The sequence below is a fragment of the Caproiciproducens puteiluti genome, assembly GCF_052442865.1.
Lineage (GTDB): Bacteria > Bacillota > Clostridia > Oscillospirales > Acutalibacteraceae > Caproiciproducens.
Genome location: NZ_CP194790.1, coordinates 3452230 through 3561693, shown reverse-complemented (window position 1 = coordinate 3561693; position 109464 = coordinate 3452230). Strand labels below are relative to the sequence as shown.

The window sequence follows — 109464 nt, the reverse complement described above, 5'->3', positions numbered from 1 at the left end:
TTCCGACCAGAATGGTGACCGCTTTGATGAGGGTGTACGGAACCACTCAGCCGCTTTCCGTGAAAACCTCCAAGCCGATCGAAAAAAGTAAAATTTTCGATTGCCTGAAAGAGATTTCCCGCCATACGGTCATGCGTCCGATCCATATTGGGGAAGTCCTTATTAAAAATGTGTGCGGTACGCCGGTCAATATTATCGCGACGAAAGAACTGGAATAAGATCAGAGCGTTACCGTAATGATAAATTAAAATAAATGACAGGAGGCGTTTTTTGTGAAGAAGTTAATAAACAGCGTGGACAATGTGGAACAGGAAATGATCGTCGGCATGGTAAAAGCGTATCCGGATCACGTCAGAAAACTGGACTGCGGCAACGTAGTCGTCAGGGCTCACAAAAAAGAAGGCAAGGTGGCACTCATCAGCGGCGGCGGCAGTGGACATGAGCCTGCGCACGGCGGTTATGTCGGCGAGGGAATGCTTGACTGTGCCGTAGCGGGGGCCGTGTTCACTTCTCCCACTCCTGATCAGATTTATGAGGGCATCAAAGCCATCGCCACGGATAAGGGCGTGCTGATGGTAGTGAAAAACTACACGGGCGACGTCATGAACTTCGAAATGGCGGCGGAAATGGCCGAAGCGGACGGGGTCAGCGTAAAGCACGTGGTGACCAACGACGACGTGGCGGTCAAGGACAGCCTTTACACGACCGGGCGCCGCGGCGTTGCCGGAACCGTGTTTGTCCATAAGATTGCGGGCGCGAAGGCCGAAACCGGGGCGGACCTGGACGAGGTCCACCGCGTAGCGCAGAAGGTCGTCGACAATGTCAGGACGATGGGCATGGCCCTTACGCCCTGTACCGTTCCCGCGGCCGGCAAGCCCGGTTTTGAGCTCGGCGAGGACGAAATGGAAATCGGCATCGGCATCCACGGCGAGCCGGGCACCCACAGGGAGAAAATCAGGAGCGCGGATGAAATCGTCACCATGCTTCTGGATAAAATCGTAGCGGACATTGATTACAGCGGCAAGGAAGTTGCGGTTATGATCAACGGTTCCGGCGCGACGCCTCTGATGGAGCTCTTCATTGCCAACAATAAGGTCCATGATTACCTGACGGAAAAGGGAATCAGAATTTACAGGACGTTTGTCGGCAATTACATGACCTCCATTGAAATGGCGGGCTTCTCCATTTCCATGCTCCGCCTTGACGAAGAGCTCAAGGAGCTTCTCGATGCAAAGGCCGATACCCCTGCATTCAAACAATAAGGTTTGCTGTGTGCGGCGGGGCGCACCGTTCCGCCGCATAATTTTCATCTGGTTGCATATAAATCATTTATTATTGAATGATATGGATATATCTTTTGAGAGAGGGAAATCATTATGACGGACAGCAGTAAAGTAATAGAAATACTGAAACAGATCGGCGAGCAAATTCAGATGGAAAAAGATTTTTTAACGGAACTGGACAATGTCATTGGTGACGGTGACCATGGAATCAATATGGCCAGAGGATTCAAAGAGGTAGAAAAGAAGCTGGCCGATCTCTCCGGGAAGGATATCGGGTCTATTCTGAAAACGGTCGGCATGTCGCTGGTTTCCACTGTGGGGGGCGCTTCGGGCCCGCTTTACGGAACCGCGTTTATGAGGGCCGGCGTCGCTGTCGGCGCGAAAACCGAAATAGACGGCAATGACTTTATTGCCGCGCTGGAAGCCGCTATCGGCGGAATCGAAATGAGGGGAAAGGCGCACGAAGGCGAAAAGACCATGCTGGACGCCCTGATTCCCGCGCTAAATGCCATTAAAAAAAGCTATGCGGAAAATAACGACTTTAAGGCTGCGCTCACCCGGGGGGTGGAAGCCGCGGAAAAGGGCGTTGAATATACCAAAACCATTATTGCAACAAAGGGAAGGGCCAGCTACCTTGGGGAAAGAAGCCTTGGGCACCAGGACCCGGGAGCAACCTCTTCCTGCTTAATGCTGAAAGTAATCAACAGAATGTTATAAAGCTGTTTTAGACAGGAAAGGTTAAATATGGTAGGAATTATCATTGTATCCCACAGCCAAAAGCTTGCCGAAGGCGTTGCCGAGCTGGCAAAGATGATGGCGGCCGACGCGCCGGTTGTTCCGGCCGGGGGGCTTGACGACGGTACCTTTGGCACCAGCTTTGAAAAAATCAGTACAGCCATAGACTCCGTGTATACCGATGACGGCGCGGTGATCCTGATGGATATGGGCAGCGCGGTCATGACGGCGGAGATGGTGATTGAAAATATGCCCGAACGAAAAATACGGATGCTCGACTGCCCCCTGGTAGAGGGTGCGGTAGTAGCTGCGGTCGGCTCCAGCGCCAACCAGAGCCTGGAGGAGATCACCGAGTCCGTACAGGATGTCGCTTCAGAGAAAAAGCTCTGAAATTAATTTTTGATTACTCCTTTACTTATTCCATGTTTCGACACACACCATAGCAACAGGCACATCGTTTCGTATGACATGAAACGGTGTGCTTGTTGTTTTCCGGCGCGTTTTTCCGGCTTTTGCATGAACGGCTTTTCTGAAAGGGCGGTATAACGCCACCCGCTTTGGGAATAGTAAAAATGTCCCTGAGGACAATGTTATGGAAAAGAGGAGAAACTCATGAGTAAGAAATACAGTTTTCTAAACCTGAACGGTGATACACAGAACGATGAAAAAAGCTGCAACTTTATAACAGATGCAAATTGTCTCGGTCAGGATAAGAAAAATACACAGTCGGATGTTAACAGCACTGATTCCCCCAAAAATGATAAAACATCGTCCGACGAATGGAAAACCAGCGGATCATCGGCCGGAGAAGGAAAAGATTATATCAAAGCCACACCTGAGGACAACATTCCGGACAACAACAGATAGCAAAAAAATAAGCCCTCCCATTTTTTCGGGAGGGCCTCCATTATGTGGTTTCTCGGACGGCCTCGTCGTCTCTGAACAGCAGTGAAATACACCAGATTGCAGCGATTGCAACCAGTACATAGATGATCCGGCTGAACATTCCGGACTGACCGCCGCCGATCCATGAAACAAAGTCGAACTGGAAAATACCGATGGAACCCCAGTTCAGACCGCCGATGATAACCAAAAGCAATGCGATTTTATCTAACATCTTTTTCACTCCTTTTTTTTATTATGATCGTTTTCTTCCCTGTTTATTCACTCCGGAGCCCGGCCAGGACAGCGATGCATCTACAGCACTTCCGGAGTTGATTCTGCAACAAGGTTACGTTCCTCCCCCGCCTTCGGCGGGGGAGGAACGTGTTTTGTCTCGCAAACTGAAATGGAATTGCCATCATTCAGAAATCACATCATATCCGCTTGACATTTTTAAAATGCAGGGTAAAATTGATAATAGGAAATATAACAGGAGGATCAATATGGAAACGATTGATATCACGCCGGAAGAGGAAGAAAAAATATTAAATAATGTTTTCAGCTCGTTAGAACCCTTAAAACTAAAGGTGATTTCTTCCAAAGCGAAGAAAAAAGCGGTTATTTTTAAAAAAATAGCGGGCCAGTTTGAAAAGGGGAAACACTATACGGAAATGGATGTCAACGGAATTCTAAAGGGGATTTATCCGGAAGATTATTCCACCCTGCGCCGCAGTCTGATTGATCTGGGATATATGGACAGAAAAAGCGACGGAAGCGAGTATTGGCTCAAATAAAAAACCTTTAAGGCCGGTTTTTCTGCAACTGGGAAGGCGGCACATACTTTTGGAAGGGATGAGTGTATGAAAAAGGCAGCGGGTATTCTGATGCTGTGGGCGGTGATGCTGACGATTTGCGGGTCGGTTTCTGCGGCCGCGGTGCCGGGCGTAACGAAAAGCGGTGCAGCTTCCACGGGAAGTCTGGAACCGTCCGTCATGCCGTACTTTACCAATCAGCCCGTAAGTCCCGACATCATGCCTTATCACACCGATCAAAAGGTCGATCCGGTCATTGTACCGGGCCGGAAAGATTCCGCCGTGCGTTCGGCCGGTGCGGTCAAATGATTTTACCCGAAGCAGGCAGGATTGTTTCTTTTACAGACAAGGCTTGATAAAACACTTGACAAGCAGGCCGGAATATAATATGCTATAAACCAATAACAAAAATGCGCAGATGGGGACAGAATGCATCCTTTCCGCTCACAGAGAGCCGTCGGCAGGTGAAAGACGGTACGGCGAATGCAGGATATCACCCCGGAGCAGGCAGCTGAACAGTCGCTAAGTAAGTACGCCCGGTGTCCCGCCGTTACAGGGGAGTGCATTGTTTGATGCATGCTGAGATGCCGGTTCTCCGGCGAATTTAGAGTGGTACCGCGAAGTGAAGTCTTCGCCTCTATGCAGGGGCGAAGGCTTTTTTATTTTATCTGAGGAAGATATGTCTTTAAGGAGGAATACGAATGCAGTTAACAGGGGCGCAGATCATGATGGAATGTCTGCTGGAGCAGGGCGTGGATACGGTTTTCGGCTATCCGGGCGGTGCGGTGCTGAATATTTACGACGCGCTTTACGAGTACAGGAATAAGATCAACCATATCCGCACCGCCCACGAGCAGGGCGCGGCCCACGCGGCGGACGGTTACGCACGGTCGACCGGGAAAACAGGGGTCTGCATCGCAACGTCCGGCCCGGGCGCGACCAACCTTGTCACCGGGATCGCCACCGCTTATATGGATTCGGTCCCGATGGTCGCGATTACCGGCAACGTAAGCTGCGACCTTCTGGGGCTGGACAGCTTTCAGGAAGTGGATATCACCGGTATCACCATGCCGGTCACCAAACATAATTATCTGGTGAAAAATATCGAGGATCTGGCCGATACGATCCGCAAGGCGTTTTTGATTGCCGGTACGGGCCGGAAAGGGCCGGTGCTTGTGGATATTCCGAAGGACGTAACGGCGCAGAAATATGAATATACGCCGCAGCCGCCGCTTCCGGCGCCACGGGGAGACTTTCCCTGGGCGGAACGCTTCGAGCAGGCTTTGGAGATGCTCCGCACGAGCGAAAAGCCGTTTATCTATACGGGCGGCGGGGTCATTGCAGCGGAAGCATACGGCGAGCTGAAAAAATTCGCGGAGCTTCTCGACGCGCCCGTTTCCTCTTCACTGATGTGTCAGGGCGGCTACGACCAGACCGACCCGCGCTATATCGGGATGCTGGGTATGCACGGGACGAACACGGCGGCCCTCGCCATTAAAAACTGCGATCTGCTGATTGCCGTAGGAACACGCTTTTCCGACCGTGTGCTGTGCAACGCGAACCTGTTTGCGCGGCACTGCCCGATTATCCAGATCGAGATCGATACGGCGGAATTCAATAAAAATATTGATGTGGATTTAAAGATGAAGGGCGACGCCAGAGAAATTCTGGCGCATCTGAACGGGATGCTTCCCCAGCGCCAGCACAAGCTCTGGATGGAAGAAATTGCAGAGTGGAAAGCGCTGTATCCTCTGGTGCAGGAAAGCACGTCCGAGGAAGAGGTCCTGCCGCAGGAGGTTCTGGAAACCCTTGACCGCCTGACGGATTCCGAAGCGATCCTTGTTACCGAGGTCGGCCAGCACCAGATGTGGACGGCGCAGTTCTACCGGTTCCGCACCCCCCGGCACTTCGTCAGCTCCGGCGGGCTGGGGACCATGGGCTTCGGCCTGGGCGCGGCGATCGGTGCGCAGGTCGCGAACCCCGACAAACACGTCGTCAATATTGCGGGCGACGGAAGCTTCCATATGAACTGCAACGAGCTTTCCACCGCGGCGCAGTACAATATTCCGGTAATCGAGCTGGTCTTCAACAATCAGGTGCTCGGTATGGTGCGCCAGTGGCAAAAGCTTTTCTACGGCAGCCGCTTTTCACAGACGACGCTGGACAGGACCACCAATTATGAAATGTTGGCGCAGGCGTTCGGCGTGAAGGCGTTTACCATCAGCCGCAAAAGCGAAATCGAACCGGTGCTGAAGCAGGCGCTCGCCCTGCGGGAACCGGTCCTGATCAACTGCCATATCAATCCGGACGTCAATGTGCTGCCCATGGTACCGGCGGGCGGCTCCGTGGAAAATCCGATTCTTGAAATGTGAGGAGCGACAGATTATAATGAATCATGATAACGATAAAGAATATGTTTTGTCCGTACTCGCCAGAAATAATCCGGGCGTTCTTCTGCGTATCGCCGGGCTGTTCAGCCGCCGCTGCTACAACATTTTAAGCATTGTCGCGGCCCAGACGGAAAACACGGAATACTCCCGCATCCTGATCGTCGTTTCGGGCGACGACCGCATTGTCCGCCAGGTGGATAAACAGGTGAGCAAGCTGGTCGACATCGAGGAAGTGACCGTGCTCAACCGGGAAGAGGCCGTCGTGCGCGAGCATCTGCTTTTGAAGGTGGAGCGGAACCTGCAGAACAGCGAAAGGCTGGTGGAAATCGCGAATGTGTTCCATGCCGGTATTTTAAATGTACAGCCGGATTCCATGATTATGGAACTGACCGGCGACGCGAACACCATCAACTCTTTTATTGAACTGTACAATCCGTACAATGTTCTGAAAATCCTGCGCACCGGCGCAATGGCCATGATGAAATAATAATACGTTGGGGGATATCAGCTTGTTGACGTTAGATCAGGTTTACCACGCCGCTTATGTTTTAAAGGGAGTCATCCGCGAGACGGCATTGATTCACGCACCGCTCATCAATCCGGAAAGCCAGATTTACCTGAAGACCGAAAATCTTCAGATAACCGGTTCGTTCAAGGTGCGCGGCGCATACTACAAAATATCTCAGCTGACCGAGGAGGAAAAGGCAAAGGGCGTGATCGCCTGCTCCGCCGGTAACCACGCGCAGGGTGTGGCGCTTGCCGCCGCGAAAAACGGAATCCGGTCGCTGATCTGCATCCCGGACAGCGCGCCGATTTCCAAGGTGGAGGCGACCAAAAGCTACGGGGCCGAGGTCTGTCTGGTCAAGGGAGTCTACGACGACGCGTATCAGAAGGCCTGTGAGCTGCGGGAGGAAAGCGGCGCGACCTTTATCCACCCGTTTGACGACGCGCAGGTGATCGCCGGTCAGGGGACCATCGGGCTGGAAATTCTGGATCAGCTGCCGGATGTGGACGCGGTGATCGTCCCGGTCGGCGGCGGCGGGCTGATTTCCGGCGTTGCCTACGCCGTCAAGTCGCTGAATCCCAACTGCAAGGTGTACGGCGTACAGGCCAGCGGCGCGCCCAGCATGGTGCAGGCGCTCGCCGACAAACAGGTGGAGGCCCTGAAATGCGTTTCTACCTTTGCGGACGGAATCGCGGTAAAATGTCCGGGGGACACGACCTTTGACCTTTGCAGCAAGTATGTCGACGGGGTGGTCACGGTTACGGACGACGAGATCGCCACGGCGATTCTCACGCTGATCGAGCAGCAGAAGCTGATTGCCGAGGGGGCGGGCGCGGTGGCCGTTGCGGCCGCCATGTTTAATAAGGTTGATGTGAAGGGTAAAAAAGTGGTATGCTTATTGTCGGGCGGCAATATCGACGTAACCATCCTGTCCCGCGTCATCAGCCGCGGCCTGCTGAAAGCCGGGCGCTCGGGCGACCTTGTGATCGCCATGGTCGATAAGCCGGGCCAGCTAAAGGACGTTTCCGCGATTATTGCCGATCTGGGCGCCAATGTGGTCAGTGTCCACCACGACCGCGGCGGGGAAAATACCGGCATCAACGACTGCTACCTGCACATCCGCATGGAGACCAGAAACCGTGAGCATCTGGAGCAGATCCGCAGGGCGATTACCGATGCGGGATATCACATCAGAAATATGTAAATGGAGGAAGTTAACATGAGTCAGGTTATTTCAACAAAAGACGCACCGGCCGCAATCGGCCCGTATTCCCAGGCAATTGAGGCGGGTAATACCGTATACCTCAGCGGGCAGATTCCGATCATTCCCGCGACCGGGGAAATCGCAGAGGGCGACATCACCGTGCAGTCCGAACAGGTCATGCATAATATTGCCGCAGTGTTAAAGGCGGCGGGCGCCGATTTTACAAACGCGGTAAAAACCACCTGCTTTTTGGCGGATATGGCTGATTTCGCCGCCTTCAACGCTGTCTATGAAAAATACTTTACAGGCAAACCCGCGCGTTCCTGCGTCGCCGTGAAGCAGCTTCCCAAGAATGTGCTGGTGGAAGTCGAAGTCATTGCGGTGAAGTAAAAATCCTTTGAGACTCCTGCCAATGAGGACGGCGGAAGAATTCTCGGAAGGAACTCCCTCAGTCAGGCTGCGCCTGCCAGCTCCCTCAGAGAGGGAGCCCTAAAGGGCCAACCCTGCCTCCCTCCGTGAGGGAGGTGGCGCGCCCGGCGCGTCGGAGGGAGTCATCTTCAGAGGGCTTTGCCTGTCTGTTCCCCCAAAGAGGGAGCCCCAAAAACGTCGCGTGACGAATCGATCACTTAGGGACCTGCTTTCCGGCAGGCCCCTTTTTGTATCCTGACTTGACAGCTTATGACAGCAAAACGCCGGTGCGCCGGTAATGCGCTGATCCAATCGAGTCATTCATTTTGGATATTATGTAATATATATTTGACATTATGTATAATATATAATATACTGTGTGTATCGGAAGTGCAAAGGAGGAATTTCGGTTGGGCAAAAATCTTCGCCTGAAATCCGCAAGGGCCGCGCTGGATATGTCGCAGAAGGAAGTCGCAGAGGCGGTCGGGGTCACACGGCAGACCTTAAATGCCATCGAAAACGGGGATTATAATCCGTCGGTAAACCTGTGCATTGCCATATGCAGGGTTTTGGGGAAAACATTGGATCAGCTATTTTGGGAGGATGACGATCATGAAAAAAATTGAATTTGACGAATTGCAGCAAAGCAGACGCTACCGGTACGGTTACCAGTCCTTTGTTCTGTTATCGTTCCTAATCCTTATAGATACGTTTATCGGCGGACTGGGCTTTGTGTGGATGGAGCCCCCGATGAACACCTTTATTCTGTTGCTGGCCGGGTGCACGTATTTTATCTGCCGCTGCATCTGGGGCGACGCGCTGGTAGGCCCGAAGGAAACGCCCCGGCGGGTCACCGCCAAAACGGCCGCGGTGATCATTGTGGCCGCCGCCGCTGCGGTGATTGTCGCGGGATACGGGCTTGTAAGGTCCTCCTATCAGTTTTCGGCCGGGACGGGCGGGAGCGGGGGGCCGCTTACTCTGGCCTGTACGGTGATGTGGTCGGTCATCGCGCTGGTCTTTGCAATAAAACATTTTGTAAAAAGAAACTCATAAAGTGAAAGAAAAAGGCCGCCGATATGTCGGTGGCCTTTTTGACTGATTTATCCGCGGCGGATATTCTTCGTCTTTTCCCGGATGATTTCTCTCATTCTCTGCAGGGATTCATTGGAACGCATGGATTTCATGGTTGGGAACGCGCTGATAATGCGGCATTGAAGGCATTTGACATCCGCTTCAATGTTATCCTTCTTTTCGTAAAGCTCACTCAGGGCTTTCTGATAAGCCGCCTTTGTTTCCTCATCGATCAGGCACGCCAGCGCGGACTGCATGGTTTCAATTTTATCCGCTTTAAAGGCGGCGGCCCTTTCTCTGATTTCATCCAGCACCTGCTGCATTTCGTCCAGCTTTCCGTTCAGCTTGAAGGTGGTGTAGACGGACAAAGTGGCGTCACAGACAAAGTAGAGCACGAAAATGCTGGCCACCCAGGGCAGAACCGTTTCGGGAATGGATTCCAGCAAATCCAGGAGCGTCGGGTGGATGAAAAGGATGCCGACCACACACATCACGCCGAACAGCAGCGAATTTTCAAGGCAGATCCTGCCCTGAAAATTATACCGATGGGTGGAGTAGTCCCAGTATTTTGTACGGAATACTTTTTCAAGGGCGAAGCCAGTCCCATATTCCAGCAGGGTCGTTATGATGACCCCAACCAGATAAAGAACGACAAGATTTTCCTTAAAGGGCGTCAGGGCGGACACGACGACCACACCGCCTACGCCGTAAATCGGGCAGAACGGTCCGTTTAGGAATCCGCGGTTGATGAATTTACCGGCGGGGACGGAACAGAAAATACTTTCGGTCAGCCAGCCGAGAAAACTGTATGCGGTAAAAACGAGAAACAAGATCCAGAGATTATCCATTTTTTTCCCTCATTTTGCAGCATATAGCATTTCCAGTTGATTCTGCAACAAGGCTGCGTTCCTCCCCCCGCCGAAAGCGGGGGAGGAACGTATTTTGTCTCGCAAACTGAAATGGAATTGCTATAGATAATAGGTATAAGTTTAACTGTTTACCATCCATTTGTCAAACTGCAAAACAAAGGGCTTTTTGAAGCAAAAGCAGCAAATAATACAATAGGGCGGCCAGAACCGCCGGAGTGAGAATCCAGCTTACCACATCCACCTCTATGGCGGTTACCTTCAGCAGCCGGTTGATGCTCAGGGAAGCGTTGTAAATCTCGCTCATAAAAAGGATGGCGATATAGGCCCGGATGCCGAAGATCGGTACCAGCCCCGCGATCAGGAGGACGCGCATCACCGAGTCGCTGAAATTGTATTTGAGGGAATACAGCTGCTGGTCAAGGCCCTTGAGCATCCCGTCCACCACGCTGTCAAGGTACATCAGCGGAAGAATCGGCGCCATAATACGCAGAATATTTCCCACCTGTGTGCTTTTATAAAACGCCATTCCGATACTGTCCGCAAATACGATGAGGACCGAGGTCATCAGAAAGGAAAAGGTGAGGGTAAAGCGCATTGCCTTTTCAACCGATCTCTGAATCGTCGCCCGTTTTCCACCCGCGTTGGCCTCCGCCATTTCGGGAATCAGCAGCATGGACAGGGCGGCGAGAAAGGCGGAGGGGAAATACAGAATCGGCATTACCATACCCTGCATGGTCCCGTACTGCGCCAGCGCGCCGCTGTCCCCGGCGCCGTATTTTCTCAGCCCGCGGGGGATGAGGATGTTTTCAGTGCTGCTCAGCAGCCCGCGGAAAAAGGAGCCGAACAAGACCGGGGCCGCAATATGAACGACGCTTTGGAAAACGCCGCTGCTTTTCGCTTTGGAAAGGCCGCGCCGGCCGGCGAAGATCAGATATAGCACGACGATATACGCGCAGGAAAAGACTTCTCCTATGGTGGAGCCGAGCATCAGCGCTTCCAGCGGTGCAGCGAGCCGGGTGAACAGGAAAATGGAAGCGCCGATGGTGACAAACTGCTCCAGCCACTCGCCGCACGCGGGAACGATCGTGTTGCGGATGGCAAGGAAATAACCTTTCAGGCAGGCGCATATCGCAATAAAGGGAAGGCTTGGCGCCAGAATCCGCAGCGGCGCTGCGGCGACGGCGTCGCCGATAAAATGTACGGAAATAAAATCCGCACAGGTAAACAGCGCCCCCGCTGCCGCCAGGCTCAAAACAAGCGCGTAGCAGACACAGCGCCGGATACTGTCCCTGGTGCCGCGCCCTTCCGCCACAAGGCGCGTGACGGCAAGGCCCACGCCCGAGGTGCTCAGGGTGATGCCCAGAATAAAGACCGACAGAATCAGCTGATACAGGCCCATGCCGGACGCGCCGATTTTTGAGCAGATGAACACCCGGAACCAGATGTTGCTCAGTCGCAGAAGGACGCTGCTGGCGGTCAGGATGACCGCATTCAGGTAAAAGACGCGCTTTTTCATTCGATTAACACCTTTAATAAATTTCATTAATCAAATGTATTCGCGCGCCCTGCAAAATAAGTCTATAAATTTTCAGAATTCTGGGTTATAATGAAAAGGAAACAGCCGGGAAAGCTTTGCTTCCCCGGCTTACTGCAGAATAAGGCTTCAGGAGGAAAAAATGGACTGGACGGAAGTAACGGCAGAGGTGGACGCAAAGGAGATTGACAGAGCCGGGGACATTGCCCAGATGGTGGTGCCGTACGGAATTTATATTGAGGATTATTCGCACCTGTGCGAAGAGGTGGAGGAAATCGCACACATCGACCTGATCGACGAGGACCTGCTGAAAAAGGACCGCTCAAAGGCAAAGGTGCACGTCTATATCAGCCCGGAGGAAAACCCCGCAGAGGCCATCGCCTTTTTAAGCGAGCGTTACAACGCGGAGGGCATCCGGCATACGATCACCACGGCGAACTGTGTGGAAGAGGACTGGATCAACAACTGGAAAAAATATTTTAAACCGATTCCGGTAGGCGAAAAGCTTTTGATCCGTCCCACCTGGGAAGAGGAATACGATGCCGGAGACCGTAAGGTGCTCCACCTGGAGCCGGGGCTGGCATTCGGCACCGGTACCCACGAAACAACGCGCCTGTGCATGGAGCTGCTGGAAGAAACCGTCACGCCCGGCTGTGAGGTGCTGGACGTCGGCTGCGGAAGCGGCATCCTCTCCGTCGCGGCTCTGCTTCTGGGCGCGCAAAAGGCCGTCGGCGTGGACATCGACGCGCTCGCGGTCAAGACCGCCGAACAGAACGCCGAAATCAATCAGGTGGCCGACCGCTTTACCGGCATCTGCGGCGACCTGACCGACAAGGTCAGCGGAAAATACAACATCGTGGTCGCGAATATCGTCGCGGATGTAATCATTCTGCTGACAAAGGATATCGAGCGGTTTCTGTATCCGGATACGGTTTATCTGATGAGCGGGATTATCGACACCCGCGAGCGGGACGTTCTGGACGAGGTGGAGAAAAAGTTTACAATCGTCAGCCGCAGAACCGAAAAGGGCTGGGTCGCCCTTGCGGCCAAGCGGAGATTGCCGGAATGATTTTGTATACTCCATTTTGGGAAACGCTGAAAAAGCGGGGCGTTACTACTTATGCCCTGATCAAAAGTCATCATATCAGCAGCAGTATGCTGACGCGTCTGCGCCGCAATCAGCCGCTTTCGACCGTTACAATCAATGATTTGTGCCGCATTCTGGATTGCAGGGTTCAGGATATCGCTCTGTATGTTGCGAATCCAGAGGATGAGCGTCTGTGAGAAAGCGGCGGAGGAGAAAATATGCTACTGGAAAACGGGACGGACACCTGCAGCTGTCCTAGAATCAACTGTGAGCGCCATGGAAAATGCGCCGAGTGTCTCGAGCATCATCAAAGCCATAAAAAACATCCGCCGTACTGCAAGCGCGAGCCGCGCGTCAGGCGTACGAGGAACAGAAAAGAGAACCCGCCGGACTGAAAAGCCCGGCGGGTTCCTTCTATCGGCAAGGTTATTCGTTTTCCGTGTAGTTCCCCAAAAAGGAGAAACGGGGAAGTTCGTCGTAAAGCGAACAGATCAGGTTCAGCGTCGCGTCCTCCCGCACATTGCCGGTAAAATCAAGATAAAAATCGTATTCAAAGTTTTTATCCTGAATCGGGCGGCTCTCTATTTTCGTCAGGTTCAGCCCGAGCGCCGCAAAGCGCGCGAGCACACTGTAGAGAGTGCCGGTTTTGTGGAGAAGCGAAAAACACAGGCTGATTTTCCGGGCGCGGTCCGGGATAAACAGGCTGCGGCTGATGACGATAAACCGCGTACAGTTGTTTGAGCTGTTCTGGATATCCCTTTCCAGAATGTGCAGCTTGTATTCGTTTGCCGCGTGCTCGGAGCAGATGGCGGCGATCCCGGCCTCCTGCCGCTGCGCGACCATCTGTGCGGCCGAGGCCGTGTTGGAGCACGGCAGGGGGCGCAGATCGTTTCTGGTGATGTGCTCCGAGCACTGGGACAGCGCCTGCGGGTGGGAGTACACCGTGCCGATGGTGCGGACGTCCACTTTTTTGGCCGCCGCCAGACAGTGGTGAACGTGCAAAGTCGCCGCGTTGACAATACAGAACCGGTATTTCAGAATGAGGTCGTAAACCTCGCTGACCGAACCGGCGGAGGAGTTTTCCACCGGGAGGATTCCCAGGTCCGCCTGCCCGTTGGCGACGGCCGAGAAAATCCCGCCGAAGCCCTGATAAAACTGGGGAGCCGCTTTGGGGTACAGCAGGCTGAGCGCCTCGTGGGAAAAGGAGCCGTTTTCCCCAAGGCAGGCGATCTTTTCCGCCTTTTCCGGCGCGGCGCCGGCTTTGCGGATGGTTTCCCGCAGTTCTCCGCCCCCGCCGAGCAGGTTGTACTGCAGCGCCCGGCTCATATCCATCATGCCGGAATAAAGGAGCCGTGCTTCGCCGCCGTATTCCTCGGCCTGACGAACGATGCGGTCCAGAATTTCCTGCTCGCGCCCGCCGTTGAACACCGGAAGCTTCTGCTCCTGTTTGACGGCGGCGACCTGCTTCGCGCAGTCCATGCGACGGACGAACAGCGGAAGAAGCTCCTTATCGATCCGGTCTATTTCCTGTCTGATTTCTTCAAGGGTCATGCTTTCATTCCTCCGGTATGCAGATTGATCAGGTTCATCAGCGCAACCGCCGCCGCGGCTTCCACCACGGGGACCGCGCGCGGGACAATGCAGGGGTCGTGCCGCCCGTGTACGCTGAGCTTTGTGTTCTCTTTTGCGGTCAGGTCCACGCTGTCCTGTTCCAGCGCAATTGACGGCGTCGGCTTGAACGCCGCGCGGAAAAGAACCGGCATCCCGGTGGAAATCCCGCCCAGGATTCCGCCCGCGTGGTTGGTTTTTGTTTTCACCGTGCCGCCGTCGCAGAAATAGGGGTCGTTGTTTTCGCTGCCGAAAAGCGCCGAAGCGCCGAAGCCCGCGCCGAACTCCACGCCCTTGACCGCCGGAATGCCGAACAGGATGGAGGAAAACACCGGCTCGATTCCCCCGAACAGGGGGCCGCCGACGCCCGCCGAAAGACCGGTCACCGCGCATTCGACCACGCCGCCCACGCTGTTTTGGGCAAGCCGGGCGGCCTCGATGGTATCCCTCATCTTCTGTTTTGCATTTTCATTGATAACGGGAAAATAAACTGAGGATAAGGAAGTCAGTAGATCCTCCGGAATATATACGGGGTCAAACGGGTCGTCCGTCACATCCTTTACCGAGAAAACATGCGCGCCGATCAGAATGCCCCGGCGCTGCAAAATCTGGCGGCACACCGCGCCCGCAAAGACGAGGGGGGCCGTCAGCCGACCGGAAAAATGCCCGCCGCCGCGCACGTCGTTGTATCCGCCGTAACGCAGGTGCGCGGGGAAGTCCGCGTGTCCCGGACGGGGGACAAGCTTCAGGTTGTCGTAGTCCCCGGACCGGGTGTTCGTATTTTCAATCAGCGCGCACAGCGGCGCGCCGGTCGTTGTGTCGTTGAGCATCCCGCTGACGATCTGCGGCAGGTCGCTTTCCTTTCGCGGCGTGCTCGTGGAATCCCTGCCCGGTGCGCGGCGGCTCATCTGCAGCGCTACGGAGTCGAGGTCGATTTTTTCCCCGGCGGGCAGGCCGTCCAGCACCACCCCGATCGCCTTTCCGTGGCTTTCGCCGAAGATGGATATTTTTACCGTTTCACCCCATGTGGAAGACATTCGCTTTTCCTCCCAACCGATTGTAATCTTCAAAAAAGGCCGGATAGCTCTTCTGAACGCTCTGCGCGTCGGTGACTGTGACGCTGCCGTCGGCTTTCAGCGCGGCAACGGAAAGGGCCATCACAATGCGGTGGTCGTTAAAGCCCTCCGCTTTGCCGCCGTGCAGCGTCGGAACGCCGTCGATAATCAGCCCGTCGTCGGTTTCCGTGACCCTTCCGCCCAGCTTGGTCAGCCCGTCGGCCATGGCGAAAAGGCGGTCGCTCTCCTTGATTCTCAGCCGCTGCGCGTTGTAAATCCGCGTGCGTCCGCGGCAGAGCGCGGCGGTCGCCGCCAGAACCGGCACAAGGTCGGGAATCTGGGACGCGTCGATTTCCATGCCCTTCAGCTCGTTTGGCGAGACGGACAAAACGGAACCGTTCCACTCCATCCTTGCACCGAATTCCCTGAAAAGCCGCTCCGCCGCGCGGTCGCCCTGACAGGAATCCCGGTTCAGGCCCTCCAGACGGAGGTTGCCGCCCAAAGCGCCCGCGGCGAGGAAGAATGCCACCTGCGACCAGTCCCGCTCCACCCGGTATTCGCACGGGCGGTATTTCTGGCGTCCCGCAATGTTCCAGCCGTTTTGGGCGGGCTGTGCCGTTACGCCGTATTCGCGCATGATTTCGACCGTCATATCCACGTACCCCGCGCTTTCCAGCGGAGAGGAGAGTATCAGCTCGCTGTCGCCGTCCAGAAGCGGAAGCGCGAGCAGAAGGCCCGTAATGAACTGGGAGCTGACGTTTCCCGGCAGCACGAACCGGCCCGGGGTCATCCGTCCGCTGACGGAAAGCGGAAGCCCGCCCTGTGTCCCGCACGAAACGCCGTGCTGCGGCAGGCAGTCCAGGTATACGCCGATGGGCCGCTCCGGCAGGCGCCCGCTGCCGGTGAATTCCGCGTTCAGCCCCAGCGCCGCTGCGACGGGAATCAGAAAGCGTAGGGTGGACCCGGATTCCCCGCAGTCGATCCGCACGGGGTCCCCGTCGCCGCAGATCGCCCGCATAGCGCGGCAGGTCGCCGTAATGTCGTTGCTGATCGCTTCCCCGTCAAAAAGAGGGGCTCCACCCGCCAGCGCGGAGCAGATCGCCGCGCGGTGCGCCGCGCTTTTGGAGGGGGGCACGAGGATGCTTCCGCTCAGGACGGAGGGGGAGATCGTTACATTTGCCATCACAGCACCCCGGTCAGCTCGGCAAGACTGCCGCGGGAAACGCGGTCCACAAAGCTTTCGCCGATTTCCCTGAGCATAATCAGGCTGATCATGCCGCCGCTGCTCTTTTTATCCAGCGCGGTAGCTTCCAAAATCCGGTTTACGGGCATTTCGTCCTTTACCGGCAGGCTGTATTTTTTCAGGGCGGCGATGATTTCATCGGTCGTTCCGGCCTTTGTAATCCCCGCGTTTTCGCCGCATTTTGCCATCATCACCATGCCGATCCCGACCGCTTCCCCATGGGAAAGCTTCTTGAAGCCGTACAGCTTTTCCAGCGCGTGACCGAAGGTGTGGCCGAAGTTCAGGAGCATGCGCTCGCCGGTGTCGAATTCGTCCCGCTCGACCACCTCGCGCTTAATGTCCACACAGTGGAAAATCAGTTCTTCTATCTTCTGAGAAATCTCTTCTCTGACAATCATATCGAACAGGACCCGGCTTTTGATGCAGCCGTATTTGATCGCCTCCGCCATTCCGTCGGAAAAGTACCGCGGGGGAAGCGTGGAGAGCGTGTCCGGGTCAATCAGCACCAGCTTGGGCTGGTGGAACGCTCCGACCAGGTTTTTTCCCTGCGGCAGGTCCACGCCGGTTTTTCCGCCGACGGAGGAATCGATCTGCGCCAAAAGGGTGGTCGGTATCTGGATGAACGGGATTCCGCGCAGAAAGGTCGCCGCGGCGAACCCCGCCATATCGCCCGTTACCCCGCCGCCGAGGGCGACGATAAAGTCGCTGCGGGTAAGGCCCCGAGCCGCGCACTCGGCATACATGGCTTCAATGGAGGAAAGGCGTTTGCTTTCCTCGCCCGCCGGAAAAGAGAACAGGGAAGCGGAAAAGCCCGCGGCTTCCAGAGAATCCAGCACGCGCTTTCCGTACAGCGGGAGCACGTTGCTGTCGCCGATGACGACCGTTTTGGCGCCGGCCTTGAAAAGCTCCCCGGCGTGTGCGCCGGCCGCGTCCATACAGCCGCGCTCAATGATGATCCGGTAGGCACCGGACGTGTGCACCGTCAGTTCCATTATTCACCAAGCCTTTCCTTGATCAGTCTGCCCCTGCGCAGAAGCACGCGCAGGGCTTCGGCGTCGCCTTTCGCGACCGCCTCTTTGATATCGGTGATATTCGTGATGAGCGTATCCAGTTCCTCGGAAAGCGCCTTCCGGTTGTCGATGAAAAGCTCCGCCCAAAGCTGCTCGTTGATATTCGCGACACGGGAAACATCCCGGTAGCTTCCGGCGGAAAAGCCGTTGTGCTCCGGGCACCGCGGGCTCATGACATAGGCGCAGGCAAGCACGTGGGGAAGCTGGCTGGTAAACGCGATCATCTGGTCGTGGTGCTCCGGCGTGGTGACCACCGTGCCGCCGAAATGAAGCTCCACGGCGACCGCCTTGAGCATGTCAACAGCGGGCTGCGGCGCGCCGCACGGAACGATAAGATAGCTGGCGTCCAGAAAAAGGTCGGCGTCGCTTGCCGCAAAGCCGCTCTGTTCCTTGCCCGCCATGGGGTGCCCCCCCACGAAGGGAAAGCCGTGCTTCTCTGCCAGAAGCGGAAGGTGCCTGCAGATTTCCGACTTGATGCCGCAGGTGTCGGTGACAAGGCACGACGAGGGAATCAGATGGGCGTGCGAAGCGATAAAGTCGATATCGGCCTGCGGGTACAGGCAAAGGTAGAGCAGGTCGGCGCCGCGGATATCCCCGTCGTCCCCGATCTTGTCGATCGCGCCGCAGCCCAGCGCGGCTTTCAGGACTTCGGGGTCCCGGTCGATTCCGGCGACGGTGCATTCGCTGTATTTCTGAAAGGCTTTCGCAAGCGAACCGCCGATCAGGCCCAGGCCGACGATCACGATTTTCTTGTTCATACAGGCTTCCCTCCGTACGCAGTATTTTTAAGCTTTATTATAGCAAAAATCGGCGGGGGAATCCACTTTTCTTCCAAAAGCTTTCGCGGCGACCTTCACATGCGCCGCCACCTTGTCAAACTGGTCGGGCGTCAGGGACTGCGCGCCGTCGGACAGGGCCTTGGCGGGGTTGTTGTGGACCTCGATAATCAGTCCGTCCGCCCCGGCCGCGACCGCGGCGAGCGCCAGCGGCTCCACCAGCCAGGCAATGCCGGAGGCGTGGCTCGGGTCGACCACCACCGGCAGATGGGAAAGCTTTTTCAGAATCGGAATGGCGGAAATGTCGAGGGTGTTGCGCGTGTAAGTCTCGTAGGTCCGGATTCCGCGCTCGCACAGGATCACGTTGTCGTTGCCGCCGGCCATAATGTATTCGGCGCTCATCAGAAGCTCCTCGATCGTGCTCGAAAGCCCGCGCTTGAGCAGGATGGGCCTTCTGATTTTTCCAAGCTCCTTCAGCAGCTCGAAATTCTGCATGTTTCTCGCGCCGACCTGGATGATATCCACATTCTCCTTCAGGAACAGGTCGATCTGGCCGATGCTCATGAGCTCCGTAACGATCGGCAGGCCGGTTTTCTTTTTCGCTTCCCTGAGAAGCTCCAGTCCCTCGGCCCGCAGCCCCTGGAAGGCGTAGGGGGAGGTCCTGGGCTTGAAAGCGCCGCCGCGCAGGAACTGCGCCCCCGCCTTTTTCACCCGTTCGGCCACGCCGCAGATCTGGGCCTCGTTTTCCACCGAGCATGGCCCGGCAATCAGCGCGAGCCCGCCGTCGCCGATGGTCTGGCCGGTCGGCAGGGTAATCACCGTGTTGTCCGGATGAAACTTGCGGTTTGCTTTTTTATACGGCTCCTGTACCCGTTTTACGCTTTCCACGAAATCCTGCGCGGCAATGAAGTCGATGTCGATGGCGGAAGTGTCGCCGATCAGCCCAAGCACGGTGCTCTGCGTCCCCACCCAGGTGTTGACCTTCACGCTGTATTCCCTGGTGAGCGAATCCGTGAATTCTGAAAGCTGCTGCGGGGTACATTCGGGTTTTAATACGATAATCATGCTGTTCCTCCTTTGATGCGGGCCGGTAAAAATGAGTAAAAAAATAACGGAGCTGCTGTCAGCTCCGTCAAAAATATCAGCCCGTTATCAGTCAATAAAATACGGCTATATCCTTTTACACAAAAGCTTACAGTTGACTTTGCTGCACGCACAAAAATCCCACGCCATAAAATAGCGGGGATAACCGAAACCTGTAAATCGTGTTGTGTATGCGGACAAATTCATCATGTAACTCCTTTGCGTTCACCTTATTCCGTATCATAATACAGAATGCCGCCGGTGTCAAGATGAAATTGCGGGGATTTGGGCGTAAAGAAAAAAGGACGTGAAAATCCATCCGAAATTTCTTGATTGTTCTATACTGATTTGCTATAATTAGTAAGTATATCAACCTGAGAATCAGCAAGTGTCTTTACAGAAAGAAGTGACGCCGATGCCCCAAACGGCAATGAGTACGCTCGGTATAGAAAACATAGCCAATTACCTCGGCGGCGGTGTTTTCTGCTGTAAGAACGATGGTGTCCTGACGATTATCTACGCAAGCGCTTCCTTTTACAGGATGTTTGGGTACAGCGAAGGGGAAATCACCGCGCTGAACGGGCCGGCGCCGAACCGGCTGCTGAGCAGCGACCAGCGGATCAACTGGGGTAGACTTGCCGAAAGCTTAAAAAAACGCGGCCTTGCCGAGCTGGAACTGAAACTGGTTCGGAAAGACGGGGACTATATCTGGACCATCTGCTGTTTGCGTCTTATGACGGCGGGGGATGGTTCTGAGTATTTTTGCGGCGTATTGGAGGATATTACCAAGAGAAGGCATTCCATCAAGCGGGAAAGGGAACAGCTTGAAATTATCAAAAAAGCCAGGCGGGAGCTTGCCGCCAGCGAGGAACGCTACCGTATCATCATGGAACAGGCGGCCGACCCGATCTGCGATTATAATTTCAAGACGCAGGAGCTTTACTGTTCGCCCCCGTTCAAAGAGAAATTCGGCATTGAGGTGAATGCGGACGGCCTTCTGGACCAGCTCTACCATTCGGATATTATTTTCGACGACGACAAGTCGCGCATCCTCAACGATATCTACGATTTTTTAAACGGGAGCAATCCCAGAAGCCCCGAGTACCGGTTCAAGGATGTCAACGGCAATTACCGGTGGTACCGGGTGCGCAGCACGGTGATCCGGGACGAGCAGAAGGAACCGCTCCGGATGATCGCCTTTATTTCCGATATCGACAGGCAGAAACGGGAAACGATCAGCTTAAAGGAGAAGGCGGAGCACGACCAGCTGACCGGCCTTTACAACCGGATGACCACCAACGCGCTGATCGACAAGGCGATTGGCCAAAGCTCCCCGGGGAGCCGCCACGCCCTGTTTACCATCGATATCGATAATTTTAAGAATGTAAACGACAATCTGGGCCACCTGGTAGGGGACGAAGTGATTGTCGATATTGCTTCCAAAATCAAGAAAAAATTCCGCGAGGACGATATTATCGGCAGGATCGGCGGGGACGAGTTTGTGGTGTTCCTGATGGATATTTCCCGCAGGGATGTCAGGCGGAAAGCCGATGTGCTGCAGACCATCTTCCGCAACGCCCATCCTCAGGACGACGCGGAGCTCAGGGTTTCCGGCAGCATAGGGGTCGCGTTTTACCCGGACGACGGAAAAAACTACAACGAGCTGTTTGCGAAGGCCGACGCGGCCATGTACGCCGCGAAAAACAGCGGGAAGGACGCTTACCGCACCTACGCCGACATGACGCTTCAGGATAAATAACAGGGTCCCGCTTATTCGTTTGGAATGAGCGGGATTTTTACTGTCTCCCGGATTTTTTCCGCAACCGTTTCCACCCCGCCGTCCGCGTCCACCGTGAAATCCGCCGCGGCGCGGTACCTGTCCGTCCGCTCGCTGTAAAGGCGGCTCATGGTTTCCTCCCGGCCGGGCCCGCTGAGCAGCGGGCGGGTGGAGTCGCCGGAAAGGCGATGCCGGATGGCCTCGACAGAAGCGTCCAGCAGTACGATCACGCCGTTTCCTTTCAGGGCGGCCGTGTTTTCGGGGTCCATCAGCGCCCCGCCGCCCGTGGCGATGATCAGGCCGCTTTTCAGGGACAGTTCTTTTGCCGCCGCGCGTTCCATCGCGCGGAAGGCGGCTTCTCCCCGCAAGGAGAAAATTTCCGCGACCGTCACGCCCTCCTTCTGCTCGATATAGCGGTCCATATCCACAAAGGTGCGGCCCGTGATCCGGGCAAGGCGGTTTCCCACGCAGGTTTTTCCGCTGCCCATATAGCCGCATAAAACGATATTGCCGAATTTCCTTTTCATTTCCGCCACCGCGTCGGCGCAGAGCGCCTGAATATCGCCTGCGTCAAAGCTCGCCCCGTACCAGATTTCGTGTGCGGCGGCCGCCTGCCAGACCAGCATGCTCATCCCGCCGACGGCCCGCACGCCGTTTTTGCGCGCGGTTCTGATCAGAAGCGTTTCGTCCGGGTTGTATACCGCGTCGAAAACACAGGCGGCTTTCCGGATGGTTTCCTCCGGGACCGGGCATTCCCCGGTGCGGGGGAACATGCCGACCGGCGTGGCGTTGGCCAGTAAATCGATTTTTCCGCCGATGTCCTCCATAAGGCAGAAACCCGCCTGTGCGCCCGCCGTTTTTGCGCGGATATCCGCACAGAGCTTTTCCGCCGCCGCCAGCCCGTGCGGGCGCACGGCCACGGTCACGCTGCCGCCGGCAAGGACCGCTTCAAACGCCAGCACTCTGCCCGCGCCGCCCGCGCCGAGCACGACCGTGCGGCCGCCCAGGAACGCGCCGCCGGCTTTCAGTGCCTTGCAGAAGCCCGTGCCGTCCGTGGTGAAGCCGGTCAGACGGCCGTCCGTATTTTTTACGGTGTTGACCGAATGAAAAAATTCCGATTTTTCATTCAGCCCATCCAGCAGCGGAATAATCGACTGCTTATGGGGAATGGTGATGTTGAAGCCGCTCAGGGTACGCAGCAGCTCCATCCGGCCGGGCAGCTCCTCCGGCGCGATGTCCAGGACTCCATAGCGGCCGGCTTTCCCGCTCAGGGCGAAAAGTCTTTCATGAATAAACGGGGACATGGTGTGCGCAATTGGATGTCCAATCACGGCGAAATGATTCTCGGCCATTTTCTTTCCTCTTGCTTTCTAAAAAAAAGGTTAAAAAAATATTGACAAAGTCATGGTTTGCTAATAATATGTGGTTATACAATCAGTGTCCGGAGCGATTTATGTGGTTTTTTCTGTGGCAATTGTAACACACGAGAGATATTTTTGTCCACAATAAACAATAACGTTTTCCGCGTGCCGATGTTTCAAAATTTGTAATCAAGATTTTTAAGGAGGATACGACATGGTTTTTGAGAAGGTAAAGGCGATTCTCAGCGAACAGTTTGACGTTGAGGAGGACTCTATCACTCCCGAAACAAGCATTGCTGACGATCTGGGCGCCGATTCCTTGGATGTAGTCGACCTGTTGATGTCCATCGAGGACGAGTTTGAAATCGAAGTTCCCGATGAAGAGATTGACAACATCAAAACCGTTGGGGAACTGGTCAAGTACATTGAAGATAATGTCTGAGTGACACATCTTCCTGAAACCGCTGTGCGCAGGCATGGCGGTTTTTTAATTTTCTTCTGTTTTTCTGCGATTTTATTGTGCTTTTACTTGAAATAGCACCGCGTATCAGATATAATAATTTTAAGTTTCGCATTTTTTAACAGAAGGAGAGTTAAAGTCGTTGAGTGAATTCAGCTTTTTAACGAACGGCATTCAGTACATGGCCCAGAACCCCAAGATGCTGGTCATGTGGGCGATCGGCGCGCTGCTGATCTGGCTTGCCATTGAAAAGGATTTCGAACCGGCACTGCTCTTACCGATGGGATTCGGAGCAATCCTTGTCAACCTGCCGCTCCCCGGCGTAGTGGGGGACTCCGGCATTGTGAAGTGGCTGTTTGAAAAGGGAATCGTCGCTTCCGAAGCATTCCCTCTTTTATTGTTCGTGGGAATCGGCGCGATGATTGATTTCGGCCCGCTGCTTTCCAACCCGCGCATGCTGCTGTTCGGCGGCGCGGCCCAGTTCGGCATCTTCCTTACCGTCGTGCTGGCGGTTCTGCTCGGGTTCCCGCTGAAGGACGCAATGGCCGCCGGAGTGATCGGCGCGGCGGACGGCCCAACCTCCATTCTGGTTTCACAGATACTCCACAGCAATTACATCGGCGCGATTGCGGTGGCGGCTTACTCCTATATGGCGCTGGTGCCGATTATCCAGCCCGCGGCGATCCGCCTTGTGACGACGAAGCATGAGCGGATGATCCATATGCCCTATAATCCGAAGGCGGTTTCCAAAACCACGAAAATCCTGTTCCCGATCATCGTTACGCTGATTGCGGGACTGGTCGCGCCGGATTCCGTTGCGCTGGTCGGCTTTTTGATGTTCGGCAACCTCATCCGGGAATGCGGCAAGCTGGAAGCGCTTTCCCAGACCGCGCAGGGACCGCTTGCAAACCTGATTACCATCTTTTTGGGAATCACCATCGCCTATCAGATGCGGGCGGAGCAGTTCCTTACCCTTGGTACTCTGATCATTATGGCGCTGGGCCTTTTCGCCTTTGTGTTCGACACCATCGGCGGCGTGGTCTTTGCGAAAATCGTGAACCTGTTCCTGCCGAAGGATAAAAAGATCAACCCGATGGTCGGCGGCGCGGGAATTTCCGCGTTCCCGATGTCCGCGAGGGTCATCCAGAAGATGGCTCTGAAAGAGGACAACCAGAACCACATCCTGATGCATGCGGTCGGCGCGAATGTGGCCGGCCAGATCGGATCGGTTGTTGCGGGAGGCATTATCCTGAATCTTGCAAGAATTTGGGGGATGATATAACATGATGCAGTTAAACGCAATGGCGGTTTTGTTTAAAAGTCTTATGGGCGACGTAAGCGGCGCCGATATCGGAAAATCGTTTGAACTGATGGGGAAGGGCATGCTCGGCATTTTTATCGTCATGATTTTGATTTATGCCGTGATTGTCATACTCAATAAAACCAGCGGTACGAATAAAGATACAAAGTAAGACGATCGATAAACCCCTTGGCGTTGCAAAGAGCCGGGGGGTTTGCTTTATCCCGTATAATCTAACAGAATTGAGGAGATTTCAATGGCGGAACAGAAGAAGATGGTAGACGCGATCACTCCCATGGAGGAGGATTTCGCCAGATGGTATACCGATATTGTCAAAAAAGCGGAGCTGATGGATTACACCAGCGTGCGCGGATGCATGGTCATTCAGCCGTACGGCTGGGCCATCTGGGAAAATATTCAGCATATTCTCGACACAAGGTTCAAGGAGCTCGGCCATGAAAATGTTTCCATGCCGATGTTTATTCCCGAAAGCCTGCTGAATAAGGAAAAGGAGCATGTAGAGGGCTTTGCTCCCGAGGTCGCCTGGGTCACGATGGGCGGCAGTGAAAAGCTGCAGGAGAGAATGTGTGTGCGCCCGACCTCCGAAACTCTGTTCTGCGACCATTACGCCAAGGTGATCCATTCCTGGCGCGACCTGCCGAAGCTCTACAATCAGTGGTGCTCCGTTGTGCGCTGGGAAAAAACCACGCGCCCGTTCCTGCGTTCCGTGGAATTCCACTGGCAGGAGGGCCACACCATGCACGAAACCGCACAGGAGGCCGAGGCGGAGACGGAGCAGATGCTCCGGGTTTACGCCGACTTCTGTGAAAACGATCTTGCCATTCCGGTGATCAAGGGCCGCAAGACCGACAAGGAAAAATTCGCCGGCGCCGTGGCCACCTATACCATAGAGGCGATGATGCACGACGGCAAGGCGCTTCAGTCCGGCACCAGCCATTACTTCGGGGACGGCTTTGCAAAAGCGTTCAACGTGACCTTCCAGGGCAGGGACAATTCCATCTGCCATCCGTTCCAGACCTCCTGGGGGATGAGCACCCGCATCATCGGCGGCATCATCATGACGCACGGCGACAACAACGGCCTTGTGCTCCCGCCCGCCGTCGCGCCCATCCAGGTGATTATTCTGCCCGTCGCCCAGCATAAGCCCGGCGTGCTGGAAAAGGCGCACGAGCTGCGCGAGCGGCTCAAAAAGAGCTTCCGCGTGCGTGTGGACGATTCGGACAATACCCCTGGCTGGAAATTCGCTCAGTATGAAATGAAGGGCGTTCCGCTCCGTCTGGAGATCGGACCCAAAGATATTGAAAAGAATCGGTGCGTGCTGGTCCGCCGCAGCGACCGCGAGAAGATTTTTGTGCCGCTGGACAATCTGGAGGCCGCCATTGCGGAACAGATGGAGGAAGTGCGCAAAGGAATTTACGAAAACGCGCTTGCCCGCCGCGAAAGCATGACGTATACCGCCCGGACTCTGGAGGAGCTTACAAACATTGCCGACAATCAGCCGGGCTTTATCAAAGCCATGTGGTGCGGCGACCCGGCCTGCGAAGAAAAGCTCAAGGAAGCCGCGGGCGTTTCTTCCCGCTGTATGCCGTTCGAGCAGGAGCATCTGTCCGACACCTGCGTCTGCTGCGGCAGGCCCGCGAAATCGATGGTCTACTGGGGCAAGGCATACTGATAACAGAATAATAATGCCGGCAGCCGCGGAATCGTTCCGCGGCTGTTTTTGATATGCTCCGTGATGATTGTTTTTATGCTGTAACCTTTTGGGTACTATAAACGTGTTATTCGTGAAAGGAGATGAATCCATGGGGAAACAGGGAACGCGCCCGGACGACCTGTCTGAGAAATATGATTTATACGGGAATATGCTGTTCAAGCTCTGCATGGTCATTCTCTGCAACCGGGAAGACGCAGAGGACGTCGTACAGGACACCTTTGCGAAGTACTTGCAGAAGCGCCCCGAATTTCACAGCGAGGAGCATGAAAAAGCTTGGCTGATCCGGGTGGCCACAAACGGCAGCCGGGACAAAAGAAGGGGCTTCTTTTTCAGGAAGACCGTATCGCTGGAGGAAATCGGCGAGTACGCCGAAACCACGGAGCAGACCGAGGTGCTGGAACAGCTGATGGAGCTGCCGCCGAATTACAAAACGGTTTTGTATCTTCATTATATTGAGGGTTATAAGATCAGGGAAATGTCCGACATTCTGGGGATGAAGGAAAACGCCGTCAAGGTGGCGCTTTACCGGGGCCGTGAGAAACTGAAGCTGCAGATGAGAGAGGAGCTGATATCATGAAAACAGAGGATTTTATCGATGCCGTCAACCGGATTCATGCAAGGGAAGAGTTAAAGGATAAAGTGATGAGCGGAAAACCGTCGCAGAACAGACGCCGGTCCGGATTTCCGGCGCTTGCCGCCTGCGCAGCCTGTCTGGCCGTTTTGATACTGGGGTTTACGTTTGTGCCGAAGCTGTTAAAGCCCATCGGTACCGTCCGGAACGGGGAATCGTCGGTCAACGCCGCCTCCCCCTCCTCTTACGCGCAGCCGGGTTTGGTGAACGGCCTTTATCATCAGGATGAAGTGCGAAACCTCTTGGTGCTGGGCGTGGATGACGCGGGCGGGGACGGCGCCGGGCGCAGCGACTGCATCATGCTTCTTTCCATCGACCGCCGGAAAGGCAGCGAGCGGTGGATTCTGACGCCTTTCCCGCGCGATCTGTACGTGGAGATCCCGGGGAACGGGAAAAATAAACTGAATGCCGCTTATCAGCTTGGCGGCGCCGAACTGAGCGTAAAGACGATCGAGCAGAATTTCAAGATCGATGTGGATGATTACGCGGTGATCGACTACAGCGGCTTTGTCAAGGCCGTTGATTCTCTGGGCGGGATTCCCGTAAACGTGACCGCACAGGAGGCCGACCTTGTCAACCGGTATTCCGGCGAGCCCGCCGCGCGGGATATCAGCGCGGGGGAGCGAACCCTTTCCGGCAGGCAGGCGCTGTACTATTCCCGTATCCGCCAGATCGGCGGAGAGGAGTCGAGGCTGCAGCGGATTCAGGCGGCGGCGGCAGGGATCATCAGCAGGCTGGAATCGGTGGATGCGCACTCTCTGGCCTCGCTTACGGAAAAACTGCTGCCCTTTGTCAAAACCGGCATGAATCCGGAAACCGCGCTGAAGCTGGGGACGGATGCTTATGCATGCCGGAGCTTTCCGGTCGGCTATTTCCGGCCCTCGGAGGAACTGTACACAGCGCAGCAGGTTACAATACAGCAATCGAATACGGAGGTGCTGGTTCCGGATCTCGAGAAATATCAGAACAGTCTTATCCAGTATATTTACTGGAACAAGGGCTCCTGAAACCCGTCGGATTCCTGCATATCCACTGCGAAGCGGAAGACATTTGCCTTCCGCTTCCTTATTTTCATATATTTATTTCATTTAACTGAATGAATTTGTTTCAAGTGGAAAATACTGTATAATATATTCTCCAAAAGGTAACAAACAAGCGGATTATTGTCATTTTCATAACGGGTTTGTCATTTGATTTTTTGGGCCGGATATGGTAGCATTAGGAAACGTTGGCAGATGTTTTAGAAAATTTCGTATGTATCCGGGCTTTGCCGGATACGTTGCGGCATACGGAGACATGCATCGGTTTGCCGATATTTAAGAAGAAACAGAAATACTTAAAAGGAGTGAATCATCCATGAAAAAATTATGGGCGCTTATCTGCGCACTTGCCATGGTACTTGCCATGTCGGCCTGTAAAGGACAGGCTGCTCCGACCCAGAACGATGTGTCCGGCGTTTCCAGCCAGACCGTTTCGGATGCGGGACAAAGCGGCGTGACTTCCACGGCTCCGTCGTCCTCTTCCGCTGCAGCGGCTTCCAGCAAGCCGACTGTACCGAGCCAGGCACCGAGGGTGGAAAATAACAAGGCGGTTTCCGGATTAAACAACGGGACCTATACGGTCAAGGATGAAAAATACAGCTACAAGAACGGCAACATGTCCTATTCCGCGTCCTATCCGGTTCTTTCCGGAAAAATCAGCAATGCGGATAAGGTAAACACGGCAATCAAAACCTCCGCGCTGAAGACGATCAATTCTTTGGGGACGGGCGCCAAAACCGAAAAGACCACGGTCAAGGTAAACGGCGACGTCACCTATGAGGGGACCAATTTTCTCAGCCTTGGCTTTAACGAATACGTGAAGCTCTCCTCCAAGGGAGAGAACGTTCATACGCTCCGGGCGATGAACATTAACCTGAAAACCGGCACCGCGCTGGAAATGAAAGACCTGATTACGAAAAACGACGCGCTTTACAAGCTGCTGGAAACCGCTGCGAAGCAGCAGCTGAGCTCCGATATCGCCCCGTCCGTGACGGCCAGTGTAATCAAGTCCGCTCTGGATTCCGGCGCGATTTATTTCACGAAATACGACGTCGGCTTTGCTTTCCAGATTACAAAACCGGAAAAACGCCTGGTCAAGCTCAGCCTGACCTATGCACAGGTGAAGCCCTACGCTACCAGCAACGAGATCTGGAAGAACTTTATCTAAGTCTCGTTTGAAAAGGAAGGAACTTGTCCGTTTCGCCTAAATTGAATCTTGGCCCCTCTGTTTGCTTTTTTCGGAAAATGCATCTATAATGGTTGACATGATACGGAAAATGGAAACGGAGGGGCATTCTGATGAAACGGGTTCTTGCGGTGCTGATCGGCATCTGTGCGGTGGTATTGCTTTACACTGGGATCAATCTGCTTGCAGGCGGAGAGGACGGCGTGTCGGCCGGTGTCATCGGCGGCGCGGACGGCCCGACTTCCATTTTGGTTTTCCACTCCTTTAACGCCGGGCTTTTGATTTTACTGGCTGGAGCTGTAATCCTTGCGGCTACTGCTTTTTATCTGCTCCGCAGGCGCGGAAAGCAGAAATAGGAAGCGCTTTTGATAGAAAATTCCTCTCTTGCTAATTGCTGAAAAATTTTTTGGCAACATCACCAAATATCACGTATAAATTTCTTGCAATAAAGAGAAAATAAGTATTGCATAACAGACCCTTTTATGGTATTATAATCAAGCACGACTGCGACAGATATGCGATGAAGCGGGAGGTTGCGGCTGAAACAGGCCGGTTTTTCCGTGGAGTATGTCCGATTTTAAACCGGGCGACAGATACTTTGAGCGTGCGATAAGAGGATTCGTATGCGGATTTCCGCGTCTATGCTCTTATTATGCTCAGACGTTTTTTATGCCTATACCCGGATTTAACTTGTAAAAGTGAATCCGGTTTTTCAATGTGTTAAGAGGGAACACCCGGCACAGTGTTAGGATTTAAAAAACGCCGCCCGCCAACTACAATAAGGAGGCGATTCACAGTGGCAGTCAAGGAGAAAATCAGGATAAGAATTAAGGGTTACGATCATCAGTTGGTTGATCAGTCGGCTGAAAAGATTGTACAGACAGCGAAGCGCACGGGCGCAAGGGTTTCCGGACCCGTTCCGCTCCCGACGGAAAAGCAGATCATCACGATCCTGCGCGCTGTTCACAAGTACAAGGACAGCCGTGAACAATTCGAGATGAGAACACACAAGAGACTTATCGACATTCTCAGACCATCCAACAAAACCGTAGAGGCTTTGATGGGTCTAGAGCTCCCCGCCGGTGTTGAAATAGAGATTAAACTCTAGTTTAACCGACCAGCGGCCGAGGTCAAGTTGGCAAACGCCAACCAATAACCTGCATAGGAGGTAAAATAATGCAAAAAGGTATCATCGGCAAGAAAATCGGCATGACGCAGATTTTCGACGAAAAGGGAAATGTCATCCCCGTAACGGTTGTTCAGGCCGGCCCCTGTGTTATCTCACAGAAAAAGACGGTTGAAAACGACGGTTACGCAGCAGTCCAGATGGGCTACGGCGATTTGAAACCGAACAAGGTCACGAAGCCCCTGAAGGGCCACTTTGCAAAGGCGGACGTCGCTCCCAAGAAAACCCTCAGAGAGTTCCGTGTGGAAAACACCGAAGCTTACAACGTGGGTGATCTTGTCAAGGCGGACACGTTCGCGGCGGGCGACAAGATCGACGTCACCGGCACGAGCAAAGGTAAGGGATACGCCGGCGTTATCAAGCGCTGGAATTTCCAGAGACTCAAGGAAACCCATGGTTCCGGCCCTGTTGCCCGCCATGGCGGTTCCAACGGTTCCTGCTCGGACCCGTCGAGAGTGTACCCCGGTCTTAAGATGGCCGGCCACCTGGGCGCCGAGAAGGTAACGGTTCAGAATCTGACCGTTGCCAAAGTGGATGCGGAAAACAATCTGATTGCTATCAAGGGCGCAGTTCCCGGACCGAACGGCGGAATCGTAGTAATCCATGACAGCGTTAAGGCGTAAGGGAAGGAGGAATTTGGAATGCCTACAGTAGCAGTACTTGATATGGCCGGTAAAGAAGTAGAGAAAATCGACCTTTCCGAAGCCATATTCGGAATTGAACCCAATGCGAAGGTTCTGCACGACATGGTGGTCAACTACCTTGCGAACCAGCGCCAGGGCACACAGTCGGCACTGACCCGCGCCGAAGTTTCGGGCGGCGGCAGAAAGCCGTGGAGACAGAAGGGCACCGGTCACGCAAGACAGGGCTCCACACGTTCACCGCAGTGGACTCACGGCGGTATCGTATTTGCTCCGAAGCCGCGCGACTACAGCTATTCCTTAAACAAAAAGGTAAGACGTCTTGCCATGAAGTCAGCTCTTTCAAGCAAGGTGATCGATAACGAGCTGGTCGTGCTTGACGGGATTTCACTTGACGAGTATAAAACAAAGACCATCGCGGCAATGCTCAAGGCGATCGGCTCCGAGAAAAAGGCGCTCATCGTTCTTCCGGAAGTGAACGAAAAGGTGATCGCTTCGGCTAAGAATATCCCGGGCGTGAAAACGGCAATGGCCAACACCCTGAATGTCTATGACATCCTGAACGCCGATAGATTTATCGTGCTGAAGGACGCCGTGGCCCAGATCGAGGAGGTGTACGCATAATGGCAGCACAGGACATTATTATCCGCCCCATTATCACCGAAAAAAGCATGGCCGGCATCGGCATGAAGAAATATGCCTTTGAAGTTGCCAAGGATGCCACAAAAATCGATATTGCAAGAGCGGTTGAGACCCTCTTCGGCGTAAAGGTCGGCAAGGTAAACACCCTGCACGTAAGAGGCCAGTTCCGCCGTCAGGGAAAAAACGAAGGCTACACTCCTTCCTGGAAGAAAGCCTACGTTACCCTTACTGCCGACAGCAAGACCATCGAGTTTTTTGAAGGCATGATGTAAACTCTGCCCGAAAAACGCAGAGGCAAGGATGGGGAAAGGGCATTCCCCGCAAAGCCATCATGAGGAGTGTGAAACCGAATGCCTATTATTAACTTTAAACCTACCACGGCTTCCAGACGCAATATGTCCGTTACGGACTATTCCGGTCTGAGCAAGGTTGCACCGGAAAAGAGCCTGCTGACTTCCATCAGCAACAAATCCGGCCGCAACAGCTACGGTAGAATTACAGTCCGTCACCGCGGTGGCGGAAACCGTAAAAAGTATCGTATTATTGACTTTAAGCGTCAGAAGTTCGACGCGCCGGGCAGCGTTCTCACCATTGAGTACGACCCGAACCGTTCCGCCTTTATTGCCCTTGTGCAGTATGAGGACGGCGAAAAAAGATACATCATCGCTCCCAACGGCTTAAAGGTCGGCGACGTTGTTGTATCCGGCGCCGCGGCGGATATCAAGCCCGGCAACGCGCTTCCGCTTGAAAATATCCCAACCGGTACCTTTATCCACAACGTTGAGCTTTATCCGGGCAAAGGCGCCCAGCTGGCACGCGCTGCCGGCAACATGGCTCAGCTGATGGCGAAGGAAAACGGAATGGCTCTTCTGAGACTGCCTTCCGGCGAACTTCGCAACGTACCGGTCAACTGCATGGCCACCATCGGCCAGGTCAGCAACATCGACCATGAGAACGTGAAGCTCGGCAAGGCCGGACGGAAACGCCACATGGGTTGGAGACCGACAGTCCGCGGTTCCGTTATGAACCCGAACGACCATCCGCACGGCGGCGGCGAAGGCAAATCCCCCGTGGGCCGTCCGGGACCTGTTACCCCGTGGGGTAAACCGGCCCTCGGCTACAAGACCCGCGCTCACCACAACCGCTCCGATAAATTTATCGTCAAGCGCAGAAACGGCAAATAAGGCGTACAGAAAGGAGCTTATCATCTATGGGCAGAAGCATAAAAAAGGGTCCTTATGTTCAGCCTGTGCTGCTTAAAAGGATTCAAGAAATGAACGCGGCCGGCGAAAAGAAAATCATCAAAACATGGAGCAGGGCTTCCATTATTTTCCCTGATTTCGTTGGTCATACAATCGCGGTCCACGACGGCCGCAAGCATGTTCCGGTCTATGTAACGGAAGATATGGTCGGCCACAAGCTCGGCGAGTTTGCCCCAACCAGAACCTTCAAGGGACATTCCGGTTCCAAAACATCATCGCCGACAAGATAACGGCCGAAAGGAGTGTATAGCATGGAAGCAAGGGCCTATTTAAAGTACGCCCGTATTTCACCCCGCAAGGTTCAGATCGTGCTTGATCTCATTCGCAACAAGCCGGCTGACGTTGCAATGGCTATCCTCAAGAATACACCAAAGGCCGCTACGGAATATCTTCAGAAATTATTGAAGTCGGCCATGGCTAACGCTGAGAATAACCACAATATGGATGTTTCCAGACTTTACGTTGCGGAATGCTTCGTATGTCCGGGCCCGATCCTCAAGCGCATTCGTCCCAGGGCGCAGGGTCGCGCGTTCAGAATTGAAAAAAGAACTTCGCACGTTACCCTCGTGCTCAAGGAAAAAGAATAAGGCGGAAGAGGAGGTAAACTATGGGCCAGAAAATCAATCCCCACGGGTTTCGCGTGGGCGTAATTAAAGACTGGGATTCCCGCTGGTTCGCGAAGGACAGCGTTTTCGGCGATACTCTCGTTGAAGACTACAATCTGCGCAAGGTGCTGAAGAAGCAGCTTTATCCGGCAGGGGTTCCGAAAATTGAAATTGAGCGTGACGCCTCCAAGGTTCGCGTTCACATTCACTGCGCCAAGCCGGGCATGGTAATCGGCAGGGGCGGTTCGGAAATTGAGAAGCTCCGTCTTCAGTGCGAGAGCATCCTCAAGAAACCTGTTACGATCAACATTGTAGAGGTAAAGTCCCCCGACCTGAACGCGCAGCTCGTCGCTGAGAACATTGCGCAGCAGCTCGAAAAGAGAATTTCTTTCCGCCGCGCGATGAAGCAGTGCATCGGCCGCGCCATGAAGCTCGGCGCCAAGGGTATCAAAACCCAGGTGTCCGGCCGTCTGGGCGGTGCTGAAATCGCAAGACGTGAACAGTATCACGACGGTACCATTCCCCTTCAGACCATCCGTGCCGACATCGACTACGGTTTTGCCGAAGCCGCCACAACCTATGGCCGCATTGGCGTAAAGGTCTGGATTTACAGAGGCGAAGTCCTTGTGGACAACCGCAAGCCTCGTAAGGAAGGAGGCAGTAAATAATGCTGTTGCCTAAGCGTGTAAAATACCGCAAAGTGCATCGCGGTCGTATGACCGGAAAGAGCTATCGCGGAAATAAGGTAACTTACGGCGATTTCGGCCTTCAGGCCTTAGAGCCGGCATGGATCACCTCCAACCAGATCGAAGCGGCCCGTGTCGCCATGACACGTTACTGCAAAAGATTTGGTCAGGTGTGGATCAAGATTTTCCCAGACAAGCCGATCACTCAGAAGCCGGCTGAAACCCGAATGGGTTCCGGTAAAGGTTCCCCTGAGTACTGGGTCGCAGTTGTAAAACCGGGCAGAGTTATGTTTGAAATCGGCGGAGTTTCGGAAGAAACTGCAAGAGAAGCTTTACGTCTGGCGTCCAACAAACTGCCGATTAAGTGCAAGTTTGTTAAGAAGGAAGAAACGGGTGGTGAGCAGTAATGAAGGCCTCAGAAGTCAGAGAATTAACGACAGCAGAACTGGAAAGTAAGCTTAAGGACCTCAAGGCCGAGCTTTTCAACCTGCGTTTCCAACTTGCCATTAATCAGCTCGATAACCCGATGCGTATCTCCGCTGTCAAAAAGGATATCGCCCGTGTCAAAACAATTTTGCGCGAGATCGAAATCAAGGACAGCGCCAATGCGTAACGGAAGGGAGGATTAATCTGTGAGCGATCGGAATATTAGAAAAGCAGAGATTGGCAAGGTCGTCAGCAACAAAATGGATAAAACCATTGTGGTTGCAATCGAAAACAGGGTAAAGCATCCGCTTTACAACAAGATTATCAAGCGTACCGTGAAGCTGAAAGCACATGATGAAAACAATGAATGCACAATCGGTGACCGCGTGCGTGTGATGGAGACCCGTCCCTTCAGCAAAGAGAAAAGATGGCGTCTCGTCGAGATTATAGAGAAAGCCAAGTAATTGGCTTTAAGCAAAGGAGGAACGCACTGTGATTCAACAGCAGACTTACCTCAACGTTGCCGACAACACCGGCGCGAAGCAGCTTATGTGCATCCGCGTTCTCGGCGGTACCGGCAGAAGGTATGCCAATATAGGTGACGTGGTTGTCGCTTCCGTTAAAAAAGCGGCTCCGGGCGGCACTGTTAAAAAAGGCGAAGTCGTTAAGGCAGTCATTGTTCGCACTGCTTTCGGCGTCCGCCGTGATGATGGAACATACATCCGCTTTGACGAAAATGCGGCTGTCCTCATCAAAGACGATAAAAATCCGAGGGGAACGCGTATTTTCGGGCCCGTGGCCAGAGAACTGCGTGACAAAGACTATTTGAAAATTTTAAGTCTTGCCCCTGAAGTGCTGTGATGGGAGGTGCTCACTGATGAATAATAAGGTTCATGTTAAAACGGGTGACACCGTCGTCATTTTAAATGGCAAAGAACGCGGCAAGAAGGGCAAAGTTCTGGCCGTAAGCCCCGAAGAGGGGAAGGTCATCGTTGAGGGCCGCAACATGGTTTCCAAGCATGTTAAAGCCCGCAAAATGGGTGAACAGAGCGGTATTGTGAAAGCCGAAGGCGCACTGTACGCCTGCAAGGTCCAGGTCGTTTGCCCCCGCTGCGGCAAACCCACACGTGTCTCGCATAAGCTTTATGAGGACGGCACTAAGGAACGCGTTTGCAAAAAATGCGGCGAAGCGCTGTAAGGGAGGATAAAACGACATGGCAAGACTGAAGGAATTTTACCAAAAAGATGTCGCACCCGCACTGATGAAAAAGTTTTCTTACAAGAGCGTCATGCAGATTCCGAAGCTTGAGAAGATCGTCATCAATGTAGGCGCCGGTGAAGCAAAGGAAAACGCAAAGGTAATTGACGCCATCACAACCGATCTCGCGACGATTACCGGCCAGAAGCCGGTGATCTGCAAAGCGAAAAAATCGGTTGCAAACTTCAAGCTCCGTGAGGGCATGAACATCGGCGTAAAGGTAACGCTCAGAGGCGACAGAATGTACGAGTTCTTAGACAGGCTCTTCAATGTTGCTCTCCCGCGCGTAAGAGACTTCAGAGGAATCAGCGCGAACTCGTTCGACGGCCGCGGCAACTACAATATGGGCGTCAAAGAGCAGCTGATCTTCCCTGAAATTGATTACGACAAAATCGATAAGGTCCGCGGAATGGATATTTGTTTCGTAACGACCGCAAACACCGACGAGGAATCCAGAGAGCTCTTAACACTCATGGGCGCCCCGTTTGCGAAATAAGGAGGGAATATTGTGGCCAAGACTTCTATGAAAATCAAGCAGCAGAGAGTTGCGAAATTCTCGTCTCGCGAATACAACAGATGCAAAATCTGTGGCAGGCCGCATGCCTACCTTCGCAAGTTCGGAATTTGCCGTATATGCTTTAGAGAACTTGCTCACAAGGGTGAGATCCCGGGCGTGAAAAAGGCCAGCTGGTAAAGCTTAGCAAAGGAGGTAACGGTATGCAAATTACAGATACAATTGCTGATTTGCTCACCCGTATTCGCAATGCAGTTTCTGCAAAGCACGATTCGGTTGACATTCCCGCTTCCAACATGAAAAAGGCCATTGTGCAAATTCTTGTTGACGAGGGCTATGTAAAGAATTATACGGTAACAGAGGACGGCAAACAGGGCATTATCAAAGTGAATCTCAAATATGGCGAGAGCAAAGTCCCCGCCATCAACGGTCTGCGCAGAGTCAGTAAGCCAGGCCTTCGTATCTATTCCAACGCAGAGGATCTGCCCAAGGTCATGAAGGGCCTGGGCATCGCTGTCATTTCTACTTCGAAGGGCATCATGACCGACCGTCAGGCCCGCAAAGAGAATGTCGGCGGAGAGGTTCTCGCATTTATCTGGTAACAAGGGGGTGCAGTAATGTCGCGAATTGGAAGAAAACCCATAAATATTCCCGCTGGCGTCACCGTTCAGGTTGACGGCAACGTTGTCACCGTCAAGGGACCGAAGGGTACGCTGACCCAGAAAATTCATCACAACATGAACGTTTCTGTGGAAGGCAGCGAGGTGCTCGTCACCCGTCCCAACGACGAAAAAGAAAACAGGTCGCTGCACGGTCTGACCCGCACGCTGATCCACAACATGGTCGTCGGCGTAACGGACGGATTCAAAAAGGAGCTTGACGTTTTGGGCGTCGGCTACCGTGTGCAGAAGCAGGGCAAGAACCTTGTGATGAATCTTGGTTATTCTCATCAGGTGATCGTCCCTGAAATCGATGGTATTTCCATCGAGTGCCCAGCTGCAAACAAAATCGTGATCTCGGGCCCGGATAAGCAGCAGGTTGGTCAGTTTGCCGCCGAAGTGCGCGAGAAACGTCCGCCTGAGCCGTATAAGGGCAAGGGTATCCGCTATACCGGTGAATTTGTCCGCCATAAGGAAGGCAAGGCCGGCAAGGGCGCTAAGAAGTAAGTAAGGAGTGAATAACAAATGGTGAATAAGACTGACACAAACAGAGCCAGGCTTAACCGTCACCGCAGGGTGCGCGGTAAAATTTCCGGCACAGCAGAGTGCCCACGCCTGAATGTATTTCGCTCTACCACCAATATCTACGCCCAGGTTATCGACGACGTAAAGGGAGTTACTCTTGCAGCAGCTTCCACACTGGACAAGGATTTCAATGGTAATGGCGGAAACAAGGACGCCGCACGTAAGGTTGGCGAGCTTATTGCCAAACGTGCCGCCGAAAAGGGCATCACCGAGGTCGTATTTGACCGCGGCGGCTATATTTTCCACGGCCGCGTCAAAGAGCTGGCCGAAGGCGCCCGTGAGGGCGGCCTCAAGTTCTAAGAAGGAGGAATACTTTTGGCTAGAATTGACGCAACGTCTATGGAACTCAAAGAACATGTAGTTGCTATTAATCGTGTATCCAAGACCGTAAAAGGCGGCCGTATCTTCAAGTTCGCAGCTCTTGTGGTAGTTGGCGACGGAAACGGCACAGTCGGTTTCGGCATCGGAAAGTCGGGCGAAGTTCCTGACGCGATCCGCAAGGGAATTGAAGACGCGAAAAAGAACCTCATCAAGGTTGCTATGCGCGGCTCCACCATCCCGCACGAAATTATCGGCGCGTACGGTGCCGGCAGAGTTCTGATGAAGCCTGCCGCTCCCGGTACCGGTGTCATTGCCGGCGGTCCGGTCCGTGCGGTCGTAGAAGCGATCGGAATCAGGGACATCAGAACAAAGGCCCTGCGTTCCAACAATCCATGTAATGTAGTAAGAGCAACCTTGGACGGCATGTCCAAGCTGCGTACTGCCGGTGAAGTCGCTGCAACACGCGGCAAGTCGGTAAAAGATATTCTTTAATAAGGGGGTAGCAAGATGGCACAGCTGAAAGTAAAGCTGATAAAAAGTCTTATCGGCAGCAAAAAGGACCAGATTGCAACCGCCCAGGCTCTTGGTCTCTTTAAAATCGGCGACACTTCCGTTCAGCCTGAAAATGAACAGACCAAAGGCAAGGTGGCCAAGATAATCCACCTCATCGAGGTAAGTAAAGCGTAAGCAAGGAGGTGCGAGTAAATGAAGTTGCATGAACTAACTGCTGTACCCGGTTCCACCAAAGAGCCGAAGCGTATCGGCAGAGGACACGGTTCAGGTCAGGGAAAAACTGCCGGCAAGGGCCACAAGGGTCAAAAGGCCAGAGCGGGCAGAGGCATGCGTCCCGGATTTGAAGGCGGCCAGATGCCTTTACAGAGACGTATTCCGAAAAGAGGTTTTAACAATGTTTTTGCTAAAACCATCGTTTCTGTCAACGTAGGCACACTCGACAAGTTCGAAGACGGCTCTGTGGTGGACACCCAGGCGCTGATCGATGCGGGCATTGTAAAGACCTGCTGTGACGGGGTGAAGATCCTTGCCAACGGCAATCTGACAAAAAAATTAACAGTAAAGGTTACTGCTTATTCCGAGGCTGCGAAGCAAAAGATAGAAACCGCGGGTGGGAAGGCAGAGGTGATCTAAGTTGTTTCAAACAATAAAGAATGCCTGGTCTATCCCGGATCTCCGTAAAAAGATCCTGTTTACACTGCTTATCATCATGGTTTTCCGCTTCGGTGCGGTCATTCCTGTTCCGTTCCTCAATGTCGTCGCATTGAAGGGACTGATGACCACGGTCGACAAGACCGGTTCGGCACTGAGCTACCTTGATATGCTCTCCGGCGGCGCTTTTGCAAACGGTACTCTGTTTGCAATGAGCGTTACGCCCTACATCAACAGCTCCATTATTATGCAGCTTTTGACAGTTGCTATTCCGGCGCTGGAAAGACTGGCAAAAGAAGGCGAAGAGGGCCGCAAGAAGATCGGCACCATGACCCGCTACGTCACCGTCGGTCTTGGCTTGATTCAGGGCACCGCTTATTTCTTCTATCTGCGCAACAGCTCCTATCAGGGTGTTCCGATCGCGAAATACACCAAGGGTTGGGAGCAGGTGTTTGCCGCTTTTGTCATCATCATGGCGTTTACCGCAGGTACCGCGCTGATGATGTGGCTGGGCGAACAGATCAACCAAAAGGGTATTGGAAACGGTATTTCCATTTTGCTGTTTTCCGGTATTGTGGCGAGAATGCCGCACACAATCAGCTTGTTGGGACAGTATCTGCAGGCCGCCAATGAGGACGCGTCCACCTACGGCAAGTACTATTTCTTCGTTCCGCTGTTTGTGCTGATCTTCCTTGTGGTCATCTGGGTCATTGTGTTTATGAATGACTCGGAGCGCCGTATTCCCGTACAGTACGCGAAGCGTATGGTCGGAAGGAAGATGTACGGCGGCCAGAGCAGCCATATTCCGATTAAGGTTGCCATGTCCGGCGTTATGCCGATTATTTTCGCAAGTTCCATTCTCTCGATTCCAAGTACGATCCAGCTGTTCCTTGGCAACAAGGTGACAACCGGATTCTGGAAGGGCTTTTTCGAAGCTTTCTCCTCTACCGGATGGATCTATTCGCTGATGTATTTCCTGCTGATTATCATGTTTGCTTATTTCTACGTGACAATTCAGTATAATCCGATAGAGATGGCCAATAATCTTCGTCAGAACAATGGCACGATTCCCGGCATTCGTCCGGGTAAACCCACTTCTGACTTTATCGCGAAGATTCTTTCTAAGATCACTTTAATCGGGGCGCTGTTCCTTGCGGTTATCGCTTTGCTGCCCATCGCCTTTGGCGCCGCTACCGGCATGCACAACATGTCGATCGGCGGAACCTCCATCCTGATTTTGGTTGGTGTCGCGCTGGAAACCGTGAAGCAGATGGAGTCGCAGATGATGATGCGCCATTACAAAGGCTTCCTTGATTGATAAGGAGTGAGAGAATATGAATCTGATCCTTCTCGGCGCCCCAGGCGCCGGTAAAGGCACGCAGGCAGAAGTCATCTGCTCGCGTTATAACATTCCTGCAATATCCACGGGTAATATTATCCGTGAAGCGCTGAAGAGCGGCACTGAGATGGGAGTTCGCGCCAAGTCCTTTGTGGACGCGGGCAAGCTTGTTCCCGACGAGGTTGTCATCGGCATTATCAAAGAGCGTCTGGCCAATGACGACTGCAAAAACGGATTCGTTCTGGACGGGTTTCCGCGCACGATTCCCCAGGCCGAGGCTCTGGACAAAATGGGCGTTCGCATTGACAGGGTCCTCAACATTGAGGTCTCCGACGAGACGATCGTGCAGCGTATGTCCGGACGCCGTGTCTGCGAAAACTGCGGGGCCAGCTACCACCTGCTTTACAAAAAGCCGGAGGTGGAGGGCGTTTGCAGCAAATGCGGCGGCACCCTAGTTCAGCGCAAGGACGACCACCCGGATACGGTCAAAGAGCGTTTAAATGTATATCACGAGCAAACCGAGCCCCTGAAGGATTACTATCTGAAACAGGGCAAGCTTTGCACAGTAGAAGGGCAAGAGGATGTCGGGCACACCACAAAACTGATTCTTGCCGCATTAGAGGCGTAATCATGATAGTGCTTAAAACCAGCCGCGAACTCAGCTTTATGAGGGATGCGGGCAGGGTATCTTCAAGAGCATTAAAGCTGGCCGGCGAGATGGTCGAGCCCGGTGTTTCCACCTGGGAAATCGACCGTGCCGTCCGCCGATACATTGAGGAACAGGGCGCGAAGCCCACGTTCCTCGGGTATGGCGGCTTCCCGGCAAGCGCATGTATTTCCGTAAATGACGTGGTTATCCATGGCATACCACATAAGGGCACGATTATCAGGCAGGGTGACATTGTCAGCATTGACATAGGCGCGACTTTTGAGGGCTTTGTCGGAGACAACGCGTGGACTTTCCCATGCGGCGACGTAAGCCATGAAGCGCAGGCCCTTATGGATGCAACACGCGAAAGCCTGTTTGAAGGCATTAAAGCCGCAACAGCCGGTCATCGGATCGGCGATGTCGGCAGCGCGGTCCAGCGGTATGCCGAAGCTCGCGGTTACTCGGTGGTACGGGATTTTGTCGGCCACGGAGTAGGTGCGAAGATGCATGAAGACCCCAGTGTTCCTAATTACGGCACACCCGGCAGGGGCGTGCGCCTGTTGCCAGGCATGACCATTGCAATTGAACCGATGATTAACCAGGGTGTAAAGGAAGTCAAAACCCTTGCGGACGGTTGGACGACCGTAACCGCGGACGGCAAGCTTTCCGCGCATTTCGAACATTCCATTGCCATTACTCCGGACGGCCCGGTTATTTTAACGCTGCCGGATTAAGGGGGTAGACAATGGACTTTGTCAGAGGACTGGTTGTCCGGTCGGCCGCGGGACGCGACAAGGACGGCTTTTTCACGGTGCTGGAGGCAGACGCCGGATTCGCACTGATCTGCGACGGAAGGCGCCGCGGCCTTGACCACCCGAAAAGGAAAAAGCTGAAACACCTTTGTCCGACCAGAACCGTATTGGCCGAAGGTTCAATGCAGACCAACCGTGAAATACGAGGTGCCCTCAGGGAGTTCAATGCCGGGGGCCGTTTTCCACAAGAGGAGGGTAAGTAATGTCGAAACAGGACGTAATTGAAACTGAAGGAATCGTTACCGAGGCGCTGCCTAACGCAATGTTTATGGTAGAGCTTCCAAACCACCATACAATACTCGCGCATATTTCCGGCAAGCTCAGGATGAATTTCATCCGCATCCTGCCGGGGGATAAGGTCACAATCGAACTGTCGCCTTACGATCTGACGCGCGGACGTATTACATGGCGTTCAAAGTAAAACAAACACTCGCTAAGGGAGGGCGCACAAATGAAAGTAAGACCTTCTGTCAAGAAAATTTGTGAAAAATGCAAAATTATTAAACGCAAGGGTAAAGTCATGGTAATCTGTGAAAACCCGAAGCATAAGCAGCGCCAGGGCTAATTTGGCGCAAACCTATTAACAGTGGAGGTGCAACCAGTATGGCGCGTATAGCAGGTATTGATCTGCCCAGAGATAAGCGCATCGAAATTGCTCTTACCTATATTTTCGGCATCGGCCGCAGGACTGCAACGGAGATTTGTGCAGAAACAGGCGTCGACCCGGACATCCGTGTAAGGGATTTAACTGAAGATGATGCGGCAAAGCTCAGAGAGTATATCGACCATCACTGCCGCGTTGAAGGCGATCTTCGCCGCGACGTAGCATTTGACATTAAGAGACTGATTGAAATCGGCTGCTACCGTGGTGTCCGTCACCGCAAGGGCCTGCCGGTAAGAGGCCAGCGTTCCAAAACCAATGCGCGTACACGCAAAGGTCCCAGAAAGACCATGGCCAACAAGAAGAAGTAATAGGGAGGGATTCAAAAGATGGCAGCACAGAAAGGCGCAGCTAAAAAAGGCACCGCAGTTCGCAGACGCCGTGAGCGTAAAAATATAGATCGCGGAGCCGCTCATATCCAGTCCACCTTCAACAACACGATCGTTACCATTACGGATACACAGGGCAATGCGATTTCGTGGGCAAGCTCAGGTGAATTAGGGTTCAGAGGTTCCAGAAAGTCCACTCCTTTCGCCGCTCAGACCGCCGCCGAGACCGCCGCGAAAGCAGCGATGGAGCACGGTATGAAAACGGTTGAGGTTTTTGTAAAGGGACCGGGCGCGGGCCGTGAGGCGGCTATCCGCGCACTTCAGGGCGCAGGCCTTGAAGTCAGCATGATTAAAGACGTTACTCCGATTCCGCACAACGGATGCCGTCCTCCGAAGAGAAGACGCGTATAGTAACAAAACCGATATAGGAGGTGCAACCATAATATGGCAAGATATACAGACGCTGTGTGCAAGCTTTGCCGCCGGGAAGGCCAGAAGCTTTTCCTGAAGGGCGCAAGATGCTACACGGATAAATGCGGGGTAACCCGCCGGGCGTACGCTCCGGGCCAGCATGGTCAGGGTCGCAAAAAGACCTCTGAATATGGCCTTCAGCTGCGTGCAAAACAGATGACAAAACGTTTCTATGGTGTACTGGAGTCCCAGTTCAGGGGCTACTACGACCTTGCGACACGCAAAGAAGGAAAGACCGGTGACGAACTGCTCGCAATTTTGGAATCCCGCCTCGACAACGTGGTTTACCGTTTGGGCTGGGGCAATTCCAGAGCGGAAGCCCGTCAGCTGGTGGTTCACGGGCACTTTACTGTGGACGGCAAAAGAGTGGATATCCCTTCCTACCTGACAAAACCGGGCGAAGTGATCTCCATTAAAGAGAAGAGCCGTCAGAGCGAAAAAATCAAGGCTGTCATTGAGGCGAACTCGGCTCATCCGATTCCGAAGTGGCTTGACATCAATCGTGATACTCTGGAAGGCAAGATCATTGCATTACCAACCCGTGAGGATATTGACCTTGCAGTCGATGAGACTCTCATCGTTGAGTTGTACTCCAAGTAATGCCGTTTTATGACAGCATAAAAAACATCATGGCTGATAAATTAATCCGCTATATGTCAAGGAGGGTCGCTAATGATCGAGATTGAGAAGCCAAAAATAGAGACAGAAGTTTTAAGTAATGACGGAACCTATGGCAAATTTGTTGTGGAACCGCTTGAGCGTGGCTTTGGCACAACCCTGGGCAACAGCCTGAGGCGTGTTCTTTTATCTTCGCTGCCGGGCGTTGCAGTCACGTCTATCAAAATAGACGGCGTTCTTCATGAGTTTTCAACCATACCCGGAGTGAAAGAGGACGTCACTGAGATCGTGCTTAACATCAAGGGATTGACCGCCAAGCTCCATTGCGATGGACCGAAGACAGTGGAAATCGCTGCGGAGGGTCCGTGCAATGTAACGGCCGACTCTATCAAGTGCGACAGCGAGGTTGAAATCCTGAACCCGGAGATGCACATTGCGACTCTGGGCGACGGAGCAAAACTGTATATGGAATTGACCCTGGATAAGGGGCGCGGATATGTATCTGCCGAGCGCAACAAGCAAAACATGAACGCCAACGTGATCGGGGAGCTTCCGGTTGATTCCATCTATACTCCTGTTTATAAGGTGAATTATAATGTGGAGCCAACCCGTGTGGGTCAGAGCATTGATTTTGACAAGCTCACACTCGAAGTTTGGACGAACGGAACCATCGGCGCGCAGGAAGCGGTTTCTTTGGCCGCGAAAGTCCTCACCGAGCATCTGAATCTGTTTGTTGACCTGTCCGACAAGGGCAGCAGCACGGAGATCATGGTCGAAAAGGACGACAAGGGCAAGGAAAAGGTGCTCGAAATGACGATTGAAGAGCTCGACCTTTCGGTCCGTTCCTTCAACTGTCTGAAGCGTGCCGGTATCAATACGGTTGAAGACCTTATCAACAAATCCGAAGAGGATATGATGAAGGTGCGCAACCTCGGACGCAAATCCCTTGAGGAGGTTGTCTGGAAGATGGCCTCTCTCGGTTTTAATCTGCGCAAGGATGACGAATAATTGCGCAAACAACCTAAGGTAAAGGAGTGATATTTCGATGCCCGGAACCAGAAAGCTCGGAAGAGACACTGACCACAGAACCGCCATGTTAAGGGCGATGGTTACCTTTCTTTTAGAGAATGGCAAAATCGAAACCACAGTGACTCGCGCCAAGGAGGTCCGCTCCATGACCGAGAAGATGATAACGATTGCGAAGGAAAACAATCTGCACAACAAACGTCTCGTTCTGGCCTTTGTTACAAAGGAAGACGTTGCGAATAAACTGTTCAATGAGATTGCTCCGAAGTATGCCGACCGCAACGGCGGCTATACGCGCATCAGCAAGCTTGGCCCTCGCCGCGGTGACGCCGCCGAGATGGGAATTATCGAGCTGGTTTAATTTCATTGTTTACGGATCAAGGCTGCCGCTTTTGCGGCGGCCTTTTTTGATTCGGCCTATAACTCCCTTCAGTCAAGCCAAACCTCAGCCTCCCTCTGAGAGGGAGGTGTTTCGGAGTGCTCTGAGACCAATTCAGCATGGAACTGTCTGAGAGCGCCGCCGTAGGCGAGTGCCGACCGCATGGTCCGCGCTCGGCGCGTCGAAGGGAGTCCGCAAGCTGAGGGGGGGACTCCCCCAGTCAGGCTATGCCTGCCAGCCCCCTCAAGGAGGGGGATAAATCCTCACCCTCCAAAAAAAGGGAGCTAAAAAGAAGAGGAAACGATAGCTCGTCGGCCCCGAGGGGGAGGGGGGAACGTCTTCTTAAATCTGGCAAAAAACCTAATAAATACTGGTGTTTTTTCAGGAAGCACATGGGGATTTTATCGGTTAAAACCGGCATAAAAACTGGAAATAATTACAATATAGAATTATTCTTCTTTTCATTTTATTCTGTATCCGGACTCCTATACAATATGGAAGTCAGAAATGCCAACATTGGGAAAAAAATTTGCAGAATGAAAGGGAATGAACCATGAAAAAAACCTTGCAGGTGTTCAGTATGATTCTGGCGCTTACGCTTGTGTTTTCGGTATTCGGAAATACGGCGGCTTTTGCGGCGGAAGAAGAGACACAAATTACCTTCTCAGACGATTTCAACGAATTGGATACATTGAATCTCAATTCCATGTATTACGGGATGGAAGCGACTGTCAGCGATCCTGCGCTGACGCTTACCGGAGAATCCAGCGATCCGTCCGTGGTAGAAGTCTTCCTGGAGGATGTGGAGAACGGAACCTATTATTTCGACGTTGGGGCTATGGGCAACGGCGAAGCGACGCTGACCTTTACGGCTTCCGACGGCACAACGGTCAGCAAAACGCTGAAGGTTGAAGGGACCGGAGAGCTCCCCTACACGATTACCACGGATGTGGAGGGAGATTATTCCCTTGCAAAGGGAAGCAGCAACATCATCAAGCTGCATTACGAGGACAACGATATCTTCTCCTTCCCTTATCTGACAAGCGACAACGAGAAGGTCCTGCATGCGGAACTGATGGATTACGACGAGGAGAACGGCGATTTCTATTACCGTGTGGACGCCGTTGGCGATGCCGGGACCACCGCGAATCTTTACACGGGCGCGGTTGGATTCGTTCCTCAGAAGCTCTGCGAAGTGAGCGTGATTGAGAACGAAATCCTGCATATCGATACTTCCGGCCAATACATCTGCAATGTGAACGACGAATACACCTTTGTGGTTACCTGCAATCTGCCCGATATTGAGCACAGCATCACAACCAGCAGAGAAGGTGCGGTTGAGATCACTCCTCTGGGAAAGACCGGCAATCAGACCACCTACAAGGTAAAAGCACTGGAGCCCGGGACTACCCTGATTACCGTTAGCTTCAGCGGAGAGACGGCTTCCTTCTACGTGACGGTCAATGAGGACGACGATTTCCCGGTTGTTTCAACGGAAGATGAAGAGAACATCACGCTGGAGCAGGGACAGTCCTACACCTACGATCTGTCCGTCATGGGGGGCGGCGTACCGGTGGTCGCCGCGGATACGGACGGAATCGTTTCCGTACAGTTTGAGAAAAAGGACGGCATCCATTATTACTACAAGGTGACAGCCGTCAGCGCGACCGGCGGAGAGACCAACCTGTCCGTTACATTCCCTGACAGCGAATACGCCAGCGACTATACATACCAGTTCGGCACCGTTACGGCCAAGCCGGGCGATCATGAGCCGAAATCGGATACCAATTCTGATTTTTCCTTGAAGGCGGGACAGAGCTATACCTTCAGAATCAGCAACGCGGAAAGTTTTTATCCGGGTTCCAACGGCATCTTTAAGACTGAGAAGGTAGGAACCGGAAGCAACTACACCGACTATAAAATCACCGCAATCGGCAACCCCGGTCAGTCCGCAGGTTTCTATATGGCGGCAAAAGACCAGCTGGCGAAGAAGGTCTGCGTCGTCACCATCGCGTCGGCTACGGAGCCGACGTCGGATACCAACTATGACTTCACCGTGAAGCAGGGCGCAAGCTACACCTTCAAGATCAGCAACGCGGTCAGCTTCTACGCGGGCTCCAACAACGTGTTCAAGACCGAAAAGGTAGGAACCGGGAGCAATTATGCCCTCTACAAGATTACCCCGATCGGCCAGCCGGGCCAGTCCGCCGGTTTCTACATGGCGGGCGCGGGCCAGACGGCAAAAAAAGTTTGCGTTGTCACGGTCGGTGCGGCTCCGGAGCCGAAATCCGATACCAACAATGACTTTACGATAAAACAGGGTGCAAGCTATACCTTCAAAATCAGCGACGCGGTCAGCTTTAACCCGGGTTCCGGCAGCGTGTTCAAGACCGAGAAGGTGAAAACCGAAGGCAGCAATGTTTTCTATAAGATCACCGCGATCGGCCAGCCGGGCCAGTCCTCGGGCTTCTATATGACGGGAGCTGACGGAGTAGGAAGAAAGGTCTGTGTCGTAACGGTCGGCGCGGCGGCAACGACTGCCCTGAAATCCGACACCAACTACAATTTCAGCATTGCGAAGAACGCGTCCTATCAGTTCAAAATTACAGCCCCCGGCGCTTCTTCCATCAACTTCAACACGGGTACAAGCGGCGTGTTCCAGGTGACGCTTCTGCGCCACACGGGCGACGATTTCTTCTACAAGATTACCGCAATCGGCAAGTCCGGCCAGCAGTCGGGAATTTATGCTTCCCTTCCCGGCCAGACGGGCCAAAAGCTTTGCGTCGTCAGTATCTCATAAAGATTTTTTCAGCATGGAAAGGGCTGCCGCTTTGCGGCGGCCTTTTTGTTCTTTCAAAACACCTTGAATAAAATATTTTTTCAGTTTATAATACAGATAAAGGATAAAATATTTTTTCTAGCCGACAGGGCCGGAAAATAAATACAGCAGAGGTGTAATACGATGATTCTGAAAAATGCTAAAATTGTGGACGACAGTTTTCATTTGTGCAATGCCGATCTTGCGTTGGAGGGGGATAAAATTTCCTCCATCGGGCCGGGCCTTTCCGGAAAAGAGGAATATGATTTTTCCGGATGTGTGATTGTGCCGGGCTTTGTCGATATCCATATCCACGGCTGCGTTGGTGCGGACACCTGTGACGCGGACGCTGACGGCCTTGCGAAAATGTGTGCGAAGCTGGTGCAGGAGGGCGTCACTTCCTTCTGCCCGACTACGATGACCGTTTCCCACGAGGGGATTGCCCAAGCGCTGGAAAGCGTCCGGGAATGCATGGTCCATCCGCCCAAGGGCGCGGCGATTGCCGGCGTGAATATGGAAGGACCCTATATTTCCATCCACCGCAAGGGCGCGCAGGCGGGCGAGCATGTAAAGAACCCAGACTTTACAGAGTTCAAAAACCTTTACGATACATACGGCGGGATTATCAAGCTGGTGGATATTGCCCCCGAGTGTCCCGGAGCGGAGGAATTCATCCGCGGGGCTTCCAGGCTCTGCACCGTGTCCATCGCCCATACGACCGCGGACTACGCGGCGGCGAGGCACGCGTTTGAGCTGGGCGTTTCGCACGTTACCCACCTTTATAACGCCATGCCGGGGCTGACCCACCGGGAGCCGGGTGTGGTCGGCGCCGTGTTCGACGACGGCCGCGTCACCGCGGAGATCATCTGCGACGGTCTGCATATTGACCCTGCGGTGCTTCGCATCACGTTCGGAATTCTCGGGAAAGACCGCGTTGTCGTCATCAGCGATTCCATGCGCGCCGCGGGTCAGCCGGACGGGGTGTCCGACCTCGGTGGGCAGACGGTTTATGTAAAAAACGGCGCGGCCAGACTGGAAGACGGCACGCTGGCGGGTTCCACTACAAACCTGCATCAGGAGGTCAAAAATTTGGTCGGTTTCGGCATTCCCTTCCTGCAGGCCGTTCAGGCGGCTACCCTGAACCCCGCGAGGGAAATCCATGAAGAAGATAAGATCGGAAGCATCAAAGTGGGCAAGTACGCCGACCTGGTCGTGCTGGATTCCGAGTTGAATATTAAAATGGTGGTCGCCCGCGGCAAAATCGCGGTGGATAACCGGTAAGAACAAAATAGAAAAGGGGCTGCTGCAAAACGCAAGTTTGCAGCAGCCCCTTTTTGAGTGAAACTCCCTCGGTCAGGCTTCCCGAAGAATTCTTACCCGGATGATTTCGGGGAAATTCTCGAGGTGCTCGGCGGTCGTCTCTTTCACGTCCCCGGTTACGTCGAGGATGGTATAAGCATAATCCTTCTTGGATTTGCTCTGCATGTTTTCAATGTTGATCCCGCTTTCCGCCAGCGCGCCGGAAAGGCGGCTGATGGTGTTCGGAATGTTGCGGTGCAGGATGCAGATGCGGATAGAGCAGGAGGAGCAGTCGCGCGGCATGGAGACCGCGGGCATATTCACGGAATTTTTGATGTTGCCGTTCTGCAGATATTCCATCAGCTCTCCGGCGGCCATACGCGCGCAGTTGTCCTCCGATTCCGGAGTGGATGCGCCCAGATGGGGAACGGCGATCACGCCGTCGGCGCCGAGCATGTCGTCGCTCGGGAAGTCGGTCACGTAGGCCGAAACCTTACCGGATTCCAGCGCGGAAAGGACATCTGAAGACAGTACCAAATCCCCGCGTGCAAAGTTCAGAAGCCGTACGCCGTCCTTCATCTTCGCAATGGATTCCGCGTTGATCATGTTCTTTGTGTCCGGCGTCAGCGGAACATGCACCGTGATATAGTCGCAGGAGCTGTAAATTTCGTCGAGAGTGCGGGCGTGCCGGATGGAGCGGGAAAGGCCCCAGGCCGCGTCCACGGAAAGGTATGGGTCGTAGCCGTAAACCTCCATGCCGAGGCCTCTGGCTGCGTTGGCGACCAGAATGCCGATTGCGCCGAGGCCGACGACGCCGAGTGTTTTTCCGCCGATTTCAGGGCCGACAAACGCGCCCTTTCCTTTTTCGACCAGCTTTCCTACTTCGTCTCCCTTGCCCTTAAGCGTTTTGGCCCACTCGATGGCGGGAACGATCCTGCGGGAGGAGAGAAGCAGTCCGGCCAGAACAAGCTCTTTGACCGCGTTTGCGTTTGCGCCGGGCGTGTTGAACACAACAATGCCACGCTCGCTGCACTTGTCCAGCGGGATATTATTGACGCCCGCGCCCGCCCTCGCAATGGCAAGCAGGCCCTTCGGAAGCTCCATGTCGTGCATGGAAGCGGAGCGCACCAAAATGGCGTCCGGGTTTTCCACGGCTTCACCGCAGCAGTAATTTTCATCAAAGCGGCCGGTGCCGACCTCCGAAATCTTATTCAGGCATTTTATCTGATACATATCTGTTCACCTACATTTCGTATTTTGAGAGCCTGAAGCGCTTCACAGGCTGTTCTTTTCAAACTCGCCCATGAACTGAACCAGCTTCTCGACGCCCTCAACAGGCATTGCGTTGTAAATCGAGGCGCGCATTCCGCCGACGGAGCGGTGCCCCTTAATATTGACAAAGTCGTGCGCGGCGGCTTCCTTGACGAATTTTGCGTCCAGCTCGTCGCTGCCGGTAATAAACGGAATATTCATCAGGGAGCGGTCCTTCGCGACAACAGTCCCCCGGAACAGCTTTGAGCTGTCCAGAAAATCGTAAAGCATTCCCGCTTTTTTCTCATTGATCTTCTTCATTTCTTCCAGCCCGCCGACGGTGTTTTTGATCCAGTCGAGCACCAGCATGCACATATAGATGCAGTAGCACGGCGGCGTATTGAACATGGAGTCGTTGTCCGCGTGGGTTTTGTAGTTGAACATGGTCGGGGTAATGTCCATGGCGCGGCCGATCAGGTCCTCGCGGATGATCACCACGGTCAGGCCCGCCGGGGCCATGTTTTTCTGCGCGCCGGCGTAAAGCAGCGCGAATTTGCTCACATCGATCGGCTCGCTTAGGATGCAGGAGGAAATGTCCGCAATGAGGGGAACGTTTCCGGTTTCCGGCAGCTGGTGGAATTTGGTTCCGTAAATCGTATTGTTTAAGCAGATATGAAAATAATCGGCATCCTTTGTAAAGGTTTCCGGATTCAGTTCGGGAATATAGCTGAAGGTTTTATCCTTGGAAGAAGCGATCACGTTGGCCGTGCCGTAGCGGGCCGCCTCCTGATACGCTTTTGTCGCCCACTGGCCGGTCAGGACAAAGTCGGCCTTGTTGCTTTTTGTCATCAGGTTCATCGGGACCATTGCGAATTGGGAGGAAGCACCGCCCTGTAAAAAGAGAACTTTGTAATTGCCGGGAATGTTCATGACTTCACGAAGCAAACTTTCCGCAGAACCGATAATTCCCTCGTAGATTTTAGATCGATGGGACATTTCCATTACGGATTGCCCACTGCCCTCATAATCCAGCATTTCTGCAGCCGCACGGCGCAGTACAGGTTCAGGCAGCATTGAGGGACCTGCGGAAAAGTTGTAGACACGTTTCATTTTAAGCGCAACCTCCATTTAAAATTTTATGGCGTCCTGCCATTTGAAAAGGGATATTGAGATATAATTAATAATTATATCGCTTTAGTTAGTTGAAGTCAATGATGTGCGGAAATTAAATAAACCCGCACTGTGACTGGGTTTGCGGGCGGCGGATTCTTTTGTTGCCAAACGGATGATTTATGCTATAATATACCTATAAATCAGATGGAGAGACGGAAATTATTGTACATAATATAAATTTTCAGGAGTGATTTGAATGACGGTAAACGATGTGGTTTCCATTCTGGACGCGGAAATCATTACGGCGGGAGATCTGAACGCGGAAGTAAAAACAGCCTGCGGAAGCGATATGATGAGCGACGTGCTGGCGTTCGTCAAGGACCAGTCGGTGCTTTTGACCGGGCTAAACAATCCCCAGGCCATCCGCACCGCCGAGATGATGGATATGCGCTGTGTCGTTTTTGTCCGCGGAAAACAGCCGACGCCGGACGTCGTCGAGCTCGCCCGGCAAAAGGACATCACCCTGCTCAAAACACAGCACAGAATGTTTACTGCCTGCGGCCTGCTGTATGCAAACGGTTTGAGTGGGGGCTGTAAAAGTTGAACAACACCCTTTCTTTCGATTACATTGTGCCGGGGGATGATTTCACCCGCGCGGGTGAAGCGTCGAGCGACGTGAAGCATAAGCTGAAACAGATCGGGTACGACCCAGACGCCATCCGCCGCGTCGCCATTGCCATGTATGAAGGGGAAATCAACATGGTGATCCACGCGGGGGGCGGGAAGGCGCATGTGGAAATCAGCCCGGAGAAAATAGAGATGATTCTTGCCGATCACGGCCCCGGCATCAGGGACATTGACCTTGCCATGCGCGAGGGTTACTCCACCGCGCCCGACAAGGTGCGCGCGCTGGGCTTCGGAGCCGGAATGGGCATGAGCAATATGAAAAAATGCAGCGATACCATGGAAATTGATACAAAGGTGGGCAAGGGAACCACCCTGCACATGACGGTGCTTGCGAAGAAGAAACAGTGAGGTGGGAATCATGAACCAGTTTTTCCATTCGGTTACGCTGGATAGGGATAAATGCATGGGATGTACCAACTGCATCAAACGCTGCCCGACGGAGGCCATCCGCGTGCGCGGCGGCAAAGCCAGGATCATTTCGGAACGCTGCATCGACTGCGGCGAGTGCATCCGGGTCTGCCCGCACCACGCGAAAAAAGCAAAATCGGACAGCCTCGACATGATTCAGAATTTCAAATATAAAATTGCCCTGCCCGCGCCGACCCTTTACGGCCAGTTCAATAATCTGGACGACCTTGATATCGTTCTGACCGGGTTGAAGGACATCGGGTTCGACGAGGTGTTTGAGGTTTCGCGCAGCGCCGAGCTGGTTTCCGAGGTCACCAGAAAGCTGATGCAGGAAGGGAAGCTGGAAAAACCGGTCATCAGCTCCGCCTGTCCCGCCGTGGTCAGGCTCATCCGCGTGCGGTTTCCCGATCTCTGCTCCCACGTGCTCCAGCTCAACTCGCCCATGGAGACGGCCGCGCGCATCGCAAAACGCGAGGCGATGAAAAAGACCGGGCTGCCCCGCAGCGAGATCGGCGCTTTTTTCATCACGCCCTGCCCTGCCAAGGTCACGGCCATCCGGATGCCGATCAGCTGTAAAAAGTCCGAGGTGGACGGCGCGATCGCCATCAGTGAAATCTTCGCGAAGCTTGCCGCCGCGATGGAGAACCTGAAAACCGTGGAGCCCCTCGCCCGCTCGGGGATTATCGGCGTCGGCTGGGCTTCCAGCGGGGGAGAGTCCTCCGCGCTGCTCAACGACAAATATCTGGCCGCGGACGGAATCGAAAACGTCATCCGCGTACTGGAGGAGTTGGAGGACGAAAAAATTCGCGAGCTGAACTTTATCGAGCTGAACGCCTGTTCGGGCGGCTGCGTCGGCGGTGTACTGTGCGTGGAAAACGCCTACGTCGCGAAGGCAAGGCTCCAGCGCCTGCGCCGGTATCTGCCCGTTTCGCAGAACCATATCGACGGGCGGGTTCCGGGCGGTATGAAGTGGAGGAAAAACCTGCTGTTTACCCCCGTACTGAAGCTTTCCGACGATATGAACGAGGCGCTCAGGATGATGGCGGAAATTGATGAAATCTGTGAGGAACTGCCCGGTCTGGACTGCGGCTCCTGCGGGGCCCCGACCTGCCGCGCGCTGGCGGAGGACATTGTCCGCGGCTTTGCGAAGAAGAACCAGTGCATTTTCATTATGAGGAAAGAAATCAAAAACGTCGCCGACGCCCTGTCGTCCATGGGAACATTCCCGCTGCTGAGCGACGAGGAGGATAAAAAATCATGACGGTACAAGAGCTTGCGGAAAAGCTTTCACTGAAAATTTTAGCGGGGCGGGAAAGCCTGGATCGGGAGGTAACGGGGGGGTATACCGGCGACCTGCTCAGCTGGGTCATGTCCCGGCTGCCCGAAAACGCCGCGTGGCTCACGGTCATGGGCAACATCAACGCGGTGGCGGTGGCTTCCCTGAAGGACGCCGCCTGTATCGTCCTGACCGATTCCGCGCCGTTTGACGCGGAGGCGCTGGAAAAAGCGCGACAGCTCGATTTCCCGGTGCTTTTGTCCGAACAGAACAGCTATGAGCTCGGCCTGAAAGTCGCGGAGCTTCTCAGATGATACGGATATTTTATGATCTGCATCTCCATTCGTGCCTGTCGCCCTGCGGCAGCGCAGACATGACGCCGAACAACCTTGTAAACATGGCGCTTCTGCTGGGGTACGACATTATCGCGCTGACGGACCACAATTCCTGCCGCAATGTGCCCGCGGCGGTCAGGGCCGGAGCGGCTCGCGGGCTGACCGTGGTGCCGGGGATGGAGCTCTGCACACAGGAGGAGGCGCATGTGATCTGCCTGTTTCCGACGGTGGAAGCAGCGCTCGATTTTGGCCGGTATGTGGCGCAGAGAATCCCCAGAATCCGGAACAGGCCGGAAATTTTCGGCTGCCAGACCGTGATGGACGAACAGGATACGGTCATCGGAGAGGAAGAAACCCTTCTGCTCAACGCGGCTTCCATCAGCGTGAACCATGTGCACAGGCTGGCGTGCGGCTTCGGAGGGACGGCCTTTCCCGCCCATGTTGACAAGAGTGCGTACAGCGTCCTTTCAAGCCTCGGTTCCCTTCCTCCGGAAGCGGATTTTACCGCTGCGGAAATCAGCGCTAAAGGCGGCGTGCAGACCCTTCTTCACAGAAATCCCGAGCTGAGAGATTTGATCCTTTTGAAGAATTCGGATGCCCATTATCTGGAAAATATGCCCGACCCGTCCGCGTCGGTGCTGCTCCCCGAAAAGTCGCCGGAATGTCTCATCGCGGCGCTGAACAGAGAAATACAAACAGAATGGAACAGAGGATAACAGCCGGAAGCACCAAAAAGTGCCCGGCCGTTTTTTAACTTAATTACTTAAAATCATCATAGTTACCAATAAATTTTTGTGACTTATTTAACAAAAGTCATAGATTTTATCATGGGCGTATGCTATACTAAAAAACAATGGATTGCAGGAAACTTTTGTTGCCGCCACGACATTTTTTCTGCATTGATTAACCGCAAGGAGGAACAAGAATGCAAAAACGTATCAGCAGTTTGCCTTTTCAGGGAACCGCCGAGCAGCGGGAAAAGCTCGACGAAATCATCGAAAGGCACAAGCAGCAAAGAGGCGCCATACTGCCTGTTTTGCAGGAAGCACAGGAGGTTTACGGCTACCTTCCAGTAGAGGTGCAGAGCATCGTTGCCGAGGGACTGGGCGTACCGCTGGAGGAAGTATATGGCGTTTCCACCTTTTATTCCCAGTTTTCGCTTACCCCTAAAGGGAAATACAACGTTTCAATCTGCCTGGGAACGGCCTGCTATGTCAAGGGGGCGGCGTCGGTGCTGGACAAATTGACTTCCATTTTGGGTATCCAGCCGGAGGAGTGCACTCCGGACGGTAAATTTTCGCTGACTGCCTGCCGCTGCGTGGGTGCCTGCGGCCTGGCTCCGGTACTGACGGTAAACGGGGATGTTTACGGACGCATGACCCCGGAGGAAGTGGAACAGGTATTGGCAAAATACGAATAAGATGCGCGAACTGTCTTTAAACGTGATGGATATTGCACAGAATTCAATTTCCGCAGGTGCGAAGCTGATTGAGATCGACGTGTGTGAAGAACCGAGGGCCGACAGATTGACCATCCGGATTTCGGATGACGGTGCCGGTATGACCGCCGAACAGGCGGCTCGTGTGACGGACCCGTTTTTCACCACCCGCACTACCCGCAAAATCGGGATGGGAGTGCCGCTCTTTAAGATGGAAGCCGAGATGACGGGCGGAAGCTTCGGCGTCGCTTCCCAAAAGGGTGTAGGAACCATAATCACCGCAGTTTTTGTACCGTCTCATGTGGATATGATTCCGCTCGGGGACATCAATTCCACGGTACTGCTGTTAATCACCTGCAACGAAGACAGGGATTTTGTCTTTCATCACAGAATGGATTCCAACGAATTTACCCTTGATACGCGCGAACTGCGCGCGGTGTTAGGAAATGAGGTCAGGCTGAATTCACCGGAAGTGATACAGTGGATCAAAAACTGCCTCAGCGAAGAAACCCAATTCATTAAGGAGGAATCAACAGATGAAGTCTTTAGCGGAACTTCAGGCGATCAGGGATAGAGCCCGTGGCCAGGTTATTCTCCGCGAAAACAACGACAACGCAATCCGCGTTCTGGTGGGAATGGCCACCTGCGGAATCGCCGCCGGGGCGCGCCCGGTTTTGAACGCTATGGTGGAAGAAGTCTCTAAGCGCGGCCTTGCCAACGTCACGGTCACCCAGACGGGCTGTATCGGAATCTGCCAGTTTGAGCCGGTCGTGGAAATTGTGACGCCCGGGCAGGAAAAGGTGACTTATGTAAAAATGACGCCTGAAAAGGCGGTACGCGTGGTGAACGACCACCTGGTAAACGGCAATGTGGTAACGGAGTATACCATAGGCGCCAATTCGTAAAAAGGAGGCAGCATTCATGTATCGTTCCAATGTACTGGTTTGCGGCGGTACCGGTTGTACCTCCTCAAACAGCGAGCTGATTATTTCAAAGCTCAAAGAAGAAATTGCGGTCCGGGGACTGGACAAAGAGGTCAATGTGATCCGCACCGGCTGTTTCGGCCTCTGCGCCCTCGGCCCGATTATGATTGTATATCCCGAAGGTTCTTTTTACAGCAGGGTGACTCCGGAGGATGTCCCGGAAATTGTGGAGGAACATCTTTTAAAGGGAAGAATCGTCAGGCGCCTGCTTTATCAGGAAACCATCGTAGACGACAATACCATCAAGTCTCTGAACCATACGCCGTTCTATGAAAAACAGAACCGCGTCGCGCTTCGGAACTGCGGCGTCATCAATCCCGAGTGCATCGACGAGTACATAGCGGTGGACGGCTACACCGCACTGGGCAAGGTTCTTACGGAAATGACCCCGGAAGAGGTTATCGACGTGGTGAAGGCTTCCGGTCTGCGCGGCCGCGGCGGCGCGGGCTTCCCGACCGGGCTGAAATGGAGCTTTGCCGCGAAAAATCAGGCGGATCAGAAATATGTCTGCTGCAACGCCGACGAGGGTGACCCGGGCGCGTTTATGGACCGCTCCGTGCTGGAAGGCGACCCGCACAGCGTACTGGAAGCCATGGCGATCGCCGGTTACGCAATCGGCTCGTCCCAGGGCTATATTTATGTCCGCGCCGAGTACCCCATCGCGGTCAAGCGCCTGCAGATCGCCATCGATCAGGCGAGGGAATACGGCCTTCTGGGCAAGAACATTTTCAATACCGGCTTTGACTTCGACATCGGGCTCCGCCTCGGCGCCGGCGCGTTTGTGTGCGGCGAGGAAACCGCCCTGATGACCTCCATCGAGGGCAAGCGCGGCGAGCCGCGTCCGCGTCCTCCGTTCCCGGCGGTCAAGGGACTGTTCCAGAAGCCGACCATTCTGAATAACGTGGAAACCTACGCCAACATCACTCAGATCATTCTGAAGGGCGCGGACTGGTTCGCCTCCATGGGCACCGAAAAATCAAAGGGCACCAAGGTGTTCGCTCTGGGCGGAAAAATCAAGCACACCGGCCTTGTGGAAGTGCCGATGGGCACCACCCTGCGCGAGATCGTAGAGGAGATCGGCGGCGGTGTTCCGGACGGACACACCTTCAAAGCCGCTCAGACCGGAGGCCCCTCCGGCGGCTGCATCCCGGCCTCTTATCTGGACATTCCGATCGATTACGACAACCTGCTGTCCATCGGCGCCATGATGGGCTCCGGCGGGCTGATCGTCATGGACGACACGAACTGTATGGTCGATATCGCGAAGTTCTTCCTGGAATTCACCGTGGACGAATCCTGCGGCAAGTGCACGCCGTGCCGGATCGGCACCAGGCGCCTGCTTGAGGTGCTGGAGAAGATCACCAGCGGCAACGGTACCATGGAGGACCTTGACCGGCTGGAAGAGCTGTGCTACTACCTGAAGGAAAACTCCCTGTGCGCGCTGGGCCAGACCGCGCCGAATCCGGTGCTTTCCACCCTCCATTACTTCCGCGACGAGTACGTCGCCCATGTAACGGAGCACCGCTGCCCGGCCGGCGTCTGCAAGGCGCTGACCAACTATTTCATCCTTGAGGACAAATGCCGCGGCTGCACGCTGTGCGCGCGCAACTGCCCCGTCGGTGCGATTACCGGCAGCGTAAAGGTTCCTCATGTCATCGATACCAGGAAATGCATCAAGTGCGGCGCTTGTATGGAAAAATGCAAGTTCAGCGCCATCATCAAGAAATAAAGGAGTGTGCCATCATGGAAAATACGGTCAATATAAAAATAAACGGCATGCCCCTCTCAGTGCCGGCTGATTCCACGGTTTTGGAGGCGGCAAGGCTCGCCGGGATTGATATTCCGACCTTATGCTACCTGAAAGGGATCAATGAGATCGGTGCCTGCCGTATGTGCGTAGTAGAGGTAAAGGGCGCGCGCTCTTTGGTTGCTTCCTGCGTTTATCCGGTGAATGGGGGGATGGAGGTTCAGACCAATACGGCCAAGGTCCAGCAGTCCAGAAAAATGACGCTGGAAATGCTGCTTTCGGTCCATAACAGGGACTGTCTGGCCTGCAGGCGCAGCGGTACCTGTGAATTCCAGACCCTGTGCAATGAGCTGGGCGTGGAGCAGACCGACCGTTTCGACGGGGTCAGGCCCGACGCGACCAGGGACGAGTCGACCCTGCATCTGATCCGCGACAACTCGAAATGCATCCTCTGCCGCCGCTGTGTGGCGGCCTGCGCGGACCAGCACGTCGCCGTCATCGGCCCGAACTGCCGCGGCTTTGATACGCATATCGCCTGTTCCTTTGAAAAACCGCTCAACGACGTTCCCTGTGTTTCCTGCGGCCAGTGCATCGTGAGCTGCCCGACCGGCGCTTTGACCGAACGCGACCAGTGCGACGAGGTAATGGCCGTGCTGAACGATCCGGAAAAGTATGTGGTCGTACAGACCGCGCCCGCCATCCGCGCAACGCTCGGCGAGTGCTTCGGCCTTCCGGTCGGCACCAACGTCAAGGGCAAAATGGTTGCCGCTCTGCGCCGCCTGGGCTTTGACAAGGTGTTTGACACGGACTTCGGCGCAGACCTCACCATCATGGAAGAGGCCAACGAGCTGCTTGAGCGTGTACAGAACGGCGGCCCGCTGCCGCTGATCACCTCCTGCTCCCCGGGCTGGATCAAATTCTGCGAATACTATTATCCGGAGCTGCTTCCCAACGTTTCCTCCTGCAAATCCCCGCAGCAGATGACCGGTGCGGTCATCAAGACGTATTACGCGCAGAAGAACAACATTGACCCGGAAAAGATCGTGGTCGTCAGCGTAATGCCCTGCGTCGCGAAGAAATTCGAAGTCCAACGCGAAGATCAGGACGGAGCCGGTGAAGGCATCCCCGACACCGACATCGCGATTTCGACCCGCGAGCTCGCGCGTCTGATCAATATGGCCCATATCAACTTCAACCGTCTGCCGGACGAGGATTTCGACCCCGCGCTGGGCGTTTCCACCGGAGCTGCGGCGATTTTCGGCGCGACCGGCGGCGTGATGGAAGCCGCGCTCAGAACGGCGGCCGACACGCTGGAGGGCAGAAGCCTTGATTCCGTGGACTATACCGAGGTGCGCGGAATGGAGGGCATGAAAGAGGCTGTTTATCATGTCGGCGGCATGGATGTAAAGGTCGCCGCGGTCAGCGGCCTGAACAATGCCAACAAAGTCCTTGAAAAGGTCAGAAACGGCGAAGGCGGCTATCACTTCATTGAGATCATGTGCTGCCCCGGCGGCTGCATCAACGGCGGCGGCCAGCCGATCCAGCCCGCGGCCGTCCGCAGCTTTACCGACCTGAAGGCGGAGAGGGCAAAGGCGCTTTACGAGGAAGACAGAAACCTGCCCCTGCGCAAGAGCCATGACAGCCCGCTCATCAAAATGGTCTATGAAGAATTCTTTGAGAAGCCGGGCAGCCATAAGGCCCATGAAATTCTGCACACAAGCTACGTGCCCCGTAAAAAGTACTAAATCACCAATGCCTCCGGACAAAAAGTTCGGAGGCATTTTTATGGGAATTATGGTATAATAACCACAAAGTGGCTCTGGCTGTCAATAAAATTGCGCAACTTCTTTTCGGCTCCCTCCTTGAGGGAGCTGGCAGGCGAAGCCTGACTGAGGGAGTTCCCTGGAAATCTGACGGGGATACTCCATCCGGCGTGTCGCCTTCCTGAGGAAGGTATATGCGCTACTGTTGCGAAATTCGTTTCTGGCATTAAACGGACGAAAGGAGGCGGAAATTCTGAAAAAACGGATTGTAAAAATTTTAGCGATGGCGGTTTCCCTTGGAGGGCTTGTCTGGTTTCTGATTCCGATTCATTGGGGTGTGCTGAATATCGGCAATGCGTTTGGAATCGCCGTATCCGTCCTCCTTTTCCTGACCGCCGTGTTTTCCGGCGCGATCGGCCGGAAATGTAAAAGCTCCAAAGGGCTCCGCGTCTTTTGCCGTGCCGTGCTGGTCCTGTTTTGTGCCGGGGTGCTGTGGGCCGCGGTGCTGACCGGGCTGATGATTTACGGTGCGGGAGCGGGACAGGCCGCCCCGCCGGCGGATGCGACGGTGGTCGTGCTTGGCAGCAAGGTAAGCGGCACCGCGCCGAGCGCGGATTTGCGGGTGAGAATAGAAACGGCGGCCGCGTATCTGAAAGACCATTCAAACGCGAAATGCATCGCCAGCGGCGGGCAGGGAAAGGGGGAACTGGTGACGGAAGCTTCCGTGATCCGGGAGCACCTTGTGAAAAACGGGATCAACGCTTCCCGGATTCTGGCGGAGGATACGTCCGTTTCCACGCAGGAAAACCTGAGCAATTCACAGGCGCTGATTGAGAAAAACGGGTTGAATCCCGTAATGGCGATCGTCACGGACGACTACCACCAGTACCGCGCGGGCAAAATCGCCGCCGGACTGAAAATTACGTCCTATCCCGTCAGCGCGCCGACGCCGTGGTACATTTTTTCCTCCTGTTACGCGCGGGAGCTGCTGGCACTGACAAAGTTTTTTGTTTTCCCTTAAACTCTCCTTGAAAAGTTAAGGAACTTGTCTGTCCCGGCTGAATGGCTCCGTCCGGCGTCAGAAAAGCCCGAAATACGGAAAGATAATTTACTATTTGTATAAAATACGACATAATTGTCAAAAAGTTAATACTAAAGAACGGAGGGAAGGAATGAACAGACTGCTCATTCGCGGCGCAAGGCTTCTTGACCCGTCGAACGCGACGGACGAAACAGGGGACATCCTGATTACGGACGGCGTTTTTGCCGCCGTCGGCGGGGAAATCCCCTGCGCGGACGCCGAAGTGATAGACGCGCGGGGACTGGTCGCCGCGCCCGGTCTGGTGGACATGCACGTCCATCTGCGCGACCCGGGGTTTACCGAAAAGGAAGATATTCTGACCGGCTGCCACGCCGCCGCCGCGGGAGGGGTCACCAGCCTTCTGTGCATGCCCAACACCGAACCAACAGTCGATACCCCCGAAACGGTGCGGTATATCCGGGAAAAAGCACAAAGTGCCGACGCGAGGGTGTATGTCGCGGCGGCGATTACGAAAGGCCTGAAAAGCGAAGAGCTGAACGACTTGGCGGCACTCAAAAGCGCCGGGGCCGTCGCGCTGAGCGACGACGGACGGCCCGTGGTCAACACTCTGCTGATGGCGCGGGCTCTGCGCCTTGCCGCCGAACTGGAAATGAGGGTGGTGTCCCACTGCGAGGACTTGTTCCTGTCGCAGGGAGGGAAGCTCAACGAAGGAGCCGTTTCGGAAAGGCTGGGGGTAAAAGGTGTTCCCGCCGCCGCGGAGGACTGCGGTACCGCGCGGGAAATCGCGCTTGCGGCGGCTTACGGCGTTCCGGTGCATATCTGTCACGTCAGCACGAAAACCTCCGTCGCGCTTGTCCGCGACGCGAAGCGGCGCGGTGTCAGGGTGACGGCGGAGACCGCGCCCCACTATTTCGCGCTGACGGAAAACGAACTGCTGAGCCGCGACGCGGATTACCGCATGAGTCCCCCGCTCCGTACGGAAGAGGACCGGCTGGCGGTGATCGAAGGGCTGCGCGACGGCACGATCGACGCGATCGCGACCGACCACGCGCCGCATACCCCGGCAGAGAAATCTGATTTTCTTTCCGCGCCGAACGGGAGCATCGGGATGGAAACAAGCCTTGCCGCGGGAATCACTTATCTGGTAAACGGCGGGCTTCTCACGCTGACGGAGCTTCTTCGCCTGATGAGCGCCGCGCCCGCTGCCCTGCTGGGAATTCCGGCGGGCTCGCTGGCGGTGGGAGCGCCCGCCGACCTTGTGCTGTTCGACCCCGGCGAGCGCTGGACGGTCGACCCCGACCGGCTGCGCGGCAAAAGCAGGAACGCCGTCTTTAAGGGCAGGGAGCTGACCGGGAAAGTGAAAAAAACGATTTGCCGGGGTAAAATCGTCTTTGAAGATACAGGATTGCAACGCTTATGACGGCCTGCCCAACCGAGGGCAAGCCGCCATTCAATAAAAGAATAAACGGAGGAACCACCATGGCACTGGACAGATTGATAGAAGGCATCGTAAAGCTGCAAAACCCCACGGTAGCGGGACTGGACCCCCTGCTTGACTATGTTCCGAACTTTATAAAGGAGGAAGCCTTTACCCGGTACGGCGAAACGCTGGAAGGGGCGGCCAACGCGATTCTGGAGTTCAACAAAGGGCTGATTGACGCTCTGCGCGGCGTCGTGCCCGCCGTAAAGCCCCAGTGCGCCTATTATGAAATGTACGGATGGCACGGTGTAAAGGCCCTGTACGATACGATTGCCTACGCAAAGGATAAGGGGTTGTTTGTCATTACCGACGGCAAGCGCAACGACATCGGCTCCACCATGCAGGCGTACGCCGCGGCGCACCTCGGCACGGTCACGGTCGGGGAGCGGACCCACGTTCCGTTCGGCGGCGACGCGCTGACTGTTAACCCCTATCTCGGCTCCGACGGCATTACCCCTCTGCTGGACATTTGCGGGGCGCAGGACAAGGGGATTTTCGTGCTGGTAAAGACCTCCAACCCTTCCTCCGGCGAGCTGCAGAACCAGATCTTTGAAGGCGGGGAAACGCTTTACGGCACTGTCGGGCATCTTTGCGAGCAGTGGGGCGAAGGCTTGCCGGGTAAGTACGGATATTCCGGCGTCGGCGCGGTGGTGGGCGCGACCTATCCCGCACAGCTGGCGGAGCTGCGCCGCGATTTGACCCGGACCTTCTTCCTGGTGCCCGGTTACGGCGCGCAGGGCGGCGGCGCAAAGGACGTTGCCCCGGCGTTTGACAAAAACGGCCTGGGCGCGGTGGTCAACGCTTCCCGTTCCATTATGACCGCGTGGAAAAAGAGCGGCGCGCCGGAAACGGACTACGCCCGGGCGGCCGCGCAGGAGGCAAAGCGGATGCGCGACGAAATCGTAAAGGAGATCGGCACGATTTCCCTCCCGCGGAAGGAGAGCCGTTAAGCATGAAATACGATGTAATGCTCTGCAAAATCACAGAAAAAAGGCAGCTGGCCGCCGATGTTTTCGACCTGACCGTGGAGGCGGGCAAGCTGGCCGAGGCCGCGTCGGCAGGACAGTTTGCCCAGCTTTATGTGCCGGGGAAAACCCTGCGCCGCCCCATTTCCATCTGTGAGATCGACCGCGCGGCAGGAACCCTGCGCTTTGTTTTCCAGATTCGCGGGGAAGGCACCGCCTGGCTTGCGGACACATGCCCCGGCGATACGCTGGACATCCTTGCGCCGCTGGGAAACGGATATTCCCTCGGAAATACCCGACAAAAGGCAGTATTTGTCGGAGGAGGCATCGGCGTGCCGCCGCTTCTGGAAGCGGCGAAGGCCTTTGGTGAAAATGCGGCGGTTCTCACGGGCTTCCGCAATGAGGAAAGCATCATCCTGAAAGAGGATTTCGAGAAAAACGGAAACCGGGTGCTGATCGCGACCGACGACGGCTCCTTCGGATACCACGGGCTTGTGACCGACCTGCTCAAAGGATTGGATTTTACCGCCGTTTTTGCCTGCGGCCCCGTTCCCATGCTGAAAGCGGTGTGTAAGATTGCCGCCGCGCGCGGGGTGCCGTGCCAGATTTCCCTGGAGGAGCGCATGGCCTGCGGAATCGGCGCGTGCCTTGGCTGCGCGTGCAGGCTGAAGAAAGACGGAACGGAATTTTACGGCCATGTCTGCAAGGACGGCCCGGTTTTTGATTCTGAAACGGTCGTGTGGGAGGAATGAGCATGGCGGATTTACGGGTAAACATTGCGGGCGTTACGTTTCAAAATCCGATTGTCGCGGCGTCCGGCACCTTCGGCTTCGGCCGTGAATACAGCGAATTTTATCCGCTCGGCACTCTGGGGGGGATTTCCTGCAAGGGGATCACGCTCACCGCGCGCCCCGGCAACCCGCCGCCGCGCATCGCGGAAGCGCCGGGCGGGATGCTGAACGCCGTCGGGCTGCAGAATCCGGGGGTGGACCATTTTATCGAACACGATCTGCCGTGGCTGAAACAGCAGGGAACGGTGATTATCGCGAACATCGCGGGCAATACGCCGGAGGATTACTGCCGGATGGCGGAAAAGCTTTCCGAGACCGAAGTGGATATGATAGAGCTGAATATTTCCTGTCCCAACGTCAAACAGGGCGGCGTGCAGTTCGGCACCAGCTGCGCCGGGGTGGAGAGCATCACAGCGGCGGTGCGGAAGTACTGTAAAAAACCGCTGATGGTCAAGCTGTCCCCGAACGTCGGCGATATCGGCGAAATTGCCGCGGCGGCAGAAAGCGCGGGCGCCGACGCGATTTCCATGATCAACACCCTGACCGGTATGCGCATCGACATTCATACCCGCAGGCCGGTTATCCGCAACAATACGGGCGGGCTTTCCGGCCCGGCGCTGCTTCCGGTGGCTGTCCGGATGGTCAGTCAGGTATATCAAAGGGTAAAAATCCCCATAATCGGAATGGGCGGTATTTCCAAATGGCAGGACGCTGTAGAGATGCTTCTGGCCGGTGCTTCCGCTCTGCAGATCGGGACCGTGCTTTTTACCGACCCGTACGCGCCGGTGAAAATACTGGACGGGCTCAACGAATATCTGGACAGGAACCATATTGCCAAAGCAGCCGGGCTGACGGGAAAGATGATCCCATGGGAATCATAAAAAAACAGGAGAATGACACAATGACACGAATCATACTTGTTCGTCACTGCGAAGCGCTGGGAAACACGAAAGGCGTTTTTCAGGGGAGCATCGACTGCGATATTGCCGGAAGCGCCGAAACGCAGCTTGACCTTTTGAGCATCCGGTGCCGCAATATGCCGATCGACGCGATTTACTCCAGCCCGTTACAGCGGGCGTATAAAACGGCGCAGGCGATCAACCGTTTCCACGATCTTCCCATTCAGGTGGAACCGCTCCTGCGTGAAATCAGCGGCGGGGTTCTGGAGGGCCGGCTCTGGGAGGAGATGGCCGAACGCTTTCCAAACGAATTGGATACCTGGCTGAACCGCCCGTGGGATTTTGCCCCGCCGGAAGGGGAGCCCATGCGGCAGGTCTATCAAAGGGTGTGGGAGGGCATTACCGGTATTGTCCGGAAGAATCAGGGAAAAACCGTCTGTGCCGTTTCGCACGGCTGCGCCATCCGCAATATCCTATGCAATGCGCTGCATCAGCCGCTTGAGCAGATCAACCAGGTGGCGGGTTCCGCCAATACCGCCATCAGCGTGATTGATTTCGACGATAACCTGTACAGCACGGTGGTTTCTATGAACGACGCTTCCCACCTGACGCCGGAGGTTTCCTCCACAGCGAAATTCGTGTGGTGGAAGCAGAACGGCCGGGAAGCATCCGGGAAAAGAGGACGATCATGAAAATACTGGCTGTCGATTTGGGCAGGGCGCGCACAGGACTCGCGGTATGCGACGAAAGCGAGCTTCTGGCCTCTCCCGCGGGCGTAATCAACGAACATAATATGGAACGGCTTGCGCAAACAATCGCCGCACAGGCTGCGGAAAGGGCAGTGGGAACGATTGTGGTCGGCCTGCCCCGCAACATGGACGGCAGCGAAGGGGAAAGCGCGCAAAACGCCCGCGCCTTTGCCGAAGCACTGCGGGCGCTGGTAAACGTTCCGGTGGAAATGCGCGACGAACGGGGGACCACCATTACGGCCCACGGGTATCTGAACGATACCGACACGCGCGGAAAAAAGCGCAAGGCAGTGGTGGACGCGGTTGCCGCAACCATTATCCTGCAGGATTATCTGGACTACCGAAGAAATCAAAGGGGACAGAAAAAAGAGGGGGACGGCTGAATCCGTTTCCCTCTTTTTTAATGTTGATAGGCTGTATTCAGTTCCGGTCTTTACCGAGGTAAAACAGGGCTACGGTTCCCGGCCCGGAATGTGTCCCGATCACCGGGCCGATGGGGTTGATTTCCGTCGCTTGGACGTGAAACCTTTTCCGTACCTGGTCCGCTATGTATTTGGCGTCCTCCGGGGCGTCGCCGTGGCTGACGAAAATCATCTGCCCTTCCGGGTCTTCCACCGCGTTCTGCATATGATGAAGGAGAGCGTCCAGGGACTGACGGCGTCCGCGTACCTTTTCGACCGGAATCAGCCGCCCTTCGCTGTCGACATGAAGAACGGGCTTGATCCCCAGCATCGTACCGACCAGTGCCGCCGCGCCGGACACGCGCCCGCCGCGTTTCAGGTGATTCAGGTCGTCGACGGTGAACCAGTGCGCAAGGCGCGCACGGTTGGAAAGCAGCCATTTGTACACCTCGTCAACGGAACTGCCGTTCTGGCGCATCTGCGCCGCGTAATAAACGAGAAGGCCTTCTCCCATGGAGGCGGCAAGCGAATCCACAGCGCAGACCTTTCTCAGGGGATATTTCAGCGCAAACTTCTCGGCAACCAGGCGTGCATTGTTGTAGGTACCGCTCAGGGCAGAGGAAAATCCGATATATATCACATCCTGTCCCGCCTTTAAAGCCGTTTCAAAGGCTTCCGCGAAGGTGACGGGGCCGATCTGGTTGGTGGTGGCCATTTCCCCGCCGCGAAGACGGTCGTAGAAATTGTGGGAGGAAATATCGCGCTCGTCCGGATAATTGATATAGGAATCTTCTCCGACCGTAAACGTCATCGGAATCACTTCGATATCCATCGCTTTGATCAGCTTTACGGGAAGGTCAGAAGTGGAATCCGTTATGATTCTGTAATCGTACATCTAACCCTTCACTCCTTTCATAACTGGGTCCGGATGCTTCTGAAATGCATTATATAATATTCCCCGGAAACTGTACACCGACAAAATGAGCAAACTGTCATATGACATCAAAAAGGGCCCCTGATCTTCATCAGGGGCCCTAAACTTATTTATTGATCCCGCCTGGCCGTAATGTGCTGAAATAACCTGCTACTAAAAAGCAGGTGGGTGCCAGCCCAATGGGTTCGTACTCCCTTCGTCCGGCAAAAGCCGGGAGGTCTGAGGTCCGCCACCGGAGCGTATGCTCCCGATTTAAATTTGTAGGGTTATTTTTGCAACGGTCCACGCACCAGGCAGGGTGCAAACGAAATGTTTATTCGTCGTTTTCCGTATCTTCCTCGGAATCGTACAGCTCTTCAAAACGGCTTTCAAAAAGCTCGGCAAGCTTGTCGAGCAGTTCTTCATCCTCTACTTCGGCCAGCTGCTGTTCGCCGTTTTCTTCGATTGCTTCAAAGATATAATAAGTGCCCTCCGCGTCAACTTTATCCTGTGGCTCCTCAAATGTCGGCAACAGCGCGTAGAAGCAGCCGTCGTCGTTATCGATAACATCCAGAACCTCAAATTCGTGTTCTTCGCCGTCGTCGTCAATCAGGGTAATTAAATCCGCACCGTATTCGTCGTTCACAGGGGTCATCTCCTCACCGTTTATTTGTCTATGTATTATTCTACATTTCCTGTTTCATGAAGTCAACAGGAAAATAAAGTTACACAATAATATATGAAATTTTCATGTACAAGCCTAAAAATATATTGACCTTTTACAAGTTATCGCTTATAATATAGATGGAAACAGAGATAGGAATGATTTTTAAACGGTGATGGGCGGGTGCCGAAAAAACGGCGGCGCTGCAGAAACGGCGCCGGCAAAGGGTACCGCCGGAAGAAGCACCGGGAAAATCAATGATGCAGAAAGAGGTGAGTCCAATGGGCATTGAACCGTTTTGTAAAGCACACAGCTGCAAGTTCGTTGGGCGCAGCTGCCGAATCCCTTGTTCAGCGTGAAAATAAATGATCCGGAAAATCCTGATGATTCATGCAGCAAGATTGTAGGCGGAATATCGACCACGATGTCCGAACCAACGAAACGACGATTCTTTATAGTTTGCAACCCGTTTTTTGCTTTTCTGAAAAAGCAGTTCGATTGAACAGGGAAAAGGGGTGAGTCCAAAATATAGCTTGAAACGCGTTTTCGTGTTTTCGTTTTATTAAAAAAGAAATTGGTGGTCCCAATGTACAGTTGAGAAACAATTTAACCGAATAAATTTGAGGCTCCGGCAATGAACTTGCCGGAGCTTTTGCTTTCTATCGTAAATCGGCATACAAGTATGAGGTGATTACATGATTCGGACATGATGACGGCTGCCGCGTGTCACAAAGAGTAACCGCCTTGTTTCAATATAAAATATGCCGCAAAGTTTTCTTTCGTGCATCCGTTAAACGCATTTTTAAGAAGCTTTTTTTCTTTGGGCATGAATTTGGCCTGTTCATCGAGGGATATCTATGATAGAATGGTAAAAAATTGTAATTTAAAGATGTGATTTTGTGACTGCCTCAGGCTTTAAAATAAAGGCGGACCTTTTGTTGAACCGTTATTTTTCCGGCGACTCCATCAGCTATCGCCAAATTGTTTCCATTATTATTCCGATTCTGGTGGATCAGGCATTTGTCGTCTGCCTGAACCTGCTCAATACCGCGATGATCAGCTCGTCCGGCGTGGCGGCGGTCAGTGCCGTCAATATGGTGGATTCGCTGAACCTTTTTCTTGTGAATGTGTTTATCGCAGTGGCGACGGGCGGTACGGTCGTTGTGGCCCAGTATAAGGGCAGCAGAAATGACGCCATGGCTTCCAAAGCGGCGGCCGGTTCGGTTTGTGCGGTCTTTCTGCTGGCGCTTGCGGTCAGCTTGACGGTGGTCGTGCTGCATACGCCGACACTAAACCTCCTGTTCGGGAAAGCGGATACCTCCGTTCTGAGCAATGCAAAGGTTTATTTGATCGGGTGCGGCGCTTCCTACTGCGGAATCGCTACGGTAGAAGCCGTCTGCGGGGCGCTGCGCGGCGTTGGCGAAACGCGTTCCTCGCTTTTTCTTGCCCTTACCATGAATCTTTCCTATGTGGCGCTGAATTTCTTGTTTATTAATTTGCTGAATATGGGCGTTTTGGGGATGGTCATCGCGCTCAATATTGCAAGATATATCGGAGCGGCGTGTTCCATCTTATATCTGATCAAAGGGAATAGTTCCCTGCATTTTCAGATCAGGGATGTTTTCCGGGCCGACTTTGTCATGCTGAAAAGAATTCTTTTTATCGGTCTTCCGTTTGCCGCGGAACAGATGTTTTTTAACGGCGGGAAAATTTTAACGCAGACGTTTATTGTACAGCTTGGAGTGCTGTCCATGGATATTAATGCCATTTCTAATTCCATCACGACTCTGTTTCAGATTCCCGCCAATGCGCTGCTGCTTTCCACCGTTACCGTGGTCGGCCAGTGCATGGGGCGGCGGGATGTAAACGACGCGCGGAAATTCATTAAATCCTTTATCGGACTTTCGTCCCTGTCGTTTGTGCTGATGTTTCTGATTGTAATTCCGCTGTTCAGCCCGCTGGTTTCCCTTTTTCACCCGCCTGCTTCCGTGGTACCGACCGTTTTTCAGATTGTCTGTATCACCGGGCTGTCCCAGATTCCCGTGTGGTCCTTCAGCTTTGTCACGCCCGCTGCGCTCAGGGCCGCTGGGGATTCCAGGTATACCTCGATTGTTTCCATGCTTTCCATGTGGCTGTTCCGTGTGGTGTTGGGCTATCTTCTGGGAATCGTTCTGCCGTTTGGAGTCGTGGGCGTCTGGGTGGCGATGATCTGCGAATGGGGCGTACGCGGCTTTATTTTCGTTATGCGCTTCCGGGGAAAAAAGTGGTATCAGCATCATCTGATTGATAATTAACCTCCAAAGAAATCAGAGCTCTGTGCCAACGGCAGCTCGGTATATTGAATTACAAAAAACAGCGGAAGGAAATTTCCTTCCGCTGTTTTTCTTATTTCCGTAGTGATCAGCAGGTCCCGGTGATTCCTTTAATGCAGCGGAGAAGATCTTCCAGTGTGCTGATCTCTTCACCGCAGCCGGATACTGCATTCTGCACATTTGCAGGCAGTGATGAAAAATATTGATTTACTTCAGCATTGGATGCTAAAAGATCATTTAAATTGTTTGCCATTTCTGTCACCTCGCGAATAGTTTGCGAGGATAGCATGAAATTATGAAAGTAAATTGTTGTTAAAAATATTGCCTTGGCCGCCCGCTATTTTGCACAGCAGGCGGTTTTTAACGGATTTTTTTGCAAAGAAAAACCGTTCGGGACGGTACGGAAAAGTGTAAAACTATGACCTCTTACGGCTGCAGACAAGCCGCTCAATGACATCATCCAGGATACGCAGATCGCTATTATTTAAATCGTCCAGCAGGGAAAGAATCCGTTTCAATGCTCTTGCGCTTTCGCTGTCACAGCTGTGGCTGCAGTCATTGGAATCGAAATCATTCGCGTCTGATACGGACTCAACATTATTGGTATAGCGGTTTAAACTCATTGTTCTACTCCTTTCACTCGAGAATACTCCATAGTATGCATTGCCTGAACAGCCTGTCAATATGGGTACGGGGAATTCCACGGACATATAAAAATCCGCCGGTCGGGAACCGGCGGATTGCGGAACGGTCTGTGCGGTTCCGTTTTTATTTTCCTAATATATTTACCCATGAAAGCACGTTTGACTGCGGCATTGTTTTGTTCTGTGTAGTCCCCTGTACCGCTGTGTTTCCGGCGGCATTCTGCGTATTCGTCTGAGGCATGGCGCTGTTCTGCTGCATAGAGGCACCCTGCGTAGCCGTATTTCCGGCAGCGTTCTGCGTATTCATCTGCGGCATGGCACTGTTCTGCTGCGCGGAGGAACCCTGTACCGCCGTATTTCCGGCAGCGTTCTGCGTATTCATCTGCGGCATGGCGCTGTTCTGCTGCGCGGAGGAACCCTGTACCGCCGTATTTCCGGCGGCATTCTGCGTATTCATCTGCGGCATGGCGCTGTTCTGCTGCATAGAGGCACCCTGTGTCGCTGTATTTCCGGCGGCATTCTGCGTATTCATCTGAGGCATGGCGCTGTTCTGCTGCATAGAGGCACCCTGCGTCGCCGTATTTCCGGCAGCGTTCTGCGTATTCATCTGAGGCATGGCGCTGTTCTGCTGCATGGAGGCTCCCTGTGTCGCCGTATTTCCGGCGGCATTCTGCATTGTTGGCATATTCATCCGTGGCATCGCACTGCCCTGCTGCATGGAGGAGCTTTGCACCGCCGGCATGTTCATCCATGGCATGGGGCTGTTTTGCTGCATGTTGGCGCCCTGTACCGCCGTATTTGCGGTTGGAGCGTTTTGCGTCATTGGCAGATTCATCCGCGGCATGGCGCTGTTCTGCTGTATAGAGGTCCCCTGTACCGCCGCGTTTCCTGCGGCGTTCTGCATCATCGGCATATTCATCTGGGGCATTGCACTGTTCTGCTGCATGGAGGTCCCCTGTACCGCCATGTTTCCTGCGGCGTTCTGCATCATCGGCATATTCATCTGGGGCATTGCACTGTTCTGCTGCATAGAGGTCCCCTGTACCGCCATGTTTCCTGCGGCGTTCTGCATCATTGGCATATTCATCTGGGGCATTGCACTGTTCTGCTGCATGGAGGTCCCCTGTACCGCCGCGTTTCCGGCAGAATTCATGTTTTGCCACGGCATTGAGTTGTTCGCCCAGGGCATTGTGTTATCCTTCTGTTTTGATATTCCCTGTACGTTCATGTTGTTTCCGGCTGCTGTGCCGTCCCACGGCCAGGGGTCGGCGATCCACGCCCAGCGGCTGGTGTTCTGGGAGTTCACATTGACCGGCCCGTAGGCCGCTTCATACTTCGCGGTCATTTCATTTGTTGCTTTTCTGTATTCTTCCAGCTTCTGCGCCGCTTTGCAGTCGCCGGGATGGGTATCTAAAAAAATATGAAGCTCCCACATTGCAAACTGGTAGGAGCGGATTCTCGTCATTAAAGCTTCCTGTTCGGTCATTTCATTACACCTCGTTTACCTAAAAAAGGTTTGTCAAGATCTGGGAATATGGTGCCGCTGCGCAGACCCATTTCCGGCTCGTATACCGCGCCGAACTGCTGGAAAGGAACGTATGCCATTGCCACGACGGTCGTTGCGGGCAACGGCGGGGGACTCAGCAGGCACGATTCCCCTTCCACGATTTTCATGTCGTTCATTGTATATCTCCTTTCTGATACGTCTCGACACATCGGGCTTATCCGATAATATAGTATGCAGAATTCCCCAAGCACGTGCAATCCGGCCACCTGCCCAAGGCGCCTGCAAACGCCGGGCCGCACGAAAAATTCCCTTCTGGGAATCCTTAGTTCGGGAAACAGTCTTGTATAATTTTTCTGTTTGAGATAAAATATACTAATGTTCCAGGCGTAAGGCCAATTTACAATAAATGGAGAAAAAAATGGCAGGTAGTCTAAAAAAAGGAATCCGCAAAAATCTTTTTGTCATTCTTACACTGCTTCTTTCCGCCGGAATTCTGCTTTACTTTCTGTTTACCACGGACGGGATTGTCGCTCTGGGGGAAATTATCCTGAAGCTGAGGCCCGAGTGGCTGTTTTTATCCGTTGCGGGCGCGGCGCTCTGCTGGATTTCAGAGGGTTTCGTCCTGAACCTGCTCTGCGTCCATCTGTATCCCGAATGGAGCTTCGGGCGCTCTTTTTGCGTAGGCATGATCGGCTTTTTGTACAGCGCGGTTACGCCGTTTTCAACCGGCGGCCAGCCAATGCAGATTTACTCCATGAGGAAAATGGGAATGGATACGGGAAAAGCCGGTTCGATTATCGCGGTCAAGACCCTGACTTATCAGGTAGTCATGGTGCTGTATTCCCTCGTACTGGTTGCCATGAAGCTGCATTTTTTCCAGACGAGCGTCAGCAACTTTTCCTTTGTAACGATTATCGGGCTGATCAGCAACAGTACCTTTATCACCCTGGTCGCCCTGTTCATGATCAGCGAGACCGCCACGGACAAAATTGTGGCGGGCGTGATCCGCTTTCTTCATAAAGTGAAGCTTTGCAGACATCCCAGGGAACGTTATGAGAAAATCCACAGCCAGCTTGAAATTTTCCACGGTGCTTCCAAGCTGATGGGGAGATCGGTCAGGCTGTATGCCGTTGTGATGGCGTTCACCGTTGTTCAGATCACGCTGAACAGCCTGATTCCCTATTTCATTTACCGCAGCTTCAATATAGGCTCGGCGTCGGTCACAACCATGGTGGCGGCGCAGGTGTTCGTAGCCATGGTCAGCGCGTTTGTGCCGCTGCCGGGAGCTTCCGGCGGCGCGGAAGGCAGCTTCTACCTGTTTTTCGGCATGTTCTTTAAGACCGCGATCATCCCCGCGATCCTTCTGTGGAGAATCATTACCTATTATTTCAATATCCTGTTCGGCGGCGTTTTCGCTTATGTCGCGCAAAAGCGTTACCATGTGCAGGCGCCGGACGAATTGGAAAAGCGATAGGCCGGGAGTGGTCAGTGTGAGCAAGCTTTATACAAATGCGCCAAGGGCTATCATGTGCAAATTTTACTGAAAAAGGGGATGTATGGAATATGATTAGGAAAAGCAATGCAAGCGACCTTGCTGAAGTTGTAAAAATCTACGATAAAATACTTGAGCAGGAATCAGCCAGAACAATGACGGGCTGGCAAAAAAACAGATATCCTTCACAGGGGACAGCCTTTGAAGCACATAACAACGGAGAGCTTTTTGTAATGGAGGTTGCGGGTGAAATTGTTGCTTCTGCGATCATCAACCAAAAGCAGCTGAGTGATTATTCTAAATGCGAATGGGAATATAGTGCTCAAAATAACGAGGTAATGGTGATACATACCCTGGTTGTTGATCCTGAAAAATCAGGGAAAGGGTACGCAACGGATTTTATATCGTTCTATGAGAACTATGCGCTGGAAAACGGCTGCCGGTATTTGAGGCTGGACACCAATGAAATCAATTCCGCGGCCCGCAAACTTTATCACAGATTAGGGTATAAGGAATCCGGTATCGTTTTATGTGAATTTAATGGGATTGAAGGGGTACACCTTGTTTGCCTGGAAAAGAAATTAGGCAGATAAAAAGCGCCGATTTTTTGACCGAAGGATTCATATCAGGCGATCATTTTATCACCCTGTTTTCTGTCGCCAAATTTCCTTAATGCATCGCAGCAGAGTATTCGCAGATAGGATGCATTATCGTAAATAATACGCTCAACGAGGCTGCTATAAACAGCCTCATTTAAATAATACGCAAAGATGCGTCCTGATTCGGCTTTTTCAAGCCGCTTCAAGGCGCATCTTCTGTTTTTAAGGCTGTTCACTTTGTACAGCTTGCTGTCGCAAATTCATTTTGCAGCAGCCCATTCCTTTTACAGTACATATAGGCTTTTATATCGGACTGCGTAACGAATCTTAACGGCTATTTCAAGCGCTTGATCGCTTCTTTGGTCTTGACCAGATATTCCTTTATCAGCCCTATGTCGTTTTTTGCAAGACCCAAATACAGCAGGTCCGTGACGATGAGAGAGGCGTTGCGCGAAGCAATTGCACCCAGCCTCAACTCTCTCTCCGAGGAGGGAATATAGAGCAGGATGTCTGAAAGCTTTACCAAAGGACTTTTTTTGAACTGGGTAATGCTGATGATGGGCGTCCCCAGCTCTTTCGCAAGCTGTACGGCAGTGTTGACCTCGCGTGTCGTCCCGCTGTAGCTAACGGCGATCGCCGCATCCCTGTCCGTCATATGGGCGGCGGCCGCCAACTGATAATGAAAGTCATTGTGATACACTACCCTGCGATTTATTCGCGTCAGCTTCTGCATAAAGTCCATACAGATAGTCCCGGAACCGCCGATTCCAAACAGATAAACGATTTCACAGCCCAGCAATACATCGACTGCTTTTTCAAGGCTCGCGGTGTTGATGAGCCGGTACGCCTGATTTTGCAGCATGGTATTCAGGTTTTCCGCCTTTTTCAGGACGGTGTCCATCGAATCCTCTTCCTCTATCATATCATCGTAATTTGTGATTTCAGAGGTTCTGTCCTTGGCCAGATCGACTTTTAGATCGGTAAAGCCGTTGTAGCCCAGTTTTTTAGAAAAGCGTATCACTGCTGCGGCAGAAACGCCGACGCGTTCCCCCAAAGTCTGTGAAGAGTTTAAGGGAACCTCGTCAATATGGTTAAGGATGTAATCCGCCAGCTTCTTTTCCGTATCCGTGTAGCTGGAGGCTCCTTCCCGTATTTTATAAATGCAGCTCATGTGTAAACGCTTCCTTTTCTTAATTCAGTCTTTGGGAGGTACGGCATCTTTGCTTTTCAGAGAACGGATCGCCCTCGACAGATTACGCAGGTTATCGTTCAGCATGGCTTCGCATTGACCTCTGGAAAGACCGGTCAGCACCATGCAGATGGCCACCTTTACGTCGGAGCCGCTGGACTGCAGATATTTTGCGGCTTCTTCGTAGCCGCACCCGGTGCTTGACATAATGATCCGCTTCGCCCTCTCGATCAGTTTTTCGTTTGTCGGCTGTACATCGACCATTAAATTTTTGTATACTTTCCCATATTGTACCATAAGTGCGGTGGAAATCATATTCAAAATCATTTTTTGTGCGGTCCCGGATTTCATGCGTGTGGAGCCGGTAATGACTTCCGGTCCGACAAGCACCTCGATTTTGGTTTGGGCATGCTTCGAAATTTCAGCGTTGCTCACGCAGCTGATCGCCCCGGTGTAGGCGCCGAGCTCTTTTGCGTAATCCAGCCCGCCAATCACGTACGGCGTCCTCCCGCTTGCCGCCAGACCGATAACGGTATCGTTGCTGTTCAGAGAAATCCGGATGAAATCCTGCTTTGCGAGAGCGAAATCATCCTCCGCTCCTTCCTTCGCCTTGATCAGCGCCTCAAATCCGCCGGCGATGATTCCCTGGATCAGCGTGGGATCCACACCGTAGGTCGGAGGGCATTCGCTTGCGTCCAGGACGCCCAGCCGGCCCGAAGTGCCCGCGCCGATATAGATGACCCTGCCGCCGCGCATCATGCGCTCGTGCGCTTCATCCACCAGCTCCTGAACGGCGGGCAGCACCTTTTCCACGGCAAAAGCGACCTTTTTATCTTCCTCGTTTATTACCTGAAGCATCTCTATCGTACTCATAACATCAATGCTTTTACTGTTGCTGTTGACTTTTTCGGTTTCCAAAATCTCCAGATCCAGATTCATTTCATACAGCCCCTTCCTGTTTTATCATATACTATTGACTTTTTTAAAATACAAATTCAAATATAATAATATTTTATTAAAATAATATTTTAATTAGAATACCTGAATTTTATTATATAATCGGAAACACCTTTTGTAAATACATATATCCGGAATAGATAAAATTTACTGTATCATTGATTTATGGACAAACAATAAAGATACGTGGAATTAATTTTATCGATAATGTATAAAAATAGTTATTGGGAAAAGGCGAGTGTTTTAATAGCTGTAAAGTGCCTTAAAAATAAAATTTTAATAAATTTAATATAATTTGTGAAATATTATTGACTTAATTAAACAAAAGATTATAATGATACCGTAAGAAGAACAAGAGGAAAGTTGATGGGGATGCAATCAAAAGCGGCCTTGTTACGGCACTGCCGCTTTTTACTTTATTTCAAGAAAGGGGTATTTACATGGATTATCAGAAAATTGCAAAGGAAGTTCTGCTGGCTGTCGGCGGAAAAGAAAATGTCAGCGCCAACGCAGCCTGCATGACGAGACTTCGCATAAGCGTCGTGGACCCGGGGAAAGCGGACATCGCTGCATTGAAGAAAACCGAAGGCGTTCTGGGCGTTGTCGATTCCGGGACCATTCAGCTTGTGTTCGGACCCGGAACCGTCAATAAGGTCGGCGAAGAATTTTCGCTGCTGACCGGATTGGCGCTTGGCGCGGAACAGGCGGACCAGGATGTGGGGACGATCGCACAGGAGAATAAAGCGGCGAACAAGGCGAAACACAACGGCCCTGTCCAGAACTTCCTGAAGAGGATCGCCAATATTTTTGTTCCGCTCTTACCGGGTATCATTGCAGCCGGTTTGATTAACGGAGTCTGCAACGTCATCAATGTTTCCACACAGGGCGCGCTGAGCGGACAGTGGTGGTATGAGTGCATCCGCACCATGGGCTGGGCGCTCTTTGCGTATCTGCCCCTGCTTGTCGGCATGAACGCCGCAAAAGAGTTTCGGGGGTCCGCTGTGCTGGGTGCGATTGCGGGTGCAATGTCCATTTCTTCGGCAGCGATGCCGCTGCTGTCGAAATTCCATGATGCGGATGTGCTGCTTCCGTTGACGGGAAAGGTGTTTAATCCGGGTGCGGGCGGACTTTTGGCCGCGCTGATTGCCGGTATCTTTTTCGCCTATCTCGAAAGATGGGTGCGGAAATGGATGCCCACGATTCTCGATACTTTCCTGACTCCGCTGGTTACTGTTATTGTTGGCAGCCTGATTGCCCTGATTGTCCTTCAGCCGATCGGCGCGTTCCTTACCAGCGGGATTTTTACTGCTTTGGATTTCATCTATACTTCCCTTGGCGTGGTGGGCGGATATATTCTTTCCGCGGGTTTCCTGCCGCTGGTGGCGGTTGGTTTGCATCAGGCTCTGACTCCCATCCATGCTATGCTGAACGACCCGGCCGGCGCGACGCATGGCATCAACTACCTGCTTCCGATTTTGATGATGGCAGGCGGCGGCCAGGTCGGCGCAGGGTTTGCCCTGTTCCTGAAAACAAAAAACAAGAAGCTCAAAAGACTGACCAGAGATTCCCTGCCGGTCGGTATTTTGGGTATTGGTGAACCGATGATGTACGCGGTTACCCTGCCGCTGGGCAAACCGTTTGTAACGGCCTGTCTGGGTGCCGGTGTGGGCGGCATTCTTGCTTCCCTATTTAAGCTGGGAACGGTATCCCAGGGGGTTTCCGGGTTGTTTGGACTGCTGATTGTCATTCCGGGGCAGCAGCTGCAATATGCGATCGCGATGCTCGGCGCGTATGCGGGCGGATTCCTGCTTACATATTTCTTCGGTGTGGACCATAACAGAATCGAAGAAGTGTACGGAAAAAATGAATAAATTCGAGAGTGTGTTTTCATGAGGCAGTTTGGAATTTCCCTTTATTTGGGAACAGGATACGATAAAAATACAAAAATTGTTGAGAAAGCAGTGCAGGCAAACGTAAAATATGCGTTTACCTCGCTGCATATTCCGGAAGAGAGTGTCGGCGATTATGCTGCGGAGGTTGATAAGCTGTTTGGCCTGTGCAAGAACAGCGGCCTTTCCCTGATTGCTGATGTAGGCCCCAGAACGCTGGAAAAGCTGGGGTATAAAAGCCTGAGGGAACTGAAGCGGACCTCCATCTCCCATCTGCGCATTGATTACGGTTTTACACCCCAGCAGATTGTCGACCTGTCACAGGATTTTAACGTGGTTTTCAATGCGAGCACACTTTTGGACAGTGATATCTGTGAATTGAAAAAGCTGGACGCGGATTTCAGCCGCTTGGGGGCGTGCCATAATTTCTACCCCAAACCTCTGACCGGCCTGTCCCTCAAAAAAACACGCACAATCAATGAAAACCTGCGGCGGATGGGAATTACCACCATGGCGTTTGTGCCGGGCGACCGGGAACTGCGCGGGCCTCTCTGCATGGGGCTTCCCACGGTGGAAGAACACCGCGGCGGAGATATCCTGCTCAGTACGCTTCAGCTGCGTTCGGACTGTCTCACCGATATCGTCTTTCTGGGCGATATTGATATCAGTGATGGCTCCTGGAGCAAAATTAGGGATTTGTCACAGGGGTATGTTACACTCCGAGCCGAAATTGAGCCGCAGTACGGCTATATCAAAGAACAGATTCACCATGACCGCCCGGATTCCAGCGAGTATGTGATCCGTTCGCAGGAGTCCAGAACCTATTCCTCGCAGGGCAGGCTGTTTCCCGCGGAGGAGCTGAAGGCGCGCGGGAAGGGAAGCATTTCTGTCGGGAATGAAAAATATCTGCGCTATTCCGGTGAACTGGAAATCGCACGCAGAGATCTGGAGCCTGAAAGCAGAGTCAATGTAATTGGCCGGGTCGCCGCGCAGGATTTGCAATATCTTGACTATATAACGGACGGAATGGGGTTCCGCCTCGTCTGAATTTTTATGATCGGCATTTATATCATTCATTAAATTAGGCCTCCTTCCACAGATGAACGGTTCTGTGAAAGGAGGCCCTTTTCCTTATTCTGCTTTTTTGTCTGGCCGGATTCTATGAATTCTTGGATGATTTTCGGGTCGGATTTTTGCCCGGTGCGGTGTCAGCGCCTTCTCAAGCTCTACCACCACAAGGGGGATCAGGGACAGCAGCGCCACGATCAGCCATTGGCTTCCGTTCAGCACCGCGGTCTTGAAAATCACGGCCAGCGGTTCAAAGACGATAACCATTGCCTGGAGCGCCGTGCAGATCACCGCCGCCATCACAAGCTTGGGGTTGGCGAAAATGCCGGCTTTAAACACGGAGTGCGGCGACCGCATGTTAAAGGTATGTACGATCTGAGAAAGGCTGAGGACCGCAAACGCCATGGTGCGGCCGACATACGGGGACGACGGGTCGACGTCGAAATAAATGCGGCCGATGCTGTAGGCCAGAAGCGAAATAGCGCCGATCAGACACCCTTCCACAATAATATTGTATCCCATGCCGCCGGAAAAAACGCTTTCGTTCGGTTTCACCGGCTTGCGGTCCATGATGTCTTTCTCTATCGGCTCAACGCCCAGCGCAAGCGCGGGCAGGGAATCCGTCACAAGGTTTACCCACAGCAGCTGGATGGCCAGCAGGGGAGTGGGCAGGCGCAGCAGAAAGCTGACAAACACGGTCAGAATTTCCCCGATGTTGCAGCTGAGCAGGAAATGCACGGTCTTTCGGATGTTCTCGTAAATGCCCCTGCCTTCGCGCACGGCGGTCACAATCGTTGCGAAGTTATCATCTGTCAGAACCATATCCGAGGCCGCCTTGGCCACGTCAGTGCCCGAAATGCCCATTGCGCAGCCAATGTCCGCGGCGCGCAGCGCGGGGGCGTCGTTTACGCCGTCCCCCGTCATGGCGACCACCTCGCCGTGGGACTGGAACGCGCGTACGATGCGTACCTTGTGTTCCGGCGAGACGCGGGCAAATACGGCGTAGTCGTAAATGCTTCTTTCAAGCTCCTGCTGGCTGAGTCTGTCTAACTCCGTGCCGGTAATGACACGGCTTTTTCCATCCATAATGCCGAGCTGCTTCGCGATCGCCGCCGCGGTGGCGGCGTGGTCCCCTGTGATCATAATGGGCCGGATGCCGGCCTTGCGGCATAAATCCACAGCGGGCTTTACCTGCGGGCGGGGCGGGTCGATCATTCCGATCAGGCCGCAGAAGGTCAGGCCGTGTTCAATATCCTCGTCCGTGTCCGGCAGAAAGTCGATATCCCGGTAGGCGACGCCGATGACGCGCAGCGCGTGGGACGCCATCTCCTCGTTCTGCCGCGGCGCTCCTCCCGTACAGTGCGTGAACAGGATGTCGGGGGCGCCCTTGGTGATAATCCGGTAATGCCCGCCGCCCAGGCGGTGTACGGTCGTCATCATCTTGCGCTCGGAACTGAACGGGATTTCCATCACGCGGGGGTACTGCCCGTCGAGCCGTTTCTTTTCAGTGGAAGCGGCGGAGACGATCGCGGCTTCGGTCGGGTCGCCGTGAATCGTGTTCCCGCTGACCGTACAGTTGCAGCAGAGCGACGCAAGGCTCAGAAGAAAATCTCCCTGCGTCGAGTGGATCGGGACGATTCCGCCGGAGTCTCTCAGCTCCACCACGGTCATCCGGTTCTGCGTCAGGGTACCGGTTTTATCGGAGCAGATCACGCTGGCGCTGCCGAGCGTTTCCACAGCGGGCATACGCCGCACAATGCTCCTTTTCGCCGCCATGCGGCGTACGCCGATCGCCAGCACAATCGTGACGACCGCGGGAAGACCCTCCGGAATCGCCGCCACGGCCAGGCTGATGGCAATTAAAAACATTTCCAATGGTTGAACGTGCTGAAACAGGCCCATAATAAAGATGACAAAGCAGATGGCCAGGGCGCCGATGCCCAGCCAGCGCCCCGTCTGGGCCAGCTTGCGCTGCAGCGGGGTCTGGGGAGCGGACTGGGTGTTGATCATATGCGCGATTTTCCCCACCTGTGTTTCCATCCCGGTCGCCGTAACGACGCCGGCGCCGTGCCCCGACGCAATGGAGCTTGAGGAAAACAGCAGATTGTGGCGGTCGCCGAGCGGGGTGTTGGCGGAGCAGGTCATGTCCGCGCGCTTCCTGCTCGGCAGGCTTTCCCCGGTCAGGGCGCTTTCCTCCGCCTTCAGGTTGACGGCTTCGGTCAGCCGCAGATCGGCCGGAACAAGATCGCCCGCGTTCAGAAGGACAAGATCGCCGGGGACCAGGTCCTTTGCCTCAATCATCGCTTCCGTGCCCGCGCGTACCACGTGGGCGTGCGGGCTGGACATCTTTTTGAGCGCTTCGATCGATTTTTCCGCCCTGCTTTCCTGTATCAGGCCCATCATCGCGTTCACCGTAACGATTGCCAGAATGATGATCGAATCAATATAATCGTTGTCCTTCTGCAAAAAGGAAGTCACAAACGAAATTCCGGCCGCCACCAGCAGGATGATTACCATAAAGTCTGAAAACTGCGCGAAAAACCGCAGCAGCACGCTCTTCTTTTTCGGCTGCTCCAGCTCGTTCGGGCCGTACCTGCTCCGGCGCTCTTCCGCCTGGGCCGGCGACAGGCCCGTCTTTATATTGGTACCGAGTTTTTTTGCACATTCTTCTTTTGTAAGACTCTGCCAATCCAATCGTATCAACCCCCTGTTATGGTTAAGTATATTCGCGGATTTCTCAAAATATGGTAGTATCGTCCAACGTTAATACTTTCCCGTTCCCAGGACGGGCAGGCGGAAAGGAGGAGAAGAGAGGATGAATCTGGATTTTCTGATCCTGAATTTTATACAGAGCCATTTTCACAACGGCTTTACGGATTTCTTTTTTTCCGCCGTCACCGTGCTGGGAAACGCGGGGTTTATATGGGTTGTGGCCGGCATCTGCCTGATCTGCTCGAAAAAATACCGTCCGTACGGGGTGATGCTTCTGGCCGCTCTGATGCTGACGCATACGGTCGGCGAAGGAATCCTGAAGCCGATTTTCGCCCGTCCGCGCCCGTTCAGCGTTACCTTCGGATACAGGCTGCTGATTGCCGCGCCGCACGGGTATTCCTTTCCGTCGGGTCACGCCGGTTCTTCTTTTGCGGCGGCGTTCATCCTGCGCAGGGCAAACCGTAAATTCACGGCCCCTTCATTTTCCCTTGCGCTGCTGATTGCCTTTTCACGCGTTTTTTTATTTGTACATTACCCGTCGGATGTTTTTGCGGGCGCAATACTGGGCGTATTATGCGCCTATCTTATTTGCTACCTGTATAAAAGGGCTTAAATAGTTCTTAAATCCAATATACAAGATGTGCCTGAAAAGTCCAAAAGGGTCAAAGATATTGCGGAAATATAATTTTCACAAAGAAACGGTCCGTTTTGTCTTGAATATCCCGCGAAATTGAATTATCATAAAACTAGTTTGTGGTCATATTTCACACAAAAAGGAGGGGAAAAATGAGAAAATGTGTAGGGAATATTGAGCTGTGCGGCAATAATCTGAAATATTACGTTTATGGTAGCCGCAGCACGGGTTTCGGGGTGGAAATTACCGTGACCCGTGTAGAAAAAGCTGACCAGATAGTGTCACAAGATTTGGGGACGGCAATGAATGTGGCGCAGCAGCTGCAGAGGGGTTCGGTTTTTCCGACCAATTTAAGCGAAATAATCGAAGACTTTCAATTTGAGGCGGATTCCGATTGACAAAAAAGCTGTGCTATTCTATACTAATGACAAATTCAAAACAAAGGAGAAAAGCTTATGAAATATGTTTGTAATGCATGCGGCTATGTATACGACCCCGCGGTAGGTGACCCGGACAACGGCATCGCACCCGGAACAAAATTCGAGGATCTGCCCGACGACTGGACCTGCCCTATGTGCGGGGTCGGCAAGGATATGTTTTCTCCGGAATAACTGAAAAGGAAGAATGTCATTAGAATGGGTGCAATCAAACTCAAAAGCAATGTTTATTCAGTCGGTGTCCTGAATCCGTCACTGCGTGTTTTTGACATTATTATGGAGTCGCGTTATGGCACCAGCTATAACGCGTACCTCATTACGGGTGAAAAGAACGTTCTGATTGATACGGTACACGCCCCGTTTTTCGACGAGTACCTGAATAACATTCAAAGTGTCATCGATATTTCAAAAATTGATTATCTGATTATGGACCACACGGAACCGGACCATTCCGGCAGCGTTGGAAAGCTGCTCGAAATGAATCCCAATATTACGGTTTACTGTACGGTGGCGGCAAAGATGTATCTTTCCGCCATTACCAACAGAGACTTTCAATGCGTCACTGTAAAACAGGGGGACAAGCTTTCGATCGGAGGGGAAGAGCTCGAATTCATCATAGCGCCTCTTCTTCACTGGCCGGATTCCATGTTTGTCTACATGGGTTCGGAAAAGACGCTGTTTACCTGTGACTTTCTGGGGACGCATTACTGCGAGCCCACTATGCTTGATACGACCGTCCATTATCCGGACAAGTACAGCGAGCAATTTGAGTATTATTACAATTGTATTTTCGGGCCGTTCAAGCCCTATGTTCTGGCCGGGCTTGACAAAATAAAGGACCTTCCGATTACATTGGTCTGTCCCAGTCACGGCCCCTGTCTTACCGAAAGCATTCCGAAATGCGAGGAGCTTTACCGGGAGTGGAGCACTCCCGTCCCGCATGAGAAAAAAAAGGTCGGTATCCTTTACGCTTCCGCTTACGGATGTACTGCGAAACTGGCCGAAGCAGCCTATGACGAACTGAAAAAAGACGAGAAGCTGGATGCGAAGCTGATCAATGTCGTCTTTACGCCGTTTGAAGAGGCAGCAAAGCTGGTCAATGAAGCGGACGCTCTGCTGATCGGTTCCTGCACCATTAACCGCGACGCGCCGAAAGTCATCTGGGACATCCTTGCCAGCGTGGACGCGATCAACACCAAACAAAAACCGGTCGGGGCGTTCGGCGCTTACGGCTGGAGCGGCGAAGCCGTTCCGATGATGAAATCCCGGATGGAACACCTGAAGCTCCGGTTTATCGGAGAAGGCTTCCGTGTTCTTTTCAGTCCTACGGAAGAAGACCTGACGGCCATCAGGGCATACGCGAAAGAAATAGTATCCAACATGAAGTAAAAAAATAAATCCGGAAGCGGCTGAGTTGTCAGTCACTTTCGGATTTTTCTTTTTTGCCCTGCCGGTACCGTTTGGAAATTCTGCGGTAAGCAATCGCGCCGATCAGGCTGGCGGCCGCCGTGACGGAATAAATGATGGCCGCGATTCTGTAATCCTGCATCCCCAACGCATTGCCTGTAATCGTAGAGGTGATTACGGAGGGAATCCGCGCAATACTGGTCAGAATTAAAAAGGTTTTCAGCTTCATGGACGTAAGCCCGATAAAATAGGTCATAAGGTCCTTCGGGGTTCCCGGAATCAGGAACGCGAAAAATACGAGGAAGTTCAGATTTCTGCTGTATTTCATAAAGCGCAGGAAATGGATTTTTTCCCGGCTGATAAACGCTTCCACCAATCTGTTCCCCCAGAGCTTTGTAAACAGGAAAATAACGGACGAGCCGACCGCCGCTCCGGCCAGGCACAGCAGGGTGCCCTCCAGAGTGCCGAAGGCATAGCCCGCGCCGACCTCCATCGGTTCGCCGGGGATGACGGCAAAGATGATCTGCAGGACCATCATACCGACGAAGGCGAATCTTCCCGCCACCCCGTGCAGGTTGACCCATACGCGGAACTGCTCCGGGTTGGAGATGGTGTCGATCAGCGGCCTCCAAAGCAGCGCGGTGGCTGCCGCGAACAAAAGGAGCAGCACGGAAACGATGCCGGTGATTTTTCTTTTCTCTTCGTATTCCTTTTGATTTTCAGTGTTTATAATTTCAGGTTCCTCCCAAAACATTTTTCAGGATCGATTTTTAACCGGCACAGCACAGCCAAGAGGAGCGCATGACGGTATTTCCGGATAGAAAAGGCGGCCGGTCCGAGAGCCGGCCGCCTTCCTGTATTGATATGCTGTATTTGCGTGATTATGCAGCTTGTTATTTATTCCAGCCGAGTTTTTCCACCAGCTGTCCGGTTTTTCCGGATTTATTTGAAAAGTTGTAGCTGTTTGAGTACAGGTAAAGATTACCTTCGTATCCGTTCAGCAGGGTTTTCAGCTTGCCGTCCTTCACCTGAAGAGGCGCCTTGTATTCGATCACCAGGTAAGAGGAATCTACGTCAAGGTTTTTGCCGTCGTTCAGCTTGCCGTCCAGATAATCCTGCCTCATGGCGTCCAGCAGTTCCTTTTTGGTGTTCAGGTCCGGCGCGAAGGTGGTGCTGTCTTCTCCGCCCCGTGTGTCCAGATCGACGCTCTTGATGTACTCCGGCTCAACATAAAACAGGAGGTCCTGCGTTTCTTTGTATTCTCTGGTATCGGCGATTTCGCCCAGCGGAGAGATCGGATTTCCCTGTCCGTCATTCTTGTATTCCAGATAATAGGTTCTGTTTACGGTACCGCCGTTTTTCAGATGATAGGTTAACGTAAAGGAAGTGCCGTTCATGCTGTTCAGGCAATAAGGATAGGAATGTTCTCTTTTGTCCTGTGTGATTTTCTTATGGAATTCGGTTACCTTTTCAATATTGGCCTTTTCCGTCAGTGTCGGCGTAACGGAGGTAAGGACGCGGTGATTCGCGTCAAGAATCTGCCCGCCGTTGTTCGTATAAGGGTCCTCTATGGTGACACTTGCCACATCCTCTGCCAGGGGAACGCGGATGTCGTAGCCCAAAGCGCCCGTGGCAAGAAAAGCATAAGTGACCACAAACACAGCCATGAAAACGCCGTATCCGACGAAGCTCCTTTTCAGCTGCTTAAACCCACGGGAATAAATGGTCTCTGTCACAATATGCGCGGCAAGGGACCCGGCGATCAGGCCGATAAAGAAGTTCCCGGAGCTTTCCGTTCCGCTCTGGAGCAGCAGCCCCAGGCCGAGGCCCGTCACAGCGGTGATCATGAAACGGATCACATTTTTGGGAAGGGAGAAAGCAAAGCTGCTTTCGGCACATTCGCTGCGGCGTTTCTGGTAGAGAAGGACGGTGCCCGCCAGAAGCACGAGGGTAAATAGGATCCACCACACATAGAAGCCCGTATCGACAACCAGAGCTCCGCTGCGAGCCTGGCTTCCGCTTACAATATACGGCATGAAAGCGGCCATGTAAGGAGAAACCGCGGTCAGAATAAGAGAGTTTGCGGTTAATCCGGTATTCAGGCCGGGCAAAAGCGAGGAGGCAAACCGGTCGCCCAGAAAAATCAGAAGCGGATATGCCGCGTTAATGCCCAGCAGGGACAGAATCATGTCGGTGGTCGTTCCGGTACAGACCGCCATGAAGGAGGACAGGCACAGCGCCGCCGCACAGATCAGCATCAGCCACAGCAGATAGGAAAATACAGTGACCCAGCAAAGCTGAAGCTGTACGGGGTAGGCCGCGCCCACTATGAATACGAGCGCAAAATTCAGTAAAATAGGCGCGTAAAGCGCGGTCAGGCTGGCAAGCAGCCGCCCCAGAATCATGGGCGTCCTGCCGACCGGCAGCGCGTGGAACAAATCCACGCTGCGCTTTTGATGCATATAGCCGAACAGGGAGACGGAAATTACCAGAACGAAAATCAGGGACATCGGGGTGACAATCAGAGCGGTCAGCCCTGTGACGCTGCTCAGATAGGTCTGCGTCCACATTTCGGGAGTGTAAACCTCGGTGGTAATCCGATTCTGCGTGTTCGCCATCAGGATCATCAGAATCATGGGTAGCGCGATAAACATCAGAAGCGAAAGAAGCGCCATCATACCGCGGTTCTTCTTCAGCGACCATAAGTATGTTTCCCAAAATTCTTTCCTGCGCCTAGTTGAGGATGTTTTCGAGGTCATAACCGGCCACCTCCATTTCACTGATAAATACTTCTTCAAGAGTGAGCGGAAGCACTTCCGCGAAAACAGGGTTCAACCCGTTTATCTTTTCCAGAATCTCGTCTTTTGAACCGCGGATCACCAGATTAATCAGGGAACCGTGCATTTCGGTCTTAATGATTTCCAGCGGCGCGAAGGCGCTGATTTCGGGCATGGGCTTGAACACCGCCTGCACCTTGTTGATGCCGAGCTTCAGCTCGTCAAGGTCGCGCTCGAATACGACGCCGCCTTTGTGGAACAGCCCCACATGGTCGCAGAAATCTTCCAGCTCCCGCAGATTGTGCGAGGCGATGATCACCGTCATGCCGCGCTGGGCGACTTCCCCGGAAACAATGCGCTTTAAAAGCTGGCGCATCACCGGGTCAAGGCCGTCGAATACCTCGTCCAGAAGAAGGCAGCTCGGCTGGGTCGCGATCGCGCAGATAATCGCCGCCTGCCGCTGCATCCCCTTGGACATATTGACGATTTTGCTCTTGCTGTCGATCGGGAACAGCCCGCACAGCTCTTCAAACCGCTTCTGGCTCCAGCCGGGGTAAATGCGGGAGAAAAATCCCGCCATTTCTCTCAGCGTGGCCTGCGGCAGAAAATAAGGAAAATCCGATATGAAGAAAATCTGAGACTTGACCTCCGAGTTTTCGAACGGCGCCGCTCCGTCCAGAAGTACCTCGCCGCCGTCCGGCTTATAAATTCCCGCGAGCGTGCGCAGAAATGTGGATTTTCCGGCGCCGTTGGAACCGACCAGCCCGAACACCGAACCCGACCCGATGGAAAAAGATATCTCATCCAGCGCGGTGGTCGCGCCGAATTTCTTCGTTAGTTTTTTTGCTTCTATCATCGCTCACTCACCTCTCCCGCTTACAATGCTTTCCACCCTTACAATGATTTGACTTTTTGTTATTCCAAAATCCGCGGCGGACCGGATTGCGTCGTCCAGCTTTTCCAGCGCAATTTCCCGCTGCTGGGAAATTGCGGAGAGGTCCTCGGAAAGAAAGGACCCTTTCCCCGGGATGGAACAGATAATACCGTCGTGTTCAAGCATCCGGTAGGCCTTTTGCACCGTGTTTGGGTTGACCCCCAGCTCCTGCGCCAGCGCCCTTACGCTTGGAAGCGGCTCCCGCTGGTCCACAGCGCCCACGGCGGCCATGCGCCGTATGCTTCTGTACAGCTGCTCGTAAATCGGCAGCCGGCTCTTATAATCGAGTGTGAACACCATCCTCACCTCTTCTGTATTTTCTGTATTATTAAGGTTAGTACAGCTAGACTATAACATGCTTACTTCCTCAAGTCAATAATCATTACAAAAATGTCAACAATAGAAAAACAGCGGGGAAAAACGTTTACGGCTGGGTTTTCTGTTTGTGGTTAATCTCTGAATTCAAAAAATTTATATACGGGAACTTTCAGCAGGTCGGAGATCGCGAAAAGGATGTCCAGCGAGACCCCCGAAACGGCAAGCTCAATTTTGCTTACGGTTATTCTGTCAATGTCCAGCTTTTCCGCAAGAGCTTCCTGTGTGTATCCTTTGTCCTTCCGATAATATGCGATATTCAGGCCCAGCTTTCTGTATTGATCATAATGCTTTAAATCCATGTCAATCACCCCAAACGAAAGGGCCGTTAACGGCCCGGTTTTTTCTGCCTGCTAGATTTCCGGTGGTGGCGGATCGCTTTGCGGGCCGGTTTTTGCAGTCTCCTTGCCGGCGGCTGGCTTCGCTTCAAACAGCGTGGGGAGCACGCCGATTTGGGTCAGAATCTTATAAAGGATCAAAAGCGCGGAGCAGTAGATCAGAATCAGAAAATTCTGGGCCACCAGCGCGAAATAGATCGCCGCGAGCATGGTCAGCGGATGAATATCGATCGACGAGGAGATCAGCTTCGGCTCAATGATCTGGCGGATGGAGGTAATCAGCAGCCAGCAGACCAGGAGCGCGCCCGCTTTGAAAAAGTTGCCGCTTACAAGGTAAAGAAGCGTCAGGGGGATATAAATGGTTCCGGGGCCGAGCACGGGAAGAATATCGGCGATGCCGGTCACAATGCTCAGAACAAGCGGATACGGTACGCCCAGCGCGAAAAAAACAATCAGCGTTTCCACAAAGGTGATGAAATATATCAGCAGATAGGAACCGACGTATTTTCCGCTCATATTCATTCCGTGGCGCGACGCGGAGCGGATATTGAACGCGGTGGTCTGGGAAAACAGCGACATGACGTGCGATTTGATCGAGGTCATGTCCTTTGAAAAAAAGTAAGTGGAAAGAATCATGACGATGAACATGGTGAAAATGGCCGGCAGGGAAGTCAGAAAGGTGAGCACGCTCGCCAGGATCGTTTTTACGATTCCGGCGCCGGATTGGGCGATATTCAGAATCTGCTGCTGATTCTGTTCGATATATTTGGAATTGATGCGATTCAAATACTCTCCCGCCATACTGATCAGGCTGTTGATCGGCGCGGTCAGGGCGCCTACGTCCGTGGTCAGATTGTTCAGCAGGTTGCTGATTTCATAAATCAGCCAGTAGCCCAGCAGAAACAGAAGGCCGAACACCACCACAAAAACCAGAAGCGTGGAAAGCGCCGCGGCCGCCGAGGGGTTGAAATGCATCCGCTTTTTCAGCTGTCGGATGACGGGCTGTACGATCAGGGCCAGCAGAAATCCCGCCAGAAAAGGAAACGTGAATTTCAGCGTAAGCGCGAAAAAGTAGAAAAGCAAAGTAAACCCTACGAAAAAGGCCAGTAGCGGCTTTAACCGGGTAAGCTGTCGCCTGTCAAACAAAATCATATCCTCCTTGCCTTTTGCTGTCCGAAATAGTAATATAATATCATTATATTCGATCTTTTGCAAAAAAGAAAGCAAAAAAAGAGCGCCCCGCTCAACGCGAAGCGCCTCAACCTGCCCCGTTATTCAAATACGATTATTTTTCGCGGCCTAAAAGCCAGTCGACTGAAACATTTAAAATATTAGCTAAAGCAGAAAGTTCAAAATCCGTTACATAGCGGATCTGGCCTTCCAATTTAGACAAGCCGGAGGCGTTCATATCGACACCGTTAACCTGAAGCTGAGCCAGAAGCTCTTTCTGCTTCATCCCTTGGTTTTTGCGTGCCATCTCCACACGCGCACCGACTAAATTACGAGTTCCAAGTGCCTGTTTGCGTAATCTCACTGAATTCATCTCCCCACGAAATATTTTTTACGCACATACATATTCCATCTGCACAGCGCCTGTAACAAAATTTCCTGAAAATTTACAAATCATTGGAAATTTACCAGCGTAAATTCTGTTAATGTCATATAGTATAATATTTTATTGTTTATAATGCAATAAAATATAAAAAAATTTCACATAATGAACCAATATTTTTCAAATTAGTAATGATTTCATCATATTTGCATTTCTTATTTGTTATTTTGCCTTAACCTTGTTATAATATTCTTCATATAGCTTATAATTTATTGTAATTTTCAAAAAGAGATTTTTATAGACCGGGATGCCGTTACGGTATCCATGAGACACTTTACTGCTGTTCTATAATATGATGACCGGCACGGGTGGAGTTACAGCAAAATTTAATAATTTATTGGAGCTGAACAGGATGAATGAACAGAACGGATTCAAAACCAACCTGACCATGCTGACCGATTTTTATGAAATCACCATGGCCAACGGCTACTTTACAAACGGCTATCAAGACACGATCGTCTATTTTGACATGTTTTTCCGGCGTGTGCCAAACGACGGCGGCTACGCGATCATGGCCGGTGTCCAGCAGGCCGTGGAGTATCTGGAGAACCTGAAGTTTACCGAGAAGGACATTCAGTATCTGCGGGACTGCAAAATTTTCAACGAGGATTTTATCGGTTATCTGGAGAATTTCCGGTTCGCCTGCGACGTGTGGGCGGTCCCAGAAGGAACCCCCATCTTTCCGACCGAGCCCATCGTTACGGTGCGCGGGCCGGTAATCCAGGCGCAGTTCATTGAAACTATGATTCTGCTCTGTATCAATCATCAGAGCCTGATTGCCACCAAGGCCAACAGGATTGTCCGCGCGGCGCAGGGAAGAGCGGTCATGGAATTCGGTTCCCGCCGCGCGCAGGGACCGGACGGAGCCGTTCTCGGGGCCAGGGCGGCCTATATCGGCGGGTGCTGCGGGACCGCCTGCACCCTCTGTGACCGGAATTACGGCGTGAAGGCGCTGGGCACCATGGCGCACAGCTGGGTCCAGCTGTTTGACAGCGAGCTGGAAGCCTTCCGGGCCTATGCCCGGGAATATCCGAACCAGTGTACCCTGCTGGTCGATACCTACAATGTTTTGAAATCGGGCATTCCCAACGCGATCCGCGTGTTCAACGAGGAGATTCTCCCTCTCGGGTTCCGCCCCGCGGGAATCCGCATCGACAGCGGCGACATTACTTATCTTTCCCGAAAAGCGAGAAAAATGCTGGACGCCGCCGGATTTGAGGACTGCAAGATCTGCGCGTCGAATTCTCTCGATGAGTATATAATACGCGACATGCTGATGCAAGGTGCCTGTGTGGACAGCTTCGGCGTGGGCGAGCGCCTGATCACCGCGGCCAGCGAGCCTGTTTTCGGCGGCGTTTACAAGCTGAGCGGAGTCGAGGACGCAAAGGGGAATGTCATTCCGAAGATTAAAATCAGCGAAAACGTGGCGAAAATTACCACTCCCTGCTTTAAAAATCTCTGGAGGCTGTTTGACCGGGAAAGCGGCAAGGCGATTGCCGACCTGATTACTCTGCACGGCGAAGTGATCGACGACACCAAGCCGTACGAGCTGTTTGACCCGGAACATATCTGGAAGAGGAAAATCGTCAAAAATTTCCGCGCGGTGGAACTGCGCCAGAAACTGTTTGAAAACGGAAAGAGCCTGACAAAGCCGCGCGACCTGAACGAAATCAAGGAATACTGCCTGCAGCAGGTGGATACGCTCTGGGACGAGGTCACGCGTTTTGAAAATCCGCACCAGTATTATGTGGATTTATCACAGAAGCTTTGGGACGAGAAAAACCGCCTGATCTCCGAGCACAGCTTTTAACGGCAGCCGGTATCGGATTCGTTTTTCAGTCGGCGGAAGGCCGCTTCCATAATCTGCAGTTGACAGACGGCCTTTCATCGATTAAAATAGTCTAGCGAGCAGGCTGAGCAGCTGCGGACACAGTCCGAAAGGACGTGCCCGAGGAAAGTCCGAGCTCCACAGGGCAGAATAACGGCTAACGGCCGCCGGGGGCGACCCCAGGGAAAGTGCAACAGAGATATACCGCCGGTAAACGGTAAGGGTGGAAAGGCGAGGTAAGAGCTCACCAGCGCGCGGGAGACCGCGCGGCTCTGCAAACCCTATTCGGAGCAACACCGCAGAGGGACTTCATGCGTCGGCCCGGCGCGTCCCGAGAAGGTGGCACTGAGCCGCGATGGCAACATCCGGCCAAGATAGATGGCTGTTCACGACAGAACTCGGCTTACAGGCCTGGTCGCATCAAAAAGACGAAAACCCGCTGTTTCAGCTGGCTTTCGTCTTTTTGTCTTTCGTTGCGCATTTAAATTATACAGATTGTATAATTTAAAACAAAAATACTGTTATTGCGGCGGAAACTCCGGGACTCTGCCGAATTCAGGCTATAAAGCGGGCAGCCCTGCCACTCCATTGACAGGCAGGGAAAACGCAATGGCCTTGGCGTCCGTATGAAGGCCCTTTTCGCGCGTAATCGCCTGCATAATTTCTTCACGGTGTTCGTTTTTGGTTAAAATCAGAATCAATTCCTTTTCCGGCTGGATCGTAATGCCGAAGAATTTTTCTGCATCCTTCACACTGGCACCCCGCGCGTGGATCACGGTACCCCCGGTCGCTTTTGCGGCTTTTGCGGCATCCATCACTTCATCTGAAAAACCCTGATTGGCAATCGCAACGATGAGTGCGTGTTCAAAGGATTGGTCCATAAAACTCCCTCCTGTTTTCTGTAATACGGTATGGCAGAGAGTCTCTTCCCTGCATCCCGCAGCACCGTTGATCGGTATGGTCATGGCAATACCGCTTCCGGGCCTGCCTATTTTTTCATTCAGTTCTTCCACAAAGCTTTCGGCTGTTTCCCCGGGCATCACACTGAACAGAACGTCTTTTTCCGTTTCGCCAAGGCCCCAGTAGGACAGGATTTTTGAATCCGCGGTTCCTTTTCCCAAAGCCAGGAAATTCAGGCGCACACCTCTGCCGGAAAACAGATCTGCAATTTTTTTGCCGTTTCCCCGGTTGAGAATCGTGATCATCAGTACGGTCGATTCCGATCCGGTATTTGTCTGCGTCATTTCATTCCTCCCTTTCCAACGAATTGTCGCCATCTGTTCTATTTTCGCTGGTTTCCTCGGAATTTGCAATAGGGTTTTCGACTTTTCCCTTATTTTCCTCCGATTCTTCCGGAAATTCCGGATTTTCCCCCGAGAATTCAGGCGATGCAACACCTTCCTCCGGCAGAACGTTGTCCGCTTCTTCCGCCTTTTCCGCGCGGTCGAGCTTGATCCGGTAAATAATACCGATTGCCTGTACGGTGATGATCGGCATCATGGCCACCATGGCGATAATCCCGAAGGCGTCCGTCATAATATTGCCGCCCAACGCGTCACACGCGCCGGAAGCAAACGGCAGCAGAAACGCCGCGGCCATGGTTCCGGCCGCCACGCCGCCGGAGTCGAAAGCAATAGCGGTGAAAATTTTCGGGCTGAAAAAGGTCATTGCCAGCGCAATGGCATAGCCCGGAAGCAGGAAGAACCAGATGGAGGTGTGCGTCATGATGCGGATCATGGCCAGAGCCAGCGCAAGCCCCACGCCGATGGAAAGGCCGACCATCATCATCCTTCCGGAGATCGCGCCGCTGGTGATATCCTCCACCTGATTGTTCAGAACATGAACCGCGGGCTCCGCAAAGACGACGCAGCACCCGATCACCGCGCTCAGGGGAATGAGAATCCAGCGGTAGGGAAGAGAGGCGATGGAACGTCCCAGGTAGGTGCCGGCGGGCATAAAGCCGATGTTGACGCCGGTCAGAAAGACCGAAAGCCCGACGAGCGTGTACACAATTCCGACCATAATGCGAATCATCTTGATTTTCGGGAGCTTTAGATGAATCAACTGGAGGAATATGAAAATCACGACGATCGGAAGCAGAACAATACAGACTTCCTTAAAAAACTGGAGAAAGCCGTTTGCAAACAGCGCGATCAGTTCGCCGACGCTGTCTACGGTGGCGGCGGATTCAAACGCGAACCCCGTTCCGGAGGGGTCGAAAAACATTCCCGTGATCAGCACCGCCAGAATAGGACCGATGGAGCACAGCGCGCACAGCCCGAAGCTGTCCTCCTCCGCGGTACTGCCGCCGCGCACCGCAGAAATGCCCAGGCCAAGCGCCAGAATAAAGGGCACGGTAATCGGTCCGGTGGTTACGCCGCCGGAATCGAAGCTGACGGCTAGATAGTCCGGGGCCGTCAGTGCGGCGATAATGAATACAAAAACATACGAGACGATCAAAACATGGGAAAGATTCATCTGGAACAGGATGCGCAGAAGCGCAATCACCAGAAAAATGCCCACCCCGCACGCGACAGACGCGATCAAAGCGGCGTCCGGCACGGCGGGCACCTGTTTGGTCAGCACCTGAAGGTCCGGCTCCGCCACCGTCACCACGACGCCCAGGATAAAACTGCTTATCACCATCAGCCAGAGCTTCCGCGACTTGGTCAGCACCGAGCCAATGGTTTCTCCCATGGGGATCATCGATAGTTCCGCGCCCAGAGTGAAGATGCTCATCCCCACGATCAGCAGGACCGTTCCGGTGAGGAACATCATCAGAGTGCCTGTGGGCATGGGCGCGATTGTAAAGTTCAGCAGAAGAACGATGATGCCGACAGGCAAGACGGATTGCACGGATTCTTTCAGTTTCTCGGTCAATACTCCATTCATTCTCAACTTCCTTTCGTTCATAGTATCTATTTCAGCTTTCAAACCAGCCATTCAGCCATTCATGGTGACGACCGCATATTTTACTAAAATTATAACATATTTTGTATAAAATAGACCGAATAATACAAAGAGTTCAAAAATTGTTCATAAAATCAAAGCGATAGATAAAGCGGGCGGTCTGCCGGAATGACAGACCGCCCACTTTATATAGGAAGATATGTAAAGATCTTGTACTCTGAATTAATATTCGCCCTGTAAGGCGTCGTATCCCTCTTCGCCTGTGCGGACTTTGATTACATTTTCCACATCGTAGACAAAGATTTTTCCATCGCCGATCTTTCCGGTGTACAGAACCTTCTTTGCTGTGTCCACCACTGTTTCTACCGGAATGGCGCTGACGACTATTTCCAGCTTGATTTTCGGCAGGAGGTTGATTTCTTTCATTTTGACGCCGCGGTAATATTCGGTATTCCCTTTTTGTGTGCCGCAGCCAAGAACATTGGTAACGGTCATTCCCATGATACCGATTTCGTTCATTGCTTCCTTCATCGCTTCAAACTTGCCCTTATTAAAAATCATCACGACTTTTGTCATCTTTTTACCGGTGACAGTGGAAGCAACGGTAGGCGCCGCAGGATAATGCGAAACCGGAACACTTTCTTCAACAGGAAGAAAATCCGCTTCGCTGAATAAAGCGTGGCCATCCATTGGGAGAAAGTCGGCATATGCGCTGACGATGCCGTGCTCCTTGATATCCAGACCCATGATTTCTTCTTCAGGATCAACGCGAAGACCGACTGTCTTCTTAATGACAGTAAAAATAATCAGCATGGAAACGGTAACCCATAAGCACACGGCGAGTACGCCCAAAATCTGTGTGCCAAGGAGCCGGAAGCCGCCGCCGTAAAGCAGACCGCCGTCCACCGCGAAGAAGCCGGTTAGAATGGTACCGCCCGCTCCGTTCAGAAAATGCACGCCGACCGCGCCGACCGGGTCATCTATTTTTAAAACCTTGTCAATAAATTCAATACCAAATACAACGATAAAGCCGGCAATCAGACCGATAAAGAACGCGCCGACGGGGGAGACCGCGTCGCAGCCTGCGGTAATCGCCACAAGGCCCGCCAGGGAGCCGTTCAGGGTCATGGATACGTCGGGCTTTTTGTAGCGGATCCAGGTAATAATCATCACTGTCACGGTAGCAACCGCGGCCGCGAGATTGGTGGTGACAAAGATGCTGCCGGCGGAGGAAAGAATGTCGTCGCCGGTCATGGAAATGGTGGAACAGCCGTTGAATCCGAACCAGCAGAACCAGAGAATAAAGACACCGAGAGCGCCAAGGGTCAGGCTGTGGCCTGGAATCGCCTTTGGGTTGCCGTCCTTATCATATTTGCCGAAACGGGGGCCGAGCATTTTGGCTCCGATCAGCGCCGCAAGGCCGCCCACCATATGTACTGCGGTCGAACCTGCAAAATCGTGGAAGCCGAGCTGTGCCAGCCAGCCGCCGCCCCAGATCCAGTGCCCGGAAACGGGGTAGACAAACGCGCTGATACAAGCGCTGTAAATGCAGTAGGAAATAAATTTCGTTCTTTCCGCCATAGCGCCCGAAACAATGGTTGCGGCTGTCGCACAGAAAACAGTCTGAAAGATGATGTAGGCCGCAGTGGGGATGGTCAGTCCGAGGCTGGCGGCGTAATCGCCCCTTGTCAGAAAATCAAAGCCGCCGATGAAAGGCGCCGTTCCGGCAAACATCAGGCCGAAACCGAAAAGCCAGTAAATAGGAGTGCCGATGCAGAAGTCCATCAGGTTTTTCATAATGATGTTGCCGGCATTTTTCGCCCTCGTAAAACCGGTTTCGACCATTGCAAAGCCTGCCTGCATAAAGAACACCAGGGCCGCGCCGAGCAGTACCCAGATCGTATCAACGGAAGAGAATACTTGAGTCATGCGTGTTGCCTCCTCTAAAAAATTAGCGTGTATTCTGCAAGCTAAAACAGAATACACGCCTTTGTGCATTAATTTATTCAGTTTTCAATATACCCTCGCAAGCCAATGCTGTACCAGCTTTTACATCACACTGAAAAGCAGGTCGCCGTAAGTCGGGTACGGCCAGTATTTTGCGCCGACCAGGCTTTCGATTTCATCCGCGATGACACGGGTTGCTTCCATTTCCGCGAAAACCGTATTGCGGTAGTATTTTGCCTGTTCCAAAACATCCTTGAATTCTTTCTCCGGTACGACGGTCTCTTCCAGAACAAGCATTTTCTTGTACAGGTCGGAGGTAAGGCTGGACAGCTTTTTCAGCAGGGTCTCTTCCAGTTCGCAGCAGATGTCCGCACACAGCTGTTTCTTGTTGATGGCCTCCTTGCTGATGTCCTTCATATAGGAGCAGGCCGCCGGCAGAATGTCTTTTTTGATCATATCCACCATGGTCAGCGCTTCAATGTGGAGCTGTTTACAGTAGTTTTCCAGCTGGATTTCATAGCGGGAATGAACTTCCGTTTTTGTCAGCACGTTGTATTTTTCAAATAAAGAGATATTGGCGTCGCTGATATAGTACGGCAGTGCGTCCGCGGTGGAGCGCAGGTTCAGCAGACCGCGTTTTTTCGCTTCCTCGACCCACTCTTCGGCATAGTTGTTGCCGTTGAAGATGATACGGCTGTGATCCTTGATCGTGTCTTTGATGATCTCAGCCAGCTTGGAGTTGAAATCATCCGCCTTTTCCAGCTCATCCGCAAAGGTGCACAGGGCGTCGGCAATGATCGTGTTGAGCATGATGTTCGGACACGCGATGGAAACGGTGGAGCCGAGCATACGGAACTCAAACTTGTTGCCGGTGAAGGCAAACGGGGAAGTGCGGTTGCGGTCCGTGGAATCCTTCGGGAAAGCGGGCAGAACATCGACGCCGATTTTCATGGAAACTTTGTCCTGCTGATGATAGGAGGAGCCGTCCTCAATGGACTTCAGCACGCTGGCCAGCTCGTCGCCCACGAACATGGAGACGATCGCCGGGGGAGCTTCGTTCGCGCCCAGACGGTGGTCGTTGCCCGCGCTCGCGACGGAGATGCGGAGCAGGTCCTGATGCTCGTCGACCGCCCGGATGATCGCGGCAAGGAAAAGGAGGAACTGAGCGTTCTCGCGGGGAGAATCGCCCGGCTCAAGGAGGTTTACGCCGGTGTCGGTCGAAATGCTCCAGTTGTTGTGCTTGCCGCTTCCGTTGATGCCCGCGAACGGCTTTTCATGGAGCAGACAGGTCAGACCGTGCTTTGTGGCGACCTTCTTCATGATCTCCATGGTAAGCTGGTTCTGGTCGGAGGCTACGTTGCTTGTGGTGAAAATGGGAGCGAGTTCATGCTGGGAAGGAGCGACTTCATTATGTTTTGTCTTGGCGAAAATGCCAAGCTTCCAGAGTTCTTCGTCCAGTTCTTTCATGTATGCGGACACTCTCGGCTTAATTACGCCGAAATAGTGGTCCTCAAGCTCCTGTCCTTTCGGGGGCTTCGCGCCGAACAGCGTTCTGCCGGTGTAGATCAGGTCTTTTCTTTTTTCGTACATCGCCTTATCAATGAGGAAATATTCCTGTTCCGGTCCTACCGTGGTGATGACCCGGTGGGCTTCGGTGTTGCCGAACAGCTTTAAGATTCTCATTGCCTGCCTGTCGATCGCGTCCATGGAACGCAGCAGGGGGGTCTTTTTATCAAGCGCCTCGCCGCCGTAGGAGCAAAACGCGGTGGGAATGCAGAGGGAGCCGTCTTTGATGAACGCATTGCTGGTAGGGTCCCAGGCCGTGTAGCCTCTTGCCTCAAAGGTCGCTCTCAGTCCGCCGGACGGAAAGCTGGAAGCGTCGGGTTCGCCCTTGATCAGTTCCTTCCCTGAAAACTCCATAATGATCTTGCCGTTTTCCACCGGGTAGATAAAGCTGTCGTGCTTTTCCGCGGTGATCCCGGTCATCGGCTGGAACCAGTGGGTGAAGTGGGTCGCGCCCTTTTCCACCGCCCAGTCCTTCATCGCGTTTGCAACGACGTTTGCGACCTGCAGATCCAGCGGCTTGCCCTGTTCCCTGGTCTTTCTCAGAGCCTTATAGGTGTCCTTTGGCAGTCTTTCCTTCATAACCGTATCGTTGAAGACCATGCTGCCGAACATTTCAGGAATATTGCTCATGAAAATCACTCCCTACATAAATTACAAAAAAGAATAAAAAAAGAAGGCACTATAGGGCAAATCCCTACAGCGCCTTTGCTGCTATGCGCTTATTATATGACAGCCGGGGCGGAATGTCAATAAAAAAATAAAAATTTGCAGGATTTGATAATATTACATGCATAACCATCCTATTATTGATAAAGTTTTATGGAAAATTGCACTAGTTTGCAATTTTAATGCCATAATTATGCAAAATCTATTGACATTAGAGCCTAAACATTATATTATAAAAAAACGCAAATTTAGTAAACAGCCGAAAGCTGTGAATTTCGCAATTTTTGCTGACGGGGCATAAAATGCGTCGGAATACGAAATTGCAGGGAGGTCAGTTTTTTATGCAATTAGAGGGAGATGTAAGGATACCTTCGGGCTGCGCCATATCGGGAATTTTTTCGCGCAGCGGAAAGAAAATGAACGGCGAAGCCATTATTCGCTCCATTACCACCATGCACGACCGCAGCAATGGATTGGGCGGCGGCTTTGCGGCCTACGGAATTTATCCGCATAACAGGGACCTGTACGCGTTCCATGTTTTTTACGGAAGCGCCCGCGCCAAAGAGGAATGCGAAAAAGAGATCATGGCGAACTTCGACGTGACGGTCGCGGAAAAGATTCCGACCCGAAAAATGCCGGAAATTACGGATGAACCTGCAATATGGCGCTATTTCGGCCTGCCGTTTGAAAAGCTGCTCAAGGATACGCAATTGGACGAAAGGGAATTCGTCGCGCGCTGCGTGGTAAAGATCAACACGCAGATCAAGGACGCCTATGTGTTTTCCAGCGGAAAGAACATGGGCGTGTTCAAGGCGGTCGGCTTCCCGGAGGATGTGGGAAGATATTACTGCCTGGAAAACTACGAGGGCTACTGCTGGACGGCGCACGGGCGTTACCCGACCAACACGCCGGGCTGGTGGGGCGGAGCGCACCCGTTCGCCATGCTGGACTATTCCATTGTACATAACGGTGAAATTTCCTCCTACGACGCGAACCGCCGCTTCATCGAGATGTTCGGCTACAAATGTACGCTTCTGACCGATACCGAAGTGATTACCTATATTATTGATTACCTGAACCGGAAACAAGGGCTCAGCCTGAAAGAGGCCGCGGACGTCATCGCCGCCCCGTTCTGGAGCGAAATCGACCGGATGCCGGCGGCGGAACGCAAAAAGTTCACCTACCTGAGAAACGTGTTTTCCAGCCTGCTGATTACCGGCCCGTTCTCCATCCTGCTGGGCTTCAGCGGCGGCATGATGGCGCTGAACGACCGTCTGAAGCTGCGCTCCATGGTCGTCGCCGAAAAGGGCGACATGGCCTATGTGGCGAGCGAGGAATGCGCGATCCGCGCGATTGAGCCGGACCCGGACAGAACCTTCGCCCCCAGAGGCGGAGAACCGGTCATAATCACGTTGAATGAGGGGGTGGATGCATAATGCCTGTCGATTTCTTATATCCTGAATATGAAGTAATCCGTAATCCGCAGCGCTGCATTGCCTGCCGCGTGTGCGAACGACAGTGCGCCAACGAGGTGCATTCCTACGATGCGGAACTGAATCTGATGAAGAGCGACGAGTCCAAGTGCGTCGACTGCCACCGCTGTGTGGCGCTTTGCCCGACAAGGGCGCTGAAAATCGTAAAGTCCGATCACACCTTCAAAACCAACGCCAACTGGACGAACGAGGTCATCGGCGAGGTATACCGTCAGGCCGGATCGGGCGGCATGCTGCTTTCCTCCATGGGCAACCCGAAGCCGTATCCGGTTTACTGGGATAAGATCCTGATCAACGCTTCGCAGGTGACGAACCCGTCCATCGACCCGCTGCGCGAGCCGATGGAAACCAGAACCTTTCTGGGCAAGCGGCCGGAAAATCTGGAGCGCAACGCGGACGGCAGCCTCAACACGGAGAACCTTCCCCCGAATCTGGAGCTTTCCGTGCCGGTGATGTTCTCCGCCATGAGCTACGGCTCCCTCAGCTACAACGCGCATGAAAGCCTTGCGAGGGCCGCCGAGGAGCTGGGCATTTACTACAACACCGGCGAGGGCGGCCTGCATGAGGACTTTTACCGGTACGGCGCGAACACCATCGTGCAGGTTGCGTCCGGACGTTTCGGGGTACATAAGGATTATCTGGAAGCCGGCGCGGCAATCGAAATCAAAATCGGTCAGGGCGCGAAGCCGGGAATCGGCGGGCATCTGCCCGGAGCGAAGATCGTCGGCGACGTTTCCCGCACCAGAATGATCCCGGAGGGCTCGGACGCGATTTCTCCCGCGCCCCACCACGATATCTATTCGATTGAGGACCTCCGCCAGCTGGTTTACTCCCTGAAAGAGGCCACCAACTATCAAAAGCCGGTCATTGTAAAAATCGCGGCGGTGCACAATGTCGCCGCCATCGCCAGCGGCATTGCCCGCAGCGGAGCGGACATCATCGCCATCGACGGCTACCGCGGCGGCACCGGCGCCGCCCCGACCAGAATCCGCGACAACGTCGGTATCCCGATCGAGCTTGCGCTCGCGGCTGTGGACGAGCGGCTCCGTCAGGAGAAAATCCGCAACAACGTTTCGCTCGTCGTCGGCGGCAGCATCCGCAACTCCGCGGATATCGTCAAGGCCATCGCTCTGGGCGCGGACGCGGTATACATCGCGACGGCGGCGCTTCTGGCGCTCGGCTGTCACCTCTGCCGCAGCTGCCAGACGGGAAAATGCAACTGGGGCATCGCGACCCAGCGGCCTGACCTTGTCAAACGTCTGAACCCCGATATCGGCTATAAGCGCCTCGTCAACCTTGTCTCCGCGTGGCAGCACGAGATCAAGGAAATGATGGGCGGCATGGGAATCAATTCGATTGAAGCGCTCAAGGGCAACCGCCTGATGCTTCGCGGAATCGGATTAAACGAGAAAGAGCTTGAGATTCTTGGTATCAAGCATGCGGGGGAATAAGCGATGAAGAGGATCTATGTAAATGAGAAATGGTGTCTCGGGTGCCATCTTTGCGAATATAACTGCGCTTTTGCCAATTCCGGCAGCGACGATATGGTTAAGGCGCTCAAGGATATTCATATCAACCCGAGGATACGGATCGAGGAAAACCAGGGGATCAGCTTTGCCGTTTCCTGCCGCCACTGTACGGAACCGCTCTGTGTGAAAAGCTGTATTACCGGCGCGCTCAGCGTGGATAACGGCGTTATTAAGGTCGACAAGGACAAATGCGTGGGCTGCTACACCTGCGTTATGATATGCCCCTACGGCGCGATCATGCCGGGGAACGACGGCAGCGTCATTCAGAAATGCGAGCTCTGCACGAACAACAGCTTCGGAGAGCCTGCGTGCGTGCGGGGCTGCCCGAACAAGGCGATCGTTTTTGAGGAGAGGTGAACAGAATGAATTATGTAATTATCGGAAATTCGACTGCGGCGGTCGGCTGCATCGAAGGAATCCGCTCCGTGGATCAAGCCGGAAAAATCACGGTGATTTCCAAAGAGCCGCATCATGTTTATTCGCGTCCGCTGATTTCCTACCTCCTTTACGGAAAAACCACCCGGCAGCGCATGAAGTACCGTCCGGACACCTTTTATGAAGACAACCGGGTGACCCCGCTCCTGGGCGTTACGGTTACCGGGGTGGATTACGAAAACAAAAAAGTCCTTTTGGACAACGGGGACGGGGTCGCGTTTGACAGGCTGCTCTTTGCGACCGGTTCCTCTCCTTTTGTTCCGCCCATGGCGGGGCTGGAGGAAGTGGAGAATCAGTTCAGCTTTATGAAGCTGGACGACGCGGCGGCCCTGCAGAAGGTCATCGATCAGGAAAGCCGCGTACTGATTGTCGGCGCGGGCCTGATCGGCCTGAAATGCGCGGAGGGAATCTGCAGCAAGGTAAAGCAGATCACCGTTGTGGACCTGGCGCCCCGCATCCTGCCGAGCATCCTTGACGAAGCGGGCTCCGAAATCGTGCAAAAGCACATTGAGGAGCAGGGGGTAAAGTTTATCCTCAGCGACAGCGTCGCGCAGTTTACCAAAAATTCCGCTCTGCTGAAAAGCGGCGAAAAGCTGGAGTTCGACGCTCTGGTTGTCGCGGTCGGCGTCCGCCCTGAAACGAAGCTTGCCGCGGACATCGGCTGCAAGGTCAATAAGGGGATCGTTTCCGACATCCACTGCGCCACGAATCTGGACGGCGTTTACGCGGCGGGCGACTGCAGCGAAAGCTACGACATCACCTCCGGCCAGTACCGTGTGCTCGCCCTTTTGCCCAACGCGTATATGCAGGGCGAGGCCGCGGGCATCAATATGGCGGGCGGGGAAAAGGTCTACGACAAGGCCATCCCGATGAACGCGATCGGATTTTTTGGGCTGCACATCATCACCGCCGGGAGCTACGACGGTGAAGACTATGTGGTGCGGACCGAACAGACCTATAAAAAGCTGGTCTCAAAAGAGAATCTGTTAAAGGGCTTCATCCTGATCGGTGACGTCGCCAGGGCGGGAATCTACACTTCGCTGATTCGCGAAAGAACCCCGCTTGACACCGTCGATTACGAACTGATTAAGGAAAAACCGCAGCTCATGGCGTTTACCGCGTCGGAAAGAGCCGTTAAGCTCGGAGGTGCCAAAGAATGAAAATCAATGCGGACAATCAACATTTCAAAGACCTGAACAATGAAATCCGTATCTCCACGGAAGCGGATATCACGGTGGACAACTGTCTTGGGCAGCGCTACATCGCCTCCGGTATGAGCGGGAAAAACATCACGATCAACGGGGTGCCGGGCAACGACCTGGGCTGCTATCTGAACGGCGCCACCATCCGGGTAAACGGCAACGCGCAGGACGCCACCGGCGACACCATGAACGAGGGGACCATCATCATTGACGGCTCCAGCGGAGACGCCACCGGCTACGCGATGCGCGGAGGAAAAATCCTCGTACGGGGCAACGCGGGGTACCGCGCGGGCATCCATATGAAGGCGTATCAGACGCACCAGCCGCTGATCATGATCGGCGGCGAGACCGGCAGCTTTCTGGGCGAGTATCAGGCCGGCGGCACCATCGTCGTGCTGGGCCTCGGTTCCGAAAAGAAGGTGCCCGTGGGCAGCCTTTGCGGAACGGGAATGCACGGCGGCAAGATTTACCTGCGCTGCGAGGCGCTTCCGGAGGATCTGCCGAAGCAGGTGCAGGCGGCTCCCGCCTCCCCGGAGGACATGGCGGCAATCGACGGCCATCTTGATGAGTTCTGCGGTATTTTCAATATCGATAAGCGGGAAGTGCTTTCCAAAAACTTCTATGTCCTGACGCCCAATACGAAAAACCCGTATAAATCGCTCTATACATTTAACTGAAGTGCAGGCTGCCGGACCTACCGGTCGGGAAGTGCCTACGGCGGCGCTCTTAGTCGGTTTGCGTTGAATCGCAGACGTGCTGCTCCGAAACAAATCCCTCTTTGAGGAAGCAGGGGTTTGGGGCAGGCGGAGCCCGGACCGGCGAGGTCCTGACTGTGGGAATTCCCGATTCAGCATTTGGTTAAATATAGAAAGGCGGAGCAACTGCTCCGCCTTTTCGTATGTTATGATTTACAGGTTATTTAACGACTGGTCGATATCCTCAAGAATATCCGCGATGTTTTCGATGCCGACCGACATCCGGATCATATCGGGACCGATGCCCGCCTCCCTGAGCTGATCGTCGTTCAGCTGGCGGTGGGTCGTGCTGGCCGGGTGAAGCACGCAGGTGCGCAGGTCCGCCACATGGATGACGATGGACGCGAGCTTTAAGCCCTCCATAAATCTGGCGGCGACTTCGCGCCCGCCCTTTATCCCGAAGGAAATCACGCCGCAGGTGCCGTTCGGCATGTACTTTTTCGCGAGCTCGTAATATCTGCTGCTTTTCAAACCGGGATAGTTCACCCACGCAATTTTGTCGTTCTGCTCCAGATACGCCGCCACGGCGAGCGCGTTGGAACAGTGCCGTTCCATTCTGAGCGCGAGCGTTTCCAGCCCCAGGTTGAGCAGGAACGCATTGTTCGGGCTCGACTGAGCGCCAAGGTCCCGCATCAGATGCGTGCGGGCTTTTACAATGTAGGCCGCTTTGCCGAACTGCTTTGTGTAGACGATTCCGTGGTAGGATTCGTCCGGTTCGGTCAGCCCGGGGAACTTTCCGTTTTCCCAGTTGAAATTCCCGCTGTCCACAATCGCTCCGCCGACCTGAACGGCGTGGCCGTCCATGTACTTCGTGGTGGAATGGGTGACGATGTCGACGCCGAAAGCAAACGGGCGGCAGTTGATGGGAGTGGGGAAGGTGTTGTCTACAATCAGGGGGACGCCGTGCACGTGCGCCGTTTTTGCAAACAGCTCCAGATCGGTTACGACGAGCGAAGGATTAGTCAGCGTCTCCGCGAATACGCAGCGCGTGTTCGCCCGGAAAGCGGCGTTCAGCTCTTCCGTTGTGCAGTCCGGGGCAATGAATGTAAATTCCAGTCCCATTTCGCGCATGGTTTTGTAAAACAGGTTAAAGGTGCCGCCGTAAATTGCGCTGGAGCAGACCACATGGCCGCCCGCGGTGCAGATGTTCAACACCGATATCAGGGAAGCCGCCTGACCGGAGGAGGTCAGCAGCGCGCCGACGCCGCCTTCCAGAGCGGCGATCTTTTTTTCCACCGCGTCAATGGTCGGATTGCCCAGGCGGGTGTAAAAGAATCCGTCGGCCTTCAGGTCGAACAGCTCGCCGAGCGTTTCCGCACTGTCATATTTAAAGGTTGTGCTCTGTACGACGGGCAATACGCGCGGCTCGCCGTTTCCCGGTTCATAACCCGCGTGGATGCAGTCCGTATCAAGATGGTAATGGCTCAATGGAATTTTCCTTTCCCTTTAAAATCCGCCTTTTGTGAAAAACGCTTTCAGCGCGTTGGCCAGAAAGTCGGCCGCCGCCACAACGCCCCACACGACCAGAATAAACATCATTGCTGAAACGATCCGCCAGAAAAAGCGCTTGCGGGAGCTCATCGGCTCCGGCTCCTCTTCGGGTTCGGGCCCTTCCTCCGGCGCGGGGGTGCTGCTCTCCAGCTTCGCGTCCTGTGCGTCCGCAATTCCGATCCCGTTCAGCAGCTCTTTGGCGGTATTCCGATCCCGGAAAGCCACGAAAATATTGCGGGCCTCGTAAAAAGGCCTGCTGCCGAGCAATATGGAAGGCGGCGAGCCGAAGCCGCTGTCCTGCTCGACAAATACGATTCCGTTTTCCTGAAAGACGGACCGAATCATGACGGCATTCGTTTCGTCCGTCGTCAGCAAGAGCACCGGGTCGTCCGGTCCGGGTTCCCGCAGCTTTTTGGAACCGCACGCGGCGCAGCGGTCGGTGTCGCTGTCAATGAGCAGCTGGCACTTAGGACAGTACAGCATTCCTCTCACTTCCATTTCATTGCTTTATCATATCACATTTATTGACTAACTTACAAGAAATCCGCATAAATATTTATGAATAATCACACTCACAGCAGGATGGGCTGAAGCTGCCTTCCCTCCAGCGCGGCAAGCGCCGCGGGCTGAATCAGGCTGAAATCCGCGACCACGGAGGTCGGCTTTTTACCCGGGTCATCCTGTTTCATAGGAACGAAATAGATATTTTTGGTATTGAGCAATTTTGCGATATTCTGCGCCGACGCAGCGAGCGCGTCGTTCGTGGCGGGGGCCAGCAGCACAGGCCCGCCGATGCGCAGGTTGGACTTCACCGCCATGGTCACGGTGGTATCGGTGATCCCGTTCGCGATTTTGGCCAGCGTGTTGCCGGTGCAGGGAGCGACGATCATCAGGTCGACCAGCTTTTTCGGTCCGATAGGTTCCGCCTCTACGATACTTTTGATGATCTTTTTGCCGCAGAGGTCTTCGATCTCCCAGATAAAATCGTCCGCTTTTCCAAAGCGGGTGTCCGTCGTCGCAGCGTTCTGCGACATGATCGGCAGAATGTCGTACCCCGCTTCCACAAGGGCGCGGATTTGCTCGATCGCCTTGTCGAAGGTGCAGAAGGAACCGCAAAGGGCATAACCGAAAGTAAGGCTTTTCATCTTTCACTCCTCCATCATATTATAAATGGTATTTTTGATGATTTCACCGGCGGTTTTCGGAGCGACCTTTCCGGGCAGGGAAAGAGCGTGGATCGCCTTGATGCCGAATTTCTGCGCGGCTTCGTAATCCACGCCGCCGGGCGGGGACGAAAGGTCGATGATCAGCGGTTTGGAGCGCATCTTCGAAAGCATGCGCCGGTTGAATATCAAAGCGGGCGCCGTGTTGAAAATAACGTCGTACTGATCTTTGTCGCAGATTTTGTCCGTCAGGGCGGAGGAATACCCAAAGGATTCGATCCAGGCGATATCGGAATATCTGCGGGCGCTCACCGTTACCGAGGCGCCCAGTCCGCGCAGCATCATTGCCAGAATTTTTCCGATTCTTCCGTAGCCGACAACAAGGCATTTGCTCTGGCTGACGGTGCCGGGGTATTCGCGCATCGCGATCTCGATCGCGCCCTCTGCGGCGGGAACGGCATTGTGTACGGCGAATTCCTCCCGGGTATAATAATCGTAGGTGTCGATGGAATCCCAAACGTCGCTGGTCTGGTAAAGCTTTCCCATCATTCCTCCGTAAACCTGTTTATTTCTCATCAGTTCGGCAAAGCTGTCGTTCAGCTCAATGCCGTTTTCGCTGTAAACCATATTCAGATGACTGCCGTCCGCCGTAACCGGCAGCGGAAGGATAATATTTTCACACCGGATCATAATTTCCTCAAGATCCGCCTTTTTTACGTCCTTGGAAAATTCAATGTTGTCAAATCCATAGACATAGACGGTGTACCCGTCCGACGCAATGGATTCGGCCAGCGCAATCTGGCGCTTGTCGCCGCCCAGTACGCCGAAACTGTTGATATCTACCATTGTACAAACCTCCACAAACTTCTTTCCCCATATTATGGAGATGGAACGCTCGGTGTGATTGCGCGGGTTTTCCGTTTTGATTTTATTTTTTATTGCAAATATCCGAAAAAATGTTTATTATAAACAGGTATGGCAATATAATAGAGAGGGTCAATATTTTGCAGCGGTTTCCTTTGCGCCGGGTCACGGGATCGAACGGGTTTTTCCCACAGAAGGTGGGGAGCAATCCGAACAAAAACGCTGCGATTGAATGAAAAGCGCTATTCATCATCTCATTTTAAGGAGCTCAAATCATGGATTATCAAGATACTCTATCCAAGGTTAAAAAAATACATTTTGTGGGAATCGGCGGTTCCGGCATGTGCCCGATCGCTGAAATCCTGTACCACC

The 109464-nt window shown here is 53.5% G+C and carries 128 protein-coding genes, 2 other RNA genes and 1 other annotated feature (2 of these 131 cut by a window edge); of the genes, 92 read left to right on the top strand and 38 right to left on the bottom strand.

Features of this window, described 5'->3' with window-relative positions; all coding sequences use genetic code 11:
• The 5 genes from ACRQU7_RS17230 to ACRQU7_RS17210 all read left to right on the top strand — a co-directional run.
• Positions 1–218, top strand: the 3' portion of a protein-coding gene (locus ACRQU7_RS17230) for a DUF1667 domain-containing protein (RefSeq protein WP_038325969.1). Its footprint begins 136 nt before the window's first position; 218 of the gene's 354 nt are visible here — the last part of the coding sequence; its start codon lies off the left edge, out of view; its stop codon occupies positions 216–218.
• Positions 219–272: 54 nt separating this feature from the next.
• Entirely contained in the window at positions 273–1262 is a 990-nt protein-coding gene (dhaK, locus tag ACRQU7_RS17225; protein ID WP_444642161.1) for a dihydroxyacetone kinase subunit DhaK, read from the top strand.
• Positions 1263–1376: 114 nt separating this feature from the next.
• Positions 1377–2000, top strand: a complete 624-nt coding sequence (gene dhaL, locus ACRQU7_RS17220; protein ID WP_038325966.1) for a dihydroxyacetone kinase subunit DhaL — start codon at positions 1377–1379, stop codon at positions 1998–2000.
• A 27-nt stretch (positions 2001–2027) separates the two neighbouring features.
• Positions 2028–2408 (top strand): dihydroxyacetone kinase phosphoryl donor subunit DhaM, encoded by a 381-nt coding sequence (dhaM, locus tag ACRQU7_RS17215; protein WP_444642158.1) that lies wholly within the window; start codon positions 2028–2030, stop codon positions 2406–2408.
• A gap of 222 nt (positions 2409–2630) precedes the next feature.
• A complete protein-coding gene (locus ACRQU7_RS17210) occupies positions 2631–2885 on the top strand; it encodes a hypothetical protein (RefSeq protein ID WP_444642156.1) in 255 nt (84 codons plus the stop codon).
• A gap of 40 nt (positions 2886–2925) precedes the next feature.
• Here the strand turns inward: ACRQU7_RS17210 and ACRQU7_RS17205 are convergent, their stop codons facing one another.
• Positions 2926–3135: a DUF378 domain-containing protein gene (locus tag ACRQU7_RS17205; RefSeq protein ID WP_038325962.1), complete on the bottom strand. Its 210-nt coding sequence runs from the start codon at positions 3133–3135 to the stop codon at positions 2926–2928.
• Positions 3136–3403: 268 nt separating this feature from the next.
• Between ACRQU7_RS17205 and ACRQU7_RS17200 the strand changes: the two genes are divergently transcribed.
• From ACRQU7_RS17200 to ACRQU7_RS17165, 8 genes are all read left to right on the top strand, one after another.
• Positions 3404–3694: a DUF2087 domain-containing protein gene (locus tag ACRQU7_RS17200; RefSeq protein WP_444642154.1), complete on the top strand. Its 291-nt coding sequence runs from the start codon at positions 3404–3406 to the stop codon at positions 3692–3694.
• Between the two features lie 66 nt (positions 3695–3760).
• The gene (locus ACRQU7_RS17195) at positions 3761–4021 is read left to right on the top strand and encodes a hypothetical protein (protein ID WP_444642152.1); all 261 of its coding nucleotides are present in this window, start codon (positions 3761–3763) and stop codon (positions 4019–4021) included.
• A 97-nt stretch (positions 4022–4118) separates the two neighbouring features.
• Positions 4119–4354 (top strand) — a binding site (T-box leader).
• Positions 4355–4413: 59 nt separating this feature from the next.
• Positions 4414–6084 (top strand): biosynthetic-type acetolactate synthase large subunit, encoded by a 1671-nt coding sequence (gene ilvB / locus ACRQU7_RS17190; RefSeq protein ID WP_444642150.1) that lies wholly within the window; start codon positions 4414–4416, stop codon positions 6082–6084.
• 16 nt (positions 6085–6100) lie between these two features.
• A complete protein-coding gene (gene ilvN / locus ACRQU7_RS17185; protein WP_141826398.1) occupies positions 6101–6589 on the top strand; it encodes an acetolactate synthase small subunit in 489 nt (162 codons plus the stop codon).
• 22 nt (positions 6590–6611) lie between these two features.
• Positions 6612–7811 carry a threonine ammonia-lyase gene (gene ilvA, locus ACRQU7_RS17180; protein WP_444642148.1) on the top strand — a complete coding sequence of 400 codons (1200 nt, stop codon included), beginning with the start codon at positions 6612–6614 and terminating at the stop codon, positions 7809–7811.
• A 15-nt stretch (positions 7812–7826) separates the two neighbouring features.
• Entirely contained in the window at positions 7827–8201 is a 375-nt protein-coding gene (locus tag ACRQU7_RS17175) for a RidA family protein (protein ID WP_141826397.1), read from the top strand.
• Between the two features lie 428 nt (positions 8202–8629).
• Entirely contained in the window at positions 8630–8845 is a 216-nt protein-coding gene (locus ACRQU7_RS17170) for a helix-turn-helix transcriptional regulator (protein ID WP_141826396.1), read from the top strand.
• A complete protein-coding gene (locus tag ACRQU7_RS17165) occupies positions 8832–9272 on the top strand; it encodes a hypothetical protein (RefSeq protein ID WP_444642145.1) in 441 nt (146 codons plus the stop codon). The genes ACRQU7_RS17170 and ACRQU7_RS17165 overlap by 14 nt, the downstream gene beginning before the upstream one ends.
• A 47-nt stretch (positions 9273–9319) precedes the next feature.
• Here ACRQU7_RS17165 and ACRQU7_RS17160 read toward each other — a convergent pair whose 3' ends face one another.
• Together ACRQU7_RS17160 and ACRQU7_RS17155 are read right to left on the bottom strand one after the other, a co-directional pair.
• Positions 9320–10138 (bottom strand): putative ABC transporter permease, encoded by an 819-nt coding sequence (locus ACRQU7_RS17160; protein ID WP_444642143.1) that lies wholly within the window; start codon positions 10136–10138, stop codon positions 9320–9322.
• A gap of 163 nt (positions 10139–10301) precedes the next feature.
• Entirely contained in the window at positions 10302–11675 is a 1374-nt protein-coding gene (locus ACRQU7_RS17155; protein WP_444642141.1) for an oligosaccharide flippase family protein, read from the bottom strand.
• 160 nt (positions 11676–11835) lie between these two features.
• Here ACRQU7_RS17155 and prmA point away from each other — a divergent pair, with 160 nt between their 5' ends.
• Together prmA and ACRQU7_RS17145 are read left to right on the top strand one after the other, a co-directional pair.
• Positions 11836–12762 carry a 50S ribosomal protein L11 methyltransferase gene (gene prmA / locus ACRQU7_RS17150; RefSeq protein WP_444642139.1) on the top strand — a complete coding sequence of 309 codons (927 nt, stop codon included), beginning with the start codon at positions 11836–11838 and terminating at the stop codon, positions 12760–12762.
• Positions 12759–12977 carry a helix-turn-helix domain-containing protein gene (locus tag ACRQU7_RS17145; protein ID WP_444642137.1) on the top strand — a complete coding sequence of 73 codons (219 nt, stop codon included), beginning with the start codon at positions 12759–12761 and terminating at the stop codon, positions 12975–12977. The genes prmA and ACRQU7_RS17145 overlap by 4 nt, the downstream gene beginning before the upstream one ends.
• 229 nt (positions 12978–13206) lie before the next feature.
• Here ACRQU7_RS17145 and ACRQU7_RS17140 read toward each other — a convergent pair whose 3' ends face one another.
• Genes ACRQU7_RS17140 through aroF form a run of 6 tightly spaced genes read right to left on the bottom strand, consistent with a single transcriptional unit; the run spans position 13207 to position 19597 of the window.
• Positions 13207–14331, bottom strand: a complete 1125-nt coding sequence (locus ACRQU7_RS17140) for a bifunctional chorismate mutase/prephenate dehydratase (RefSeq protein WP_444642135.1) — start codon at positions 14329–14331, stop codon at positions 13207–13209.
• Positions 14328–15425, bottom strand: a complete 1098-nt coding sequence (gene aroC, locus ACRQU7_RS17135; protein WP_444642133.1) for a chorismate synthase — start codon at positions 15423–15425, stop codon at positions 14328–14330. Before aroC ends, ACRQU7_RS17140 begins: the two co-directional genes overlap by 4 nt.
• Positions 15406–16626, bottom strand: a complete 1221-nt coding sequence (aroA, locus tag ACRQU7_RS17130) for a 3-phosphoshikimate 1-carboxyvinyltransferase (RefSeq protein WP_444642131.1) — start codon at positions 16624–16626, stop codon at positions 15406–15408. The genes aroC and aroA overlap by 20 nt, the downstream gene beginning before the upstream one ends.
• Positions 16626–17678, bottom strand: coding sequence for a 3-dehydroquinate synthase (gene aroB / locus ACRQU7_RS17125; RefSeq protein ID WP_444642129.1), 1053 nt, complete (start codon positions 17676–17678; stop codon positions 16626–16628). The genes aroA and aroB overlap by 1 nt, the downstream gene beginning before the upstream one ends.
• Entirely contained in the window at positions 17678–18514 is an 837-nt protein-coding gene (locus ACRQU7_RS17120) for a prephenate dehydrogenase (RefSeq protein ID WP_444642127.1), read from the bottom strand. The genes aroB and ACRQU7_RS17120 overlap by 1 nt, the downstream gene beginning before the upstream one ends.
• Positions 18515–18541: 27 nt before the next feature.
• A complete protein-coding gene (gene aroF, locus ACRQU7_RS17115) occupies positions 18542–19597 on the bottom strand; it encodes a 3-deoxy-7-phosphoheptulonate synthase (RefSeq protein WP_038325945.1) in 1056 nt (351 codons plus the stop codon).
• 406 nt (positions 19598–20003) lie between these two features.
• Between aroF and ACRQU7_RS17110 the strand changes: the two genes are divergently transcribed.
• Positions 20004–21374, top strand: coding sequence for a sensor domain-containing diguanylate cyclase (locus ACRQU7_RS17110; RefSeq protein WP_141826386.1), 1371 nt, complete (start codon positions 20004–20006; stop codon positions 21372–21374).
• Between the two features lie 11 nt (positions 21375–21385).
• Here the strand turns inward: ACRQU7_RS17110 and ACRQU7_RS17105 are convergent, their stop codons facing one another.
• A complete protein-coding gene (locus ACRQU7_RS17105; RefSeq protein WP_444642124.1) occupies positions 21386–22744 on the bottom strand; it encodes a shikimate kinase in 1359 nt (452 codons plus the stop codon).
• Positions 22745–22967: 223 nt separating this feature from the next.
• On the opposite strand from ACRQU7_RS17105, the gene acpP reads away from it, so the two are divergent.
• From acpP to nagA, 42 genes are all read left to right on the top strand, one after another.
• Positions 22968–23195: an acyl carrier protein gene (gene acpP, locus ACRQU7_RS17100; RefSeq protein WP_038325944.1), complete on the top strand. Its 228-nt coding sequence runs from the start codon at positions 22968–22970 to the stop codon at positions 23193–23195.
• A 217-nt stretch (positions 23196–23412) separates the two neighbouring features.
• Entirely contained in the window at positions 23413–24495 is a 1083-nt protein-coding gene (locus ACRQU7_RS17095; RefSeq protein ID WP_444645623.1) for a sodium ion-translocating decarboxylase subunit beta, read from the top strand.
• A 1-nt stretch (position 24496) separates the two neighbouring features.
• The gene (locus ACRQU7_RS17090; RefSeq protein WP_141397635.1) at positions 24497–24685 is read left to right on the top strand and encodes an OadG-related small transporter subunit; all 189 of its coding nucleotides are present in this window, start codon (positions 24497–24499) and stop codon (positions 24683–24685) included.
• 84 nt (positions 24686–24769) lie between these two features.
• Positions 24770–26206, top strand: coding sequence for a proline--tRNA ligase (gene proS / locus ACRQU7_RS17085; RefSeq protein ID WP_444642122.1), 1437 nt, complete (start codon positions 24770–24772; stop codon positions 26204–26206).
• A gap of 130 nt (positions 26207–26336) precedes the next feature.
• The gene (locus tag ACRQU7_RS17080; protein WP_038325942.1) at positions 26337–26825 is read left to right on the top strand and encodes an RNA polymerase sigma factor; all 489 of its coding nucleotides are present in this window, start codon (positions 26337–26339) and stop codon (positions 26823–26825) included.
• Positions 26822–27886, top strand: a complete 1065-nt coding sequence (locus ACRQU7_RS17075; RefSeq protein WP_444642119.1) for an LCP family protein — start codon at positions 26822–26824, stop codon at positions 27884–27886. The genes ACRQU7_RS17080 and ACRQU7_RS17075 overlap by 4 nt, the downstream gene beginning before the upstream one ends.
• A 349-nt stretch (positions 27887–28235) precedes the next feature.
• Positions 28236–29087 carry a hypothetical protein gene (locus ACRQU7_RS17070; RefSeq protein WP_141826382.1) on the top strand — a complete coding sequence of 284 codons (852 nt, stop codon included), beginning with the start codon at positions 28236–28238 and terminating at the stop codon, positions 29085–29087.
• 131 nt (positions 29088–29218) lie between these two features.
• Positions 29219–29461 (top strand): hypothetical protein, encoded by a 243-nt coding sequence (locus ACRQU7_RS17065; RefSeq protein ID WP_444642117.1) that lies wholly within the window; start codon positions 29219–29221, stop codon positions 29459–29461.
• Between the two features lie 440 nt (positions 29462–29901).
• The gene (gene rpsJ, locus ACRQU7_RS17060) at positions 29902–30213 is read left to right on the top strand and encodes a 30S ribosomal protein S10 (protein ID WP_038325938.1); all 312 of its coding nucleotides are present in this window, start codon (positions 29902–29904) and stop codon (positions 30211–30213) included.
• A gap of 68 nt (positions 30214–30281) precedes the next feature.
• A complete protein-coding gene (gene rplC, locus ACRQU7_RS17055) occupies positions 30282–30914 on the top strand; it encodes a 50S ribosomal protein L3 (protein WP_038325937.1) in 633 nt (210 codons plus the stop codon).
• Between the two features lie 18 nt (positions 30915–30932).
• On the top strand, positions 30933–31556 hold the full coding sequence (rplD, locus tag ACRQU7_RS17050; RefSeq protein WP_141826380.1) for a 50S ribosomal protein L4: 624 nt from the start codon (positions 30933–30935) through the stop codon (positions 31554–31556).
• Positions 31556–31846, top strand: a complete 291-nt coding sequence (gene rplW, locus ACRQU7_RS17045) for a 50S ribosomal protein L23 (RefSeq protein WP_038325935.1) — start codon at positions 31556–31558, stop codon at positions 31844–31846. Before rplD ends, rplW begins: the two co-directional genes overlap by 1 nt.
• A 78-nt stretch (positions 31847–31924) precedes the next feature.
• A complete protein-coding gene (rplB, locus tag ACRQU7_RS17040) occupies positions 31925–32758 on the top strand; it encodes a 50S ribosomal protein L2 (protein ID WP_038325934.1) in 834 nt (277 codons plus the stop codon).
• A gap of 26 nt (positions 32759–32784) precedes the next feature.
• Complete coding sequence (gene rpsS / locus ACRQU7_RS17035; RefSeq protein ID WP_038325933.1) at positions 32785–33066, top strand: 30S ribosomal protein S19; 282 nt, start codon at positions 32785–32787, stop codon at positions 33064–33066.
• Positions 33067–33087: 21 nt separating this feature from the next.
• The gene (rplV, locus tag ACRQU7_RS17030; protein ID WP_038325932.1) at positions 33088–33423 is read left to right on the top strand and encodes a 50S ribosomal protein L22; all 336 of its coding nucleotides are present in this window, start codon (positions 33088–33090) and stop codon (positions 33421–33423) included.
• 20 nt (positions 33424–33443) lie between these two features.
• Positions 33444–34109: a 30S ribosomal protein S3 gene (gene rpsC / locus ACRQU7_RS17025; RefSeq protein WP_141826379.1), complete on the top strand. Its 666-nt coding sequence runs from the start codon at positions 33444–33446 to the stop codon at positions 34107–34109.
• Positions 34109–34534 carry a 50S ribosomal protein L16 gene (gene rplP, locus ACRQU7_RS17020; protein WP_038325929.1) on the top strand — a complete coding sequence of 142 codons (426 nt, stop codon included), beginning with the start codon at positions 34109–34111 and terminating at the stop codon, positions 34532–34534. The genes rpsC and rplP overlap by 1 nt, the downstream gene beginning before the upstream one ends.
• Positions 34534–34740: a 50S ribosomal protein L29 gene (gene rpmC, locus ACRQU7_RS17015; RefSeq protein WP_038325927.1), complete on the top strand. Its 207-nt coding sequence runs from the start codon at positions 34534–34536 to the stop codon at positions 34738–34740. The genes rplP and rpmC overlap by 1 nt, the downstream gene beginning before the upstream one ends.
• Positions 34741–34759: 19 nt before the next feature.
• A complete protein-coding gene (gene rpsQ / locus ACRQU7_RS17010) occupies positions 34760–35017 on the top strand; it encodes a 30S ribosomal protein S17 (RefSeq protein WP_444642111.1) in 258 nt (85 codons plus the stop codon).
• Positions 35018–35045: 28 nt separating this feature from the next.
• Positions 35046–35414, top strand: a complete 369-nt coding sequence (gene rplN / locus ACRQU7_RS17005) for a 50S ribosomal protein L14 (protein ID WP_038325924.1) — start codon at positions 35046–35048, stop codon at positions 35412–35414.
• A gap of 16 nt (positions 35415–35430) precedes the next feature.
• Positions 35431–35751 carry a 50S ribosomal protein L24 gene (gene rplX / locus ACRQU7_RS17000; RefSeq protein WP_038325923.1) on the top strand — a complete coding sequence of 107 codons (321 nt, stop codon included), beginning with the start codon at positions 35431–35433 and terminating at the stop codon, positions 35749–35751.
• Between the two features lie 16 nt (positions 35752–35767).
• Positions 35768–36307 (top strand): 50S ribosomal protein L5, encoded by a 540-nt coding sequence (gene rplE, locus ACRQU7_RS16995; RefSeq protein ID WP_038325922.1) that lies wholly within the window; start codon positions 35768–35770, stop codon positions 36305–36307.
• Positions 36308–36319: 12 nt separating this feature from the next.
• Positions 36320–36505, top strand: a complete 186-nt coding sequence (locus tag ACRQU7_RS16990; RefSeq protein ID WP_038325921.1) for a type Z 30S ribosomal protein S14 — start codon at positions 36320–36322, stop codon at positions 36503–36505.
• Positions 36506–36528: 23 nt separating this feature from the next.
• Entirely contained in the window at positions 36529–36927 is a 399-nt protein-coding gene (gene rpsH / locus ACRQU7_RS16985; protein ID WP_444642108.1) for a 30S ribosomal protein S8, read from the top strand.
• Positions 36928–36942: 15 nt separating this feature from the next.
• Positions 36943–37491, top strand: coding sequence for a 50S ribosomal protein L6 (gene rplF / locus ACRQU7_RS16980; protein ID WP_444642106.1), 549 nt, complete (start codon positions 36943–36945; stop codon positions 37489–37491).
• Positions 37492–37509: 18 nt separating this feature from the next.
• Complete coding sequence (rplR, locus tag ACRQU7_RS16975) at positions 37510–37869, top strand: 50S ribosomal protein L18 (RefSeq protein ID WP_444642104.1); 360 nt, start codon at positions 37510–37512, stop codon at positions 37867–37869.
• 15 nt (positions 37870–37884) lie between these two features.
• Positions 37885–38382: a 30S ribosomal protein S5 gene (rpsE, locus tag ACRQU7_RS16970; protein WP_038325917.1), complete on the top strand. Its 498-nt coding sequence runs from the start codon at positions 37885–37887 to the stop codon at positions 38380–38382.
• Between the two features lie 15 nt (positions 38383–38397).
• Positions 38398–38577, top strand: coding sequence for a 50S ribosomal protein L30 (gene rpmD, locus ACRQU7_RS16965; protein WP_038325916.1), 180 nt, complete (start codon positions 38398–38400; stop codon positions 38575–38577).
• A gap of 18 nt (positions 38578–38595) precedes the next feature.
• Positions 38596–39036, top strand: a complete 441-nt coding sequence (gene rplO / locus ACRQU7_RS16960) for a 50S ribosomal protein L15 (protein ID WP_038325915.1) — start codon at positions 38596–38598, stop codon at positions 39034–39036.
• Position 39037: 1 nt separating this feature from the next.
• Positions 39038–40372, top strand: a complete 1335-nt coding sequence (gene secY, locus ACRQU7_RS16955) for a preprotein translocase subunit SecY (protein ID WP_444642101.1) — start codon at positions 39038–39040, stop codon at positions 40370–40372.
• Positions 40373–40388: 16 nt separating this feature from the next.
• The gene (locus ACRQU7_RS16950) at positions 40389–41021 is read left to right on the top strand and encodes an adenylate kinase (protein ID WP_038325913.1); all 633 of its coding nucleotides are present in this window, start codon (positions 40389–40391) and stop codon (positions 41019–41021) included.
• Positions 41022–41023: 2 nt separating this feature from the next.
• Complete coding sequence (gene map, locus ACRQU7_RS16945; protein WP_038325912.1) at positions 41024–41776, top strand: type I methionyl aminopeptidase; 753 nt, start codon at positions 41024–41026, stop codon at positions 41774–41776.
• Positions 41777–41787: 11 nt separating this feature from the next.
• Entirely contained in the window at positions 41788–42057 is a 270-nt protein-coding gene (locus ACRQU7_RS16940) for a KOW domain-containing RNA-binding protein (RefSeq protein WP_444642098.1), read from the top strand.
• A complete protein-coding gene (infA, locus tag ACRQU7_RS16935; protein ID WP_038325909.1) occupies positions 42057–42275 on the top strand; it encodes a translation initiation factor IF-1 in 219 nt (72 codons plus the stop codon). Before ACRQU7_RS16940 ends, infA begins: the two co-directional genes overlap by 1 nt.
• 30 nt (positions 42276–42305) lie before the next feature.
• Positions 42306–42419, top strand: a complete 114-nt coding sequence (rpmJ, locus tag ACRQU7_RS16930; RefSeq protein ID WP_022174947.1) for a 50S ribosomal protein L36 — start codon at positions 42306–42308, stop codon at positions 42417–42419.
• A gap of 38 nt (positions 42420–42457) precedes the next feature.
• Complete coding sequence (gene rpsM, locus ACRQU7_RS16925; RefSeq protein ID WP_444642095.1) at positions 42458–42826, top strand: 30S ribosomal protein S13; 369 nt, start codon at positions 42458–42460, stop codon at positions 42824–42826.
• Between the two features lie 18 nt (positions 42827–42844).
• Complete coding sequence (gene rpsK / locus ACRQU7_RS16920; RefSeq protein ID WP_038325906.1) at positions 42845–43255, top strand: 30S ribosomal protein S11; 411 nt, start codon at positions 42845–42847, stop codon at positions 43253–43255.
• Between the two features lie 33 nt (positions 43256–43288).
• On the top strand, positions 43289–43915 hold the full coding sequence (rpsD, locus tag ACRQU7_RS16915; RefSeq protein WP_444642093.1) for a 30S ribosomal protein S4: 627 nt from the start codon (positions 43289–43291) through the stop codon (positions 43913–43915).
• Positions 43916–43987: 72 nt separating this feature from the next.
• The gene (locus ACRQU7_RS16910) at positions 43988–44941 is read left to right on the top strand and encodes a DNA-directed RNA polymerase subunit alpha (RefSeq protein WP_038325904.1); all 954 of its coding nucleotides are present in this window, start codon (positions 43988–43990) and stop codon (positions 44939–44941) included.
• Between the two features lie 37 nt (positions 44942–44978).
• On the top strand, positions 44979–45320 hold the full coding sequence (rplQ, locus tag ACRQU7_RS16905) for a 50S ribosomal protein L17 (RefSeq protein WP_038325903.1): 342 nt from the start codon (positions 44979–44981) through the stop codon (positions 45318–45320).
• 571 nt (positions 45321–45891) lie between these two features.
• Entirely contained in the window at positions 45892–48138 is a 2247-nt protein-coding gene (locus ACRQU7_RS16900; protein ID WP_444642090.1) for a hypothetical protein, read from the top strand.
• A 162-nt stretch (positions 48139–48300) separates the two neighbouring features.
• Complete coding sequence (nagA, locus tag ACRQU7_RS16895; protein ID WP_444642088.1) at positions 48301–49437, top strand: N-acetylglucosamine-6-phosphate deacetylase; 1137 nt, start codon at positions 48301–48303, stop codon at positions 49435–49437.
• Positions 49438–49509: 72 nt separating this feature from the next.
• Here the strand turns inward: nagA and ACRQU7_RS16890 are convergent, their stop codons facing one another.
• Positions 49510–50688: a phosphoglycerate dehydrogenase gene (locus ACRQU7_RS16890; RefSeq protein WP_444642086.1), complete on the bottom strand. Its 1179-nt coding sequence runs from the start codon at positions 50686–50688 to the stop codon at positions 49510–49512.
• Positions 50689–50730: 42 nt separating this feature from the next.
• Positions 50731–51816 carry a 3-phosphoserine/phosphohydroxythreonine transaminase gene (gene serC / locus ACRQU7_RS16885; RefSeq protein WP_444642074.1) on the bottom strand — a complete coding sequence of 362 codons (1086 nt, stop codon included), beginning with the start codon at positions 51814–51816 and terminating at the stop codon, positions 50731–50733.
• A gap of 259 nt (positions 51817–52075) precedes the next feature.
• Between serC and ACRQU7_RS16880 the strand changes: the two genes are divergently transcribed.
• The 17 genes from ACRQU7_RS16880 (at position 52076) to ruvX (ending at position 66765) form a co-directional block, all read left to right on the top strand.
• Positions 52076–52423, top strand: a complete 348-nt coding sequence (locus tag ACRQU7_RS16880; protein ID WP_141826372.1) for a DRTGG domain-containing protein — start codon at positions 52076–52078, stop codon at positions 52421–52423.
• A complete protein-coding gene (locus ACRQU7_RS16875) occupies positions 52420–52854 on the top strand; it encodes an ATP-binding protein (RefSeq protein WP_444642071.1) in 435 nt (144 codons plus the stop codon). Before ACRQU7_RS16880 ends, ACRQU7_RS16875 begins: the two co-directional genes overlap by 4 nt.
• Positions 52855–52864: 10 nt before the next feature.
• On the top strand, positions 52865–54175 hold the full coding sequence (locus tag ACRQU7_RS16870) for a [Fe-Fe] hydrogenase large subunit C-terminal domain-containing protein (RefSeq protein ID WP_444642069.1): 1311 nt from the start codon (positions 52865–52867) through the stop codon (positions 54173–54175).
• Entirely contained in the window at positions 54172–54504 is a 333-nt protein-coding gene (locus ACRQU7_RS16865) for a DRTGG domain-containing protein (protein WP_444642067.1), read from the top strand. The genes ACRQU7_RS16870 and ACRQU7_RS16865 overlap by 4 nt, the downstream gene beginning before the upstream one ends.
• The gene (locus ACRQU7_RS16860) at positions 54501–55241 is read left to right on the top strand and encodes a PHP domain-containing protein (RefSeq protein ID WP_444642065.1); all 741 of its coding nucleotides are present in this window, start codon (positions 54501–54503) and stop codon (positions 55239–55241) included. The genes ACRQU7_RS16865 and ACRQU7_RS16860 overlap by 4 nt, the downstream gene beginning before the upstream one ends.
• Positions 55242–55450: 209 nt before the next feature.
• Positions 55451–55945: an NADH-quinone oxidoreductase subunit NuoE family protein gene (locus ACRQU7_RS16855; RefSeq protein WP_444642063.1), complete on the top strand. Its 495-nt coding sequence runs from the start codon at positions 55451–55453 to the stop codon at positions 55943–55945.
• 1 nt (position 55946) lies between these two features.
• Positions 55947–56537: an ATP-binding protein gene (locus ACRQU7_RS16850; RefSeq protein WP_444642061.1), complete on the top strand. Its 591-nt coding sequence runs from the start codon at positions 55947–55949 to the stop codon at positions 56535–56537.
• Complete coding sequence (locus ACRQU7_RS16845) at positions 56500–56868, top strand: (2Fe-2S) ferredoxin domain-containing protein (protein ID WP_444642059.1); 369 nt, start codon at positions 56500–56502, stop codon at positions 56866–56868. Before ACRQU7_RS16850 ends, ACRQU7_RS16845 begins: the two co-directional genes overlap by 38 nt.
• Before the next feature lie 16 nt (positions 56869–56884).
• On the top strand, positions 56885–58675 hold the full coding sequence (nuoF, locus tag ACRQU7_RS16840) for an NADH-quinone oxidoreductase subunit NuoF (RefSeq protein WP_444642057.1): 1791 nt from the start codon (positions 56885–56887) through the stop codon (positions 58673–58675).
• 14 nt (positions 58676–58689) lie between these two features.
• Positions 58690–60438 (top strand): NADH-dependent [FeFe] hydrogenase, group A6, encoded by a 1749-nt coding sequence (locus tag ACRQU7_RS16835; protein ID WP_444642055.1) that lies wholly within the window; start codon positions 58690–58692, stop codon positions 60436–60438.
• 223 nt (positions 60439–60661) lie between these two features.
• Positions 60662–61477: a YdcF family protein gene (locus ACRQU7_RS16830; protein WP_444642053.1), complete on the top strand. Its 816-nt coding sequence runs from the start codon at positions 60662–60664 to the stop codon at positions 61475–61477.
• A gap of 151 nt (positions 61478–61628) precedes the next feature.
• Positions 61629–62918, top strand: coding sequence for a dihydroorotase (locus ACRQU7_RS16825; protein WP_444642051.1), 1290 nt, complete (start codon positions 61629–61631; stop codon positions 62916–62918).
• Between the two features lie 59 nt (positions 62919–62977).
• A complete protein-coding gene (gene pyrF / locus ACRQU7_RS16820) occupies positions 62978–63928 on the top strand; it encodes an orotidine-5'-phosphate decarboxylase (protein WP_444642049.1) in 951 nt (316 codons plus the stop codon).
• A 2-nt stretch (positions 63929–63930) separates the two neighbouring features.
• Positions 63931–64695, top strand: coding sequence for a dihydroorotate dehydrogenase electron transfer subunit (locus ACRQU7_RS16815; protein ID WP_444642047.1), 765 nt, complete (start codon positions 63931–63933; stop codon positions 64693–64695).
• A 2-nt stretch (positions 64696–64697) separates the two neighbouring features.
• Positions 64698–65615: a dihydroorotate dehydrogenase gene (locus ACRQU7_RS16810; protein ID WP_444642045.1), complete on the top strand. Its 918-nt coding sequence runs from the start codon at positions 64698–64700 to the stop codon at positions 65613–65615.
• 20 nt (positions 65616–65635) lie between these two features.
• A complete protein-coding gene (locus ACRQU7_RS16805; RefSeq protein ID WP_444642043.1) occupies positions 65636–66325 on the top strand; it encodes a histidine phosphatase family protein in 690 nt (229 codons plus the stop codon).
• The gene (gene ruvX, locus ACRQU7_RS16800; protein ID WP_038325879.1) at positions 66322–66765 is read left to right on the top strand and encodes a Holliday junction resolvase RuvX; all 444 of its coding nucleotides are present in this window, start codon (positions 66322–66324) and stop codon (positions 66763–66765) included. Before ACRQU7_RS16805 ends, ruvX begins: the two co-directional genes overlap by 4 nt.
• A 37-nt stretch (positions 66766–66802) precedes the next feature.
• On the opposite strand, the gene ACRQU7_RS16795 is transcribed toward ruvX, so the two are convergent.
• The 3 genes from ACRQU7_RS16795 to ACRQU7_RS16785 form a co-directional block, all read right to left on the bottom strand.
• Positions 66803–67678, bottom strand: coding sequence for a DegV family protein (locus ACRQU7_RS16795; RefSeq protein ID WP_444642041.1), 876 nt, complete (start codon positions 67676–67678; stop codon positions 66803–66805).
• A gap of 151 nt (positions 67679–67829) precedes the next feature.
• Positions 67830–68020: non-coding RNA, 6S RNA (ssrS, locus tag ACRQU7_RS16790), on the bottom strand.
• A gap of 10 nt (positions 68021–68030) precedes the next feature.
• Positions 68031–68351 (bottom strand): DUF1292 domain-containing protein, encoded by a 321-nt coding sequence (locus ACRQU7_RS16785; RefSeq protein WP_444642039.1) that lies wholly within the window; start codon positions 68349–68351, stop codon positions 68031–68033.
• A gap of 947 nt (positions 68352–69298) precedes the next feature.
• Here ACRQU7_RS16785 and ACRQU7_RS16780 point away from each other — a divergent pair.
• Entirely contained in the window at positions 69299–70654 is a 1356-nt protein-coding gene (locus ACRQU7_RS16780) for an MATE family efflux transporter (protein ID WP_444642037.1), read from the top strand.
• 106 nt (positions 70655–70760) lie between these two features.
• On the opposite strand, the gene ACRQU7_RS16775 is transcribed toward ACRQU7_RS16780, so the two are convergent.
• The 4 genes from ACRQU7_RS16775 to ACRQU7_RS16760 form a co-directional block, all read right to left on the bottom strand.
• On the bottom strand, positions 70761–70925 hold the full coding sequence (locus ACRQU7_RS16775; protein WP_156103920.1) for a hypothetical protein: 165 nt from the start codon (positions 70923–70925) through the stop codon (positions 70761–70763).
• Between the two features lie 163 nt (positions 70926–71088).
• A complete protein-coding gene (locus ACRQU7_RS16770) occupies positions 71089–71295 on the bottom strand; it encodes a hypothetical protein (RefSeq protein WP_038325871.1) in 207 nt (68 codons plus the stop codon).
• Between the two features lie 145 nt (positions 71296–71440).
• Positions 71441–72802: a spore coat protein CotJB gene (locus tag ACRQU7_RS16765; RefSeq protein WP_444642034.1), complete on the bottom strand. Its 1362-nt coding sequence runs from the start codon at positions 72800–72802 to the stop codon at positions 71441–71443.
• Positions 72799–72999: a spore coat associated protein CotJA gene (locus ACRQU7_RS16760; RefSeq protein WP_038325869.1), complete on the bottom strand. Its 201-nt coding sequence runs from the start codon at positions 72997–72999 to the stop codon at positions 72799–72801. Before ACRQU7_RS16760 ends, ACRQU7_RS16765 begins: the two co-directional genes overlap by 4 nt.
• A 242-nt stretch (positions 73000–73241) precedes the next feature.
• Between ACRQU7_RS16760 and ACRQU7_RS16755 the strand changes: the two genes are divergently transcribed.
• Positions 73242–74297, top strand: coding sequence for a lysylphosphatidylglycerol synthase transmembrane domain-containing protein (locus ACRQU7_RS16755; protein ID WP_444642032.1), 1056 nt, complete (start codon positions 73242–73244; stop codon positions 74295–74297).
• Positions 74298–74386: 89 nt separating this feature from the next.
• The gene (locus tag ACRQU7_RS16750; RefSeq protein WP_444642030.1) at positions 74387–74908 is read left to right on the top strand and encodes a GNAT family N-acetyltransferase; all 522 of its coding nucleotides are present in this window, start codon (positions 74387–74389) and stop codon (positions 74906–74908) included.
• A gap of 32 nt (positions 74909–74940) precedes the next feature.
• On the opposite strand, the gene ACRQU7_RS16745 is transcribed toward ACRQU7_RS16750, so the two are convergent.
• The 3 genes from ACRQU7_RS16745 to murQ all read right to left on the bottom strand — a co-directional run bounded on the left by ACRQU7_RS16745 (position 74941) and on the right by murQ (position 77042).
• Positions 74941–75120 carry a hypothetical protein gene (locus ACRQU7_RS16745; RefSeq protein WP_444642028.1) on the bottom strand — a complete coding sequence of 60 codons (180 nt, stop codon included), beginning with the start codon at positions 75118–75120 and terminating at the stop codon, positions 74941–74943.
• Between the two features lie 128 nt (positions 75121–75248).
• Positions 75249–76085: a MurR/RpiR family transcriptional regulator gene (locus tag ACRQU7_RS16740; RefSeq protein ID WP_038325866.1), complete on the bottom strand. Its 837-nt coding sequence runs from the start codon at positions 76083–76085 to the stop codon at positions 75249–75251.
• A 24-nt stretch (positions 76086–76109) separates the two neighbouring features.
• Positions 76110–77042 (bottom strand): N-acetylmuramic acid 6-phosphate etherase, encoded by a 933-nt coding sequence (murQ, locus tag ACRQU7_RS16735; protein ID WP_444642025.1) that lies wholly within the window; start codon positions 77040–77042, stop codon positions 76110–76112.
• A 458-nt stretch (positions 77043–77500) separates the two neighbouring features.
• Here murQ and ACRQU7_RS16730 point away from each other — a divergent pair, with 458 nt between their 5' ends.
• Positions 77501–78931: a PTS transporter subunit EIIC gene (locus tag ACRQU7_RS16730; RefSeq protein WP_444642023.1), complete on the top strand. Its 1431-nt coding sequence runs from the start codon at positions 77501–77503 to the stop codon at positions 78929–78931.
• An 18-nt stretch (positions 78932–78949) separates the two neighbouring features.
• Positions 78950–79996 (top strand): MupG family TIM beta-alpha barrel fold protein, encoded by a 1047-nt coding sequence (locus tag ACRQU7_RS16725; protein ID WP_444642021.1) that lies wholly within the window; start codon positions 78950–78952, stop codon positions 79994–79996.
• Positions 79997–80080: 84 nt separating this feature from the next.
• On the opposite strand, the gene ACRQU7_RS16720 is transcribed toward ACRQU7_RS16725, so the two are convergent.
• Positions 80081–82711, bottom strand: coding sequence for a calcium-translocating P-type ATPase, PMCA-type (locus ACRQU7_RS16720; RefSeq protein WP_444642019.1), 2631 nt, complete (start codon positions 82709–82711; stop codon positions 80081–80083).
• 121 nt (positions 82712–82832) lie between these two features.
• Here ACRQU7_RS16720 and ACRQU7_RS16715 point away from each other — a divergent pair, with 121 nt between their 5' ends.
• The 4 genes from ACRQU7_RS16715 (at position 82833) to ACRQU7_RS16700 (ending at position 85189) form a co-directional block, all read left to right on the top strand.
• Positions 82833–83342: a phosphatase PAP2 family protein gene (locus tag ACRQU7_RS16715; protein WP_444642017.1), complete on the top strand. Its 510-nt coding sequence runs from the start codon at positions 82833–82835 to the stop codon at positions 83340–83342.
• Between the two features lie 173 nt (positions 83343–83515).
• Positions 83516–83761, top strand: a complete 246-nt coding sequence (locus ACRQU7_RS16710; RefSeq protein ID WP_038325862.1) for a DUF6514 family protein — start codon at positions 83516–83518, stop codon at positions 83759–83761.
• A 57-nt stretch (positions 83762–83818) separates the two neighbouring features.
• A complete protein-coding gene (gene rd, locus ACRQU7_RS16705) occupies positions 83819–83974 on the top strand; it encodes a rubredoxin (protein WP_081928396.1) in 156 nt (51 codons plus the stop codon).
• A 24-nt stretch (positions 83975–83998) separates the two neighbouring features.
• On the top strand, positions 83999–85189 hold the full coding sequence (locus ACRQU7_RS16700) for an FprA family A-type flavoprotein (protein WP_444642015.1): 1191 nt from the start codon (positions 83999–84001) through the stop codon (positions 85187–85189).
• A gap of 28 nt (positions 85190–85217) precedes the next feature.
• Here the strand turns inward: ACRQU7_RS16700 and ACRQU7_RS16695 are convergent, their stop codons facing one another.
• From ACRQU7_RS16695 to ACRQU7_RS16665, 7 genes are all read right to left on the bottom strand, one after another.
• Positions 85218–85961: a TVP38/TMEM64 family protein gene (locus ACRQU7_RS16695; RefSeq protein ID WP_444642013.1), complete on the bottom strand. Its 744-nt coding sequence runs from the start codon at positions 85959–85961 to the stop codon at positions 85218–85220.
• Between the two features lie 139 nt (positions 85962–86100).
• Positions 86101–87966: a hypothetical protein gene (locus tag ACRQU7_RS16690; RefSeq protein WP_444642011.1), complete on the bottom strand. Its 1866-nt coding sequence runs from the start codon at positions 87964–87966 to the stop codon at positions 86101–86103.
• Positions 87941–88840, bottom strand: coding sequence for an ABC transporter ATP-binding protein (locus tag ACRQU7_RS16685; RefSeq protein WP_038325858.1), 900 nt, complete (start codon positions 88838–88840; stop codon positions 87941–87943). The genes ACRQU7_RS16690 and ACRQU7_RS16685 overlap by 26 nt, the downstream gene beginning before the upstream one ends.
• Positions 88841–88843: 3 nt before the next feature.
• A complete protein-coding gene (locus ACRQU7_RS16680) occupies positions 88844–89218 on the bottom strand; it encodes a GntR family transcriptional regulator (RefSeq protein ID WP_243122516.1) in 375 nt (124 codons plus the stop codon).
• Between the two features lie 149 nt (positions 89219–89367).
• The gene (locus ACRQU7_RS16675; protein ID WP_444642008.1) at positions 89368–89595 is read right to left on the bottom strand and encodes a helix-turn-helix transcriptional regulator; all 228 of its coding nucleotides are present in this window, start codon (positions 89593–89595) and stop codon (positions 89368–89370) included.
• A gap of 51 nt (positions 89596–89646) precedes the next feature.
• Positions 89647–90777, bottom strand: coding sequence for a sporulation integral membrane protein YtvI (gene ytvI / locus ACRQU7_RS16670; RefSeq protein ID WP_185741169.1), 1131 nt, complete (start codon positions 90775–90777; stop codon positions 89647–89649).
• 139 nt (positions 90778–90916) lie between these two features.
• Positions 90917–91174: a helix-turn-helix domain-containing protein gene (locus tag ACRQU7_RS16665; RefSeq protein ID WP_038325855.1), complete on the bottom strand. Its 258-nt coding sequence runs from the start codon at positions 91172–91174 to the stop codon at positions 90917–90919.
• A gap of 421 nt (positions 91175–91595) precedes the next feature.
• Here ACRQU7_RS16665 and ACRQU7_RS16660 point away from each other — a divergent pair, with 421 nt between their 5' ends.
• Together ACRQU7_RS16660 and rnpB are read left to right on the top strand one after the other, a co-directional pair.
• A complete protein-coding gene (locus ACRQU7_RS16660; RefSeq protein WP_444642005.1) occupies positions 91596–93053 on the top strand; it encodes a nicotinate phosphoribosyltransferase in 1458 nt (485 codons plus the stop codon).
• 95 nt (positions 93054–93148) lie between these two features.
• Positions 93149–93493: RNase P RNA component class A (rnpB, locus tag ACRQU7_RS16655), an RNA gene on the top strand.
• A 138-nt stretch (positions 93494–93631) separates the two neighbouring features.
• Here the strand turns inward: rnpB and ACRQU7_RS16650 are convergent.
• The 4 genes from ACRQU7_RS16650 to ACRQU7_RS16635 form a co-directional block, all read right to left on the bottom strand.
• Positions 93632–94315, bottom strand: coding sequence for a hypothetical protein (locus ACRQU7_RS16650; RefSeq protein ID WP_444642003.1), 684 nt, complete (start codon positions 94313–94315; stop codon positions 93632–93634).
• 1 nt (position 94316) lies between these two features.
• Complete coding sequence (locus ACRQU7_RS16645) at positions 94317–95963, bottom strand: DUF1538 domain-containing protein (protein WP_444642001.1); 1647 nt, start codon at positions 95961–95963, stop codon at positions 94317–94319.
• A 240-nt stretch (positions 95964–96203) separates the two neighbouring features.
• Positions 96204–97910, bottom strand: coding sequence for an ammonium transporter (locus ACRQU7_RS16640; RefSeq protein ID WP_444641999.1), 1707 nt, complete (start codon positions 97908–97910; stop codon positions 96204–96206).
• A gap of 120 nt (positions 97911–98030) precedes the next feature.
• A complete protein-coding gene (locus ACRQU7_RS16635) occupies positions 98031–100124 on the bottom strand; it encodes a glutamine synthetase III family protein (protein ID WP_444641997.1) in 2094 nt (697 codons plus the stop codon).
• 377 nt (positions 100125–100501) lie between these two features.
• On the opposite strand from ACRQU7_RS16635, the gene ACRQU7_RS16630 reads away from it, so the two are divergent.
• The 5 genes from ACRQU7_RS16630 to ACRQU7_RS16610 are packed head-to-tail and all read left to right on the top strand — an operon-like array spanning position 100502 to position 105496.
• Complete coding sequence (locus ACRQU7_RS16630; RefSeq protein WP_444641995.1) at positions 100502–101596, top strand: class II glutamine amidotransferase; 1095 nt, start codon at positions 100502–100504, stop codon at positions 101594–101596.
• Positions 101596–103104, top strand: a complete 1509-nt coding sequence (locus ACRQU7_RS16625; RefSeq protein ID WP_038325849.1) for a glutamate synthase-related protein — start codon at positions 101596–101598, stop codon at positions 103102–103104. The genes ACRQU7_RS16630 and ACRQU7_RS16625 overlap by 1 nt, the downstream gene beginning before the upstream one ends.
• Positions 103105–103107: 3 nt before the next feature.
• Positions 103108–103539 carry a 4Fe-4S dicluster domain-containing protein gene (locus tag ACRQU7_RS16620; protein WP_444641993.1) on the top strand — a complete coding sequence of 144 codons (432 nt, stop codon included), beginning with the start codon at positions 103108–103110 and terminating at the stop codon, positions 103537–103539.
• A 5-nt stretch (positions 103540–103544) separates the two neighbouring features.
• Positions 103545–104777, top strand: coding sequence for an NAD(P)/FAD-dependent oxidoreductase (locus ACRQU7_RS16615; RefSeq protein ID WP_444641991.1), 1233 nt, complete (start codon positions 103545–103547; stop codon positions 104775–104777).
• Positions 104774–105496, top strand: coding sequence for a glutamate synthase (locus ACRQU7_RS16610; protein ID WP_444641989.1), 723 nt, complete (start codon positions 104774–104776; stop codon positions 105494–105496). The genes ACRQU7_RS16615 and ACRQU7_RS16610 overlap by 4 nt, the downstream gene beginning before the upstream one ends.
• Positions 105497–105727: 231 nt before the next feature.
• Here the strand turns inward: ACRQU7_RS16610 and ACRQU7_RS16605 are convergent, their stop codons facing one another.
• The 4 genes from ACRQU7_RS16605 to dpsA all read right to left on the bottom strand — a co-directional run bounded on the left by ACRQU7_RS16605 (position 105728) and on the right by dpsA (position 109074).
• Positions 105728–107002 carry an O-acetylhomoserine aminocarboxypropyltransferase/cysteine synthase family protein gene (locus ACRQU7_RS16605; RefSeq protein WP_444641987.1) on the bottom strand — a complete coding sequence of 425 codons (1275 nt, stop codon included), beginning with the start codon at positions 107000–107002 and terminating at the stop codon, positions 105728–105730.
• An 18-nt stretch (positions 107003–107020) separates the two neighbouring features.
• Positions 107021–107548: a hypothetical protein gene (locus tag ACRQU7_RS16600; RefSeq protein ID WP_444641985.1), complete on the bottom strand. Its 528-nt coding sequence runs from the start codon at positions 107546–107548 to the stop codon at positions 107021–107023.
• Positions 107549–107637: 89 nt separating this feature from the next.
• Positions 107638–108210: a dipicolinate synthase subunit B gene (locus ACRQU7_RS16595; RefSeq protein ID WP_444641983.1), complete on the bottom strand. Its 573-nt coding sequence runs from the start codon at positions 108208–108210 to the stop codon at positions 107638–107640.
• Between the two features lie 3 nt (positions 108211–108213).
• Entirely contained in the window at positions 108214–109074 is an 861-nt protein-coding gene (dpsA, locus tag ACRQU7_RS16590) for a dipicolinate synthase subunit DpsA (protein ID WP_444641981.1), read from the bottom strand.
• A gap of 293 nt (positions 109075–109367) precedes the next feature.
• On the opposite strand from dpsA, the gene murC reads away from it, so the two are divergent.
• Positions 109368–109464: the 5' end (the start) of a UDP-N-acetylmuramate--L-alanine ligase gene (gene murC, locus ACRQU7_RS16585; RefSeq protein ID WP_444641979.1), read on the top strand. 1280 nt of this gene lie beyond the right edge of the window; 97 of the gene's 1377 nt are visible here — the first part of the coding sequence; its start codon is at positions 109368–109370; its stop codon lies off the right edge, out of view.

What these genes read in the sequence shown, in the direction of transcription:
- dhaL (WP_038325966.1), top strand. Translation starts at nt 1,377, where the DNA reads ATGACGGACAGCAGTAAAGTAATAGAAATACTGAAACAGATCGGCGAG.
- dhaM (WP_444642158.1), top strand. Translation starts at nt 2,028, where the DNA reads ATGGTAGGAATTATCATTGTATCCCACAGCCAAAAGCTTGCCGAAGGC.
- ACRQU7_RS17210 (WP_444642156.1), top strand. Translation starts at nt 2,631, where the DNA reads ATGAGTAAGAAATACAGTTTTCTAAACCTGAACGGTGATACACAGAAC.
- ACRQU7_RS17205 (WP_038325962.1), bottom strand. Translation starts at nt 3,135, where the DNA reads ATGTTAGATAAAATCGCATTGCTTTTGGTTATCATCGGCGGTCTGAAC.
- ACRQU7_RS17200 (WP_444642154.1), top strand. Translation starts at nt 3,404, where the DNA reads ATGGAAACGATTGATATCACGCCGGAAGAGGAAGAAAAAATATTAAAT.
- ACRQU7_RS17195 (WP_444642152.1), top strand. Translation starts at nt 3,761, where the DNA reads ATGAAAAAGGCAGCGGGTATTCTGATGCTGTGGGCGGTGATGCTGACG.
- ilvB (WP_444642150.1), top strand. Translation starts at nt 4,414, where the DNA reads ATGCAGTTAACAGGGGCGCAGATCATGATGGAATGTCTGCTGGAGCAG.
- ilvN (WP_141826398.1), top strand. Translation starts at nt 6,101, where the DNA reads ATGAATCATGATAACGATAAAGAATATGTTTTGTCCGTACTCGCCAGA.
- ACRQU7_RS17175 (WP_141826397.1), top strand. Translation starts at nt 7,827, where the DNA reads ATGAGTCAGGTTATTTCAACAAAAGACGCACCGGCCGCAATCGGCCCG.
- ACRQU7_RS17165 (WP_444642145.1), top strand. Translation starts at nt 8,832, where the DNA reads ATGAAAAAAATTGAATTTGACGAATTGCAGCAAAGCAGACGCTACCGG.
- ACRQU7_RS17160 (WP_444642143.1), bottom strand. Translation starts at nt 10,138, where the DNA reads ATGGATAATCTCTGGATCTTGTTTCTCGTTTTTACCGCATACAGTTTT.
- ACRQU7_RS17155 (WP_444642141.1), bottom strand. Translation starts at nt 11,675, where the DNA reads ATGAAAAAGCGCGTCTTTTACCTGAATGCGGTCATCCTGACCGCCAGC.
- prmA (WP_444642139.1), top strand. Translation starts at nt 11,836, where the DNA reads ATGGACTGGACGGAAGTAACGGCAGAGGTGGACGCAAAGGAGATTGAC.
- ACRQU7_RS17145 (WP_444642137.1), top strand. Translation starts at nt 12,759, where the DNA reads ATGATTTTGTATACTCCATTTTGGGAAACGCTGAAAAAGCGGGGCGTT.
- ACRQU7_RS17140 (WP_444642135.1), bottom strand. Translation starts at nt 14,331, where the DNA reads ATGACCCTTGAAGAAATCAGACAGGAAATAGACCGGATCGATAAGGAG.
- aroC (WP_444642133.1), bottom strand. Translation starts at nt 15,425, where the DNA reads ATGTCTTCCACATGGGGTGAAACGGTAAAAATATCCATCTTCGGCGAA.
- aroA (WP_444642131.1), bottom strand. Translation starts at nt 16,626, where the DNA reads ATGGCAAATGTAACGATCTCCCCCTCCGTCCTGAGCGGAAGCATCCTC.
- aroB (WP_444642129.1), bottom strand. Translation starts at nt 17,678, where the DNA reads ATGGAACTGACGGTGCACACGTCCGGTGCCTACCGGATCATCATTGAG.
- ACRQU7_RS17120 (WP_444642127.1), bottom strand. Translation starts at nt 18,514, where the DNA reads ATGAACAAGAAAATCGTGATCGTCGGCCTGGGCCTGATCGGCGGTTCG.
- aroF (WP_038325945.1), bottom strand. Translation starts at nt 19,597, where the DNA reads ATGATTATCGTATTAAAACCCGAATGTACCCCGCAGCAGCTTTCAGAA.
- ACRQU7_RS17105 (WP_444642124.1), bottom strand. Translation starts at nt 22,744, where the DNA reads ATGGCCGAGAATCATTTCGCCGTGATTGGACATCCAATTGCGCACACC.
- acpP (WP_038325944.1), top strand. Translation starts at nt 22,968, where the DNA reads ATGGTTTTTGAGAAGGTAAAGGCGATTCTCAGCGAACAGTTTGACGTT.
- ACRQU7_RS17095 (WP_444645623.1), top strand. Translation starts at nt 23,413, where the DNA reads ATGCTGGTCATGTGGGCGATCGGCGCGCTGCTGATCTGGCTTGCCATT.
- ACRQU7_RS17090 (WP_141397635.1), top strand. Translation starts at nt 24,497, where the DNA reads ATGATGCAGTTAAACGCAATGGCGGTTTTGTTTAAAAGTCTTATGGGC.
- proS (WP_444642122.1), top strand. Translation starts at nt 24,770, where the DNA reads ATGGCGGAACAGAAGAAGATGGTAGACGCGATCACTCCCATGGAGGAG.
- ACRQU7_RS17080 (WP_038325942.1), top strand. Translation starts at nt 26,337, where the DNA reads ATGGGGAAACAGGGAACGCGCCCGGACGACCTGTCTGAGAAATATGAT.
- ACRQU7_RS17075 (WP_444642119.1), top strand. Translation starts at nt 26,822, where the DNA reads ATGAAAACAGAGGATTTTATCGATGCCGTCAACCGGATTCATGCAAGG.
- ACRQU7_RS17070 (WP_141826382.1), top strand. Translation starts at nt 28,236, where the DNA reads ATGAAAAAATTATGGGCGCTTATCTGCGCACTTGCCATGGTACTTGCC.
- ACRQU7_RS17065 (WP_444642117.1), top strand. Translation starts at nt 29,219, where the DNA reads ATGAAACGGGTTCTTGCGGTGCTGATCGGCATCTGTGCGGTGGTATTG.
- rplC (WP_038325937.1), top strand. Translation starts at nt 30,282, where the DNA reads ATGCAAAAAGGTATCATCGGCAAGAAAATCGGCATGACGCAGATTTTC.
- rplD (WP_141826380.1), top strand. Translation starts at nt 30,933, where the DNA reads ATGCCTACAGTAGCAGTACTTGATATGGCCGGTAAAGAAGTAGAGAAA.
- rplW (WP_038325935.1), top strand. Translation starts at nt 31,556, where the DNA reads ATGGCAGCACAGGACATTATTATCCGCCCCATTATCACCGAAAAAAGC.
- rplB (WP_038325934.1), top strand. Translation starts at nt 31,925, where the DNA reads ATGCCTATTATTAACTTTAAACCTACCACGGCTTCCAGACGCAATATG.
- rpsS (WP_038325933.1), top strand. Translation starts at nt 32,785, where the DNA reads ATGGGCAGAAGCATAAAAAAGGGTCCTTATGTTCAGCCTGTGCTGCTT.
- rplV (WP_038325932.1), top strand. Translation starts at nt 33,088, where the DNA reads ATGGAAGCAAGGGCCTATTTAAAGTACGCCCGTATTTCACCCCGCAAG.
- rpsC (WP_141826379.1), top strand. Translation starts at nt 33,444, where the DNA reads ATGGGCCAGAAAATCAATCCCCACGGGTTTCGCGTGGGCGTAATTAAA.
- rplP (WP_038325929.1), top strand. Translation starts at nt 34,109, where the DNA reads ATGCTGTTGCCTAAGCGTGTAAAATACCGCAAAGTGCATCGCGGTCGT.
- rpmC (WP_038325927.1), top strand. Translation starts at nt 34,534, where the DNA reads ATGAAGGCCTCAGAAGTCAGAGAATTAACGACAGCAGAACTGGAAAGT.
- rplX (WP_038325923.1), top strand. Translation starts at nt 35,431, where the DNA reads ATGAATAATAAGGTTCATGTTAAAACGGGTGACACCGTCGTCATTTTA.
- rplE (WP_038325922.1), top strand. Translation starts at nt 35,768, where the DNA reads ATGGCAAGACTGAAGGAATTTTACCAAAAAGATGTCGCACCCGCACTG.
- rpsH (WP_444642108.1), top strand. Translation starts at nt 36,529, where the DNA reads ATGCAAATTACAGATACAATTGCTGATTTGCTCACCCGTATTCGCAAT.
- rplF (WP_444642106.1), top strand. Translation starts at nt 36,943, where the DNA reads ATGTCGCGAATTGGAAGAAAACCCATAAATATTCCCGCTGGCGTCACC.
- rplR (WP_444642104.1), top strand. Translation starts at nt 37,510, where the DNA reads ATGGTGAATAAGACTGACACAAACAGAGCCAGGCTTAACCGTCACCGC.
- rpmD (WP_038325916.1), top strand. Translation starts at nt 38,398, where the DNA reads ATGGCACAGCTGAAAGTAAAGCTGATAAAAAGTCTTATCGGCAGCAAA.
- rplO (WP_038325915.1), top strand. Translation starts at nt 38,596, where the DNA reads ATGAAGTTGCATGAACTAACTGCTGTACCCGGTTCCACCAAAGAGCCG.
- ACRQU7_RS16950 (WP_038325913.1), top strand. Translation starts at nt 40,389, where the DNA reads ATGAATCTGATCCTTCTCGGCGCCCCAGGCGCCGGTAAAGGCACGCAG.
- map (WP_038325912.1), top strand. Translation starts at nt 41,024, where the DNA reads ATGATAGTGCTTAAAACCAGCCGCGAACTCAGCTTTATGAGGGATGCG.
- ACRQU7_RS16940 (WP_444642098.1), top strand. Translation starts at nt 41,788, where the DNA reads ATGGACTTTGTCAGAGGACTGGTTGTCCGGTCGGCCGCGGGACGCGAC.
- infA (WP_038325909.1), top strand. Translation starts at nt 42,057, where the DNA reads ATGTCGAAACAGGACGTAATTGAAACTGAAGGAATCGTTACCGAGGCG.
- rpmJ (WP_022174947.1), top strand. Translation starts at nt 42,306, where the DNA reads ATGAAAGTAAGACCTTCTGTCAAGAAAATTTGTGAAAAATGCAAAATT.
- rpsM (WP_444642095.1), top strand. Translation starts at nt 42,458, where the DNA reads ATGGCGCGTATAGCAGGTATTGATCTGCCCAGAGATAAGCGCATCGAA.
- rpsK (WP_038325906.1), top strand. Translation starts at nt 42,845, where the DNA reads ATGGCAGCACAGAAAGGCGCAGCTAAAAAAGGCACCGCAGTTCGCAGA.
- rpsD (WP_444642093.1), top strand. Translation starts at nt 43,289, where the DNA reads ATGGCAAGATATACAGACGCTGTGTGCAAGCTTTGCCGCCGGGAAGGC.
- ACRQU7_RS16910 (WP_038325904.1), top strand. Translation starts at nt 43,988, where the DNA reads ATGATCGAGATTGAGAAGCCAAAAATAGAGACAGAAGTTTTAAGTAAT.
- rplQ (WP_038325903.1), top strand. Translation starts at nt 44,979, where the DNA reads ATGCCCGGAACCAGAAAGCTCGGAAGAGACACTGACCACAGAACCGCC.
- ACRQU7_RS16900 (WP_444642090.1), top strand. Translation starts at nt 45,892, where the DNA reads ATGAAAAAAACCTTGCAGGTGTTCAGTATGATTCTGGCGCTTACGCTT.
- nagA (WP_444642088.1), top strand. Translation starts at nt 48,301, where the DNA reads ATGATTCTGAAAAATGCTAAAATTGTGGACGACAGTTTTCATTTGTGC.
- ACRQU7_RS16890 (WP_444642086.1), bottom strand. Translation starts at nt 50,688, where the DNA reads ATGTATCAGATAAAATGCCTGAATAAGATTTCGGAGGTCGGCACCGGC.
- serC (WP_444642074.1), bottom strand. Translation starts at nt 51,816, where the DNA reads ATGAAACGTGTCTACAACTTTTCCGCAGGTCCCTCAATGCTGCCTGAA.
- ACRQU7_RS16880 (WP_141826372.1), top strand. Translation starts at nt 52,076, where the DNA reads ATGACGGTAAACGATGTGGTTTCCATTCTGGACGCGGAAATCATTACG.
- ACRQU7_RS16870 (WP_444642069.1), top strand. Translation starts at nt 52,865, where the DNA reads ATGAACCAGTTTTTCCATTCGGTTACGCTGGATAGGGATAAATGCATG.
- ACRQU7_RS16865 (WP_444642067.1), top strand. Translation starts at nt 54,172, where the DNA reads ATGACGGTACAAGAGCTTGCGGAAAAGCTTTCACTGAAAATTTTAGCG.
- ACRQU7_RS16860 (WP_444642065.1), top strand. Translation starts at nt 54,501, where the DNA reads ATGATACGGATATTTTATGATCTGCATCTCCATTCGTGCCTGTCGCCC.
- ACRQU7_RS16855 (WP_444642063.1), top strand. Translation starts at nt 55,451, where the DNA reads ATGCAAAAACGTATCAGCAGTTTGCCTTTTCAGGGAACCGCCGAGCAG.
- ACRQU7_RS16850 (WP_444642061.1), top strand. Translation starts at nt 55,947, where the DNA reads ATGCGCGAACTGTCTTTAAACGTGATGGATATTGCACAGAATTCAATT.
- ACRQU7_RS16845 (WP_444642059.1), top strand. Translation starts at nt 56,500, where the DNA reads ATGAAGTCTTTAGCGGAACTTCAGGCGATCAGGGATAGAGCCCGTGGC.
- nuoF (WP_444642057.1), top strand. Translation starts at nt 56,885, where the DNA reads ATGTATCGTTCCAATGTACTGGTTTGCGGCGGTACCGGTTGTACCTCC.
- ACRQU7_RS16835 (WP_444642055.1), top strand. Translation starts at nt 58,690, where the DNA reads ATGGAAAATACGGTCAATATAAAAATAAACGGCATGCCCCTCTCAGTG.
- ACRQU7_RS16825 (WP_444642051.1), top strand. Translation starts at nt 61,629, where the DNA reads ATGAACAGACTGCTCATTCGCGGCGCAAGGCTTCTTGACCCGTCGAAC.
- pyrF (WP_444642049.1), top strand. Translation starts at nt 62,978, where the DNA reads ATGGCACTGGACAGATTGATAGAAGGCATCGTAAAGCTGCAAAACCCC.
- ACRQU7_RS16815 (WP_444642047.1), top strand. Translation starts at nt 63,931, where the DNA reads ATGAAATACGATGTAATGCTCTGCAAAATCACAGAAAAAAGGCAGCTG.
- ACRQU7_RS16810 (WP_444642045.1), top strand. Translation starts at nt 64,698, where the DNA reads ATGGCGGATTTACGGGTAAACATTGCGGGCGTTACGTTTCAAAATCCG.
- ACRQU7_RS16805 (WP_444642043.1), top strand. Translation starts at nt 65,636, where the DNA reads ATGACACGAATCATACTTGTTCGTCACTGCGAAGCGCTGGGAAACACG.
- ruvX (WP_038325879.1), top strand. Translation starts at nt 66,322, where the DNA reads ATGAAAATACTGGCTGTCGATTTGGGCAGGGCGCGCACAGGACTCGCG.
- ACRQU7_RS16795 (WP_444642041.1), bottom strand. Translation starts at nt 67,678, where the DNA reads ATGTACGATTACAGAATCATAACGGATTCCACTTCTGACCTTCCCGTA.
- ACRQU7_RS16785 (WP_444642039.1), bottom strand. Translation starts at nt 68,351, where the DNA reads ATGACCCCTGTGAACGACGAATACGGTGCGGATTTAATTACCCTGATT.
- ACRQU7_RS16775 (WP_156103920.1), bottom strand. Translation starts at nt 70,925, where the DNA reads ATGGCAAACAATTTAAATGATCTTTTAGCATCCAATGCTGAAGTAAAT.
- ACRQU7_RS16770 (WP_038325871.1), bottom strand. Translation starts at nt 71,295, where the DNA reads ATGAGTTTAAACCGCTATACCAATAATGTTGAGTCCGTATCAGACGCG.
- ACRQU7_RS16765 (WP_444642034.1), bottom strand. Translation starts at nt 72,802, where the DNA reads ATGACCGAACAGGAAGCTTTAATGACGAGAATCCGCTCCTACCAGTTT.
- ACRQU7_RS16760 (WP_038325869.1), bottom strand. Translation starts at nt 72,999, where the DNA reads ATGAACGACATGAAAATCGTGGAAGGGGAATCGTGCCTGCTGAGTCCC.
- ACRQU7_RS16755 (WP_444642032.1), top strand. Translation starts at nt 73,242, where the DNA reads ATGGCAGGTAGTCTAAAAAAAGGAATCCGCAAAAATCTTTTTGTCATT.
- ACRQU7_RS16750 (WP_444642030.1), top strand. Translation starts at nt 74,387, where the DNA reads ATGATTAGGAAAAGCAATGCAAGCGACCTTGCTGAAGTTGTAAAAATC.
- ACRQU7_RS16740 (WP_038325866.1), bottom strand. Translation starts at nt 76,085, where the DNA reads ATGAGCTGCATTTATAAAATACGGGAAGGAGCCTCCAGCTACACGGAT.
- murQ (WP_444642025.1), bottom strand. Translation starts at nt 77,042, where the DNA reads ATGAATCTGGATCTGGAGATTTTGGAAACCGAAAAAGTCAACAGCAAC.
- ACRQU7_RS16730 (WP_444642023.1), top strand. Translation starts at nt 77,501, where the DNA reads ATGGATTATCAGAAAATTGCAAAGGAAGTTCTGCTGGCTGTCGGCGGA.
- ACRQU7_RS16725 (WP_444642021.1), top strand. Translation starts at nt 78,950, where the DNA reads ATGAGGCAGTTTGGAATTTCCCTTTATTTGGGAACAGGATACGATAAA.
- ACRQU7_RS16715 (WP_444642017.1), top strand. Translation starts at nt 82,833, where the DNA reads ATGAATCTGGATTTTCTGATCCTGAATTTTATACAGAGCCATTTTCAC.
- ACRQU7_RS16710 (WP_038325862.1), top strand. Translation starts at nt 83,516, where the DNA reads ATGAGAAAATGTGTAGGGAATATTGAGCTGTGCGGCAATAATCTGAAA.
- rd (WP_081928396.1), top strand. Translation starts at nt 83,819, where the DNA reads ATGAAATATGTTTGTAATGCATGCGGCTATGTATACGACCCCGCGGTA.
- ACRQU7_RS16700 (WP_444642015.1), top strand. Translation starts at nt 83,999, where the DNA reads ATGGGTGCAATCAAACTCAAAAGCAATGTTTATTCAGTCGGTGTCCTG.
- ACRQU7_RS16695 (WP_444642013.1), bottom strand. Translation starts at nt 85,961, where the DNA reads ATGTTTTGGGAGGAACCTGAAATTATAAACACTGAAAATCAAAAGGAA.
- ACRQU7_RS16690 (WP_444642011.1), bottom strand. Translation starts at nt 87,966, where the DNA reads ATGACCTCGAAAACATCCTCAACTAGGCGCAGGAAAGAATTTTGGGAA.
- ACRQU7_RS16685 (WP_038325858.1), bottom strand. Translation starts at nt 88,840, where the DNA reads ATGATAGAAGCAAAAAAACTAACGAAGAAATTCGGCGCGACCACCGCG.
- ACRQU7_RS16680 (WP_243122516.1), bottom strand. Translation starts at nt 89,218, where the DNA reads ATGGTGTTCACACTCGATTATAAGAGCCGGCTGCCGATTTACGAGCAG.
- ACRQU7_RS16675 (WP_444642008.1), bottom strand. Translation starts at nt 89,595, where the DNA reads ATGGATTTAAAGCATTATGATCAATACAGAAAGCTGGGCCTGAATATC.
- ACRQU7_RS16665 (WP_038325855.1), bottom strand. Translation starts at nt 91,174, where the DNA reads ATGAATTCAGTGAGATTACGCAAACAGGCACTTGGAACTCGTAATTTA.
- ACRQU7_RS16660 (WP_444642005.1), top strand. Translation starts at nt 91,596, where the DNA reads ATGAATGAACAGAACGGATTCAAAACCAACCTGACCATGCTGACCGAT.
- ACRQU7_RS16650 (WP_444642003.1), bottom strand. Translation starts at nt 94,315, where the DNA reads ATGACGCAGACAAATACCGGATCGGAATCGACCGTACTGATGATCACG.
- ACRQU7_RS16645 (WP_444642001.1), bottom strand. Translation starts at nt 95,963, where the DNA reads ATGAATGGAGTATTGACCGAGAAACTGAAAGAATCCGTGCAATCCGTC.
- ACRQU7_RS16640 (WP_444641999.1), bottom strand. Translation starts at nt 97,910, where the DNA reads ATGACTCAAGTATTCTCTTCCGTTGATACGATCTGGGTACTGCTCGGC.
- ACRQU7_RS16635 (WP_444641997.1), bottom strand. Translation starts at nt 100,124, where the DNA reads ATGAGCAATATTCCTGAAATGTTCGGCAGCATGGTCTTCAACGATACG.
- ACRQU7_RS16630 (WP_444641995.1), top strand. Translation starts at nt 100,502, where the DNA reads ATGCAATTAGAGGGAGATGTAAGGATACCTTCGGGCTGCGCCATATCG.
- ACRQU7_RS16625 (WP_038325849.1), top strand. Translation starts at nt 101,596, where the DNA reads ATGCCTGTCGATTTCTTATATCCTGAATATGAAGTAATCCGTAATCCG.
- ACRQU7_RS16620 (WP_444641993.1), top strand. Translation starts at nt 103,108, where the DNA reads ATGAAGAGGATCTATGTAAATGAGAAATGGTGTCTCGGGTGCCATCTT.
- ACRQU7_RS16615 (WP_444641991.1), top strand. Translation starts at nt 103,545, where the DNA reads ATGAATTATGTAATTATCGGAAATTCGACTGCGGCGGTCGGCTGCATC.
- ACRQU7_RS16610 (WP_444641989.1), top strand. Translation starts at nt 104,774, where the DNA reads ATGAAAATCAATGCGGACAATCAACATTTCAAAGACCTGAACAATGAA.
- ACRQU7_RS16600 (WP_444641985.1), bottom strand. Translation starts at nt 107,548, where the DNA reads ATGCTGTACTGTCCTAAGTGCCAGCTGCTCATTGACAGCGACACCGAC.
- ACRQU7_RS16595 (WP_444641983.1), bottom strand. Translation starts at nt 108,210, where the DNA reads ATGAAAAGCCTTACTTTCGGTTATGCCCTTTGCGGTTCCTTCTGCACC.
- dpsA (WP_444641981.1), bottom strand. Translation starts at nt 109,074, where the DNA reads ATGGTAGATATCAACAGTTTCGGCGTACTGGGCGGCGACAAGCGCCAG.